Raw genomic sequence first — 115,343 nt, forward strand, 5'->3', positions numbered from 1 at the left:
TATCTGCCAATAATCTGATGACGTCAAGATATGGTAGTCCTGGTTTAACCATTAAGAAGTCTGCACCTTCTTGGGTGTCCAACTGTGCCTCGATCAATGCCTCTTTACTGTTCGCTGGATTCATCTGGTACGTTTTTTTGTCCCCTTTTTTAGGTGCTGAACCCAATGCATCACGGAATGGACCATAAAATGCAGAGGCATATTTTGCAGTGTAAGACATTAGCGAAACATTGCTGAATCCATTTTCATCAAGGATATTGCGTAAGTAACCGATTCTTCCATCCATCATATCTGAAGGAGCGATAATATCAGCACCACTTTCTGCGTGGGCCAAGGCCATTTTGCCTAATACCTCCAAAGTTTCATCATTTAATATTTCCCCGTTCTCAACGATACCATCATGGCCATCAGAGCTGTATGGATCCATAGCAACATCTGTAACTACACATGCCTCAGGGAAGTGTTTTTTCACAGCTTCTATAGCGCGCAAATATAATGTGCCTTTACGGTAGCTTTCGGTAGCATATTTGTCTTTCAAAGACTCTTCTACTGCTGGGAATAAGTCAAAGGCCTGCAAGCCAATATTCATACAGCTCTCTACTTCACGAAGTAAATTGTCAACAGAATAACGGTAAATACCAGGCATGGAGGATACTTCAACTTTTTGATTTTCTCCATCTACAATAAACAATGGAAAAATCAAGTTTGCAGCAAAAACATGATTCTCTTGAATCATATCACGAACTACTGCTGATTTCCTGTTTCTTCTAGGACGGTGTAACATGTTTTTATAATTTATGTAAGAACGAAGGGGGATAATTCCCCCTTTGCTATATGTATAATATTAATAATCTAATCCGAATATGGCTTCTGCAAGTCCGATTTCGTCTGGAGTATAAGGAAGCGTATATTTTAATCCTAGGGCTTCAATGACCTTGGCAGTTGAATGCCCGATACAAATGATCTTTTGGTCAGGATCCGCTAGGTTCTCCCTAAAATAAGCCTCAACATTACTAGGACTCGTGAAAATCATCACTTGTGCATTCGTTTTGTTGACTTCTTCTTCAATTACCGTCTCGTATATCGGCATATCGATGACCTTTGTGTTTTCCGTTAAAGCTTTTTGGATAGTCTGTAAAGAACCCTCCGCTCTAGGAATTAGGACGGTTTGGCCATCTACTAATTTGGCAAATTCCTTCGCTATTCCTTCTGTGTCAATACCTAAATTGTCCCCAGAAAAATCTGCAACACGATTGTATTTTCGTAAACTATCTTCCGATCCTCTTCCTAAAACAGCGATTTTTGTCTTCTTCAAGATCCAAGGTTCCAATTTAAAGAAATGCTCAATAGCATTTTTTGAATTAAAGAATATCCAATCAGCACGCTTCAGAATAAATGAATCCAATTTATTTATGGTAGGGAAGATGCGTATTAAAGAGCGGTCATCCACTTGGATATTGTGTTTCTTCAAGAATCTTGCTAGGTATGAATTTTCAGCAAGATCACGAGTGATAAAAACAGATGATGGTAATTTTCTGTCTTTTTGGAACTTTGAGAAAATCTTTTCTGCCATTCCTTCCGTTGTTTCCGACTGTAAGAATACGCGGTCTGGAAAATCCTCATTGGTATCAGCGATGGAGGTCCATGATTGGTAAACCCCATCCTTTTTGCGACAATAACTTCCAAGCGGAGCATGGCAGCCACCATCAAATAAATTCAAAACTTTTCTTTCCACCGAGATCGCTTGGGCAACCTCCGGATCATGGATCTTTTGTAAGATGTCAAATAGTTCCTTGTCTGACTCACGGATTTGAATAGCTAATACCCCTTGTGCTGGCGCTGGAATTATTTCAACCGGAGGGATCTCTTCCAAATGGAAGTCTGAAAGGTCCATGTTGATCCTTGCAATCCCTGCTTTTGCTAATACAATAGCATCATACTTCTCATCACGTAATTTCTGAACACGTGTTTGAAGGTTACCGCGAAGGTCCTCAAATTCTAAATCGGTACGAAGTGATAATAGTTGAGCTTTTCTTCTGTTGGATGATGTACCAACCGTTGCATTGTGTTTTAATGAAAGTCTTTTGGTGATATCCACGCAATCTTTGTGGATAATCAATAATTCAGAAGGATCTTCACGGTCAGAAACTGCTGCAATAATTAATCCTGGAGGATTTACTGTAGGGAGGTCCTTATGAGAGTGAACCGCTAAGTCAATTTGACCAGACAACAACTCTTCTTCCAATTCTTTGGTAAAAAAACCCTTGCCTTCTAGTTTGTCAAGTCGGAGATGTTGGATAATGTCCCCTTGGGTTTTAATAATTTTCAGTTCGGCTTCTACTGATATTTCAGCTAATCGGTCCTTTACAAAATTTGCTTGCCATAGGGCTAACTCACTGCCACGGGTACCGATAATTAGTTTTCTGTTCACGTTCAAAGATTTACAAATGAATATTACGCAGGCAAATTTACAGAAATAGCCTTTTAATTCTGAATTTTAAACCCGGAATCGGTAATATTTTAAGAAAATTTAATATTAATTGCTTTCAGATTCGGCAGATTTTACCAAGATCTCCTTCGCCATAACCATAGGAACTTTGATGTATTTCTTCTCCATAATAGTTAATGACTTTGTTCAACACTTCGCGAGCTGCAGGATCCAATTGTTCAACCTCATTCGCAAAAACCTCGGACAATGCCATTGCTTTAATCTCTTTGATCTTTTCAGGAACTTCCTTCATCGCAACCTCAACACGACGCTGCTTCAAAATAGGCAAGAATTCCTTGATGTTCTGCTCGATGATTTTTTCAGCATTTTCAAGCTCTGAATATCGCTCTTGAATGTTTTTCTCTGCAATTTGCTGCAAACTGCTAACCTCAATGTAATGAATTGGGTGTTTCGCAATTACTGCTGCATCGATGTCGTTGGGAATAGCTAAGTCAACAATTACTTTTTTTGTCATCCTCACCATTTAACAAAGATTCATATAGATCTTCGTGGATAATGGCTTCAGGTGCACCAGTGCAGGTAATCATCACATCAAAGCCTTTTTTGTAATTCTTCAGTTCACTCAACGGATAAACTTGGGCTTGCAGCTCTTCTGCCAACGGCTGAGCATTAGCAACGGTCCTGTTGAATATCGTGAAGTTGCTGTATTTATGCTTTTTAAGGTATTTTGCTAAGTTTTGGTTGGTCTCACCTGAACCAATAACCAGGATTCTAGGGTTTTCCTGTAATTTAACTTCGCGCAGTTTACGGTATGCTAAAGAGACTACCGAAATGGGATTGCGAGAAATATTGGTGTATGTATAAACCTCTTTTGCAGTCTTAACCAAACGGTCCATCATCAAACGCAAGAAATCTCCTGTGAATCCCGCAGCTTTACAACGATCGTAAGCGCGACGGATCTGTGCCAAAATTTCTTTTTCACCCACAACCAAACTTTCCATCGAACAGGAAGTGCGGAATAGGTGATTCAACGCATCTAGACCAGAATATCTGTTGACCTGACCTAAATAACATTGCATACGCTCTGCAGGAACGCAGAAATTCATGCTGTCCAAGAACTGCACCACAAAATCATCGTTCAATTCGTGCGAACCATAAAAAACAAACTCCACACGGTTGCATGTACCAATGTAGAATATCTCAGGAATGTCTAAATTGTTTTTTAAGGTTAATAAGGCGACTATCCAACTCCTCATTGCATATTACCAGATTCCCCAAATCCTTTAGATCAACATGTTTATGGGTAAACGCTATAACTTTTAAATTCTTCAAAGCCTTATTATTTCTCCAATAATTTTGTACTTGCAAATGTAGACTAAAACAGTGTTGATATTGTCAAGAATGTGTCAATAGAACGAATTTAGAACGATTATAAATAATGTTAAAATAATGTTAAAACAGTGATAATTAAATGCTTACAATTCAATTTGAGATTTTATTGTGATGACAATCATTTCTTTTATCAGTAATAAATGACACAAATTACAGTATGTACTTGGTCGGTTTGATACAAAATCTTGCAAAAACAGTTGCTATTATCTATAAAAACCCTTTTTTAACTTTTCTAATTGGACGCTAATTCTCATCTTTGGTTAATATTTAATTTCATGAGAAGCTTAAACAAACCATTAGCATTATTGGGATTTTTTGTAGTGTTTATTTCTACGATTTTTTGCCCATTTCTGAAAGTCCCACTTCAAGCAAACTGGAATCTTTACCAAGTAGATACCGCCTTGTTTATGATCACAAACGGAATATTGGGCCTTTGTGTTCTCTTGTTTTTTATGAGGAAACTTTCCGGCTTCCGTATCGCAGCACTAGCACTCATTGCTTGGATAATTCTTTTCATTTATTCTAGTATATTTCCAAATCAACAATTACGTTGGGTTTAAATTTTTAGATGGTTTATTGTCTAAAACACTGAATATAAAATGGGGATGGGCAGTATTGCTGGCCGGAGCCATCATGATTTTGTTTTCTGTTGGAAAAGAAAAAAAGTAGGAGAATAAAAGATTCTAAAAAGGCTCAATAAAATTGAGCCTTAATTTTTTAAAAATGTTTTCTGGCCACTTATCGAGGCCTATGCGAAATAAAATGCTGCTTTAATTTATCTAAACCTATATTCTCCTCAATTTTATCCAACTCAAACAGCCAAGCTTTTTCTGGCAATACCTCAGAGTTCTCTTTTGAATTGATAAGATCCAATGGTTTTACTTTAATTGTCTTTCAATGGCTGGAAATGAATTGTGCTGTCTTCTAGATGTTCTTAAAATTTGAAACTCCAAATTCGGCCATTTGTTGATAGCAGCAAAATTTCCCGTATATATTTGGTTGTATTCCCTCGCCGGTACGATATTGGCAAAGATACCTGTTCTTTTTGTTGCCGATAGATTCTGTAACAGAAACCATGAGCTCAAAAGAAGTTTCATTAACGATAAAGAACTTAACTAACCCATCTTTTTGTTCTCCGGTTAATGCAAGGAATATCCCTTTTTCAATAAATTTTCCGGTTTGAGCAATAGTTGTTGGTTCTTCATCTTCTTCCATGCGCATATTTCCATGCACTAATGTAATCTTGTCGAGCATAACAGGAATTTCAAATCCTGTATCATCCGTTACTCCAACTAAGCCATTTTGCAAAAAAGCCGTAATATGGCCTTCAATAGGCTCATCAACAAATCTTACTAAATCTCCTATTTTAAAATTCATCTTATACTTTCAATAATGTTAACAAAGTTCTGTATATCCCTTAAATCATTATAAAGGTGTATTCCAATTCGAATACCAGTACCTCTAGGGAAGCATTTAATACCGCTGTTTATCAAATTTGGATATAATTCCGGATTGATTTGAACATTGATCAATGAGGACTTAACCTCTCTTTCTGCAATATAAGGCAAAATTAAATCTCGTTCCAAGAGCAATTTGTAAGCTTCATTTTTCACAGTTGTAACATGTTCTTTGATATTGTCTAATCCTAAATTCTCCAAAAACAACAATCCTTGTTGCAATGTCCCATGACTTAAAGTATCTTGATGACCAGGTTCAAAAAAGGTGTCCAATAAACTTTTATCCTTCCACATCGCAACTTGAGGTAGAGGGATATCCAACCTTAATTCCTCCAGCCAAGATTTGAAATCATCGCTCAGCATCATAAACCCATTCCCAAAACCTGATAACAACCACTTATAGCCAGAACCTCCCAAAGCATCAATGCCAGAAGTCTCAAAATTAAAAGGTTCGGTTCCTAAATACTGAGTTCCATCGGCTATGATCAGTAGGTTAGGATAAGTTGATTTTATTTCTTTTATAAAATTAAGGTCAATCATCAAGCCGCTGATATACTGGACAATACTGAAAATTAAAACATCTGGTTTTTGCTTTTTGATTGCGTTTAACAAATCTTTCTCAACTTCCGCAGAAAAGGGTGCCACGGAATGTTGTAGTTTTCTGTTTACGATTGGGTATTGAAGGGAGGGGTATTCATCTTCAAGCACTAGATAAGAAAGATTTTCTGGAAGAAGGTCGATTAGTGTAGAATACCCAAATGAAAAGTTGGGAGTCAAAAAAGTGTTATTTTTATTAGCTCCAAAAAAAGAGGCTACGGTAGATTTTACTCCGTCAATAAACTCTGGTTGTTTATCGCGCAATTCTCCATTGGTTTCAAAGAAATCATCTTCCCATTTCTTTCTCCAATTAAGACTGTTCTTTGGCAAAAGACCATTTCCTGGAGTATTAAGATAGATGATATCATTAGGAATGTTAAAATGTTCTTTGAAAGTCATATGGTATAGATTGTTGTGTGTGAAGTATTGACAAATATTCTTCTTGTGGAATTAATTCTGCCCCCATTTTTGTCAAGTGCTCTGAAGGTATTTGGCAATCTATCAATGATAGACCAAAGTTCTTGGCAAGATGGACAAGAGCAATTTTAGATGCGTTCGAAACCTTCGAGAACATGCTCTCTCCACAGAAAACCTTGCCAATTTGAACGCCATATAATCCCCCAACTAATTCTTCTCCTTGCCATACCTCTACACTATGTGCATATCCAGCCTCATGTAAACGATTGTAGGCATCTTGCATATCAGAAACTATCCATGTTCCATCTTGATCTTTTCTAGAAATCACAGCACAGTTTTTTATAACAGAAGAAAAATCCTTATCGATCGTAACTTGAAATTTATTGGATCTGAGAACTTGTTTTAAGCTTTTAGATATCCTGATTTTTGCTGGGGAAAGAACAAATCTTTCAAGTGGAGCATACCATAAAATCGGACTGTCCTCATTGTACCAAGGAAAGATACCGTTTTCATATGCGAGTAACAATCTTTCAATACTCAGATCACCTCCTACAGCCAACAAACCATCCTCATCAGCAAGAGAGGGATGTGGGAAAACTAACTCGCTTTCATCCAATAAATAATACATGGTAATGTTACCTAATCAGGTTGTCTAGGTTCTTTGCTGATTTCATCAAAGATCTTGTCCATATGCTCAACATATTCATTGGTATCATCTAAGAAGAATTCCAACTGAGGAACGATACGGGCTTGATTTTTTATGCGTGTTCCCAATTTATAGCGAATTTCGTTGGTTTTAGCCTTGATACTGTCCATGTCCGCTTTAGCAGTTTTGGTGTTCAAGAAACTCAAATAAACCCTTGCAATCGCTAAATCAGGAGTAACACGTACCCTGGTAACGGTAATAAAAGCCCCAGGAGCCCAAGAATTGCCCTCACGCTGAAACATCTCAGCAAGATCTTGTTGAATTACTCCAGCAAATCGTTGTTGTCTTTTACTTTCTGTTCCCATCTTTTGATTTGTGTATGAAAAGTTGAATTACTTTTCCTTAATACAAATATAAGGGTTTTCGATGAATGACCAATTCTAGACTTTTAAAGTATGAGCTTAATACATTGGACTTCCCAAAACATATAATGATGTGGAAGCCCGATTTTATAAACAAAAAAAAAAGACTTGTCGTGGGCATGGTGACAAGTCTTTAATCAAAATTAGTTTATAATTGGATAGAATAATTCTTTCAAAGTTTTAAGACTTTTCGGTCTATCATGTTTAGTAATTTGTAGCTGGTTATTAGCCGTGAGTACAAGCTCACTTTTAATTTTTTCATTCCCCTTTACATCACAAACATAGAGGTTTAATTACGTTGCTACAAGAGGTATTTTAAAAAAAAGTAAGTGATTACTTAATTCACATTGTGTTAATGCACACGGTTGAGTTGATGAATTATTTACCCTTTGGTAATAAAAAATTATTTTTCTAAGGACCGTTTTATTAACCCAATATCTTGTTTTAAAGCTATGCTAAAACGGAAAAGCTTTAACACTTTTTAACAAATTTAACGTGCGAGAAAAACTTTGAACATTAACCATTTTTTCATGTAAAAACATCTATTTTTTTCCTGATACTGCGACTAAATAAATTGTAAAACAACAAAAAACAAGTTGGCAGAAATGAATAATTCACAGCAATAATCAATGATCAGGAAACTAGTCTTGAATTTTCCTTTGTAATTGGTACTTTTGTTTGACAAGATTGAGAACATGAAAATTTGGCAAAAAAATATAGATGTAGATTCCTTTGTGGAGACGTTCACTGTCGGACAAGACCGTGAGATGGATATGAACTTGGCAGCAGCCGATGTATTGGGCTCCCTAGCACATACCAAAATGTTAAACAGCATCGGGCTGATGACTGATCAAGACCTAAAAGAAGTACAACAAGAATTAAAAAATATCTACAAAGAAATTCTTGCCGGCAATTTTCAGATTGAAGATAGTGTTGAAGATGTTCATTCTCAAGTAGAGATGATGTTGACGGAAAGGATAGGTGAGGCAGGAAAAAAAATACACTCCGGAAGATCTAGAAATGACCAAGTGTTAGTCGATTTAAAACTTTATTTCCGTTCTGAAATCGAAAGCATATTTAAAAATACCGAAGAATTATTCAATGAATTGATTTCGTTGAGCAACCAATATAAGAATGTTCTCATGCCAGGGTATACTCACCTGCAAATAGCTATGCCATCCTCATTCGGTCTATGGTTTGGAGCTTACGCAGAGAGTTTGGTCGATGACCTTCAACTTTTAAAGGCTGCATGGAATGTATGTAACAAAAATCCATTAGGCTCTGCTGCCGGCTATGGTTCCTCTTTTCCATTGAACAGAACAATGACCACTCAGCTATTAGGTTTTGAAGATCTAAACTATAATGTGGTATACGCTCAGATGGGTAGAGGAAAAACTGAAAGAATTCTAGCGCAAGCCATGAGTTCTATCGCCGCCACCCTCGCTAAATTTGCAATGGATGTGACGCTGTTCATAAATCAAAACTTTGGATTTATATCATTCCCGGCACACCTAACAACAGGCTCTTCAATCATGCCTCATAAAAAAAATCCAGATGTGTTTGAATTGATCCGCTCTAGATGCAATAAAATTCAAGCATTGCCCAACGAAATTGCGATGATGACAACCAACCTGCCGGTTGGATACCATAGAGACCTACAATTGTTGAAGGAGAATCTGTTCCCAGCCTTTCAATCCTTGAATGACTGCTTAGCAATTGCAAAATATATGCTTGAGAATATTAGCATTAAGGACAATATCCTTGATGATCCAAAATATGATTATTTGTTCTCGGTAGAAGTAGTTAATAATGAAGTGCTAAATGGTGTGCCATTCCGTGAAGCATATCGCAAAATTGGAATCGACATCGAAGAAGGAAATTTCAAACCCGCCAAAGAAGTAAACCATACACATGAAGGTAGCATCGGAAACCTTTGCAATGAACACATCCAAAGAATGTTCAAAGAAGTCAAAGCAGATTTTGGATTTGAAAAAGTCGAAAAAGCTTTGGAAGATCTGGTAGGATAGGGATTATATTAGACTACAGATAATAGAAAGAGAGACTCTTGTATAGGTCGTGAGGAATTTAATCACTTGTGCTCCCTGGCATCTAATTCCAGATTTTAAATCCGGAATTAGATGCCAGGGTTTTATTTTACTGTTAAATTTACTTTATCGCATTTCAATAAAAAATATTCAATCTAGCCAATAATTTTCTTATTAATGTCAATATCGAATTTCAATACATAATTATAACAATAGCTTAAAGATGGCTTAACATAGGACTGGTAACATTGCGGAAATTTAAACAAACAATAATTAGTCTTATGCAACCTAAATCTACAAAGCTATTCTGGCTATTGTTCGCTGTTGCAATTACTCCAACTTTTGTTGAGGCTGGAATAAATCCTACCTCAACCAAGATTGAAAATGTAATTCAAAGTGAAATTAACGGTCGTGTTGTCGACCAAGATGGAAATCCAGTTATTGGAGCATCGGTTACAAATCTTTCGAATCAGAAAGTAACCCAAACAGATGAGTATGGGAATTTTTCCCTTCAGGGCTCCGTTGGGAATCAAATTCGAGTTTCATTTGTGGGATTTGAAACTTTAAATCAACAAGTTTCTAAGGAATCTGGAAATTTATTTCAATTGAAGGGTGCAGAAAATGCGCTTGAAGAAATTACGATATCAATTGGATACCAAAAAATCCGTAAATCGGATCTTACTGGAGCTATTGCTAGTGTTAAAGCAGACGAATTGAATTTGACTTCACCTAAGTTATCCCAAGCTTTGGTAGGGAAAGTCGCAGGGGTTCAAATATCTCAAACATCTGGAGCACCTTATGATGGTACAAAAATCCGAGTACGAGGTATTGGTTCTGTAAATGCTGGTTCAGATCCGCTATATGTAATAGACGGATACCCAGCTGGTAATAACCTTAACATCAATCCGAATGATATTGAATCAATAGATGTGCTAAAAGATGCTGCATCTGCTGCAATCTATGGTTCCAGAGCTGCTGGTGGGGTTGTATTGATTACGACCAAAAGAGGGAAGCAAGGTAAGAATAACATTGATTATGAGTTCCTAGGTGGTTTTGGCCAGCTTTCAAAAAAAATTGACCTACTAAATGCCACTGAATTTATCGACTTGATTATTGATGGAAGAAATAATACCTACAAAGATCTTGTATTAGGAAAAGGCCAAACATGGTCTGATAACATGAGGTTTGATTCCAATGCACAGAGGGTATCCAAGGTTGGTAATGCAGGTTCAGTAACAATCCCTGAAGAATATTATGATTTTGCAACAGGAACAGCAAAAGCTCCGAAATATGATACGGATTGGCAAGATGAACTCTATAGAAATGCACCTTTCCAAAGGCATAATGTTTCTGTATCGGGTGGAAATGAAAATAACAGATATTTTGTGAGCGGTTCATACCAAGACCAACAAGGAATTATGTTGGCAACTGGTCAAAAGGTATTTAATTTGAGAAGTAATATCGATTCTAAAGTTACTAATTGGTTGAATATTGGTGCAAATCTAGCATTTACATATAATGATAACAAGGAGGTTACTACTGGCCGTTATGACCGAAGCCCTTCCATGGCTGCACTAATTTATTTGCCAACCCTACCAGCATATAACGAAGATGGAACCTATGCAAAATATTTGATGGCTGAATTAGGTGCAAATAATTATGGTATACAAAATCCGGAAAACCCGATGGCGTATGTGTCAGAAATCAAAAATAGTCGCAAGGGAAAACGTGGCCTGTATAATGCCTATGCTGATTTCAAGATTATTGAAGGTTTGAATTTTAAGTTAAATGGAGGATTGTCAACCTACGATGAGAAATATGATTATTATCGTCCAACAAGTATTTCCAATGGAAATTATGCGCCTTTCAGTGATCAAGCGAAAACAGCAGCTTATGCAGATGCTTTAACAAAAAGCTCAATCGATAAATTACTTGAAGCAACATTAAATTATAATAAGACCTTAAATGAAAAACACCATGTAATGGGATTGCTTGGTTATTCCGCTCAACAAACAGATTTGGATTATGTAGGTGTTCGAGCAAGAGGTTTCCAAAATGACGCTACCGGAGAAATTACAGATAAGGGTGCTGATCCTTCAAATTTTCAACTATTAACGGATAACACCTTCAAAAGAAGAACTACAATGATGTCTTTCTTCGGACGGGTAAATTATAGTTACGATTCTAAGTACTTTCTATCAGCTACGTATCGCCGTGATGGATCATCAAGATTTGGGCCTGACAGTAAATGGGCAGATTTTCCATCTTTTTCTGCAGGCTGGACATTGTCTAATGAGGACTTTTACGATGCTTGGTTAGGTGATGGTTCTACTATTAAATTGCGTGCTAGCTGGGGGCAAAGTGGAAATAATAATATTGGAGATTACCGAGCAATCACCGTTTATAATACTCCAGGAGGGGTAATCATTGGCGATAAGGTAGCCACTGCATTTTGGCCAGATGATTTAAGAGATCCTGGTTTAAGTTGGGAAACAACTTCACAAACCAATTTGGGTCTTGACTTTGGATTGTTGAGAGGTAGAGTGAATGTTATGACGAATTTCTATTTAAGTCAATCTTCAAATCTTTTGTTCAACCAACCTATAACAGCTGTATCAGGAACTACGAGTATCTTGACAAACTTGCCAAATTCAAAAGTCGAAAACAAAGGTTTTGACGTTCAGGTAGATGCTGAAATTATAAGAAAGCAAGATTTTAGGTTTGGTTTCAGTGGAAATATCAATGTTAACAGGAATAAAGTGTTGGATTTAGGAGGAGCATCAACCATTATGACCAATGGGGCCGAGCGCTCATATTTGACACACATTACTCAAGAAGGAAGTCCTATAGGTATGTTTTATGGTTTTAAAGTAGCAGGAATTGCTACTGAGGAAAATTACAACAAGGTGGCACCTTCTTCAGCTTCCTCAACCCCATTACAACCTGGAGATTTATATTTTGAAGATGTAGACGGAAATGGAATAGTAAATGATGAAGACAAACGCATTATAGGCAACCCACATCCTGATTTCACTTATGGTTTTGCATTTGATGCTAGCTATAAAAATTTTGACATCCGTACATCTTTTAATGGTTCACAAGGTAACCAAGTATTAGATGGCTATGATTATTACCTATACAATATGGAAGGTTCTGGAAATCAGTATGCGGATGTGGCACAAAGATACCGTTCAGCACAAAATCCCGGTAATGGAAAAGTATATAGAGCATCTCGTGGGGGAACACAGAGTAATAGTACCCGCTTATCGACATTCTATTTACAAGATGGTTCTTATTTGCGAATGACGAATGTTATCCTTGGGTACACTTTACCTCGTACTATTGCCGAGAAATGGACATTGGCTGGAGTTAGGATATACGCAAGTGTTGATAATCCTTTTACCATTACAAAATACAAAGGTTATAATCCAGAACCAGATTATGACCAACGTGGAAATCTAACTCCAGGAGTTGATTATGGGCTTTATCCGTTGGTAAGATCATACAACTTAGGACTAAAAGTAACCTTCTAATTTAAGAATCGATGAAAAAGAGATATTTATTACCCTTAGCATTATTGGCGTTCAGTTCATGTTCAAAGGACTTTTTGAACCAAGAGGATCCGAATGCCGTAACAATAGCAAATTACTATAAGACTGAAACAGATGTTTTGTTAGCGGTCAATGGATTATATCAAGGATTGCGTTCTGGAAGTACACTTGGAGAATCAAGTACCTTGTATAATGAAGAAAGGTCAGACAATTCAGGGAGAAACGATAACCAATCTTCAGCTGGTGAGCCATTTCAATTTAATGACTTTTCGATCTTACCTAGTAATACTTACCTAAAGACACATTGGACAGCAATGTACGATGCGATTGCTAGGTGTAATACCTTGCTAGCCCATGTTGATAATGTGAAATTCAATGATGAAAATTTAAAAGAGCGCTATAAGGCAGAAGCAAAATTTGTTCGAGCGCTCCTATATTTTCACATGGTGAGGAAATTTGGAGATATTCCACTTTCAACAGTTGAGGTAACTTCCAAGGAACAAGCAAATGAATTGGCGTTCAGACAAAAAGAAGAAGTGGTTTATGCTCAGATCGTAAAAGATCTTACTGAAGCGCTGTCTTCAAACCTTCCCGATACTCAGCATGATTATGAAATTGGGAGAACTTCCAAAGCAGCAATTAATGCAATATTGGGACAAGTTTACTTGACAATGGGGTCAACTATGCCAAATAACAAACAAGCTAACTTCCAAAAAGCAGAGCAGTTCTTAAACGCATCTTATGGCTTAAGGAAATTCGGAAAGCTAAATGAAATCCCTTATGCGGATGTGTTCGACGTGTCAAAAAAGAAAACAAATAAGGAATTAGTTTTTCAGGTGGAGTATTTAGCTGGTGATCAAAATTACAGTTCCAGTATTGCTAGGAATTATCAAGCTAGGGGGGAAAACATCAACTCCTTGTTTAAATCTACAGGGTCCGGAGAAGTTGTAAAATTAGATTTAATAAAGGATTATGAAGAAAATGATGTTCGTAAAGATTTTTCTGTAAAATTTGCTAAAGATGTACAGGTAAATGATTGGTTTGTTACAAAATTCAGAGATGTTAGTACAGCCGCGGGGACTACAGGATGGGGAGGAAATGATTGGATCTTGATTCGCTATGCTGATGTGATGCTGTTGTTAGCGGAAGCGAAAATGAATTTAGGCAAAAATTCTGAAGCTATCGAGTTAGTAAATGAAGTTAGAGCACGAGCTGGACTTTCAACATATGAAGTTGCACAGAAAGATCCATCTTATAAATCAAAATATCCAACATTGAAAGATGCTATTTTGCATGAAAGGCGTGTAGAATTAGCATTTGAGAATCAAAGATGGTTTGATCTCGTAAGAAATTATAATGCTCAAGAGTTGGTGGCTTATTTCAAGAAAAAAAGTCAAGGAGATTATGGGAATGCTAAAATTTCCAATATTACCACTAAGGATAGATATTATCCTATTCCATTTGATGAGTATAAGTTAAATCCGGAGAAGATGTATCAAAATTCCGGTTTATTAAACAACTCGACATATGAAAACAATTATAAATCAAATTATGGTCTTGGTTTTTGGAATCTGCTTTGTGGCAGATTTCAAAAGCACAAGAAAACTTTCAACCTCAAACTCCACAAGATTGGGTCCTGTCAAAAAATTATTTTGCTAGTTATATTCTGTTTAAAGATACAGAATTGAGTAAAGTTCTGTTTTCTGATGAGCGTGTTAAATCCATGCTTTCAGAAAGAAGAAAAAGATTTGATGATTCAAAAGATTGCAAAGATTTAGCGTGTATCCTTCAAGCATTTAAATGGGAGAATAACGAGATTGCAATCTTAAATAAGGCAGTTGTAAAGGCATATGAATCCAATAGCCATTTTAAATCTTTTTGTAGAGAACAGGCTTATCCCCTCAAATCGTTATGGCCTAAATGGAAGTAAGGATCCAAAAGAATATGTTTCTAGAGCTATTCAACAGGACATGAAAAACGAAAATTATGTAATTGATGTTTATGCTGGAGGTAGAAAACCGAATTATCCGAGGATTGATTCAATTTCTTTTGATGTGTCAAATAAATCTTATCTGTTATTGTTAAAAGATGTTAGGCAAGATGTTTTAAAAGATAACAAAAGATGATTATCAATCTAGCTTTATTATGATGTTAACAGCGGTTCGATTATTGGAAATCAACGAAAGAATGGATGCTGCTCAACTAGAACCTTTAATGGATGGTGAGAATAAGCCGCATTAGAAGCAATTAAAAAAGCTGATTTTAATAAATATCCATACAGTCTTTTATTAGTTCTAGGTGCAGGGCCAAATGTGTATGACCAACCCATCAGCCCTGGAGGTATGCTGCGTGCTAGGATGGCAGCAAGAGCATATTTTGAGGGTCAAGCTCCATTTATTGTTTTGTCAGGTGGAAGAGTGCATCCATATAAGACACCATACATTGAAGCAATTGAAATGAAAAGGTATTTAATCCAAAATCTAATGGTGCCAGAATCAGCAATTATTTTAGACCCACATGCAAGACATACAACAACCAATATGCGAAATACCGCTAGAATTATGTTGACATATGGATTCCCTAATGATAAATACGCAATCGTAACCAGTAGTGAAGCTCATATCAATGCAGTAGTTAATATGGCAGATCGATGTATTAAAGAACTGGGATATGTGCCTTATGAATTAGGAAAACGTGTAAATGATGTAGTTTTAGAATTTAAGCCCAAATTGGAATCTTATATCATTGATGGTGATGAACCCTTAGATCCTTAATATACAGTGAGTGTAAAATCCTATAATATAAGTTCATACAATAGAAATAAAAATGGTTCAGGAATAACTCCTAAACATTTTTTTTATGCTTTTCGCCTCAGCTCCCCTCATTTACCATCATCTTTTCGAGTTATATATTCACCCCCGCCCATTGATCGTCATCTTTTCGGATTAATCTATTCACTTCACCTCCGCTAGTGACCCTTGTCTTTTCGCGTTATTAATTCACCCCCGCAAGTGATCAAATTTTCTTTCAATATCCTTTCTACTATAATTCTGTCTATTCTTAAATTCAGTAAATCCTGTCTTTAATTCTGTCAATCCTGTCTTTAATTCTGTCAATCCTGTCTTTAATTCTGTCAATCCTGTCTTTAATTCTGTTAAATTCTGTTTTATTTATTAATTGTAAACTTATACCTCACTTCGCTTTCAAATACATCACCCGGATCGAGTCTTACGGAAGGGAAATTCAAGTTGATTCGGGCTGTCGGGATAGTGTTGAGCTTCGAAGCAGAAGCCGCCATAAGCGCAAGTATTTTCTTCCGGATTTCCCTTCGTCGTCACTTAAGAAATTGCCACTGTATAAATGAATGCCAGGGTTCATTTGTAAAAACTTGAAGTTCAATTCCTGTTTCTTTTGAAAATGCTTTGGCGATTGGCTCGCTGATAGGTTGATTATTGATAAAGCTATGGTCATAACCACTAGCTACTTGAATTTGTTCTTCTTGGCTGTTGATGTCGGTGGCCAATAATTTTGGCTGTCGGAAATCAAAAGCCGTTCCTTCAACAGAAAACACCTCGCTGTTGGAATTTGATTTTCGTCCAATGGAAGGGAATTCCTCGGACCTTATCGTGATTTCATGATTAAGTACATCACCATTGCCTTCGCCATTAAGGTTGAAATAGGCATGATTTGGTTAAATTAAGCACCGTTGGAGCATCACTGATAGCCCTGAATCGAATAATGATTTCGTTGAAATTGGTCAACTCATAAGTGACGGTTGTTTTCAGCTCACCCGGGAATCCTTCTTCTCCATCAGGAGAAACGTAATAAAAATTCACCAGCTTGTTGAAGCTTACCTGCCTGTCCCAAACGCGTGTATGAAAACCCTCGATGCCACCATGAAGACTATTGGTGCCATTGTTTTGAGCCAATGTATATTCTTTGCCTTCCAGAGAAAATTTCCCTTTGGCAATTCTATTGCAGTATCTTCCAGCTGTTGCGCCATGGTAAGGCTCTACGGCACTGAGGTAGCCTTGGATACTGTCAAATCCTAAAATAACATCGATCAGGTCTCCGTTTTTGTCCGGCACTAAAGCACTCACCAACCTAGCACCATAATCAGTCAAAGCGATTTGCATACCAGCTCGATTTGTCAAGGTAATGAGGTGTGTGTTTTTATTGTTCAGTTTGCCTTCAAAAGTCTTTAGGAAGAGGAAGTTTATAAGTTGTCATTAGTTATACATTGCTTCTGATAAAGATAATAATAAAGGCCTTGGTTCCAAAGAACTATCCTTTTAATAATCGATGGGATTTTGTTAATTTGTTATAAATCAAACGTTATGTTCAAGATTTCCCTTTTGTTTCTAGTAGCCGGTATCCTTATTTTTGCCTTTGCAGTTTTTGTTCCTGCAAAAGATTCCTCCATAACTATAAACTTTTACGAAACATATTATGTGTTGTCCTCCATTTCCCTTTTCAAGTTCTTGGGCTTGCTAGGGTTGATTTTTGCAGGACTATATTATTTTACCGAGGATATGCTTTACTCAAAAAACATGGAGCGTGATGCATTTGATTAGTTTTTTTATGTTTAATCATCAATGTTTGGACCTGGGGATTTGTAGAAAGGGTCTACTTTGGAAATATTGAATCTAACTTGTCAAATAATAATCCTTCAACTACAGATCTGGATCGTTTTACACGAATACAGCAGTTTTATGTTGGTACTTTTATCATGATGATTATCATGCAATTCCTGTATGTTTTAAATTTAATTGTGGGTTTGGTCTACCGAAAAATCAGGACAAGAGAATTAAGCTCCCGTTTTTTAAAATGTATATTTGCCATTCAAAATTCGAGATTTTAAATGAATTGGAAACAACTGTTATCAGCAAAACGTTGGGGTTATGAAGATCGTGCAAATGGTGATCAATTTGATGCACGCTCTGAATTTCAGCGCGATTATGATCGTCTGATATTTTCATCTCCCTTTCGCCGACTTCAAAATAAAACTCAGGTATTTCCGCTGCCGGGAGCTGTATTTGTGCATAACAGACTTACACATAGTTTAGAGGTTGCATCAGTAGGACGCTCTTTGGGAAGGCTATTCTACAATATGATAAAAAAGGAAAATCCGAATATAGATGAAGAGGTTCCTTTTTTGCAGGAGGTAGGGAATATCATTTCCGCAGCTTGTTTATCCCATGACTTGGGAAATCCCGCATTCGGACATTCCGGAGAGGCAGCGATTTCAACTTTTTTTACCGAAGGAAAAGGTCAAAAATATCAGGAAATGGTGACCAAAGAACAGTGGGAGGACCTTACTCATTTTGAAGGAAATGCTAATGCATTGCGGATTTTGACCCATGCCTTTAATGGTAAAGACCCTAAAGGATTTGCATTGACTTATACTAGTTTAGCAGCAATCGTTAAATATCCTTGTGCAGCTATTGATGGACATATCAAAGGTTCTCACCACAGAAAGAAATACGGGTTCTTCGATTCCGAGCTGAAAGCATTTGAAAAAATAGCAAACCGAAACTGGGCTTAGAGAAGGATCCTTCCAATCCAAAAGGATACTTAAGACATCCTTTAGTTTATTTAGTGGAGGCAGCCGATGATATTTGTTATAATATTATTGATCTTGAAGATGCTCACCATCTTAAGATTTTGTCTTATAAAGAGGTTGAAGAGTTATTGTTGCCATTATGTGCTGGTGAAGATTTGAGAGAGAGATTGGATTCCTTGGGTGATACTGCAAGTAGAGTAGCGTTGTTTGAGAGCTAAAGCCATCAATACCTTGATATGGGCATGTGCTCGAGTGTTTGTAGAAAACCAGGAAAAATTCCTTTCTGGAACATTTGAAAAACCACTGATGGATGCCCTGGATTCCGAAATTGTAGATCACATGAAGGTGATTTCAAAAATATCTGTAGCCCGAATTTATAATGCACCAACGGTCGTTCAAATTGAAATTGCAGGTTTCAAAGTCATGAACGCCCTGTTTGGAAGAATTTGTGCCAGCATATTTGAAGTCAAACAAATCTATGTTTGACAAAAAGTTAGTCGCTATGATTCCTGAGCAGTTCCATACCAACAATGATGATACCTATTCGAAGATCCGGAGCAGTATTAGATTTCGTTTCAGGCATGACAGATGTGTATGCGGTGGAGCTTTATCGAAAAATCCAAGGGATATCCATAGCATCATTGGAATAAGGAATCAACCAAAAAATTTTTTAAGTAAAAAGGGTTTCAGAATGAAATCCGATTTGGAAAGTATTGAATGAAAGTAGTAATAGCTGAGAAACCTTCAGTAGCTCGAGATTTGGCGAGAGTAATGGGAGCGAAAGAGGTGAAGGATGGATATATTTCAGGAAATGGGTATGCTTTCACCTATGCATTTGGGCATTTGGTGCAATTATGTACTCCCCAAGCCTATGGCTATCATAATTGGGCCATATCAAACTTACCTATTATACCCAAGCAGTTTGAGTTGGAGGTCAAGAAGGTTAAGCGTGATGGAAAGCAGATTGATGATGCTGGAGCATTAAAACAGTTGAACACGATTAAAGCCTTGCTGGGGCAGGCTGAAGAAATAATTGTAGCAACGGATGCTGGACGTGAAGGTGAGCTTATCTTCAGGAATATATATTACTACCTAAACTCTAAAGTTCCATTTAAACGATTGTGGATATCATCCCAAACGGATAAAGCCATAAAAGAAGGTTTTGCAAACCTTAAAGAAGGTATTGAATACGACAGTTTGTATATGTCAGCAAGGTCAAGGTCGGAATCAGACTGGTTGATAGGAATAAATGCAACTCAGGCGCTAACATTGGCTGCTGGAAATCGAGGTTTATTGTCGTTGGGAAGAGTCCAAACACCAACCTTGGCAATGATATGTTCTCGATATCTTGAAAATAAAGATTTCAAACCCCAAGCATTCTATAAGATTCAGGCAGGATTTGAAAAAGAAGGAATTCAATTCAAAGCCACTTCCAACAAAATCGACAAAAAAGATATTGCTGAAGAGACCATTGCAAGAATGCAAGTGGGAATGAATGCAACGGTGAAGAATGTAGAGGCGAAAAGAAACAAAAGAACAACCTCCTCTTCTTTTCGATTTAACTTCTCTTCAGCAAGATGCCAACAAAAAATATGGCTATTCAGCTGATCAAACACTTAGCATTGCACAAACATTATACGAAAAGAAGGTCATAACGTATCCGCGTACAGGATCACGATATATTGGAGAGGATGTTTTTGAGAAAATAGAAGAGTTGTTTCAGCACCTTGCAAATACTGCTCAAGAGAGCATCGCTGTTATCAGTAAGAATTTAATAGGAGCTAAATTAAACAAACGTTCTGTAGATGATAAAAAGGTAACAGATCACCATGCTTTATTGGTGACGGATGAAAAACCGGGACCAATGCCGATGGATCAGCAGAATATCTACAATATGATTGCAAAGCGTATGGTAGAGAGTTTTTCAGAGGTTTGTTTGAAAGATATTACCACCGTTGTTATAGATGCTGCAGGAGTAGAATTAATTGCTAAAGGAACAGTAATCAGGCAATATGGATGGAGGCTTTCCGCAGATCAGGTTGAATTGCCTGATGAAGATAAGAACAATGATGACCAAGACAATGAAAACGCACAGTTGCCAAAACTAAGTGGTCGAAGAAATCTTGGAAGTATTGACATTGGAGTTGGCAGAGAGATTTACAAAAGCCAGGCCTATACATACCGAAGCTTCTTTATTGAAAGCTATGGAAACATCTGGTAAGGAAATAGAAGATGATGAAATGCGCCAAGCTATGAAGGATTGTGGTTTGGGGACTCCAGCAACTAGGGCAGCGACCATTGAAACCCTCTTTCAAAGAGATTATATAAAAAGAGACAAAAAAAAAGCTTATCCCTACTGAAAAAGGCTTGTCGGTATATTATTTGGTAAAGGACAGGTCCATCGCAAAAGTTACCTTAACTGGAAAATGGGAGCAAAAGCTGGAAGAAATGCGGGCAAATAAAGTAAGTTATGATGTATTCATGAAACATATCAAAGACTATACGGAAAAGATTACCAAGGAACTCTTACAATTACGCATTGCTATTGCGCATGAAGAACTCAAACCTCTCCAAAAAGGAAAAATAAAATGCCCTAAGTGCAAGCAAGGACAAATCCAGCTGTATGATAAAGTCGCACAATGTGACCATTATGCACGAGGATGTGACTTTAAAATCTGGCGGACATTAAATGGGGTATTCTTGGATGAAAAAGAAATGAAAAATCTCCTTGAAAAAGGAAAGACATCCGTCTTACAAGGAATAAGAAACCAAGAAGGCCAAACTGTCACAGCACCTTTGGTTTTCGAAAACTTTAAAGTAAATGTGGGTTGATTTCTAATCTGAAATTCAATTATCGTCCATTCATTTATAAAATTTCGAAGTTGACTTGTTTACAACTTCTTTATTAATTGTTTTTAGAATTGCTTAAATACTTGAAATTATGTCAACTACGATAGATTTAAGAAAAAAATACATGAATTTGTTGATCATGCAGATGATAGGATTTTGAAAATTTTCTATGCAATTATTACTAGTGAAGAATTAGACCAAAAAAAGTTTTGGAACAAAAAATCCTTCAAGCTAGAAATGAAAAGAATAAAGGTAAGTTAATAACCGTTGATCCTTCCAATGTATGGAAAAATTTCAATAAAAATTTCTAAATCATTTTCCCTGATTTCATTAACTTAGATAGATGGACACTATCTATGTTTTTTCGGGTTTAGGAGCTGATCGCCGCGTATTTGAAAAATTGGATCTTTCGGGTTTACAAGTTATCTATGTTGATTGGTTGAAGCCTAGGCCTTCCGAAGCATTTGAAAGTTATGTGTTCCGTCTTGCTGAGCATTATCAGATTCCCAAGCAAGGGGCTTTAGTGATGGGAGTATCATTCGGGGGAATGTGCATCGCAGAGCTGGCAAAATATTATGATTTTAAAAAAACAATCCTAATTTCATCTGCAAAAACAAAAGATGAGTTACCCAAAGTACTTGGGGTATCAAAATTACTTTCATTACATAAATTATTACCTGAGGCAGCAAATTCCAAAACAGCAGCTAAAGTTTTGCACTGGCTTTTCGGTGCTAAAACTGAAGAGGAAAAGAGAATGTTGGACACTATTCTTAAAGACAGTGACCCTGATTTTCAAAAATGGGCCGTCGATAAAATTGTTAACTGGGAAAATACGGCAGTGCCAGTAAATTGCTTACATATCCACGGAGACAAAGACAGACTTATTCCCATACAATATGTTGATTACACCATCAGAGTTAAAGGCGGTGGCCACCTGATGGTATGGAATAAGGCAGCAGAATTATCTTATCCAATTCGGAATTTCTTGTTTTAATTGCAGAAAACAATCAAAGTCATGTTGCGGTCAATTGTAAAAGCATGTCTTTCCATCTATTAGTTTTCTGCTACCTTTGCAGCATATGGCAAATAAACTTTACAATCCATTTCTTGACTTTCAATTTGATAACAAAACTTGCTTTTTGTCAGGTAAGGCATTGAGCTCCGACGATGAAAAGATCCAGGTATTTCCATTGTGGATGATGCGCTCTTTTGATCTTGAGGATAAGCCTTTCAAGATGTTGGATGAAAGTATCGTAACCTATAAACAACTTCAATTGCCATGTTCTGCTGAAGTTGCAAATAAATTGGCCGAGGTGGAGGAAAAAGTAGAATTTGCTGTTCAAAATGGTTATAATGCTTTAAAGGAACTTGACCAATTGACCTTATTTCAATGGGTTGGAAAAATTTTATATGGCGTCGTCTTCAATGAGATACAAGTAGGGATTAGGCAAGCATTCCTTTCTGGCGAACAATTGAATTTTTCTCAGGCATTGGTGCAAAAGTTCAAGAATCTACATTTTATGCTACAGTCCTTGATCGTCCCGATGGAATTCGAAAATAAAAATCCATTTACCATAGCTGTTTTTCCAGTGGACAGTAGTCCTGAAACATTTATGTATCGAGATGAAATCAATACCTTGATTTTTTCAATCAGGATGAAGGATTTTGCCATTATTGCTACACTTCAGGATAATGGAGTACATGAAATATACCATGATGAGGTTTTAGCTAAGGTTAAAGATAAAGTGTTGCACCCTATTCAGTTTGAGGAAATTTGTGCAAAGTATTTTTATTCTGCCTATCTCTTCAATAGGCTGCCAGAATATACTTATATGGAAGTCCCTGAAAAAGTATTTGTAGAACCAATGCCCTTAAACGATTGGACTCTTAAGCCAATTTTTGATCAATGGACAGCAAAAACCTATGGACAGGTTCTGGAAAATTTTTGGAAGCCATGGGCTATACCTTGTTCGAGATCATCAAAGATCCTGAAAAACCCAATGACCTTTATAACTGATCAAAACGGTGATTTTGTTTCAGAAGTAAATCTGCCAAAATAAAAACATATTTATTTTAAAATCCGTAAATTTAAATTATTGATTGTTAGGTAGGTATGAGATTCTTGATCATTATATTGCTATTGTTTATTTCGAGTTTTGGTTTGGCGCAATCTAAAAGCAACGTCGATACTACAATTGTTCGCGATGTTGATGTAGTGCCTCAATTCAGGGGAGGTCAAGCGGCATGGCAAAGTTTTTTACAAAAAACAATCGATATCAGGAATGCTATTGAGGATATGGATAGTACGCAATATGTTGATTTTGGTCTTCGTCAGACAGCTATATTGGAATTCACAGTATGTGAAGATGGTGAGGTCTGTGAGATAGATATCCTAAATGAATCTAAAATTAGTCCAGCATTTGCTGAGGAAGCCGTACGCGTTATGAAACGCTCCCCAAAATGGAAACCAGCAATGAAAAATAACAAAGCCGTTCGCACCAGATTTCGTCAACCGATTACTGCAATCCTAGACCAGTTCTAACGTATTTTTCAAATTTCTTTATTTCATTTAAAGCTATTAAAGCTGAAGTTGTATCAGTTCTAATACATTGTCCAAAGTATTGGAATGTTTACTTATTTTAGGACGGAATTTAACCTAATAAGAAGGAAAAACTAATTTTTGAGATGCATCTTCCCCTAATATCTATTTAGGGTTAGATAGTTTTAATTAAAATGCTAATGAAAATCAGAAAAAAAGCAAACCAAAACTTTTTGAAAGCAGGCTTACTTGTAGCTTTCTTAGCAAGTTCAGGACTAACCTATGCACAACAAGGTATCAACTACCAATTACCCCCACAATCAATTGTCGATTTAATTGATGCGCCACAAATACCAGTTGAGGTGTTTAGTCCGGATGGTAAATATATGTTGGTATTGGATGTTCCAGGATTTGAAACTATCGTCCAAGCCTCTCAACCCGTAGTAGGGGTAGCTGGGTTGAGGATAAATCCTGTCAACAATACAACCGTTTCTGCAACATTAGGAACTTATAAGGGCGTAAAAGTACGTGACCTTTCAAAAGGAACTGAATATACGCTAAGTGGACTGCCTCAAGATGTTCAGATTTCTGATGTAAAATGGTCGTCCAAGCCTGGCTTATTTGCTTTCTTGAACAAATCACTTCAGGACACAGAACTATGGATTGGAGATTTAAACAATAAATCGGTAAGGAAAGTTCTGAGCAAAGTAAATGATACTTATGGTGGTACTTTCCAATGGAATACAGATGGAACTGCTATATTAGCTAAGCAAGTTATATCATCAAGAGGAAATGTACCTGTGGAAAACCCTGTTCCAACAGGGCCAATTGTACAGGAAAATTTAGGCGGTATAACTCCTTCAAGAACCTACCAATATCTTCTGGAAAATGCTTATGATGAAAGTCTCATGGATTATTATCTTTCTGCTGAGCTTGTTCAAGTGGATATTCAAGGTAGCAGCAAGCCTTTAGGCATTCAGGGGATATTTAAATCAGTTTCGTTTTCTCCTGATGGAAAATACATATTGACTGAAAAGGTTGTAAAACCGTATTCTTATCTTGTTCCTATCTATTTATTTCCATCTGAAGTGTCTGTGTATGCATCTGCAGGAACAAAAGTTAAGGATATTTATACCATTCCTTTGGGTGATAAATTGCCTATTAGTTTTGATGCAGTGATTGAAGGGCCTAGAGATTTTGAATGGCGTAAGGATAAAGATGCAACATTAGTTTACGTGGAAGCTTTAGACAAAGGCAACCCAAATACTGCCTCTGAGATTAGAGATGAAGTTTTCGAATTTGAAGCCCCATTTGATCTATCAACTGCAAAGAAAATATATTCTGGCACTTATCGTGTGAGAAATATTCAATGGGGAGAAGATGCAGCAATAATTTCTGAAAATTGGCGGAAAGATAGGTCTTCCAAATTGACTCTTTTAAACCCTAAAAACAATCAGGTCGTTAAGGTATTGTCGACTCGGAAATCAGAAGATACCTATACTGATCCAGGTTACTTTATCAGAAATCCGAAAGGAATGTTATTAACGGATGGAAAGGGCTCCTTATTTACTCAAGGATTAGGAGCATCACCGGAAGGGGACCGTCCTTTTGTGATGAAATGGAATGTTGTAAATGGTAAACAGGATACGCTGTACAAGTCAAAACGTGGATTCTATGAAGAACCGGTTTTCTTCAATAATTCAGGGGTAGTATATGTATCTAGAGAATCTGCGAAAGAGGCTCCAAATGTATATTCCATTAATTTGAAAAATAAAAAAGAAGAAAAAATAACAAACTTTGTTGACCCTTATCCAAGTATCGCCAATGTCCAAAAAACCCTGTTGTCTTATCCAAGAAAAGATGGATTAAATCTTTCAGGTGTTTTGTATGTGCCTGCAGATTTCAAAAAAGGAGATGCTCCATTACCAGTTTTGGTATGGGCTTATCCACGAGAGTTCAAGACCAAAGAGGCAGCAGGACAAGTTAAAGGTTCTCCGAACAGATTCCCAAGATTAGCATTTAGATCGCCAGTGTTCTGGGTTACTCAGGGCTACGCAGTAATCGATCAAGCAGATATGCCAATCGTAGGTGAAGGGACTTCGGAGCCAAATGATACATTTGTTGAACAGATAAAGGATAATGCAAGTGCATTGATTGATTATGTTGTAGATATGGGGGTTGCAGATAGAAATAGGATTGGAGTTGGAGGTCACTCTTATGGTGCCTTTATGACCGCAAATTTATTGGCTCATACAGACCTATTTGCTGCTGGAATTGCAAGAAGTGGAGCATATAACAGAACATTGACTCCTTTTGGATTCCAAGGTGAAGCTAGAACGTACTGGCAGGCGAAAGATACTTATGATGCGATGTCACCTTTCACTTATGCTCATCAAATCAAGAGACCATTATTGTTGACTCATGGTATGGACGATGAAAACTCTGGTACATTTCCTATTCAGAGCGAACGTTTATATGCCGCAATAAAAGGACATGGAGGAATTGTGAGGTTAGTAATGTTGCCAAAAGAGTTTCATGGGTATAGAAGTAGGGAAGGGGTGTTACATACATTTTGGGAACAGCACCAATGGCTGGAAAAATATGTGAAAAACAGAAAACAAGATTAATAAAGAAGGGAGCTCATCAAGCTCCCTTTTATTATTTATTATAATTCATTTCAATTTTTAAGAACCTTCCAGTTTCAGAATTCTTCTGTTTGATAAGGTCTTCAGGAGTTCCTTGGAAAAGTAATTTTCCTCCGTTTTTTCCGCCCTCCGGACCCATGTCGATTACCCAGTCTGCAGCTTTGATGACATCGAGATTGTGCTCGATTATCAATACCGTGTTCCCACGGTCTACTAATCTGTTGATAACTCCTAAAAGAACGTTAACATCCTCAAAGTGCAATCCTGTAGTGGGTTCATCCAAGATATAGAAAGTTTTTCCAGTGTCTTTCTTGGAAAGTTCCGTTGCCAACTTGACACGCTGAGCCTCTCCTCCTGATAAAGTTGTTGAGGATTGACCTAACGTAATATAACCCAACCCGACATCTTGAAGGGTCTTGATTTTTCTATAAATTGACGGTATATTTTCAAAGAAAGTCACAGCCTCATCAATACTCATATCCAATACATCCGAAATGGACTTTCCACGGTATCGAACCTCTAAAGTCTCTCGGTTATAGCGTTTTCCATTGCAGGTTTCACAAGGAACCTGAACGTCAGGAAGAAAATTCATTTCGATAATCTTCATCCCTGCGCCTTGACAGGTTTCACATCTACCACCTTTTACATTGAAAGAGAACCGACCAGGTTTATATCCGCGAATCTTTGACTCCGGCAATTGAACATATAAAGCTCGGATGTCAGAAAAAACACCAGTGTAAGTCGACGGATTCGATCGTGGCGTTCTTCCGATCGGAGATTGATCGATTTCAATTACTTTGTCGATGTTCTCCAAACCTTCAATTTTACTATAAGGCAGTGGCTTTGCCTTAGCCCTAAAGAAATGGTGGTTTAAAATGGGGTAGAGCGTATTGGTAATTAAGCTAGACTTACCTGAGCCCGAAACACCCGTTACAAGAACTAGTTCGCCCAATGGTATATCAATGCTTACGTTCTTTAAGTTGTGACCCTGGGCACCTTTTAATGATAGTGTATGGCCATTTCCTTTTCTTCTTTCTGCTGGTATTTGAATTTCTTTGGTTCCGTTCAGATAATCTGTGGTCAACGTGTTTTCCTTCATCAGTTGTTTCGGTGTGCCCTGTGCAACCACTCTTCCACCATGAACCCCAGCTGCAGGACCCATATCAATAACATAATCCGAACTTAAGATCATGTCCTTGTCATGCTCGACAACAAGAATCGAATTACCAATGTCTCTAAGGTTCTTCAATGCATTGATCAATCTTTCATTGTCGCGTTGATGAAGTCCAATGCTCGGCTCATCTAAAATATATAGAACATTCACTAATTGTGAGCCAATCTGAGTAGCCAATCGGATCCTTTGAGCTTCACCGCCCGAAAGACTTTTTGAACTACGGTTCAGCGTCAAATAATTTAAACCAACATCAAGTAAGAAGCCAATCCGGGTTTTTATTTCCTTTATGATTTCTGTCGCTATGATGTTCTGTCTTTCAGTAAGTCGTGTTTCAATGCCTTCAAACCATTCATTCAAAGCTACAATGTCCAACTCTGCAAGTTCAGAGATATTTTTGTTATCAACCTTGATATGCAAGGATTCCTTTTTCAATCTTGCACCATGGCATTCTGGACATACTACCTGAGTGCGGAATTCTTCCAATCCTTGGGATTCATCGCTGTACTTGGCATTGTTTTCCTCAAGCATCTTGAAGATTCCTGAAAATTGAACCTTATATTCTCGGGCACCATAAGAACCATAAGAAACTGTAAGTGAAATTGGCTCTTCTTCACCAAATAGAAGGTTGTCAATTAAATCCTCAGAAATTTTATCAATGGACGTCGTAAGTGATATTTCATACTTTTTAGCCACTGCTTTCAATACCGCAAAATTCCAAGAATCTTTGACAGGTCCTAAAGGAACAATAGCACCCTTCTGAATACTCAATGTACGGTCAGGGATGACTATTTTTTTATCTATTTCATAAATATACCCTAATCCATCACATCTCGGGCAAGCACCATAGGGAGAATTGAACGAAAATGTATTGGGTTGCGGTTCATCATATGAAATGCCAGATTCCGCATCCATAAGATATCTACTGAAGAACTGTTCCTTATTATCTTTACTTGAAATCTTGATAATTCCTTTGGCAGTCTTTAATGCTTGAACAATGGATGTAAACAATCTTTTACGACCTTCTTTTTCAACGATAACTCGATCAACGACAATTTCAATATCATGAATCTTATATCTGTTAACTTGCATTTTTGGAACGATATCCAAGATTTCTCCATCTACTCTTACTTTGGTGTAACCTTGTTTCCTGATTTGCTCAAAAAGCTCACGATAATGTCCTTTACGACCTTTCACAACTGGGGCAAGGATATAAATCCCTTCACCATTGAATTCTTTAAGAATTCGGTCAGTAATCTCATCGTCTGACATACGTTCCATTCTTTTTCCAGTGACATAGGAATATGCCTCTCCAATTCTAGCGTAAAGTAGACGTAAGAAGTCATATATTTCTGTTATGGTGCCAACTGTTGATCTTGGGTTTTTGGAAGTCGTTTTCTGTTCAATTGAGATAACTGGACTCAATCCCGAAATCTTATCAACATCCGGTCGCTCCATGCCACCCAAAAACTGACGGCTATAGGCAGAGAATGTTTCCATATATCTTCTTTGTCCTTCAGCATAAATGGTGTCGAATGCCAATGATGACTTTCCGCTACCACTTAAACCAGTGATAACGACAAGTTGGTTTCTAGGAAATGATACATCTATATTCTTAAGGTTGTGCACCCGTGCGCCAAATACTTCTAACTCGCTTTGATCTCCAAGGTCTACTGCTTTTCTTACGGCCATTAATCTATCCTTTTAGCAAAATGCAAAGTTACAGATTTTTAGGCTCAGATTTTTAAGTTCCTGAACTCTAATCTTGTATTAGGCAGGATAATTGAAAAGTATTACCTTTAAATAACAAATAATCACATTTTGAAGAAGCTAGACGTAAATAAAACCGAAAGAGAAATTATAGAACAGGCATTGGGACATTGGGAATCGGAACAGCTATTGACCAAGGAAAAATCTGATGAATTAAAAGAAAACTTAGATGATAAAGGTTTTGAATGGGGAATGCTAGCACGATATGCTTTCTGGATCGCTTTGGCATCATTGATTTTCTCCGTGGTTTCTTTGTTTTCAGATAGTTACCTTTCAGATCTCGTCGAAAAATTTTACGAAACTCCAAACGTGGTTTTTTGTTTAGGATTTGCAGGCTTAGCAATATTATTTTACCTATTAGGGTTTCGGAATAAAGCTAAAAACCCAGACAAAAACTTTTCCAATGAAACCTTGATGTTGGCAGGCGCCTTTTCAACTGCTGCAAGTATCGGCTTCCTAGGGCAAGTGCTCGATCGAAATGAAAACCATTTCACTTTATTGTTCTTATTGTCGATTATCATTTATGCTGTGTTATCCATTAAGCTATCTTCAAAATTATTGTGGGTATTTACATTAGTGGCATTAGGAATCTGGTTTGCCACAGAAACAGCTTATCATAGTAATTGGGGTTTTAAATTCTGGGGTATGAATTATCCCCTTAGGTTTACCATATTTGGACTATTATTGACTGGATTTGCAATTTTTATCCAACCAAGAATTAAGTCATTATCTATTTTCCAATCCACGTCATATGTAGTTGGGTTGTTATATACCATGATCGCGCTGTGGATGCTTTCTATTTTTGGAAATTATAGCGATTTCGATAAATGGTCGAGTGTTCGACAATACGAAATTTTCTACTGGGGATTGTTGGGAATCGGTATCTCTTTGGGGCTGGCGATTTATGGAATGAAAACTAAAGACCATGTGTCAAGAGACATTGGTTTTGTATTCTTTATTCTAAACTTGTACACCCGATTTGTAGAGTATTTATGGGATAATATGAATAGGACTATTTTCTTCCTTTTAATTGCCATATCTTTCTGGTTTGTAGGACGCTGGGCAGAAAGTATATGGAAGAAAAAATAAATGCTTATCAATATTTAATACCATGTTCCTTTAAGAAATATACGGCATTTTTCTCATGTTCCTTCAATGGTTTTAGTTCTTCTTCCGTCAAAGAGGAAGCAACGGAAGCATAAAACTTTTTTATTTTTGGGATGATCTTTTCTGCAATTAATTTTACCCTTTCGATATGAAATTCGGAAGTAATGATTATCAACAGATCAGGATTATATTTCTCTAAAAAGGATTTTGACATCGAGAAATCTTGGACCGTATTAGTAGATGCTATTCCTTTTAAAAACCTTTCTTTTGGAATCCCTTTCAAGATCAGGAATTCTTGTGCATAATAGTAGTGTGGTTTTGAAGTATTATTGAAATGCTCTCCTTTTCCTCCAGTACATATAATTTTCGCTGTGCTGTAACAGGTAGCCAAATCAAATGCTCTGTATAATCTATCGATAGCAATAGGAGATAGTTGTCCGTTGTCATCGTTTGGTGCTCCAAGCACCATAATTAATTTATTCATCAATAATCAAATCTATAATTTTGGAATTGTCGATGTAATATAGTTTAATTATTAATAATATTAATAAAAAATATTAATCAAAAGTATAAAAAATAATGATTAAAAAATTGATTATCAATCATTGATATCCAAAAAAGGCTACCCGGTAAGGTAGCCTTATATAATTGAATTGATTTTTTCTTATAGATGGATTACTTCACCGTATGCATCAGCTACTGCTTCCATAATCGCTTCACTCATCGTAGGGTGTGGGTGAACTGCTTTCAAGATTTCATGACCTGTAGACTCCAATTTACGGGCTACAACTACTTCTGCAATCATTTCAGTTACATTTGCTCCAATAAGGTGAGCACCTAAGAATTCGCCATACTTCGCGTCAAAGATCACTTTTACAAACCCATCTTTCGCGCCAGCAGCAGATGCTTTACCTGATGCTGAGAATGGGAATTTTCCAACTTTGATTTCATATCCAGCTTCTTTAGCTGCTTTTTCTGTAAAACCTACAGAAGCAACCTCTGGAGAACAATAAGTGCATCCTGGAATATTGTTGTAATCAATAGGGTCAACATGTAAACCTTTGATCTTCTCAATACAAGTGATACCTTCAGCCGAAGCTACGTGAGCTAATGCCTGTCCTTTTACAATATCTCCGATAGCATAAACACCATCGATGTTAGTTTTATAATAGTCATCAACAACAACACGGCCTTTGTCAGTTTTTACACCTACCTCTTCAAGACCTAAGTTTTCAATGTTAGGAGTAATACCAACAGCAGAAAGTACAACTTCAGCTTCTAATGTCTCAGTTCCTTTTTCAGTTTTGATTGAAACTTTACAAAGATCACCTTTCGTATCTACTGATTGTACTTCAGATTTGGTAAGGATGTTGATTCCAGCTTTTTTAAGGGATTTTTCTAATTGTTTTGAAACTTCCTCATCTTCAACTGGAACGATGCGGTCCATAAATTCAACGATGGTAACTTTAGTGCCGATTGCATTATAGAAGTATGCAAATTCAACTCCGATTGCACCCGAACCTACTACAACCATTGATTTAGGTTGTTTTGGAAGAACCATTGCTTGTCTGTAACCGATAATTTTCTTGCCATCTTGCGGAAGGTTAGGAAGTTCTCTAGAACGAGCTCCTGTAGCAAGGATAGTGTGTTTCGCTGTATATTCATTGGTAGATCCGTCTGCCGCTTTCACTTCGATTTTACCACCTTTTTTAATCTTTGCCGTACCCAAGATCACATCGATCTTGTTCTTCTTCATTAAGAACTGGATACCTTTACTCATGCCATCTGCTACACCACGACTTCTTTTCACAATAGCGTCAAAGTCGGCTTCTCCCACCATTTACTTTGATACCATAATCAGCAGCATGATTTAAATATTCGAATACTTGAGCACTTTTCAATAGTGCTTTGGTAGGAATACAACCCCAGTTAAGGCAAATTCCACCTAATGCGTCACGTTCGATAATGGCAGTTTTGAATCCTAATTGAGCAGCGCGGATTGCCGCAACGTATCCACCTGGACCACTACCGATAACAATAATGTCGTAATTCATAAATATTAATTGTCGTTATGTTTGCAAAATACAATTCATCAAAAATACACATTTTTTATTTAGTCAGGTCATATCTTTTCGGCAAGAAAGTCATTTTTATGCCCTATATGTCATATCGAGGTCACTTCCCACTTGGGCATTTCCTTTACATAAAGGTTTTCCTTTTCTTTGCGCTGACTAATAGTAATTTATATGTTAAGAATATTTCAGCAAGTTGCCCTATGGGAGGCAATCTCTACCGTTTTGTTGTTTTTTGTCGCTATGCCTTTAAAGTATTTTGGTGGAATCCCCGAAGCTGTACGCGTAGCAGGGTCAATCCATGGATTTCTAGTGGTCCTATTCGTTGTCCTTTTAATAGCATGTTGGCAAACTTATAACTGGAAATTTGGTCGAGTTGTGAAATATTTTGTCCCTGAGCTTGATCCCAATAGTTTCTTTTTGGGTAGAAAAAGATCTTAAAAAAGAAATTAACGCTCAAAGAACAGCCTAATCCCTCTTGTTGATATTGGGCTCAATCCCCATATAGGCATACGTAATTTCTGTTTTGCCATGTGGGGTTGGGGTACCGTCTTTGTCTAAATTGACAAAAACTAACTTATCAATCGATAGAATAACCATCCTGGTGATTTTATTCCTCACAACACATCTCATGGTCAAGGAGGTCCGCCCAAAGTTAGTGGCCTCAATACCGAGCTCAATAATATCCCCTTGCTTTGCAGAGCTGACGAAATTTATTTCTGAAATGTATTTTGTAACTACATGAGGATTCCCGAGTTGTACAATAGCATAGATAACTGCTTCTTCATCTATCCATCTTAGTAATGTTCCTCCAAATAAAGAACCATTAGGGTTTAGGTCTTCGGGTTTGACCCATTTTCGAGTATAAAAGTTCATAATACAAAATATGAAAATCTGACGATAAGTATCAAGAAAAAACGGGAAGAAGAAATAAAAAGGGCAAACTAATTTGTTTGCCCTTTTGAATTTTTATTAAGCGTGGATCGCTCTGTTTGCAGTCGCTGCAAGTGCAGCTTCTTTGAATGCTTCAGTAAAAGTTGGGTGAGCATGGCAAATTCTACCGATATCTTCTGCAGATGCACGGTATTCCATAGCAACCACAGCCTCAGCAATCATATCTGCAGCACGTGGACCAATCATCTGAACTCCTAGGATCTCATCAGTCTCAGCATCAGCTAATACTTTAATGAAACCATCAGTGTCACCCGATGCTTTAGCACGTCCAGATGCCTTGAATGAGAAGCTTCCAGCTTTATATTTTTTACCTTCTTCTTTTAGTTGCTCTTCAGTTTTACCTACTGCAGCAACCTCAGGCCATGTATAAACTACTCCTGGGATTAAGTTATAATCAATATGAGGTTTTTGTCCTGCAATTGCCTCAGCTACGTAGATACCTTCATCTTCTGCTTTGTGAGCCAACATAGCACCTTTGATCACGTCCCCAATGGCATAAACACCAGCAACAGAAGTCTCCAAATGCTCGTTAACAGGAACTTTGTTTCCTCTTTCTTCCGTTTTGATGCCAATGTTTTCAAGGCCTAAACCTTCAGTGTATGCCGTTCTTCCAACAGCAACAATGCAATAATCTCCCTCTAATACAACATCTTGATCCTTAGAATCTTTTGCAGTAACAGATACTTTTTTGCCCTTAACTGTAGCACCAGTAACTTTGTGGTTCAAGAAGAATTCCATACCTAAGTTTTTCTTCAAAACTCGTTGTAATTCTTTACCAAGACCAGCATCCATGGTAGGGATAATTGATTTCGCATATTCGACTACTGAAACCTTAGCACCAAGTCTTGCGTAAACTGAACCTAATTCCAAACCGATAACTCCACCACCAATGACAATCAGATGTTTAGGAACTTCTGTAAGATTTAATGCTTCAGTAGAAGTGATGATACGTTTCTTATCGATAGGAAGGAAAGGTAATGCAGTTGGTTTTGAACCGGTAGCTATAATTACATTTTTAGTGCTTAATTCCTCAACCTTGCCATCTTCAGCAGTAACCTTGATCGTGTTTTTGTCAACAAAAGATCCTACGCCTTGGAAGCTGTCGATTTTGTTCTTTTTAAATAAAAATGTGATACCAGCAGTGTTTTGAGCAATTACATCATTCTTACGGTCGATCATTTTTTTCATGTCAACTTTCAGGTTGCTCAAGCTAATACCGTGTTGTTCAAAATTATGAGCAGCATTGTGATAGTGTTCTGATGAATCTAACAATGCTTTTGATGGAATACATCCAACGTTAAGACAGGTACCTCCAAAAGTGCTATATTTCTCAATAACAGCTGTTTTTAAGCCTAATTGCGCACAGCGGATAGCGGCAACATAACCACCTGGACCACTTCCGATTACGATTACGTCGTATTGCATAGAATTTTTTCTTTGTTTACGTGGCAAATTTACAGTTTTAAAACGGAAATAAAGTATTTAGAAAGGAGTATTTAGTATTTAGATTTTTCAATCAATCATGACCCGAATCCAATTCAAATCGGTGGGAAGGAAGAAAATCAATGACAAAAAAATAGGGCCCCAAATGGTGGCCCTAGATTTTTATATTCTTCTTTAAAATTATTCTGCAACGATTTTACCTTGCATAATTCCAAAGTGACCAGGGAAACTACATAGATAAGGATAAACACCTTTTTCTAAAGTAAATGTAATTTTATCTTCTTGACCTGGACCTAATAATTTTGTGTGCGCAACGATTGAAGATAATGCAGATTTAGGGATATATTGATTATCCGCTGCAGCCGCAGCCTCTCCTCCAAATGTAGCGATATCAACGCCTGGTTTCAAAACTACAAAGTTATGACCCATTGACTCGATTGGCATAGTACCTACGTTTTTGAACGTTAATTCTACAGGCTCTCCAGCTTTAACACGAATTAAGTTTGTATTAAATTGCATTTGATCGTTTCCTTCAACTGTCCATGCATTCGATAGAGTAACATTCTCTATCCCTGGTACAGTCTCAGTTGTCGTAGTTGCTTCAGTTTCTGTTGGTGTAGTGGTTTCGGTTGAAGCGCCTTCCTCTTTCTTCTCAGCGTTATTGCCACAAGAAGTAATTCCAATTGCTAAAACTAGCGCTGGAATGATGAATAATTTCTTCATAGCTATTTTTATAATATAATTTTATACGAATTTAACATAAATTATTGATTTAAACGAGCTTTAAATTGTTAAGAGGTCATTTTTGGATTCTTATTTTTATTAGTTACCTGAATTATTTTTTGATATAGCTCGATCGGATCAAATGGTTTGCCAATAACACCGTCGGCACCAGCTTGATAGGCCGCAGCTTGCTCATGCTCCAATACCGAAGCTGAAATAGTGATGATTGGAATACCATGCTTTTCAGGAATAATGTGATTCTTGATTTCCTTGATCGCCTCAAAACCACTCATAATAGGCATATGGGTGTCCATTAAGATCAGATCATATTGCTCACTCTCAACCTTTTCAAGAGCAAGACGGCCATTTTTGACAATATCAACATGGCAATTCCAACTTCTTAACATATGCGCCAACATGAACGAGTTCAATTCATTGTCCTCAGCTACCAAAACTTTCATCTTTTCAAATTTTGGAAAGCTGTTGTACGTAGGAACTTCTTTCTCTTTTTCAACTTCACTCTGCGCCGACTCCTCAAACCAACCCTCAAAATAAAATTCAGAACCTTCACCATAGACACTGTTGGCTCCAACATCTCCGTTGAGTAACTTGGCCAAACGTTTAACAATTGCCAAGCCTAGACCCGTACCGCCAAATTTTTTGGTAATACCATCGTCTGCCTGTTCAAAAGCCATAAATATTTTGTCAACAGAATCCTCACGAATACCAATTCCAGTGTCTTTTACCGAAAAACGAAGTTGATAACGCTCAAAATCCTTGTTAATGACTTGAACAGTCAATTTAATAGATCCTTTTTCAGTGAACTTTAAACTGTTTGATACGAAATTGCTAATGATTTGTTGTAGACGTAAAGAATCATAATGTATATACTGTGGAACATCTTCTTCAACTTCAATATTGAACTTGAGGTTCTTGTGGGTAGCCTTGATCTTGAAAATCCTATTGATGTCCTCAATCATCTTTGTCAGACTGAAATCCTCAAATTCAATTTTCAACATCCCTGAATCTATCTTCGAAAGATCCAAAATGTCATTGATAATCAATAATAATGAATGTGAAGCATTGTCCAACCTTTTTAACCAGTCTTTTTGTTCTACCGTTAACTCCGAACTTTTGAACATGTGCATGATTCCCATAATGCCATTAATAGGTGTTCGGATCTCATGGCTCATGTTGGCTAAAAATATTTCTTTAGATTTCCTGGCTTGAATAGCCTCCTCACGAGTTTTTAATAATTCAATCTTGGATTCTTCAAGTTCCTTGTTCTTTTGAATCAGTTCCTGCTGAATCAAAATCTGTTGAACAAAAGATTTAACCTTTGCAATAGTGATTTCAGGATTTAATGGCTTGTAGAGATAATCAACAGCACCACTTTCTAAACCTTTCAAGAGGTATTTATCTTCCTTCGAAATGGCGGTAACCATGATAGCCATGATATGACTGGTTTTAGGATTTGATTTTAGTAATGAAACAAACTCAAATCCATTGATTTCCGGCATTTGAACGTCTACCAAAGCAATTGATATATCATCCTTCCAACAAATTTTAAGAGCATCGTTGGGATCAGTGGAACTTATGATATTTACATGGTCTACTTCCTGTAGCAAGGCATGAAGACTGATGATATTTTCTTCCTTATCATCCAATATCAGAATATTGATCGTTTTCATAGGTGACATTACGTTAACTGACTGAAATAATCTATAATTTGTTGATTGGAAAGAACCTTAACCTTTTTCGAGGATTGCATTCCTGCTTGCGGCATAGTCTCAATCACTGCTTCCTGAGGGTTCTGTGCATAGCAAACCGCTCCATAGTTAATTAAGGTCTTTATTCCTTCTGATCCATCATTATTTGCTCCAGATAGAATAAATGCTGTCGCATGATTACCATAAACTGCAGCAACTGATTCAAAAAAAACATCGATAGATGGCCTGGAAAACTGAACAGGATCAGAAATGTCCAAAGAAAAAATATGATCCGGTTCCACTAAAGTGTGGTAACCCGGAGGTGCAAAATATATGTGATTTCCTAATATCGGAAGTTTGTCGCGAACTGAAATAACATTGCGATTGAGCCGTTTTGATAAACTGGATTCTATTTTCGTTTCGTACTTCGAATTTCGGTGAAGCACAATGACAATAGCGTCGCTGAATGCTGTTGGAAGACTGTCAAGAATTTCCACTATCAGTTCATAGGCCCCTGCGGAACCGCCGATAACGATGATGTTTTCTGATGGAATCTCCATTTCTATTTGATTTTTTGGTAGATGTTATATTCCTTGTCAATCACTTTAAAATTCTCCATGATATCATGTCGAATCAAGGTCTCCTTTGTCCCCAAACATAGAAACCCAAATAAAGCTAATGATTGATAGAATAAATTGATGACATGTTCTTGTAGCCTGAGATCGAAGTAAATCAATACATTCCTACAGGTGATGAGCTGAAACTCATTAAAAACCTGGTCAGTAGCTAAATTATGTGTCGAGAATAAAATGTTCTGTCTTAGATCGTGATTGATAATCGCTGCATCATATCTTGCCGTATAATAATTGGACAGACTTTCAGTAGAATTATATGCATTGAAATTATCTGAATATTCCTTGAACTTCTTCAGAGGATAGATCCCTTTTTTTGCGACATCTAGAACTTTGCTATTGATATCAGTGCCATAAATAAATGATCGGTCACTCAGGTTATTTTCTTTTAATAATATGGCTAAAGAATAAACTTCCTCGCCAGTTGAGCAGCCTGCGCTCCAAATCTTTATCCTAGGAAAGGTCTGTAGATAAGGGATGATTTCCTTGTTGAGTTTATTGAAAAAACCAGGGTCACGGAACATTTCAGTAACATTGACGGTCACTTCCTGAATAAAGTATTGCTGAAATCCATCGACATTGATCAAGGCATTTTTCAAATCAACCATATCCATGTCTTCAAGATTCATGATCCGCTGAATCCTACGTTTTAATGAAGAACGTGTATATCCTGATAAATCAAAATCAGATACATTCTTCAGTAGAAATACGATTTCTTCTACCTCTTGAAAACTCAACTCATAAGGACCCTTTAACTCAGCCATACTTGCATTAATGATACTAATTTGTCTAAATCAATAGGCTTGCTGACATAGTCATTCGCTCCTAGCTCTATTGATTTCTCACGGTCACCTTTCATCGCCTTTGCAGTTACGGCTATGATAGGCAATTGATTGAACTTTTTGTTTTTCCTTATTTCCTGAATCGCCTCATAGCCGTCCATTTCTGGCATCATGATATCCATTAAAACAATATCTATCGTCTTGTTGCCATCGTTGAGAATGTTTAAGGCCTCCAATCCATTGTTTGCAATTTCAATCTGCATATTGTACTGCTGGAGTGAAGAAGTTAAGGCAAATACATTCCGCATATCGTCATCAGCAATCAAAACCGTTTTGTGATCAAGAGTACTTGTTCCGTAATTCTCCTTAGGACTTATCTTCTCAGGATGCTTTATAGGATTATAAGCTGGCTTGGAAAGTTTATTTAAGAAAAGGTTCACCTCATCAATCAATCTATTGTTTGATTTACTAGACTTTAAAACCATAGACTGTGTATGTCTCATAATCCTTTCCGTTTGTTCTGTACTTAAATCATACGCTGTGTTTATGATTACAGGTAGCTTTTCATACTTAGGATTGGATTTGATGACATCCAACATTTCCAAACCGCTGCCATCAGGTAACTTGACATCTAAAATGATACAATCTAAGTTCTTCTCCTGTTCTAACTTTTTTAATCCTGATTCAACAGTGAAAGCTTGAATAACATTGATGTTCTGCTCTGCGAAAGCTTTTTTAATAAGGTCACTCTGGAATTCCTGATCTTCTATCAAAAGTATCTTCTTCAATTCCTTGTCCACATTCAGCTTGATGTTTTCAAATGCTTGACTGATACTTTCTCCTGTCACAGGTTTTGCCATGAAACCAATTGCTCCACTTTCAAGGAAATCCTTCTTGTTGAAATTGGCCGCTGACATCATATGGATAGGAATATGCTTGGTGGATTCATTTGCCTTCAAGGTTTTCAAAACTTCCCATCCGTCAGCCAATGGTAGCATAACATCTAGGATGATGGCATCTGGAATGAAGTCTTTGGCCATCTGAATACCCGCCATGCCATCATATGCATTTTGAACATGAAACCCGAATTCTTCAGCAAATTCCTTCAGAATGTCAGCAAAATTGACATCATCTTCAATGATAAGAATGGTTTTGTTTTCTCGGAGTTCAATCTCAAGGTCATCCAGCTTGACCTCAGTAATTGAAACAATATCACCTTCTTGTGGCAATTTTGTAGAAATAAGAGGTTTGGCAGCTATAGGATGTGACTTTTGAGTTGCCTCTGGAACTTCATTAAATGGAATGATCAAGGTGAACTTACTTCCTTTCCCTGATTCACTCTCTAATGTTATACGCCCACCTAATAAGGATGCTATTTCTTTTGAAATTGATAAACCTAGCCCTGTGCCACCATACTTCCGACTCGTGGATCCATCTTCTTGTCGGAATGCTTCGAAAATCAATGCTTGTTTATCTTCAGATATTCCCTTTCCATTGTCAGAAACTGCAAAATGAAGATTGCCAGTTTGGTTGAAAATTTGAAGTTTAATCTCACCATTTGGAGCCGTGAACTTAAATGCATTAGAAAGGAAGTTCTTTAAAACCTGTTCAAGACGGTATTCATCTGTAATGAATTCCTCAGGTGAATTAGAAGTGTCAATTTTAAATTGAATTGATTTTTCCTTCGCTACCTCTTTAAACAGGGATTCTAAATTGGAAGCAAATGACTTACTGTTAATTGAATCCTTGTGGATCTCAACTTTACCTGATTCAATTTTTGCCAAATCAAGCAATTCATTGATTAATTGCAATAGATCTGATCCGGCATTATGAATTACAGATGCATATTTAACCTGCTCATCACTTAGATTATCATGCTTGTTGTCTTGAAGTAGTTTGGCCAAGATCAAGATACTATTCAATGGCGTCCTTAATTCATGGCTCATGTTTGCCATAAATTCTGACTTATATTTACTGGCCTGTTCAACCTCAGTTATCTTCTGTTCAACAATGGTATGTGCATGATTTAAATCAGTATTTCTTTTTTCCAGTTCTGCGGCTTTTTCATTAAGCTCTTTATTGGCTTGGGAGAGTTCTTCTTGTTGAACACGTAATTCTTCCTCAGACGCCTCTAATAAGTTGGTTTTATAAACCAATTCCTCATTTGTAATTCGCAACTCTTCTTGTTGTGCCTCAAGTTCTTCGGTTTGTCGTTGAGTTTCTTCCAATAAGCCTTCAACCAATGCATGACTTTGTCTGCTGTGTAGCGAAGAACCAATAGAACGACTTGTTCTATTGAGGTACGTTAAAATATTTTCACGTTTTGATTCTGGATAAGTTCCAATAATTTCTATTAAGGCAATGCAATAATCTTCATATACAATTGGATATAAGATTACATCTGCTTCAATAGCTTTTATTGTGCCGGTTTTTATCTTTGTATTGTTGATGTCGATTGAAGGAAGGATTTTAGGTTTTTTAGAATCAACCACAGAACCGAGTATTCCTTCACCTAATTTGAACTCTTCAATTTTATCAATTTCATCGAGACCAATTGAATCCTTTAAAGCAAACTCATAAGAGTCAATTTTACGAATGTAAAAAGCACCAGCAAATGATTTTGTGACTTCGGAAATCACTCCCAAAGATGTATTTGCAATCTCAGCTTCAGAATTTACACTAGAGATGGTATTATGAAGCTTGGAAGAATTCGTCAACACCCAGTTAACATTTTCAAGCTCTTCGGAAGTCTTCGTCAGATTATTGTTGAGTTCTTTTTCTTTTCTTGTATTTCTTCGCAGGTATTCCAAGATCCTCAAGGTTTGGAAAAAAGCGAAGAAAATGACCAGCAAAGATAAAACTCCTAATATTGCTGTAAATATCCTAGTTCTTGAAAGTTCTTTGTTTCCTTGATCGGTCAAGGTTTGCCGTGCAAGTATCACATCATTGGTGAAGGCGTTTCTAGCTTCATTTATACGAGTCTGTTCTTCAGCCAATGACTTTAAAATAGCGTCAGAATTTTCAGTGTTGAAATCATGGTCATTATTGACAATTGATTGTGTAAGAGTTTTAACAAACTCGACTGAAGCAGGCGCAACAGCATATAGATCGTTGGGTTCTTCTATCTTTCTGATGATTTCTTGAACTTCATCATTCAGTTGTTCTTCAACCAAAGGTTCTGAATTACGTTCTAGATTCTTGTACTTAGAAAGTTTCTGAAGGTCAAGCTCCCATTCTTGAATCAAATAAAAACGTTCTTGACCTAATTCAATGTAGTGATTGATGTTATTAGAATAGGCGTTCTGTTTGTTGAGGAAATACCAATAAGAAAAAATAATTATTAGATTGGCAACAATAATACTTGCAATAAATTGCCATCTTAATTGACTAAACTTATTCATGTTAGAAAAGAATGTTAGCGATAAAATTCATAAGTACAAAATTAAAGTCCATTGAAAAACTTTCAAATATAAGATTTTGAGGCAATTAGCCTGTTACCTCATTTGACTAAAATTTTTGCAAATGTAAGGAAGAAAATGATAAACATAGTCTTGTTTAATTCTTTTACAAATACTTGTTTTTTAAATCAAATGGTTCAAATCCAACGAATTGATCGTTGTAAAATCTGTTTTTTTGTTTAAAAATTCACTTAACTAAGGATAAAAAATTAATAATAAGCAAGTTAGTGTTAAATTCAATATTAATAATTCTTGAATTTAGCCTATCCATCCAACTGTGTGGCGCAACATATAAAAATATAAATACTTTCTTAATGTTTAAAGATTTTTAAACTCTTTTTGGGAAATGTGCCTGAAAAATAATCGATTAATAACGAGGATAATGAGAATCTGTTTGATTTATTTTTTTATCTTTAAGAAGTCAGAAAACAATATTAATCTATAAGTTAATGGATTCACCAATTCAATTAGTTCTCATTATCACAGGTTCTGTAGTAGCAATCTTTTTGTTGTTATACATACTCCCTGTAAATCTCTGGTTTACAGCTCAATTGTCAAATGTAAAAATCAGTCTATTAAATTTAGTTCTGATGCGTTTGCGTAAGGTTCCACCATCATTGGTAACCAATGCAATGATCACTTCTACAAAAGCTGGTCTTAAAATTACATCTAATGAAATTGAGACACATTATTTGGCCGGAGGAAATGTCAATAAAGTTATTAAAGCATTGATTTCTGCAGATAAGGCAAATATTCCCTTGGATTTTAAATTGGCAACGGCAATTGATCTCGCAGGTCGTGATGTATTTGATGCGGTACAGCTTTCTGTAAATCCTCAAGTCATCAATACTCCTCCTGTAGCAGCTGTAGCAAAGGATGGAATTCAATTGATTGCAAAAGCAAGAGTAACAGTACGTGCAAATATCAACCAATTAGTAGGGGGTGCCGGTGAAGAAACAATCCTGGCGCGTGTAGGTGAGGGTATAGTAACAACTATTGGTTCTTCATTAAACCATAAAGAGGTCTTAGAAAATCCAGATAGGATATCCAAAACGGTCCTTTCTAAAGGTCTGGACTCAGGTACTGCCTTTGAAATATTATCTATTGATATTGCAGATATCGATATTGGCGAAAACGTGGGTGCAAAACTTCAAACTGATCAAGCTGAAGCGGATCTGAAAGTTGCAAATGCTCGGGCTGAAGAACGTAGGGCAATGGCGGTAGCAACAGAACAAGAATGAGGGCTAAAGCGCAAGAAGCTAAAGCAAAAGTAATTGAAGCTGAATCGCAAGTGCCAATGGCAATGGCCGAAGCTTTTAGAAACGGTAATCTCGGAATTATGGATTACTATAAAATGCAGAATATTCAGGCAGATACTGAAATGAGAACATCAATCTCAAAACCTCAAGGTCCGGATAAAAAATAAAAAATATTCAATTAGTAAAAAAGCCATGCAATAAATAAATGCATGGCTTTTTTAATACAAAAAAACCCTGACGATGGGCGCCAGGGTTTGATACTAACCAATTATAAACCTAAATTATGAAAAGACAATTTTTAAATATTAATTCTACTTATACGTGGAATTATGAAACAAAGGTACGCTGAGAATTAATATTAGCCAAGAGTTTTAGAGAAAAAGTTTCCTTTGCAACCATTTTCTGACAATTCTCTGATTTATCTGTTGCAACAAATAAAAAATTGGCTTAATCGGATTAAAAATTGACTCAATAAGGTCTCTAAAATTTATTTATTTTTGAGGATATCAATTCATTATGGTCTTAAAAAAATTTGCTGGGATTAAAGCAGTAGTATTGGATGTCGATGGGGTATTAACTGATGGGAAACTTTTGGTTACCGAAAATGGAGAACAGCTTCGTTCCTTCTTTGTAAAAGATGGATATGCTATGCAATTAGCTGTAAAAATGGGTTTGCATATTTGGGTTATCTCCGGAGGTAAATCTGAAGGTGTTCGCAAAAGACTAGAAGGACTGGGAATTACTGAAATCCATTTGGGGGTAAAGAATAAAATGGAAATATTGAAACAGCTCCAGGCAAAATATGAATTGAATCATTTCGATCTAATGTATGTGGGTGATGACATGCCAGACTACGAGGTAATGCAAGCGGTTGGACTTGCAGTATGCCCAAATGATGCGGTAGAAGATATCAAAACTATCTCGCATTATATGTCGCCAAAGAATGGGGGTGAAGGTGTGGTGAGAGATGTATTGGAGAAGATACTAAAACTCAAAGGTAAGTGGGGTGTTCAAACTGAAATTAAAAGTGTTTAATGATTTTACAGGAAAGAATAAAAAATATTCCTATCATTTTAGGATCTAAATCTCCAAGAAGAAAAGAATTATTGTCCTCAATGGACCTTGCATTTACTGTAGAGATTAGGGAAACAGATGAAAGCTTTGATGAAAGTTTAGATCCTATTTCCGCCGTGAAATTTATAGCTGAAACAAAGTTAGGTGCTTTCGATGATAATGGATTGTACGATAAATTGATCATCTGTGCAGATACTGTTGTTGTAGATCACATGGGTACTGTAATTGGTAAACCAAAGGATGAAAATGAAGCTATTGACGTAATTTCAGGACTTTCAGGCAAAGAACATAAAGTATATACTGCAGTCGCTATTTCATATCAAGGAAAAAGAATTTCATTTGTTGAAGAAACCATAGTTTGGTTCAATGAGTTGTCTGGTGAAGAGATTAAATATTATGTTATGAGGTACAAACCAATGGACAAAGCGGGTTCTTATGGCATACAAGAATGGATCGGGAGAGTTGGCATTGAAAGGATTGTAGGTTCCTATGAAAACGTAATCGGTCTGCCTACTGCAAGACTTCAAAAAGAACTGAAAAAAATGTTCAAATAAAAAACAAGGGCGAGAATATATACTCTCGCCCTTTATTTTTGAAGCATTAGGATTTGCTCAAAATTATTTAATATGATACCTGATTCCAGTATAGAACATTCGGCCAGCAATAGGTCCCCAAAGCATATTGGTGTCGAAATTTTGTCCAAATGGCTGATCAAATGCTAGGATTGGATCTTTCTGATAGAAATTACTCAGATTCTCCCCACCAACATAGATGTCGAAATTCTTATTCTTTCCAAAAGATTTACTCACTTGAGCATTCATGGTTACATACGCATCTGAATGTGTTGCCAATTGATATTCTACAGGATTGCTACTCGTATTTGGCAATCTTTTAGGACCAACTACATTTAAAGTATAATCAAAACTCCATCCCGAATGGAGATTATAAGCCAAATTCATGAATCCTCTATGTTTGGCTGTCAAAGGTTTTTGCAATGTACCTGTATTATAATCCGTCTTTACATCTAACATTCTATAAGCCATTCTCACTTCGAAATGATTCAACGGCATAAATCTTAACTCTGCCTGTAAACTATTAGAATATGATTTGCCATCTAAGTTATAAAATGAAACTTCACGAGGATTTTCAAAATCAACTACGACTTGATTTTGGAAATTATTGTGGAACAATTCAACTGAAACTCCAGATTCCCTACCGAATATTTGAAAGCTCTGATCAAAGGTAAGACCGGTATTCCATGATACTTCAGGCTTTAATCCGTAAGCACCTTCTCCATTCACTAAGGTTGCCAGTCCATTGATTGTTCTGCTAGAAGCAAAGATTCCTAGATTCTCCGCAAAAATGTTGGCAGTTCTTTGTCCGCGGCCAGAACTCAACCTAATCGTTGTCCCCAAAACGGGTTCATAACGTAATACCGCTCTCGGCGTAGTAAACCAACCATAAATATTGTTGTAATCTTGCCTTAGTCCTAAAACAGCATCAAATTTCTCGTTAGGACTAAAAGTATATTCCGCAAAAGCACCCGCAACAGCTTCTTTCCTGCCAAACTGATAACTGTAATCATTCTCTGAATTATATCGATTCAGGTCCTCATTCAATTTATCATATTGCAGTGAAGCTCCAACCTTATATTTATGCGCAACATTTCCTAAAATATCTTGAAAAAGAAGGTTCGCATAAAATGAATTCTGTTCATTATCATATGAATTAAGTCCAAAATAGCTTTCTTGTTTATATTGACTTGCTGATAGTTGCAAACCAATACTGCGGTGTTTGTTCGTTGGGAATACATAGCCTAATTTACCAAACCCTTCGATCCTTTGATTCTTGAAGCCTAGACCATATTTGTTAGTCGTGTACTTATCAGTTTTTTCGTTGAAATCAATCTGTCCACCGACACGGTCATCATGCAAGAATTTTACACCAAATTGAGCAATAATACCTTTCCCATTTTCAAAATGCCAACGATTAACTCCTGAAAATAAATTCCCTACAGGCATATCGCGGAAACCATTGTTGCTGAAATTCATTTCTTTGTTGTACATAAAATTATCATGCAACAAGAGGCCAACTGACCATTTTTCATTGATATGATGGGATAAATTTAAGTTCACATCAGTTCTTCCCATGTTATTTGCATAGGCATTAAAATAAAGCTTCTCGCTGTTGTGAGGTTTCTTTAATTCTACATTGATCTGTCCAGCCATATTCTCAAAACCATTGGCAACAGAACCAATACCTTTACTAATATTAATTGCTTCAATCCAGGTGCCAGCGATACTGTTTAGCCCTAATGGTGATGCGAATCCCTAGGTCCTGGTAAACCTTCCACGGTCAATTGGGAGTATATTCCTGCTAATCCAAGCATCTGAATCTGCTTACTGCCTGTTACGGCATCACTGCTCACAACATCGACAGACGCATTAGTGGAGAAACTCTCACTTAAATCACAACATGCAGCTTTGAAAAGCTCCTTGGCAGTAATGGTCTCAACCCTGTTTGGAGATAGTTTAGAAATATAATTAGATTTTTGACGCCTTGTTACTACAATTTCTTGTAAGGTATTGTTCCTAGCTTGAATCACTAAAACCTCATGAAGGTTCTTTACCTCAACGGTATCTCCTTGCATGCTAGCATGTGAAAATACCAAACGACGATAGGGCTTTTGGTGCATTATCTTAAAAACACCGTTTTCATTCGTCTTAACTTTTTTACTGGGATCATCTAGCCAATAAATTGTTACCTCTGTGATAGGTGTTAAGTCGCCTTTTTCACTTTCATTGACAACAACGCCAGTTACTTCATGGTCATGGTCGTGGTCATGTCCTCCATTTTCATCATGGGCATGATCTGCATGAGTCGTATCTGCCGAATGATGGTCATCAGAACCTAATCTATCATAAAGACAACATTCATGCAGTTCCTCATAAACGGCATCATCAGCCCTGAATCCTTCTGTATCATGCCCTACAGCAGCAATGCCTTGTTTTATTTTATCTACTGTGATTTTATCAGCATCAAATGTAACAGTAGCAATACCTGTTGTTGCATCCCATTCAATGGATTCAGCACCTGAATCCTTTCCAGCTGTTTCAATGCGTTTTTTACACATGGCACAATTGCCGGCAACCTCAAATTTTTCTGTCTGTAATTTTTCTTGGGCAAATAATCCGGTGCCCACGGAAATAAAAATAAATACGATTAAATATCTAAATATGTGCATAGTTCAAATGTTATTAATGATTTAAAAAGTCTAGATCGATTTTTTAAACATTAATATCAAATGATAAAACTGCAGTTTAATAAGTAAACAGAATGGTTTCTCGCAAATAATGCGGGTTTAAAGGGAATAGGAACTTGGGGTTGATCTTCAATGATTAATTCCCAGCTGCTTAAGATCCAAGGAATCAGTACAACGGCAGGGGAAAAATCAAATATATTGCCAAATAGGATTTTAGACCTAACTTGGTCGCTTTCAGCAGATAGCTCCAAATCAACTTGTGAGTCTTGACATGAGTGACTGTCCTCACAATCAGATTTACTGGTCTGATCATCTTCATGATCGTGGTCTTTGTGCATATCAACACACATTGGACAACTATCATGTGATACTTTGGCCTCTTCTAAAACTGAAAATAATGTGCTTTTTCCACAATGATGCATATAAATACTAGCTCCCGTACTACATACAGAATAAATCAATAGTAAGCATATGGCTACAATTTTTTTCATGACCAGTTCAAAGATAATAAAGTAGTTAATAAAATGTGGATAATTAATAGTAATTTTTTCTTGTCAAAAGAATTCACACTAATTATATTCGAATTGACTTAATACTTTATAAACCTTTTTTTATGGAAACATTAGCTGCACATCCAAATCTGTTGTATTTTGGCTTATTCGGCCTCGTATCAGCAGGAATCTTGGTGATTTTCCTGTTCAACAAAATTCTGAAAAGAGTTAACTAATAAGAGGGGATGAGAAATCATCCCCTTTTTTTATCCTTTGATAGCAGAGATAAAATCCGGAATCTTCTCCAGATAGTTTTCCTCCGCCAATAATTTGACAAATGCAGTTCCGACAATGGCGCCATTTGCATATTGTGTGGCTTTAACAAATGTGTCTCTATTGTGAATGCCAAAACCAATGATTAAAGGATTTCTCAAATCCATATCCTTAATCCTTTTGAAATAAGACTCTGATTGTTCTTGAACATCTAGTTTGGTCCCTGTGGTAGCATTTGAGGAAAGCAAGTAAATAAAGCTGGTCGACAAAGAATCGATTTTTTTTACTCTTTCCGACGAGGTTTGAGGAGTAACCAAAAATACATTGCTCACATTATTCTCCTCAAAAATGCCTTGGTATAAATCTTCGTACTCATACATAGGTAAGTCTGGGATAATCGTTCCATTTACACCTACTTCTTTGCATGCTTTGCAGAAATTTTCTACACCAAATTGAATCACAGGGTTTACGTAGCCCATCAAAAAAACCGGTATTGAAACCCTTTTTCTAAGTTCTTTCAATTGGTCAAAAAGGACATTCAAAGTCATGCCATTCTTCAAGGCTACCTCTGAACTATGTTGGATAGTAGGACCATCGGCAACAGGATCAGAATAAGGAAAACCTATTTCAAGGAAATCTGCGCCAGCCTTCTCCAATGCTGCAGCAATATCAATCGTGCTGTCAATTTGGGGATAGCCTGCAGTAAAATATATCGAAAGCAAACCGTTTGCTTGTTTATTAATTTCTATCATACTAAAAACCAAAATATTTCATGTAATTATCCAAATCTTTGTCTCCGCGCCCAGAGAGACAGATTACAACAGTTTCATCACCTTTAAAGTTCATCTTTTCTAGGTGAGCTAGTGCATGTGAACTTTCGATAGCTGGGATAATACCTTCTAATTTGGTAAGTTGCAATCCTGCTTGCATCGCTTCTTCGTCAGTCGCACTAACATATTCTCCACGGCCTGATTTAAAAAGCCAAGCATGTTGAGGTCCGATGCCAGGATAATCCAATCCTGCGGAAATGGAATAGGGCTCTATAACTTGACCATCTTCTGTTTGCATAAGGATAGATCTAGATCCATGCAGTACACCTTCATTTCCAAGGACTGTCGTAGCTGCCGATTCGCCGCTGTTAACACCATGACCGGCAGCTTCAACAGCAATGATTTTAACATCCTCGTCATCCAAAAAATGATAAAACATCCCCGCAGCATTTGAACCACCACCAACACATGCCATGACAATATCTGGTGTCTCCTTGCCCGTTTTTTCCAATAACTGAATTTTCGTTTCCTCAGATATAATAGATTGAAAACGTGCAACCATATCTGGATATGGATGTGGACCCACTACCGAACCAATAATATAATGCGTATCGACCGGATTGTTAATCCAATCCCTTAAGGCTTCATTGGTAGCATCTTTTAAAGTTTTGCTGCCAGAAGTCGCGGCAACTACTTTGGCACCCATCATTTTCATGCGTGCAACATTTGGAGCTTGTCTCTCAATATCAATCTCTCCCATGTAAACAACACATTCCAACCCTTTCAAGGCACATACCGTCGCCGTAGCAACACCATGTTGACCGGCCCCTGTTTCAGCAATAATCCGCTTCTTGCCAAGTTTTTCAGCCAATAATATTTGGCCTATCGTATTGTTGATTTTATGGGCTCCAGTATGATTTAGATCCTCACGCTTAAGGAAAATCCTCGCATTGTATTTTTCAGAAAGTCTCTTGGCATGATAAAGAGGAGAAGGTCGCCCAACATAATTGCGTAAGAGATCTTCAAATTCTTCTTGGAAGGATGGATCCTCAATAATCTTTAAATATTGTTGTTGTAGTTCTTCAACATTGGGATACAGCATTTCGGGAATATAGGCTCCGCCAAATGGACCGTAGTAACCTTTGTTATTTACTTGATATTTGCTCATTACGTATGATTTTCAATGCTAATTTTAATTTTTCAATATCCTTTAGACCAGGCTCAATTTCAAATTTAGAATTTAAATCCAAACCGATTAAGCGGTGGTCCGTAAAACCAATTGCTTCATTGAGATTGTCCAAGGACAAGCCTCCACTCAGGAAATATGGTTTATCGAATGGGTATACTCTTAGTTTTTCCCAATCAAAAGTTTGACCTGTACCTCCAAAAGCTGAGCTTTTGCTGTCAAACAAAAAATAATCTACATTTTCCAGATAGGGCTTTAATTCGCTCCAATCGAAATTTTCACCTATCCCAAATGCTTTGATAATTTCTAAGCCTGTTTTTTCCTTAAGCTGGACCACCATTTCTGGACTTTCAGAGCCATGCAACTGGATAGCATCAAGAGAAAGGTCCTTCACCTTGGATAGAATATATTGATGATCGGAATTTACAAATACGCCTGTTTTTTTTGATGCTGGAAATTATTGGCAGGTTAGGAATATCAGCGGCGAACCTTGGAGATTTCTCATAAAAAATATGACCAATATACTGAATAGGAAGTTCCAGGAGCTGCAAAATATTTTGCTGCTCACGCATTCCGCAGACTTTTACCAATAATTCCTTAGGCATTGACTAATGTTTTAAAACTATTAAATGCTTTCAACCCCAGCAATGAAGATTCTGCCTCATAATAACAGTCGCCAAAACTCTTTTCTGGATGGAAAGTCTTGATGCCAAATGCTGCATTGGTCAGAACAACATTGTTTTGAATATCATTCCCTTTGCCTTCAATTATTTGTCTGAAGATTTTTGCTGCCTCTTCGATAGAATCTCCTCCTGCTAAATCATTTGGATTGACAGCATTGAATCCAAGCTCATCTACAGTGTAATAATTATCACCCTGATTATTGATAACCTTGAAATCTCCAGTCAATGAAATCTCATCATATCCGTCCAATGCATGCATAATGCTATATTGTTTGTCCGTATTTTGGTAGAGATAAGCATATAGTCTAGCAAGTTCTAAACTAAAAACTCCAACAGATTGAAATTTAGGATTTGCAGGATTGGTTAAAGGACCTAACATATTAAAGAAAGTTTTTACAGCCAGTGCTCTTCTGATTGGTGCAACTGTTTTCATCGCAGGATGGAATAGGGGAGCATGTAAAAAACAAATATTGGAAGTCTCCAATTGTTTTTCAAGGACATCCTTGTCTGTCGTAAATGTATAACCCAAATACTCCATAACATTGGAAGAACCACAGCTTGATGATACGCCTACATTTCCATGTTTTGCAACATGATAACCTGCACCAGCAACAACAAAGGAGGCTAATGTCGAGATATTGAAGGTGTTTTTTCCATCACCACCAGTTCCACACATATCAATCAGGTCATACCCATTGAAGTCTACTTTGTTGCATAGGTCATACATGGCATCTCTAAAACCTCCCAATTCCTCTACGCGGATACTGCGCATACCATAGATAGTCATAAAGGCAGCAATCTGATGATTGTCGTATTTGCCAGTAGCAATATTTGTAAGGATGTCATAAGCCTCTTTTCTGCTGAAGGACTTATATTCGAATAGATGCGCTAGTATTTCTTTCATGTTTAATCAATAAAAAAGGGCTTGCCAAAAAGGCAAGCCCACTATTATTTAGTTCTTTTAATTCAACCAATAGGTGTTTGCCACAACATTATTTGTTGTGCCACCACCAAGCTGTATTGAATTGTATTGTTTTCATTGTTAGTTCAACAAATATCCAAGATGTTTTTGATAATTGCAAGAAATCCTTTGAAAAAATGATTTTTTGTTAATATGTAACAAAATGGGCCATGTCATCACCTTTAGAAACCAAAGTAAATGAACCTATTTTATCTCCCTCTACATAAATACTTGTTACCAATCGGTCTTGATAATAGATGAAATACATATTGTTAACATGGAGTCCCTCAGGATCTATATCTCTAACTTCTTTTCGGGAGAGCTCGTTATAACTTTTAATCTCTATTTGATCAAAATTCTTATAGGTCAAGTTTAATCTGATTTCTTCAAGACTTACTTCTAAATAATCATACAGCTCATCACTAGGTTCATTGACAATGACCCATTGACTAAGGATTACATCTAAAGGAATTTCGGTATTATTTAGGTCAGCTATAAAATCCCAGGCTACATCCATACCATTGGCTGATGAAACTTGATGCTGATCATCATGTTCATATTGCGCAAAAGTGAATAGAGGATTAGTGAATAGCAAGAAATATAGTAAAAAACGTTTCATTAAATTGTTTTTATTGTCGTTCTATTGACCGTAAAAATATAAAAAGGATTAATTTGTTTTATTTTTCTTGAGTAAATAATCATTCGGAGGATATGTTGGGTCAAATCCTTAGCGTTAGTTTGATTAAATAAAAAAGCGCCCTAAATCAAGGCGCTTTCTATAGCGATTTTAATATTCGTCTTCGTTGAAGAAGAAATCATCTTTTGTTGGGTAATCTGGCCAGATTTCCTCGATGTTTTCATAAGGTTCACCATCATCTTCCAACGCTTGAAGATTCTCAATCACTTCAACTGGTGCTCCTGAGCGTATAGCGTAATCAATTAATTCATCTTTTGTCGCTGGCCATGGAGCGTCTTCTAAATGAGAAGCTAATTCAAGTGTCCAATACATATCTCTTTAATTAAGTTTCACGTTTTCGCAAAAATAATATTTAATTTAACTAATGCAAGAAAATTATCTTTAATTCTTTGTTAATAGGGGTATAGTTCAGAAAATCAGTATATTAAAATGTTGTATAAGTATAAAATCAAGACTCCCTATTCCATACTTTACTCATTTTTTCATAAACTTCTATTTCGATAGAATCATATTTCTGATTTTCAGTACCATTAAAATAAATCGGCTTCAGTACCGAAATCTCAATTACTCCTGGTTTTGATCCAAATCTCGAACCATCATCCCACATTATTTCATAGGCATTGTGAATAACAACAGGTAAGATCGCAATATTGTTCTCAATTGCCATTTTAAAGGGTCCAGCTTTGAATTTATGGAGCATCGGCGGAAATTCATCGTCTATTTTCCCCTCCGGAAAGATAACAATCGATTTTCCCTCCTTTAAAAGTTCAGTAGCGCGCTTAAATGCTTTAAATGCAGAGATCTTACTCTCCCGTTTTACTGGAATATCAATCGATTTGAAGAAAATCCGAGTAACAGGGTTTTTTTAATAACTCAATTTTACCAATGAAGGAAAACTCTTGTGGACATAAGTAAGTGAGAGCTGTAATATCTAAAATCGAAGTATGATTGGGACAAATGATATATGGAACAGACCAATCAACGGGTTCCTCATAGTTGATCTTGAAACGGATGCCTACCAAATGTAAACTGATAATGGAAATCCATTTACGAAACCAAACAATATGGGAATAATACCTTTGGGGATTTTTGGAAAGAAAATATAAAATCGGAAAACATAAAGAAAAGAAAAATAGAACTGATATAAAGTATAATAGTCTATGAATTTTCTTTAATATTAACGGCATATTTTCCTGTGAACATCTTTTTCGATGATGTAAAAATAAAAAAAGCTCCACGATTGTGAAGCTTTTTTGTTTTTTTTATTTATTTGCTCAATTCAGCATAATATTTATGGAATAAAGGTATAGTTTCAATACCTTTCAAATAGTTTTCGATTCCATATTTCTCATTCGGAGAGTGTAAATTGTCTGAATCAAGGCCAAAACCTAAAAGGACAGTTTTAATTCCTAGTTCTTTTTCGAAAAGAGCAACGATTGGAATAGAACCACCACCTCTTGTTGGAATTGGCTTTTTGTTGAAAGTATCTTCCAATGCTTTTTCAGCAGCTTTATAAGCGATGCTATCCGTAGGTGTAACTACAGGTTCACCACCGTGATGAGGTTTTACTTCTACTTTTACTGATTTTGGAGCAATCTTTTCGAAATGCTCCTTGAACAATTTCGTAATACGCTCGGAATTTTGATTAGGAACCAAACGCATCGAAATCTTAGCGTATGCTTTCGAAGGCAAAACTGTTTTTGCACCCTCACCAATATAACCACCCCAAATACCGTTTACTTCTAAGGTAGGGCGAATACCTGTGCGTTCGATAGTAGAAAATCCTTTTTCTCCCCATAATTCTTCAACACCTAGATCTTTTTTCATACTCTTGGATGTCAAATGGAGCCTCATTCAATGCTTTTCTTTCTTCCTCTGTTAACTCAATGACATCATCGTAAAATCCAGGGATAGCAATATGATTATTTTCATCGTGTAGGGATGCAATCATTTTTGAAAGGATAGTTGCAGGGTTTGCAACAGCACCGCCGTAAACTCCAGAGTGCAAATCACGGTTAGGGCCAGTCACTTCAACCTCAACATAAGATAATCCACGTAATCCAGTTTCCAATGATGGGTTTTCCAAACTGATCATGGAAGTGTCTGAGATGACAATAACATCGGCTTTCAATCGCTCCTTGTTGGCATTTACGAAGATCCCCAGGTTCGCAGAACCTACTTCTTCTTCACCTTCGATCATGAATTTAACATTACATGCTAATTCATTTTCTTTCATCATATATTCAAATGCCTTCACATGCATGTAAAACTGACCTTTGTCGTCAGCAGATCCGCGAGCATAAATCTTGCCGTCGCGAACTGTGGGCTCAAAGGGTGGAGTTTCCCATAATTCAATAGGATCAGCAGGTTGAACATCATAGTGTCCATAAACCAATACGGTTGGCAAACTAGCATCAATGATCTTTTCGCCATATACAATAGGATATCCTGCAGTAGGGCAAATCTCAACATTATCTGCGCCAGCATCCTTAAGCTTTTGAGCTACAAATTGCGCGGTATTGAGTACGCCTTCCTTATACTGTGGGTCAGCACTAACGGATGGAAAGCGCAATAATTCAAATAATTCTTCTAAGAAGCGGTCCTTATTTGCTTCTACATAGTCTTTGATTTTTTTGCATTTCAAAAGGGTTTTTACAAAGGTAATGAAATAAATTTTACAAGAGCTGTAACTTTTCCTTTCTATATGCGACTTATGTTAATAGAAAATATCAGCTAATAAAAGTGGCTTAATTAAGCATTTAGTTAAATGATTGTTAAATACTTAATAATTTACTGATAATTCTCGCAATAGTGATAATTTAGCGTAGCCTTTTTTGATTGTAACTTTAACTTTTTTATGAAACTACTAACCAAAGTAATTTTAAGCCTCGTATTGGGTTTATCAGCACTGACCTCTTATGCCCAAACTAAAATAACGGGCTCCGTAGTCGACGAAACTGATAAAACTAAACTTACCAACGCAACTGTCATGCTGTTGCATGCACGAGATTCGATCCTTGTAGACTTTACCAGAGCAAATCAAGATGGTAAATTCACTATTACAAATCCCGACACCTCAGATTATCTGCTGATTATAAGTTATCCTAAATTTGGAGATTTCTTTCAGGAAATAGCCAAAGGGTCTGGCGATAAAAATCTAGGTGAAATTACGATGCAGAGTGCTGCAAACTTGATTGAAGAGGTACTGATTACCGGTAAGATACCTGTCGTAATCAAAGGGGATACGGTGGAATATGATGCCTCAAGTTTCGTGACTGAAAAAAATGCTAAAGTTGAAGACTTGTTAAAAGTCCTTCCGGGAATTTCAGTTGATGCAACAGGTAAGATTACAGCACAAGGAAAGACCGTCGAAAAAGTACTTGTTGATGGTGAAGAATTCTTTGGGGATGATCCTAAATTAGTTACCCGAAATATCCGATCGGATATGGTGGATAAAGTTCAGGTTTTCGAAAAGAAATCTGAAGAAGCTGAGAGAACTGGCGTTGACGATGGACAACGAATTCAAACCATAAATGTCAAGCTAAAAGAAGATGCCAAAAATGGCATGTTTGGTTTGCTAGAGGGCGGCGGTGGCCTCGATGATAAATCAGGATATTATCGCGGAAAAGCAGCTATCAATAAATTTAAAGGATCAATGAAAATTTCAGCTTATGGAATCGCATCCAATGATGGAACTACTGATTTAGATTGGAGAGAAGCTGAAAAATTTGGTGTAGCCAACGATAATGTGACCATGACGGATGATGGTGGGATTATGATTACTAGTAGTGGCGGATTCCTGAGCAATACAAATAGAGGACAGCCACGTGCAATTTCGTCCGGACTTTCCTTTATGAATGCTTGGAATGAGAAAAAACATAAACTGAATGTCAACTATAAATTTGGTCAGGCACAGAATGAAGTGAATACAAATACCATCAGTCAGACCCCTTTGCAGGATGGATTGTCGAATTCCGAAACTGATAATCAAGATATCTCCAAAAGTACAGGGCATAGGTTCAATACAAAATATGACCTTGCATTTGATTCGCTGACGACTTTGACACTACGTGTTGCCGCTTCTAGGGTACAGAATGAAAATGAAACTCATCGTGAAGGGCAAAGTTTTAAAAACAATGAATTGCAATCTGAAGACATTCGCGATCAACAGATAAATTCAACAAATGAAAATTTTAACTATGATGCCAGTTTCACAAGGAAATTCGCAAAAGAAGGTCGGTCAATCAATTTGAAATTTACGGGTAATAATGGTGAAACAAATTCTGATATGTATTTGAATTCATCACTAAAGAATGTCGTAAATGGTACTGAAAATACAATAGATCAATTTAAAGATAATACTAGCAAAACTAGTTCGATTATGGCTGCTGCTACTTACACAGAGCCGATTACGAAGAAAATTAATGTAGCCTTAGGATATGAATTCACTAATTCCAAAGCACATTCGGTAAATAGTGCATATAACAAAAATGATGCTGGAAACTATACAGATTTTGATGAAGAGTTCAGTAATGATTTCAATTTCAATACGGTTAGAAATGCTGCAAACTTATCGATTAATTATAAAGCTGAAAAGATTGAATTTAACCTAACGAACAATATCCGTCATGACGACTTGTTCCAAAAAAATAATTTTGCAAACTCAGACTTAAGCAGAGATTATTTAACCTATAATCCGAGAGCTAGGTTTAGATATAATATCTCCAAAGCTAAGTCATTAAATCTAAGTTATAATAGGTCAAACAATCTGCCATCATTATTTCAGATACAACCATTGAGGCAAAATGAGGATCAAATGAACCAATATTTTGGTAATGAAAGCTTAAAACCTTCGGTGGCCAACAATTATAATTTAAATTATTATTGGTATGACATGATGAAAGGTAAAGGGTTCTACTCAGGAGTGGGTTTGACGCAAACCTTAGATGCCATCCAAACAGATGTTATCATAAAACCAGGATTAAGAAGAGAATTGTATTATGTCAATTCTGATAAGCCAATGGTTAATGGGTATTTATATTCAGGATACAATTTCACATTGATCAAAAAACTTCAAATTAAAATGGATTTAGGAGCAAATGCTAGTTTGAATAATTATTATAACAGAATTAAAGACGAATCAGATCCTGCAAACATCCTTGATTTTAGCGACAATAAAAACGTGAGTTATAATATTGATGGGCAAATCGGATTTCAAAAAAGTACAACGAAAGGATTCGATTTTTATATCAACTTTACTCCGGGATACAGAGTGCTAAAAACTACATTAAATCCTGAGTTGAATTCAGAAGGTTTTACCTTTGGTTCTTGGGGTAGATATACCTACAACCTGCCTGCAAAAATTCAGTTGACGGGTGAAATTGACTTTGAATATGAGGCAGCAACAAAATCGTTGCCAACCGATTTCAGCAGATTCAAGTTCTCGCCAGGAATTCAGAAGAAATTCTTAAAGAACGAATCATTGATAGCAAATTTCTATGTCAATGATGTTTTCAATCAGAATGTTGGATTTAGCAGAAGTCAAAGCGGACAAGCTATTACTCAACAGCGATTCAATAATATCTCCAGATACTATATGTTGAGATTAACTTGGGAATTTACATCAATGAAAGGAGCGGAATAATTATGAAAATGAAAAACTTTATATCGACGATAATACTAGTAATATTAACCATAGGAATAGCCAATGCACAGTATGCATTCTTTCCAGAACAAGGTAGTATTACATATGACAAAACAGTTCACGTTAAGAACTTAATGCGCAGGCACATTCAAACATTAAAAGACGGTGATTTTTCCAAAAAATATTTTGAGGAAATGATGTCTAAGGTTCCTGAAACTGCCGTGTTGACCAAAAAATTGAACTTCAATGCTGATGCAATTAGTGTGGAACCAGTAGAAAAAGATCAACCGCAAATGGTTTCCAATTTATTGAGAATGGGATTATTGGATTATGGAGCAAAATTGTACCAGAACTTCGATAAAAATGAGTCGTTATTGACGATGGAAATGGGAGGATCCCAGATCAACATTAAAGACTCCCTGACAAACGTAAAGTGGAAAATCACCAATGAGTACCGCAACATTGCCGGATACGATTGTAGAAGGGCTAATGGGGTTACATTGGACTCCGTTTATGTGGTTGCTTTCTACACAGACCAAATTCCAACCCCAGGAGCGCCAAGTACCGTTCATGGCTTGCCAGGAATGATCTTGGGACTGGTTGTTCCTGAGCAACATTTCAATATTTATGCAACGAAGGTGGAAATGACAGCGACAACTGTAGATTCAAATATTTTCAAAAAGAAGGCTGATGTGTATACAAGGCAACAGACCAAAGATAGGATGAAGGAAATATTTGGCCGTTGGATGACCGACAAACAATTTGGGTTGATTATGGCAGCTATATTCTTGTAGAAATCAAGGTTTTATTGAGTAATTCAAATTAATGATGATCAGAGGAGTCGATTTTTTCGGCTCCTTTTCTTTTTATCAAATATTGAAAACCCTATTAAAACAAAAAATCCCGACCATTAGATGATCGGGATTTTATGCTTTAATTCTTCGAATTATTTCTTAGAATCGTTTTTCTTTGAAGTAACTTCGTTACGAATTTCTTGAGCTAAAGTTTTGATTTCTTGTAACCCTTTACGAACACGTGTTCCTGCAGCAGAGTTTCCGTTATTGAAGAATTTTTCTGCGTCAGCTTCGATTGAAGCTACTAGCTCTTTTAATTTAGTGTAGTTTTCCATTTTTTAATTAATATAATTTTAGTTTTTCTTAATTAATTCTCTAATATATCATAAATATACAAAAGGAATGCAAACAATCCGAATTTTAAAAATCTTTTTTTGTCTTATAAACGCCTTTTTTGTGGCATCTACTCTACTATTTGCAATTCGTCGATGATGTTTTGAGCACCCGCAAACTTGTCAATTATGAAAAGAACATATCGGATATCAACCGAAATTGTACGTTGCAACTTAGGATCAAAAATCACGTCTCCAGCCATTGCTTCAATGTTTCCATCAAAAGCCAAGCCAATTAATTCGCCTTTTCCATTTAAAACTGGTGAACCCGAGTTACCACCAGTAATATCCTGATCACTCAAAAAGTTAACTGGTAGATAACCATTCTTATCAGCATAACGCCCATAATCCTTGTTTTCATATAGTTCCATTAATTTTTTAGGTAAATCAAACTCTTCATCTCCCGGTTTGTATTTCGCAATTGTACCTTTTAATGTTGTGTAAAAATTTTCCTTAGCATCATTGCGTTTATCTTTAGGCAATGCTCTAATTGTGCCATAAGTTAAGCGTAATGTAGAGTTAGCATCTGGATAATACTTGCCTTTAGGATCCATTTCTAATACCCCTGCAATGTATTTGCGAGATGCTGTTAAGAACTCATCGTTCAATTTTTCTGTTTCAGGAGATGTCTCACGATACTTAGCCATCAATGCTGATGATAATTTGAAAAGTGGATCTTCATCAATCACTTTTGCATCAGGATTCTTTAGATAGGCAGCCAATTTTTCTTTTGATCCGAAAACACTATTGTCAAATGCCGACTGAATATCAGACTGAAAGTTTCCTGAATTCTTGCTCGCCATTTCACGAACATAAGGAGCGATTTCACCTCCTTTTGCGGCATATAGATTTAATTCGTCTGCCAAAACATCTACTTCCAAAGGCATATAAGCCTTCTCATAGTTGTCATTGATAAAAGCTTCAAGACGAGGAGCCATTTCTTTGCGTTTAGCCTCGTTCTCCTGTGCGTATTGTTTTAAACCTGCACCTAGAGAAGCTGGCATAGCAGCAAATGTGGATGAACGTAACATTCCCATTAGGTAATTGTCATGTCTAGCATCCTCATTGGTCTTAGCATAATAATCGTTGATGACTGCTAAAACTTGACCATACTTTTCTTTATTTTCAGCACGGTTTGCCCATTTGTTGAATTTCTTCTCCTGCTTGCGTTTTGCAGCTGCTGTTTTATGCTTTTTAAGGGCATCGATCATCCCCTGTCTGTTTTTCCAGTAGTTTGCTACACCTGAATATTTTGAAGCATAATTAATCTTCACAGCTTGGTCCTTTATCCATGTGTTTTTTCATGGCATCCATACCAACCTTAGATGCTTCAACCCAAGCCGGGTAAGCAAAATTCACATTCTGATCAATTCCGCCAGCATTCATCCAACGGTTTGTACGACCAGGGTATCCCAAGATCATAGAAAAATCACCATCTTGGAAACCTTTGATGCTTATTGGAAGAAATTTCTTCGGTTTTAACGGAACATTGTCCTTAGAATACTCTGCAGGGTTACCATCTTTGTCAGCATAGACTCTAAAGATCGAGAAGTCACCCGTATGGCGTGGCATTCCCAGTTGTCAGTATCACCACCAAATTTACCAATGCTGTTTGGAGGGGTACCAACTAAACGAACGTCAGTGAAATCTTGATAAACGAAATAGTAATATTCATTTCCATTATAGAATGGACGAACTGAAACTACATATTTCCCGTTTTCACTATTCTCTTGTTGGATTTTAGCAATCTCTTGGTTGATTACTTTTTCACGCTCTTTTTCGGACATTTTATCATTTACTAATCCTAAGATGCGTTTCGAAACATCATCCATACGAACAAAAAAGCGAACGAACAATGATTTCGGTTTTAGCTCTTCTGCATAGTTTTTCGCCCAAAAACCATTTGTTAAATGGTCATTTTCAGGTGTGGATAATTCTGCGATTGCACCATAACCACAGTGATGGTTTGTAAATACTAATCCTGTACCCGATACGATTTCAGCTGTACAACCGCCATTGAATTGAACAATAGCATCTTTTAAGCTGGAGTTGTTGATGCTGTAGATTTCTTCAGCAGTTAACTGTAAGCCTTTCTTTTGCATGTCAGCTTCGTTCAGACGCTTTAAGTGCATCAAGAACCACATGCCCTCATCTGCAAATGAGAATGTACTAACTAATGTAAGCACACATAATAATAATAGTTTTTTCATATCAACCTTTTTAATAGTAAAAGCAAATTTGCTTGAATTTAGGCGCAAATCAAAATGTTTGTCACGAATTGATTCAAGAGGATATGCTTGCTTTTAACTATCTTTGCCAAGATGGCGTCATTTGAAGACTTTAAATTTAACAAGCAAATCCTAAATGCGATAACCGAAGCAGGTTATACAATTCCTACTGAAATCCAGCAAAAGGCGATTACTCCAATACTGGCAGGACAGGATGTGATGGGTATTGCACAGACCGGGACAGGTAAAACAGCGGCATTTGTTCTTCCCATGTTGATGAAGCTCAAATATGCTCAAGGGAATGACCCTAGGGCATTGATCTTGAGCCCAACGCGTGAACTTGCGATGCAGATCGAAGAGCATATCAAATTATTCTCAACTTATCTAGATCTTAGAACAGTCCTACTATATGGCGGTCTGGGACCTAAAACCCAAAAAGAACAATTGGCAAAAGGTTGTGATATTATTGTGGCAACACCTGGAAGGTTCCTAGATTTGTACTTGGAAGGGGATATCAATGTAAAAAGCTTGAAATTCTTAGTTCTGGATGAAGCCGATAAAATGATGGACATGGGATTTATAGGAAAAATCCACCGTGTCCTTGAGATAGTACCTCGAAAAAGACAAAATCTACTCTTCTCGGCAACAATGAGTGAATTGGTGAGAAAAATAGCTGGTGATTTCCTGGCATTCCCTACGGTCATTGAAGTAACAGAACAGGCAACTCCCGCACAAACAGTGACTCAAGAACTCTATCATGTGCCCAATCTTAAAACAAAAATCAATTTATTGCAACATTTGTTTAAAGATGATGAAACCTTCAGTAGAATAATCGTCTTTTGTAAAACTAAAGTCGTCGCTGACCGGATATATTCATTCTTGGAAAGAAAATATGGTCCTGATGAGGTACGTGTAATCCATGCAAATAAAGGACAGAATACACGGATTAATTCAATAAACGCATTTAAGGATGGAGAAGTGAGAATTTTGGTAGCCACAGATGTTGCAGCACGCGGACTGGATGTTTCTCAAGTAAGTCATGTCATCAATTTTGATGTACCCATCGTTATCGAAGATTATGTACACCGCATAGGTAGAACAGGCAGAGCGTTCCAAACGGGGGATGCAATCACATTCTGTAATCCGGCGGAAGAATATTATGTGGCCAAGATTGAAAAATTAATTAGGCAGTCTATTCCTGTGAAAGAACTTCCTGAAGATGTGTTTGTTGAAAAAACACCTTTTGATGAAAAACAGGCAATAGATAGGGAAATAGATAATCAAAAGAAAAAAGATAACCCTGACTTCAAAGGTGCGTTTCATGAAAAGAAATATGCCCCGAAGACTAATAATGCTAAAAAATCAACCCGTGGTAAAGCAAAATCCTTTAATAAAGGGAATAGCAAACCCGGCAAAAAAAGATGAAATTAACTCCACTGAATATTACCCTAGCGTGCGTATTGGTATGGGCATTTTCTGAAATGGGAACCGATCAAAAACCAATTTTTTCATGGACTGCTTTGGTTATTTTGTCCATAGTTCTAATTGTTGTCGATATCTTGTTTCGATTATGGACTAAAAATACACAACGATTGTGGATCATGCAGATAGGTTTTATTCTTGTGGTAGGGATAATTTCAATGTTAATAAAATTACAGTTTTAAGATATGAAGAAAGCAGAAATCAAACTCCAAATTGAGTTGGATGATAAGAATGTACCTGAGACAATTCAATGGTCATCTACAGACGGGCAGACGGCAGAAGAACTTCCAGCGAAAGCTTTGTTTTTGGCTCTTTGGGATGCGCAATATAAAAATTCATTGAGAATCGATCTTTGGACAAAAGATATGCCTTACGATGAAATGAAACGTTTCTTTTATGAAACCCTACAAACAATGGGAGACTCTTTCCTAAGGTCATCTGGTGGTGATCCAATGGCTGAAAAAATAATCGCTGACCTACGTGATTATTGTGCGCATTATGCTGACAAGATGGAAATCTTGGAACAACAAAATTAATTGAATCGATAACTGCCAACATCAGGTTGGCAACCAAAAAGCAAGTATGGATTACTTTTTAGTGAAATCAGAACCTTTTAAATATAGTTGGGAGCAGTTTAATAAAGACGGGGAGACCTTTTGGGATGGTGTACGAAACTATCAAGCCAGAAATAACCTTAAAGCCATGAAAAAAGGTGATTTGGTCCTTTTCTATCATAGTAATGAAGGTAAAGAAGTGGTAGGAATGGCAAAAGTGGTCAAAGAATTCTATCAAGATCCTACAACTGAAGATGAACGTTGGGTCGTTGTTGATCTGGCACCTGTAGAAACTTTCAAAAATCCAGTCACATTGGAGACCATTAAAGCAGATCCTTTGTTGCAAGATATAGCACTTGTCAGGCAAGGCAGGTTATCAGTTATGCCACTCAAAAAAGAAGAGTTCGACAGAATCGTAGAACTCGGAAATCCAGAATAGAAATTGAAACTCCCCATCGGGGAGTTTTTTTATTGTCTAATCCTAAACCTTTATTCAATATCTGTACGCCTTTCTTTACTCATTATTCGATGATTATTCTTAAATTAAATATAACTTTGATAGAGCTAATCTGTTAATAACCAATTGTTGAGCTTATGATAAAGGCTGTAATATTAGACGATGAGATTCGCGGCAGCAATCTGTTGCATCATAAGTTACAGGAATTCCAAAATTCCCTCTCGGTTGATGCGATTTATAATGATCCACAAAAAGCTCTATCAGAAATCCCCAAAATAGAGGTCGATGTCCTTTTTTTTGGATGTTGAAATGCCATTTATGAATGGTTTTGAATTCCTTGAGAAACTAGGTCAGTTCAATTTTTGAAGTCATATTTGTAACTGCTTATAACATCTATACATTGGATGCATTAAAAGCTAATGCCTTGGATTATTTATTAAAACCGGTAAATAATGAGGAGTTGAAAAAAGCGATCAGTAAGTTAGAACAGAAATTAGTCCAAAAAGAAAAATTACGAAAGGCAGATTTGATTGAAAATCGCCCACATTTATCACGGATTGCTCTACCGACCGCCGAAGGGATTCACCTAGTCAAAAAGGATGATATCCTTAAAGTAGAGGCAATGAGCAATTACAGCATCTTCTTTTTAAACAATCTCTCGAAAATAATAGTCTCAAGGACCCTGAAAGAATTTGAAATACTATTTGAACATACACAACTTTTAAGAGTAAATAGAAGCGTTATTGTAAATCTTGATTATATAGTTAAATATAAAAAAGGAGAGGGCGGAACAATTGAAATGATGGATGGTTCTGAAATCGAAGTTTCCCCAAGTAAGAAAAAACAATTAATGGATAGGTTATTTACAGCTTTTTAAACCTTTTAGATTGAGGATAGCTATTTATTATTTCTTTGCGCTTATCTGTTGCACCTTGACGGTCAGTGCCCAGAAAAGAATCTATAATTTCCTGCATTTTACAGAAAAAGATGGTTTGGCAAGCAACGAAATTGCAGGATTGGAAGAAGATAGTAATGGGTTGATATGGATAACCAGCAAGAGAGGCTTATCATATTTTGATGGCCGTACATTTAGGGATATCAAATTCGAGGAAAATCCCGAGATATTGACCAACTATCTCGGAAGCATTGCTATTGACCAAAAAAATCGAATTTGGATTACTACCAATAGCAGGGGACTAATCTGTTATGATAGAACTAAACCTAAAGGAGAGAATTTAAGTGTCTTTTCAGCTAAAGTGAGTGATGTAGGACTTATTAAAACCAACCTCTATGATGTATTAGCTTCTAAATCAGGATTGATTTACTTCTCCGGACAAGAAACAGATCTGCAATGTCTGAATCCGGAAACAGGAGAGATTAAACAATTGCCAATGCCTGGTATTAAGTCCAAAAACTACCTTTCTATTTATACCATAAAAGAAGATAATCAAGGCAATATTTGGCTGGGAACAAGGTATGATGGGTTGATTTGTTATAACCCAATTAAAAACACAGCTAAGCAACTCAATCTTGAAAATACCGGAGAAAATGGAGTCGGTGGGTTTGTGTTCCAACCTGAAAAATTCTATGCCGGATATTACGATCATGATTTAATATCGGCTGATTATAATTTCAGTGATATAAAAACTGCAATCTTAAATTGGGATAAGAATGTAGATTATTATGATAATTTTATTAGTGCGATGTCTTTTTGGCAAGCAGAAAACAAAATTTTAATTGGTCATGTCTCCAAAGGAATCTATACTTATCAGATTGATGCTAAAAAAATTGATTTTATAAGTTGGCAAGACCTCATGCCCGAATTGCCCAAACCTTCTAGGGTCCATACTTTCTGTCCTGTGAAGGATGGATATTGGGTCGGAACTGAATCCGGGCTATTTTTCTATTCAGCGAAATTGAACAAAATAAACAACTTAATTCCTGCTGAATCAAATGATCCAATTCTAGAACTTTTTGATTGGAAAAATAAAACTTGGTATAGAACAGAAAAGAGTTTTGGAGAGATTTCATCAGATCTTTCCTTTAGTAAATCGAATTTTTCTTTAGCTGGAATTAAGTTGGGCCAAGTGAATAACAACGATGGAAGCCATCTATTTTTCTTCCATAGATCAAGGTATATTTGAATTTAAGGAAGGTTATGACCTGATAAAACCATTGGAGATTGTTGGTGAGGAAAATGAATTTAGGAGTGCCGACTGCAATACCGTTATATTGGATACCGTAAATACGGAACCCATACTTTGGATTGCTTCATGGAACAGAGGTTTGTATAAATATTCTCTATTAACCAAATCTCTTGAACTATTTTCTGTAAACGAAGGTCTTCCAGATCCAAAAATCATCACAATGGGCCAAGATGCCAATAAATCGATATGGCTAGGTATGGATGGATATGGGCTAGTGCTGTTAGAAAATAAACAAAATCCAACCTTTAAACAATTTACTCAGCAATGGAAAGACATCAAAAGTATTCAATCCAATACCGTGTTAACATTTTTTTTGGATTCAAAAAAGAGATTCTGGTATAGCAATTCAAATTCTGGGATTGCTGAAATAAAAGGTCATGATAATCAATATGATTTTATTCAATACCCAGATAATAGTTCCCATCCATGGTTATTTCCTGTGAGACTAACGGAAGATCGAAATAATATGTTTTGGATAAAAGCATTGGATGGTACTATGGTTTTTGATCCTGATTCTAAAATCTTCCTGCATCTAAATAAAGCAGCAGGTGTTTATCCTCCAGAAGAATTCAAAACTTATAGTTTCTATATCGCTGATAATACCTTAGTTTTGGTGCACGAATAAGGGGTTTGGTAGTTGGTGCTTTACCAGCCTTTTATGCAGATAAAGCCCCAAATATCAAAATATTGGTTAATAGCTTCTCGGTCTATCATCAAGACAGAAGTAATGAATTGCTAAAGGAAAAAATAAAGCTTGCTCCAGATGACAATAATATCACCTTTCATTATTCTTCTGCCGAACAAATCATTGAACATGACCTTAAATTTGAATATAAATTAGAAGGTTTTGATAAAGACTGGATCAAAGGTTCTTCCGAGGCAAATTGCTGTTTTATAATAATCTGGAAGGTGGAAAATATATTTTTATGGTCAAGGTGCGGGATCAATTTGGAAATTGGTCTCCACATATCAAAAAAATAGATTTAGAATTAGCCTCACATTGGTATGCAACCATTTGGTTTAAAATATTCTTTATTCTGCTTTTTGTGTCGGCTATCAGCTTATTCTACTTCTACAGGATTAAAGAGCATAAAAAAATAAATAAACTGCAGGCAGATTATAATTTAAAATTGAAAGATGAACTGACGAGAAATGCTACGAAGATCAAAGAACAAGCTGCAGCAATTGAAAAAGAAAAACAAGAGCGATTGGAGAATGATTATAAACAAAAACTTTTTGAGAGTGAGCTAAAAGCAGTCCGCTCTCAAATGAATCCTCATTTTATATTCAATGTTTTAAATTCCATTGAAGCCTATGTGGTCGAAAAAGATAGTAAAAGTGCAAGTGATTTAATTCAGAAATTCGCTAAGATTAGCCGCCTCGTACTTGAAAATTCACAGTACTCCACCGTTAGTCTAAAATCTGAGATTGAATTATTAAAACTATATCTTGAATTGGAACAAGAACGGTTCAATCAAGCATTTGAATTTGAATTGGAGATTCAGCAAGCCCTTCTGGACGATAACAAATCCATACCTTCCATGCTAATTCAACCATTAGTTGAAAATGCCGTACATCATGGTGTTAGGCATCTCCAAGGAAGAAGGGGCTTGATAAAAATTAAAATGAACGAGGTCAAAGAAAAAATTATTATACAGATATTGGACAATGGAGTTGGCTTTAGTCCTCAAGCGAAATATAAATCTACTTCTTTTAAGCAGAGTTCTTTCGGAATAAAAGGTGTGCAGGAAAGAATTAATATTATAAATAGCAACTCATCAAATCAAGTCGCTTCATTAGAGATTGTTAAGGAAGCAAAAGGTTCTGACTTTGTTACCAAAGTTATTATTACTTTGCCATCAACCTCTAAAACAGCATATCCAGATACTTAGACCGGGATATGCTATGTGTTGTATATTTTTAAGATTTATGCTCAAATAAATTAACTAGATTTTTGATCTCCGTTGCATTTTCAGGTTTTAATTTTCCTGCTAACAGTAAACGCAATTCCCTGCGTTGCATAGCTTCATCATACAAAGTCTTTTCTTTGTCGGATTCCGGGATCAATTTTGGAATAGGTTTTGGCTTATTTTCTTCATCAATGGAAACAAATGTATAGTAAGCCTCGTTAGACTTAACTTTAGTTCCTTGAGGAAGATTCTGAGCAAAAATTTCCATTCTGACTTCTACAGAAGTATTAAATGCTCGGGTCACTTGTGCCTCAATGGTAACAACCTCACCCAATTTTATCGAACGTTTAAAGGAAACATTGTCAACAGAAACTGTGACAACTTGATTGTTGCAATGTTTTTGAGCGGCCATTGCCGAACAGATATCCATCCAATACAATAGTCTTCCACCCATTAGATTGCCAAAGGTATTTGTATCATTGGGAAGAACCAATTCATTCATCTCCGTATAGGACTCCCTTGCGTATTTATCTTGCATAATTATTTTCTAAAGTATTTAAATTGTTGTTCGATAGCGGCTAATGTTGTTTTAAATGGAGTAGGTGTAAATCCTAAATCCTTTTTTGCTTTATCTAGAATAAAACCTGTTTTTCGCGGTCTGTTTTCTGCTTGTCCAATTTCTGCGGCACTGATAGCACTGATCAATGATTTGTCAAAATTCCAGTAATCTGCTAATTCTTCAACAGCCTCTAATATGGTATACATCTTGTCGCTTGAAATATGATAAATACCTTCAGCATTTTTATCAATAGAAAGTAGACAAGCCATGGCAAGGTCATCTACCCATGTAGGCATTCTCCATTGGTCTGAAACAACCTTTATAGCCTCCTTGTTCTCCAACTTAGACTTTGCCCATAAAACTAAATTTGAACGGTTTTTATCAGCAATAATTCCGTAAACCAATATGGTTCGCAATATAGTTGCCCGACAGCCAGATTCGATTACGGCTTGTTCAGCGTCCAATTTGCTCTGACCATAGGCATTCCTTGGGTTGGTGGCAGATAGTTCGTCATAGGGGCCGTTTTCGCCGTCAAACACAAAGTCCGTGGAGAGAAAGGTCAAGTGAATATCCTCCTGTTTACATAGTGCAGCTATTTTCGAAACAACATGTACATTCAATTCTTGACAGTAAACAGGATCCATTTCACAAGCTTCTACACTTGTCATTGCAGCAGTATGGACAATATGGGTTGGTTGAAACCTGTGGATTAAACGTTCTAATCCTTCGAAGTCCAATAAATCCAATTTTATAAACTCGTATCCTATATTATTTGGATTTCGGTTTTCAGAATTGGAAGTACAGCAGAGTTCAATGTTTTTCCGTTGAAGAACCAAATCAGTAAATTTCTGTCCTAAAAAGCCATTAGAACCAGTCAGTAGAACTCGATTTTTTTGATTCATTAATTTGTCCATTGGAAATCCATTTTCGGTTGTTTCATCGAATTGTCTAGAACATCTATTTCTAGCTTAAGAATAGCCTCCATGGCCTTATAATCAATTTTGTCTTCATCATCAGAAGGTTTGTGATAATCATCATGACCACCTGTATGAAAAAATAGAACTGGAATATTCTTTTTATAAAAGGAGGTCTGGTCAGACCCTCCGTTTCCATCTTTACTTTTGTTGAATTTAATAGAGCTGGTAATTCCTTCGAAAATCTTTGGAAATGCAGAGCTGGTTCCATATCCAATAACGGCCAATCCATTCTCAGGATTATATCTTCCAATCATATCCATATTCAACATCCATTGAATAGAGTCTAAGGAAACAGTTGGATTTTCAGTGAAATATTTTGACCCTAACAACCCTAATTCTTCGGCGCCAAAGCCGATAAACAACATATTATAGGGCTCTTTTACATCATTGCTGGAATAATGACGAGCTAACTCTAACAAACCGGCCACTCCTGATGCATTGTCGTCGGCACCGTTGTGGATTTTTCCTACGCCCAAAGAATCTCTGGAACCACCGATATGACCAGTGCCAAGATGGTCATAATGTGCACCGATAACAATGGTATATGGAGCATTGTTGTCCAAGAATCCAATGATGTTATCAGATTTTCTCTCAGGATTGTCAACTTTTACGCGAGTTACTTTTGCTGTGAAGTTCTGCCTATAGCCATTTTCACCTTTAGGTTCAAGTTTATATTTTTTAAAGTATTTCTCAACGTAATCGGCCGCTTTGGACGATCCCTTCATGCCGGTTTCTCTGCCCAGCATCTTGTCAGTCGACAAATACTTTATGTGTTTTTTTAAATTTTTTGGGATTTACCTGCCCTATAGAGCACATTGGCGAAGCCAATATCAAAAAGCAGCCATGTTATGGAGATAAATATTCGGAAATTTGTCATGTCCAAATATACGGATAAAGCTAATCTTCGACTATCTCGCTGTTAACATTCGTTTTTTCATCATGTTCCTCTTTAAAATATCTTTTTTTGGAAGATCAAGATTAAAAATACACCGACAGAAATTGCAGAGTCTGCGATGTTAAAAACAGGACGGAAGAACAGAAAATCTTCATCGCCCCAAATCGGGAACCAAGTAGGAAAGGTGCCACTCAATAATGGAAAATAAAGCATATCCACTACTTTGCCATGTAGGAAAGATGCATATCCGCCACCTTCAGGGAATAAAACAGCCTTGGAGAATGGAGTACTCTCCACTAAAGATCATACCATAAAAAGCACTGTCGATAATATTACCTAAAGCACCAGCAAAAATTAAAGCCACATTCAGGATAAAACCTCGGTTGTATTTGTTCTTGACCATGTAGTGCAAACCATAGCCAATACCTACAACTGCAATGATACGAAACACACTAAGAAATAATTTGCCATATTCACCGCCGAATTCCATCCCATATGCCATGCCTGGATTTTCAATAAAATGGATTAAAAACTTATCACCCAATACTTTAAAATCCTGACCTATGGTCATATTTAATTTAACCCAGAACTTTGAGATTTGATCTACTAGTAAGATGATAACAATTAGTAAAATTGGCTTCGTATATCCTTTCATATCGCATAAAAATGGTCTTTGCTTTTTAGTGCAAAGACCATTCAGTTAATCTTTTGCTTAATATTGTTTGTTTTTTGCCTCGATACTCAATGTCGTATGAGGTACTGCTTTTAATCTTTCCTTTTGAATCAACTTTCCGGTTTCTCTACAGATCCCGTAAGTCTTGTTTTCAATACGCACTAAAGCAGCTTCAAGATTGTCAATGAATTTCTTTTGGCGTGCAGCTAATTGGTTGATTTGTTCTTTCTCCAATGTCGCTGAACCGTCTTCTAATGTTTTGTAAGTACCTGCTGTATCATCAGTTCCATTCGCATTGCTATTGCTTAAAGAAGTAGTTAAAGAAGTTAGCTCTTCTCTAGCTATGCGCAACTTCTCAAGAATTATTGCTTTAAACTCTTGTAATTCAGCATCACTGTACCTTGTTTTCTCTGTGTTTCCCATACTTTAAATTTTTTCTATTGATAGCAATAAATTCTCTCCGTCAATATCGATGGCATCTCCATTTGCCAGTCCACCATCGAAATTGAGACTGTCGGCCAAAATTTCCGTACAAATATACGAGAAATTATTATCTACAGCTTGTTGAATTTCAGTATTTTGACTTAAGGTTACTTTTTATTCGGTCAGTTACTTCAAATCCCTTCTCTTTTCGAAGGTTTTGAATGCGGTTAATTAGCTCTCTAGCAATACCCTCCGCCTTTAACTCTGACGAAATATGAACATCCAATGCTACTGTTAATTTTCCTAAATTCGCAACCTGCCAACCCTCAACATCTTCTGCGATAATTTCGACATCTTCACTGCTGATTACATATTCCGTGCCATTTAACTTGATCGAACCCACGTTTTCCAATTCCTGGATCTCCGAACCACTCAAGCCTTGGATCGCGGCTGCCACAACCTTCATGTCCTTACCAACCTTGGCACCAAGGGCTTTGAAGTTTGGTTTTACCTTTTTCTTGATAATTCCTGTAGTGTCAGTAATAAATTCAATATCCTTGATATTTGTTTCAGATAAAATCAAATCTTTTACTTTCTCAACCTTAGATTGGAAAGAACTGTCCAATACTGGAACCAATATTTTGCTCAATGGTTGTCTTACATTGATACCTGTTTTCTTTCTTAAAGAAAGTGTCAATGATGAAATATCTTGAGCCAATGCCATACGTTCTTCTAATTCCTTGTCTACTAACTCAGCATGATATGCTGGATAATCTGCCAAGTGAACCGATTCAAAAGACTCTTTGCCAGTTGCAGCATTTAAGTCTAGATAAAGCTGGTCTGCAAAGAATGGTGAAATTGGAGCAATTAATTTAGCAACAGTATCTAAACAGGTATATAATGTTTGATAAGCTGAGATTTTGTCCTCCGTATATTCACCTTTCCAGAAACGTCTGCGACATAAACGAACATACCAGTTACTCAAATGCTCGTCTACAAAACTCTGAATTGCTCGAGCTGCTTTCGTAGGTTCATAATCCGCATAATATTCATCTACCTCTTTGCTCAAACTGTTCAACAAAGAGATAATCCAACGGTCAATTTCTGGACGTTGATTGATAGGGATTTCTGGTTCAGCATAGCTAAACTTATCGATGTTAGCATACAATGCAAAGAATGCATAGGTATTATATAATGTTCCAAAGAATTTACGACGAACTTCATCCAATCCTTCGACATTGAATTTCAAATTATCCCAAGGAGCAGCGTTGCTGATCATATACCAGCGAGTGGCATCTGCAGAATATTGTTCGATGGTAGCGAATGGATCAACGCCGTTTCCAAGACGTTTTGACATCTTGTTGCCGTTTTTGTCCAATACCAAACCATTTGAAACAACGTTCTTGAAGGCAACGGAGCCACGGACCATCGTTGAAATAGCATGCAAGGTAAAGAACCAACCACGAGTTTGGTCAACCCCCTCAGCGATAAAGTCTGCAGGGAAAGCTGAAAAATACTCCTCTTTAAACGGTAATGCTTCTCCTTTTTCCAGTTTATCGTAATCTAAACCCCACTGTGCATATGGCATAGCGCCTGAATCAAACCACACATCAATCAAATCTGGCTCGCGGAATAGTTTCTGACCACCTTCCGAAACCAAAACAATATCATCTACATAAGGTCTATGTAAATCCAATTGATCAGTACCAAATTTGTCCAAATAAGATTGATTGGTTGCTTTTTCCTCTGCAGAAAGGACATCTGAATTTACGGAAGCCTCCAAATAAGATTTCAATTCCGGCATAGAACCGATACAGATCTCTTCATTTTCATCTTCGCTTCTCCAGATAGGTAATGGTGTACCCCAGTAACGAGAACGTGATAGGTTCCAGTCAACTAAGTTTTCCAGCCAATTTCCAAAACGACCGGTACCTGTAGCTTCAGGTTTCCAGTTGATGGTTTTATTCAAAGCAACCATCTCATCTTTTACAGCAGTCGTCTTGATAAACCAGCTATCCAATGGATAATATAATACCGGTTTGTCAGTACGCCAACAATGAGGGTAGGTGTGCTCATATTTCTTGACATCAAATGCCTTATTTTCCTCTTTTAATTTGATAGCTATCAAAACATCTGTAGGACGGAAATCTTTATCAGCACGTTCTTCATCCGAGTAGTATTCCTCTTTTACAAAACGTCCTGCAAAATCAGTGATTTCCTTTACAAAACGACCTGTGCGGTCTACTGTAGGAACTTCCTTGCCATTTTCATCTTTTACCATGATGGAAGGAATACCGTTTTCCTTAGCTACTCTAAAGTCATCCGCACCATAAGTAGGCGAGGTATGAACGATACCTGTACCATCTTCAGTCGTTACGAAGTCACCCAAGATCACTCGGAATGCTTTCTCCAATAATTCCTTCTGAAGTTACATATGGTAATAATTGATGATAACGTAATCCTTCAATTTCTGAACCTTTGAATTCTTCAACGATTTCCCAAGGGATTAATTTATCACCAAACTTATAATCTTGGAAGGAAACCTGCTGTCCATCTGATTTAAAATGTTTTGAAATCAAGTTTTTGGCCAAAATCACTGAAACAGCTGTTCCAGTATATTGGTTGAAGGTTTTTATTTTTACATAATCTATATTCTTGCCGACAGTCAATGCACTATTTCCAGGTAGAGTCCATGGAGTAGTAGTCCAAGCAAGGAATACAACATCTTCATCCGCATTTTCTACCAATCGCTCCATCATAGGATGGATTTGTTGTTTGTCCAAGCGGAACTCAGCAACGATAGTGGTGTCCTTCACATCCTTGTACGTGCCGGGTTGGTTCAGTTCGTGCGAACTTAATCCAGTTCCTGCAGCAGGAGAGAAAGGTTGGATGGTATAGCCTTTGTATAAAAGCCCTTTTTTATATAGGTCTTTCAACAAGAACCATAATGTTTCGATGTATTCGTTTTGATAAGTGATATAAGGGTGCTCAAGATCTACCCAATAGCCCATTTTTTGAGTTAGGTCATTCCATACATCTGTATATTTCATGACTTCCTTGCGGCAGGCATCATTATACTCTTCAACAGAAATTTTCTTCCCAATATCTTCTTTCGTGATTCCCAAAGTTTTCTCAACCGCAAGCTCAATTGGCAATCCATGCGTATCCCAACCACCTTTACGTTTAACTTGATATCCTTTTAAAGTCTTATAACGGCAGAAAATATCCTTGATCGTCCTAGCCATAACATGGTGGATACCAGGCATACCATTTGCCGAAGGAGGACCTTCATAAAAAGTATACGGTTTGCTTGCTGGTCGATTGGATATACTCTTCGCAAAGATGTCATTGGTCTCCAACGTTTTAATACTTCCTTGCCGATTTCTGAAAGATTTAACTGCTTATATTCCTTATACATCACGTAATCTAATTCTGTTTTTTAAAGGTCGCTAATTTAGTGAAAAAGTTTGAATATTGGATATGGGATGTGAGATATGAGATTTGCGATAGGAAGGGTGCCAATAGGCGATTTGAGATATGAGATTTGAGATTTGCGATAGGAAGGGTGCCAATAGGCGATTTGAGATATGAGATATGCGATTTGCGATAGGAAGGGTGTCAGAAAGGGATATGATTTTAAGGATTTGAGATTTGGGATTTGAGATTTTAGTAAAGTGATAAAAAACATGAGGGGTATTAAATATAATTCTCACTTCTCACATCTCACATCTCATATCCGTTTTAATATCTCACTTCTCACATCTCACATCTCATATCCGTTTTAATATCTCATTTCTCACATCTCATATCTCACATCTAGTTTATAAAAAGGCTTCGCCATTTTGACTGTTTCGATAGTCTTCTCCGCCGGAGAAAAAATTAAACAACAGATTTTTGGGTGATCTCACTCGCGAAACTAATCGTCATTCGCATGGCGAGTCCTTTTTTCGGCATTTTCTTTATGCTGAGAAGCTGCTTCCGCAACCGCATGTACTTGTAGCATTTGGATTGTTGAACGTAAATCCGCGAGCATCCAAGCCATTCTTGAAGTCAATCTCCATCCCAGCTAAATATAGACCATGAGCTTTGTTCATGAAAACACGGATGCCCTGAATATTATATTCTGTATCGCCGTCCTTCTTTTGGTCGAACCCCAAAATGTAGCTCATTCCCGAACAACCACCACCTTCAACACCAATACGAAGACCGAAATCTTCACTTATCTCTTGTTGGTCGATCAGTTTGTTTAGTTCACTTAATGCGCCTTCGGTCAAAGTAACCGGAGCCACAGCTGTCAAAATTATCTGAAGCCATATTGAATTCCTCTAAAATTTACTTTTACAAAAATACACAATTTTAAACTCTCTTTTAAAACAGCATCTTATTTTGACACTGGATAAACACTCAAAGATGCGAGCGCAAGAGTTGTGCGGATGCCTTTATGCACGTGTGCTGCCTTCCTCCTGACTTTCCTTTCACTCTCCGTCCTACCTTCTTCCACTCTCATTCGTCTCTTGTTCGGACTTCGTTCGGACCTTGTTCGGAGCTGCTTCGGGATACATCCGAACGAGGTCCGAACAAGGTGCGAACGAAAGAGGACTCAGAGTGGAAGGAGAGTGGAACAAGAGTGGAACAAGAGTATAGCAAGAGCAGTTCAAGAATTATTTGATACAATGCAAGATGGCTAGCGGAGCATAGGCTTAACGGCCTGTCATTGTTAGAACAAGTCAGGGTAGGTGTTGTAAAAATTGTAATTATTAAAAAACATCAGAGAAATTTAGGTAATTATAAGCCTGTTTCTTTGTAATTATCTATATTTGCAACAAAATTGAAATTTTAATATCCCCAATAAAGAATAGCAATATGGAAAGAGATCAATCCATTTTTAATCTAATTGCCGACGAGCTGAAACGCCAAGAAGAAGGTATTGAGCTTATCGCTTCGGAAAACTTTGTTAGCAAGCAGGTTATGGAAGCCGCTGGTTCTGTTTTGACAAACAAATACGCAGAAGGCCTACCAGGAAAACGTTTACTATGGTGGTTGTGAAGTAGTCGATAAGATTGAGACTATCGCAATTGACCGTGCTAAAGAACTATTTGGTGCTGAATGGGTGAACGTTCAACCACACTCTGGCGCTCAAGCAAATGCTGCGGTGTTCTTGGCAATCTTGAAACCAGGTGACAAAATATTAGGATTCGATCTTAGCCATGGCGGTCACTTGACCCATGGTTCTCCAGCTAACTTCTCAGGAAAATTATATCAACCATTGTTCTATGGTGTGAAAGAAGATACAGGTTTGATCGATTACGAACAGCTTGAAGAAACTGCTCGTCGTGAAAAACCAAAAGTGATAATCGTAGGTGCATCTGCTTATTCTCGTGATTGGGATTATGCGCGTATCCGTAAGGTAGCTGATGAAATCGGTGCTCTTGTAGTTGCTGATATCTCTCACCCTGCTGGATTGATCGCTCGTGGGTTATTGAACGATCCACTTCCTCACTGTCATATCGTTACCACTACTACGCACAAAACATTGCGTGGTCCTCGTGGAGGTATGATTATGGTGGGTAAGGACTTTGAAAATCCTTGGGGCATCAAAACTCCAAAAGGTGAGACACGTACCATTACTCAGTTATTAGATCTTGCTGTTTTCCCAGGAACTCAAGGTGGTCCTTTGGAGCACCACTATTGCTGCTAAAGCAATCGCATACGGTGAAGCTCTTTCTGATGATTATTTACAGTACATCAACAAGTAAAATCTAATGCAGCTGCATTAGCTCAGTTCTTTGTGGATAAAGATTACAAATCATTTCCGGAGGTACTGATAACCACTTGATGTTGGTGGACTTGAGAAACAAAGATATTTCAGGTAAAAGAAGCTGAAGCAGTTTTAGAACTAGCAGGTATCACGACCAACAAAAACATGGTTCCATTCGATACACGTTCTCCATTTGTAACGTCAGGTGTTCGTTTCGGTACTGCAGCGATTACAACTCGCGGTATTAAAGAAAATGAAATCGTTCAGATCGGTGAATTGATCGATGAGGCATTGAACAGTCGCTCGGACAATGCGGCACTTGACCGTATCCACGGAAAAGTGAAAGAAATGATGGCGCAATTCCCTCTATATAAATAATAGAGTAAGAAATAACAATTATGTGGCTCCAAGGGATAACTTTGGAGCCATTTTTGTGATAAAAAATTGAATGTGAAGAAATGTTAAAATACCTAACCTTTTTTTTGAATAATCGGAAATTTTAGTTCTCTTTTGATTTGACAACTTTAAACAAAATGCCTATCGGAACACGACTACGCTTAAACTAAAATATTACAAAGACATAGAAAACTCTTACAAGATTTGTGGAGGCATAATTATGAAACTATTTGAATAAAAAGAGTGACCAGGAATTGGTCCAAGCGTATGTAAAAGGTGAAGAGAGAGCCTTACAAGTGCTATTAGAACGTTATAAAACGAAAATCTATACATCAATATATCATCAAGTAAAGGATCAATACCTTGCTGAGGATATATTTCAAGAGACATTCATCAAAGTAATCAATACACTGAAAGCAGGCAGATACAATGATGAGGGAAAGTTTCTTCCTTGGGTCATGCGTATTGCTCACAACATGGTGATTGACCATTTCAGAAGAGAAAAGAGAGCGCCAAATGTAGTAAACAATGACGGCTTCGATATCTTTGAAGTATTGCAATTTTCGGATGACAGTGTAGAGATGAAAATGGTAAAAGACCAACGCGATGTTGATCTGAAGAAAATCATTCAACTTCTTCCGGATGATCAAAAAGAAGTATTGATCATGCGCCTTTTCTGTGATATGAGCTTTAAGGATATTGCCGATATTACAGATGTAAGCATCAATACAGCATTGGGAAGGATGAGATATGCATTGAGTAATCTCCGAAAAATGATCGAGGAGAATAACATGATGTTTCAATTAGGATAATTAAATAGGATAAATAGAAAAGGCCTGCAAGTATTGCGGGCCTTTTTCATGTCTGTACATTTAGTTTGATTTCTGTCAATTTGTCTATTTTATGTACATTTCGACTTGTTTTAGTGCTATTTTTTTCTTTCTTTGTAGGGATAACAGGATTGGAATTAGTTTTGATAGTATAATTGAAAAAGAATATAAGATATTAAAGATATGTATTGGATAATTTTTATCGGAATAATGGTTGTAAGCTGGATAGTTCAGTTTATATTCAAAAATAAGTTTAAGAAATACTCGGAGATGCCATTGTCCTCCGGGCTATCTGGGGCAGAGATTGCTCAAAAGATGCTAAATGAAAATGGAATCAACGATGTTCAGGTTATTTCTGTGGAAGGTCAATTAACAGATCACTACAATCCCGCTAACAGGACCGTGAACTTGAGCCCTGATGTTTATCATGGTCGTTCGGTTGCTGCTGCTGCGGTTGCTGCCCACGAATGTGGCCACGCTGTTCAACATGCTACGGCTTATTCTTGGTTGCAATTTCGTTCGGCGATGGTGCCAATCGTTAGTGTAGCATCTCGTTTGACGACGTGGGTGTTGATGATTGGTGTAATCATGATGGCTTTTTCAGGAAATGTTTATGTGCTAGCAATAGGAGTTGGAGCATTGGCGCTGACCACCTTGTTCAGTTTTATAACATTGCCAGTAGAGTTTGATGCTTCTAACCGTGCCTTGGCTTGGTTGAATGCTTCACGTATTACCCATAGTACCGAAGAACATGATGGAGCTAAAGATGCCTTGAAATGGGCTGCCATGACTTATGTAGTCGCTGCTCTTTCTGCCTTAGTTACTTTGTTGTACTATGCATCGATTCTATTCGGAAGAAGAGATTAATAATCAAAAAAATATAATGATAAGCCAAGATCGAAAGGTCTTGGCTTTTATTGTGATTATCTATAAAAAACTGCAATAATAGGCCGCCATATTGCATACAAATCTGAAATTAAAAAAGCAAAAAGCTATATTTGTAGGATAAAGTCAAATCAGATGTTTATCAAGAATGGCCAGTTGTTCACTGTCCGTTAAGCAAAGTATTGATTAATAGAAAGTTAAAAGATGTTTTCAAATCTACAGGATAAATTAGACAGAGCCTTTAAGGTTTTAAAGGGGCAGGGTAATATTACGGAGATCAACGTTGCGGAAACGATGAAGGAAATTCGCAAGGCATTATTGGATGCCGATGTGAACTACAAGACTGCAAAATCATTTACGGACGAAGTTAAAGTTAAGGCTTTAGGTCAGAACGTATTGAACAGCATTTCTCCGGGTCAATTATTGACCAAGATCATGAATGATGAGTTGACGGAATTGATGGGTGGTACAGTTACCGAACTGGAGATCACGAAGAATCCGACTATTATTTTGATTGCTGGTCTGAATGGTGCTGGTAAGACTACTTTTTCGGGTAAACTTGCTAATTTCTTGAAAGCATCGAAAAACAAGAAGCCATTATTGGTTGCTGGTGACGTTTACCGTCCTGCTGCGATTGATCAATTGGAAGTATTGGGTCAACAAGTCGGTGTTCCAGTATATGTAGATCGTGAGTCTACTGATCCGATTGGTATTGCTGTTGCCGGTGTTGAGGAAGCAAAGAGAAACGGAAATAATATCGTTATCATCGATACTGCTGGTCGTCTAGCTATTGATGAGGCTTTGATGAATGAGATTACTGCTGTAAAGGAAGCTACTCAACCTCACGAGATCCTTTTTGTTGTTGACTCCATGACTGGTCAGGATGCTGTTAATACAGCAAAGGCCTTCAATGACCGTCTGGATTTCACGGGTGTAGTATTGACCAAATTAGATGGTGATACTCGTGGTGGTGCTGCCTTATCGATTAAATCGGTGGTCAATAAACCAATCAAATTTATCGGTACGGGTGAGAAAATGGAGGCATTGGATGTCTTCCACCCAGATCGTATGGCATCCCGTATTTTAGGGATGGGTGACGTTGTATCCTTGGTAGAACGTGCACAACAACAATTTGACGAAAAAGAAGCTGCAGAACTTCAGAAGAAAATCCGCAAAAATAAATTTGATTTCAACGACTTCAATCACAGATCAAGCAGATCAAGAAGATGGGTAACATGAAGGATTTGATGGGTATGATTCCCGGCGTTGGAAAAGCAATCAAGGATGTTGAGATTGATGATGATGCATTCAAACCTATTGAGGCTATCATTGATTCCATGACTCCGTTTGAGCGTGAAAACCCAGATGCAATCGATCAAAAACGTAGAAATCGTATTGCGAAAGGTTCAGGAACTAGTATCGATGAGGTTAACAAATTGATGAAGCAGTTCTCAGATATGCGTAAAGTAATGAAACAGATGTCAAATCCTGGAATGGCAGCGAAGATGATGCGCAATATGCCAAAAATGCCAGGCAAACCTTTCTAACAAGAGGTTATTTACATCTTGAATAAGATATAGGTTGCAGCAAAATCTGCAACCTTTTTTATTTATTACATATTGATTGGCGAGTTCTTTTGTATATTAGTATACATTGATTAGCCAAGAAAGCTAAAATCCTTTCAAACAATTTAAATTAATTGTTAATTTTGCAACATGGACGACCCCGGGCAGATATCGGAATATGGTAAGATACTCTTAATGGCTATCATTGGTATCGTATTGGTTTGTGCCACCATATTCTTAGCACGAATTCTGTCGCCCAAAAATCCTAATCCTATCAAACTGAGTACTTACGAGTGTGGTGAAGAGACCACAGGAACTTCTTGGTTCAATTTAACCCTCGTTTTTACGTTATTGCTTTAGTTTTTCCTGCTGTTTGATGTGGAGTTGATATTTATTTTTCCATGGGCCACAGTTTTTGGGAATGCTGAATTTATTGCTGCAGATTCAAGGTGGGGCTGGTTTTACCTTGATTGAAATGGCCATATTTTTGGGCGTCTTGATAATTGGTTTGCTTTATGTTTGGAAGAGTGGAGATATCAGTTGGATAAAACCTACGCATCAAAAACCTACTGTTCCGGTTGGAATTCCATCCTCAGCGTATGAAGATTTGAATTCAAGGAAATATGAGGTGCGAGATTTTAGGGAGCAGGAAATTCAGGAAGTATTAGCTGAAAAGGCGGCTTCCCCAGTAAAGATGGGATTTAAACCTAAGTTCAAGAAACCTAATTCAGAATCATGAGTTTAGATAAGCAATTGCAACAACGTGATGGAGTTATTATCGCCAAGATGGATGACCTTCTCAATTGGGCACGTCTTTCTTCGATGTGGCCAATTAGTTTTGGTATTGCCTGTTGTGCGATTGAGATGATGGGCGCTATGGCTGCAACCTATGATTTGGACCGGTTAGGAGTTTTTCCACGTCCCTCACCTAGGCAATCTGATGTGATGATCATCGCAGGTACAGTAACGTTCAAGATGGCAGATCGTATTAAACGATTGTATGAACAGATGCCTGATCCGAAATATGTTATTTCGATGGGTTCTTGTTCAGATTGCGGAGGTCCGTATTGGCAGCACGGTTATCATGTTGTGAAGGGGGTTGACAAAATCATTCCAGTTGACGTTTACGTGCAGGGATGTCCCCCACGGCCAGAGGCACTGATAGGTGCATTTTTAGAATTACAAAAGAAAATAGAAGAACAGTCTTTACTGAAGGGGGATATTTTTCCGACGGAGGTTGAGCAAGTATAATTATGGCGAAAGATTTTTATGGTGATTTGCGCCTAGGGATTTTAGGCGGTGGCCAATTAGGTCGTATGCTAATCCAGGAAGCAATAAACTTTAATGTTAACATTCATGTATTGGATCCTGATCCAAATGCACCTTGTAAGAAATTGTGCAATCAATTTGAAGTGGGTTCACTTTCAGATTTTGATACCGTTTACAATTTTGGTAAGGATTTGGATATGGTGACGATTGAGATTGAAAAGGTAAATGTGGAGGCATTGGAGGCTTTGGAAAATGAAGGGGTACTCGTATTCCCTCAATCTAGAGTTATCCGCTTAATTCAGGATAAAGGATTGCAAAAACAATTCTTTAAACAAAATGACATCCCAACTTCCGCCTTTCAATTTGTTTCCAATAAAGAAGGTTTGGCGAACTGTCAAATCCAATTGCCATATATTCAAAAATTGCGCAAGGATGGATACGATGGTAAGGGTGTTAAGAAAATCAATTCTTCAGCTGATTTTGCAGATGCGTTTGATGCGCCTAGTATCGTTGAAGAACTGGTAGACTTTGAAAAGGAAATCGCGGTGATGGTTGCTAGAAATGACAAAGGAGATATGGCAACATTCCCGATGGTAGAAATGGAGTTTAATCCTCAAGCTAACTTAGTGGAATTCCTGATTTCTCCATCTACCTATTCTTTTGATATCCAATCCAAAGCGGAGAGTATTGCGATGAAAATTGCCAATGATTTACAGATTGTAGGCGTTTTGGCTGTTGAGATGTTCTTGACCAAGGAGGGTGATATTTTAGTAAATGAATTGGCACCACGACCACATAATTCTGGTCATCAAACCATTGAAGGTAATTTCACTTCACAATTTGGTCAACACTTGAGGGCGATTTTCAATTTGCCTTTGGGGAATACGGAGTCTAGGGCAAATGCGATAATGGTGAACTTGCTAGGCGAGGAGGGTTATGAAGGGTTGGCAAAATACGAAGGTATTGAGGAAGCATTAGCAATAGACGGTGTTTATGTACATTTGTATGGTAAAAAATATACCAAGCCATTCCGTAAAATGGGGCACGTAACGATTGTAAACCAAGATCGTGCAACAGCGATTGAGAATGCGCGCAAGGTTCAGGAATTGATTAAAGTAATAGCATAATTATAAGATAAAATGGAAAACGCAAAAGTATCGGTTATTATGGGTAGCAAGTCTGACTTGCCAGTCATGCAGGATGCCATTGAGGTTTTAAAATATTTAGGTGTAGCCTTTGAACTGACTATTGTTTCTGCACATCGTACTCCAAAACGTATGTTTGATTTTGCGGAACAAGCTGCTGGCAGAGGGATAAAAGTTATTATCGCTGGTGCTGGTGGTGCTGCACATCTACCGGGAATGGTAGCATCTATCACAACATTACCAGTTATTGGTGTTCCTGTGAAGTCATCTAATTCCATCGATGGTTGGGATTCTGTACTTTCTATCTTACAGATGCCAAATGGTATTCCGGTTGCTACAGTCGCTTTAAATGCCGCAAAAAATGCAGGTATTTTGGCCGCACAGATCTTGGCAACAAGTGATGATAGCTTGGTAGCTAGAATTCAGGAATTCAAGAATGAACTAAGAGATAAAGTTGAAGAAAGTGCTGAAGAGGTTGAACGCTTGGTTTTTTAATCCTCAGATGCGAAAAATATAAAGGCGGAAAAATATTTTTCCGCCTTTTTTATTTTATTTAAAGTTTTTTTGTACGTAGTCGTAGCTCTTTTTAATACTTGCATATTTGTCAGGTGAATAGATATCATCCTGTTCAACGAATGCATATTTGAGTCCACTTTCATTGGCAAATTGCTGAAGATTAATAAAGTTAATGCTTCCGCTTCCAACTTCCGTATATTTTATACTTTTCATGGTTTCCATTAGGTCCAAAGTATCTCTTTTTCCAGTTTTAGGATCCACCTTGTTGATGTCCAAAGGAGTTGAGAAGGCTCTGTCCATATCTTTGATATGCCATAATGGGAATCGTCCAGGATGTTTTTCAAAGTAAGATTGCGGACTTGCGCCAGCCTTAGTGATCCAGAACATGTCGAGTTCAAATGCTACCAAATCTTTTTCAGTGAATGCCAATAGGACATCTAGCCCATTTGTTCCATTTCCGAATTCTTTGAATTCCCAAAAGTGGTTATGGTATCCCATGGTGATACCAGCCTTTTTGGACATTTCCCCAGCCTTGTTCAATTGTTCGGCCATGTATTGGTAGTCTGATTGGTTCAGTTTATTCAATTTGTGCATTGGTGGTACTGGAGCGATAATATATTCCTGTCCGAGATTATGCGCAATTTCAATATACTTTTCAATATTTTCTTTATCAGAGCTGTCTTTGTCTAGATATTTGCCCAAATCATAGTGTCCACTATGCGTTTTCAGGTTGTTGTCATTCAATGCTTTCTTGAGTTCATCAACAGCAACGCCCCAGAAAGTACCGGTATTGGGGTCAGCGCCGTATGTCTCGACATGAGTATAGCCGATTTTGGAAACTGATTTTAATACTTCTTGAGGGTTTTGCGATAGCAGATCGCGAAGGGTGAATAACTGTAAACCGATGTTTTTAAGTGGAGAACCTGACTTCTTATTCATGCTTTCGCAGGAAATCAAGTGAGGAGCAACAAGACCGCCAACTAATCCCATGCTCGCAAGCTTTAGGAAATTTCTTCTTGATTGTGTCATGCAGAATGTTTTTTAATAAATGAATATAGCTAAATTTTTGAATAATGAAGTTCATTTTTTAAATAGTTCTACATCTGAGCTGAGGTCGGTAAGACTCTACTGATGCATAGCATTCATTAATAATAATACATCAGCCTAGGTTTTAACAGTATACGGCATAAAAAAAAGATAATTATCAATTTTTGATAATTATCTTTTTTAGAAATAACTCTGAGATTTTTGGTTTTCAGACTACAGAGTCATGATATCTTTTTCTTTCAATTCTGCTAATTGATCAACTTTAGCGATAAAATTATCGGTAAGTTTTTGTACTTCACCTTCGCCTACTTTGATTTCGTCTTCAGAAGCACCGTCATTTTTTAAGTTTTTTGATGGCTTCGTTGCTTTCTTTACGGATGTTACGAATCGCTACTCGACCTTTTTCAGTTTCTTCTTTAACTTTTTTTACTAAATCACGACGACGTTCTTCAGTAAGAGGAGGAACAGCTAAGCGGATAATTGATCCGTCATTTTGCGGGTTCAGTCCAATATTTGAATCCATGATAGCCTTTTCAATAGTTTGAAGGAGGTTTTTTTCCCATGGTTGTACTACGATGGTTCTTGCATCTGGTGTGTTTATGTTGCTGACTTGCGATAGAGCTGTAGAAGTTCCATAGTAATCAACATAAATTCCATCAAGCATACCAGGACTAGCTTTACCTGCACGAATCTTTGTTAACTCAGATTCTGTATGAGCTACAGCTTTCGTCATACCATCTTTGCAGTCGTCCAGTTGAAGTGAAATTAATTCGTTCATATCTTGATTTATTATTTGCTTTAAATTGTTAACTAACCACTGTTCCTACATGTTCACCATTTGCCAATTTCAATAGGTTTCCTGGTTTGTTCATGTCGAAAACGATAATAGGTAGGTTGTTTTCTTGGCAAAGCGTAAATGCTGTCATATCCATTACGTTGAGTCCTTTTTCGTAGACATCGGTAAAAGAGATATGGTCAAATTTCTTCGCTGTTGGATCTTTTTCTGGATCTGCGGTATAGATTCCATCTACACGGGTTCCTTTTAATACTGCATCAGCATTGATTTCAATGGCACGTAGAGAGGCTGCAGTATCGGTGGTGAAGTATGGATTCCCAGTTCCTGCTCCGAAGATTACGATACGGCCTTTCTCTAAGTGACGCACAGCTCTTCTGCGAATAAATGGTTCACAGATTTGCTCCATTTTGATGGCTGTCAACAGACGGGTTTTTATTCCAACCTTTTCTAGCGCATCTTGAAGAGCCATAGAGTTGATTACGGTTGCTAACATTCCCATGTAATCTGCTTGAACACGGTCCATCCCTGCTTTTTCGGCACTTAGGCCACGGTAGATATTACCACCACCGATGACGATGGCGATTTCCATGCCTAAACTATGAAGTTCCTGAATGTCTTTTGCGTATTGTGCAACACGATTAATGTCGATACCGTAGCTTTGCTCGCCCATTAAAGCTTCGCCACTAAGTTTAAGTAGTATGCGTTTGTATTTCATATTTGCTTTTTGGAGTAGTTCCAAAAGCCAAAGATATGACTTTTTGCTTGCGATTAATTAGAAATGTTTCCTTTTTTTACCTTTTCAATAACCTCAGAATAAAAATTCTCATAGATTGGTACGATTTTGCTCAATTCAAAGTCCTTAGCACGTTGCAAAGCGTTTTCTTTAAATTCATTTAATCGTTGGCAATCTTCCAATATGTAGATTGAATTTTTTGCCATATCATCAATATCACCAACATCGCTCAAAAATCCACTGAATCCTTCTTTATTTAACTCCGGTAGACCACCAGTATTTGAAGAAACGACCGGTACCTTACATGCCATGGCTTCCAGAGCGGCTAATCCAAAGGACTCCGAACCTGAAGGCATCAAGAATAAATCGGCAATAGACAAGATCTCTTCTATGGCATCTTGTTTACCCAGAAAGCGGATGCTGTCGGTGATTCCTAATTCCCTGGCCAATTCTTCAGCATTGCGGCGTTCAGGACCATCTCCAACCATTAGAAGCTTACTGGGAACTTCTTGGGTAACTTTATGGAAAATACGAACCACATCCTCAACCCTTTTTACTTTTCTGAAATTTGAGGTGTGTACAATAACCCTTTCGTGGTTTGGTGCTATTGCTTTTTTAAAGTGCTCGTGATTTTTATTATGGAACCGCTGTAGGTCAATAAAATTAGGGATAACCTTTATTCCATTGTGTACATCAAAATATTCTAGGGTTTGTTCTTTCAAGTTTTCAGAAACTGTAGTAACCCCGTCTGATTGATTTATGGAGAAGGTAACAACAGGACTAAAACTCTTATCCTTGCCTACTAATGTAATGTCTGTACCATGAAGTGTGGTGACTACTGGGATATTGATGCCGTAAGTTTTTAGGATTTGTTTTGCTAAAAATGCTACTGAGGCATGTGGAATGGCATAATGTACATGCAGTAAATCTAGCCCTTCAAATCGGACTACATCCACCAGTTTACTTGCCAAAGCTGTTTCGTAAGGCGGAAAATCAAATAATGGATATTGATTGATTGCTACCTCATGGTAGAATAAATTCTCTGAGAAAAAGTCTAACCTTGCAGGCTGACTATAGGTAATAAAATGGACCTGATGCCCATTGTTAGCCAATGCTTTACCTAATTCGGTTGCTACAACTCCACTGCCCCCAAAGGTAGGATAACATACAATGCCTATTTTCATAAGTTCTGTTTTCTTTCCTTAAAGATAAGAATGGTATCAATATAGTCGTGCAAAATTTTATGCAGAATGGAAAAAATTGTAATTTTATTACAAATGCGTGTAAATAAAGAATTATTAATTCAAGAACTGAGCTTTAAAACTTCAAGATCTGGAGGCAAAGGAGGGCAAAATGTTAATAAAGTTTCCTCTAAGGTTATGTTGAACTGGGATGTTGCTAATTCTCAGGCTTTTGATGCCGAACAGAAGGATTTGATTGCTGAAAGATTGTCCAATAGAATTTCCAAAGAAGGATTATTGCAATTGGACTCAAGTATCGATAGAAGCCAATTGAAAAATAAAGAATTGGTAACCGAAAGATTCTTTAATCTTATTGAAGACGCATTAAAAGTCAATGCCAAAAGAATTCCTACCAAAACGCCTAAATCCGTCATCCTAGATCGATTGGATCGCAAGAAAAAACAATCATCGAAAAAAGCGAATCGACAATGGAAATTTGACGATTAACCAACTTTTTATCTCCAATTCCGATACATTTTAAATTTTTTAATCTTATATAAATAAAATTATTTAGCTGAAAATCAGTGTTTTAATTCTATATATAGTTATATAACTAAGTTTTTAGTTGTGTAACTATATATTTAGTTATATATTCGTTATATAATCGATTATAGGCAATATTGTCTTTTTTAAATATTAATAGAATAATGGACGAGTTAAAAGAACTTACAAAGGCCGAGGAGCAAATTATGCATAGTTTGTGGGATATTGGGGGTGGATTTGTCAAAGATATCATTGAAATCTTTCCTGAACCAAAGCCTGCCTATAATACAGTATCTACTATTGTACGGATTCTCGAGACAAAGGGTTTTGTGGATCATGAGTCTTTTGGAAAAAGCCATCGTTATTTTCCAAAGATTGAAAAAGAAGAATATAAAAAACTTATAACCGGAAAACTGTTACAAGGTTATTTTGAGAATTCTGCTAGTTCCATGCTCTCTTTCTTTTTGGAAGAGAAGAAATTGGATGTGCAGGATTTAGATGAGATCATGAAACTCATTCAGAAACATAAGAAATAAAATAGATCGCTATGAATTATCTATTGATATCAAAACTTGGCTCTTGCATTATTTTTTCTGATCTATAGATTTGGACTTAAGAGATTGACTTTTTTCAATTTAAACCGCTGGTATTTATTGAGCAGTATTTTTATTGCCTATTTGATTCCCTTGGTTTTATTTATAGATTTCCAAGTTCCAGAAATGATGCAAGTCACTTTGCCGGTCTTGGATCTTTCCTTAAATGGAAAGGTTAATCAAGAACTGGCTCCAATTGCTGTAAATATGGTTCAGGAGAAGAATTGGATCCTAGATAATTGGGTTCGATTGTTTTATTGGATTGGTGTAATTGTAACGCTTGCATTGATAGGATATAGGATCTTACTATTGTTTTCGAAGCAATTTTCTGCGAAGCATCAGGGGAGTTATTCCTTTTTCAATTCTATCAAAATTGGAGCTGAAGTCAAGGATGAATCGTTAATAAAAGCTCATGAAGAATTGCACGTTAAGCAAGGTCATAGTTATGATATACTATTTGTTGAACTCATTCGTGCATTCAATTGGTTCAATCCAGTATTGTTTTGGATCAGGGATGAGCTTAAATTCCAACATGAATGTATCGTAGATAATCATTTTTCTGAAGACAAGGTTGCGTATGCGGAGCTTTTAGTCGCTTATGCCATGAATATTCATCCTCATCATTTGAGCCATGAGTTTTCCAATAAATCTATTTTAAAGGAAAGGATAAAAATGATATTTAAGGATAAATCAAATTCAAAACACAGATTATTATACTTATTGATCTTGCCTATGGCCATTATGCTTTTAGGACTGACGATCAATTGTAAATCACCAAATAAGGAGTCGAGTTCTAGTACTGCAGATACTATTGCAACCACTGGGCCTGAAGCAATGACAGATTCAAGCGTTTCAAAGGTTGAAGAAGTCGCTTCTGAAACAGTGCAGGAGGAGAAGAGCAGTTCTTCTGAGCCTATTGAGGTGAGCTCAAAAAATATCGAAGAGGAAAAAATTGTTTTTCCGGAACCAAAATCAAAGGTTGATGATGTTATGGATTTTGAGAAGGTCGAACTTCCAGCAGTATATCCAGGTGGGTTAAATCAATTTAGAAAAACGGTATCGGAGAATGTACAATATACACAAGCTGCTATCGATGCTGGGGCGAGAGGTACTGTTGAACTAAGTTTTGTAATCGATACGGAAGGAAAGCTTCAGGATATTAAGGTGGTTAAAGATTTAGGATATGGCATGGGGCAACAAAGTGTTGCCGCTTTAAAAAACACAAAAAGAATGGAGGCCTGCAATCCATAATGGCAAACGTGTTGCTGTCAGATATATGCTTCCGATCAGGTTTGATCTTTCACCAATGTGAAAATTAATCAAAAACAATTAATCATTATAGGCTTGAAGATGGATTTGTTTTTTGACTGTAAAGGTCAAAGGATGATCCATTTTTTTTAAGAAGATATTTTATGGGAATATGGATTAGGTTGCTTTTTAAGCTCCTATTGGGCATGCTATTGCTATTGTTTTTTTCATGTCGGTCGAAAGAATTTGCCACTGATGGATATTTTACGGGGGATGTGGACAAGTATTTCAATGAAAAAAAAGGTGTCAATATATGGGTATACCGTGCTTTTCAGCCTCGGGAAACAGGTCAGAGCGGTTTGCGGACAACAAGTTACTATCCCTTGGATACTCGAATGATGAAGATGGTTGGTCTGGGCAAAAATGGTGATAAGGTCATGTTTTCTGTTGTTCCAGAGAATAGGCCGAAGTATAATATGGTTGTAGTTAAGCATAGGAAAGACCGTATAAGGTAGAAGGTTTTGAAGAAAAGTTTTATGAAAAGGCCCATATTATATCAAGGATTTTTCTAATGAGGATATGTTTATTAAACATGTTTATATTCCTTATGGTAATAAAGAAAGTATCAGCATGTTGTTTTATGCGCTAAAAATCGAGGATAATAACAAAGATAAGGCCTTGGACAGGTTTAATTATTTGGCAGGTATCAATGCTAAGGAATTAAAGGAAGAGGTGCAATATAAGTCTACCTGGCAGATTTTTGATTGTGAGGAAATCAGAGGATGGATTGGACCATTCAACCTAACCTGGAATTGATGAAAGGGAGAAAGAAAATTTATTTGAAGGTATTTGATATTTATGGCCCCAATAAAACGATATCCTATTTTAAATTGATCAAGAAAGGTGAGGAAGGGGAGATAAGGTTAAAGCTATGTCCCAATGATTATGTGATGGAGTATTATGATGAAGAGGAGAAGTTGTTAGAAGAAAGGAGTTTAGGGTTGGTGGACAGTAGGCTTTAGACAATAGACATTAGACATTAGACATAAGACATAAGACATTAGACATGTCGCCGTGGTTGGAAGGGTCAAAATGCCATGGGACAAGAACATGCCATGGTTGGTGTCTCCACCAACCATCTATTAAGGCCAATCACGTTTTCAGTGGCAGGTGAGGACACCAGCCACGGCGGGCCAACCTTACAGGTTTATAAGGTTTTAACGCCATGGTTGGTGTCTCCACCAACCATTCAAAGCTCTTAAGCTAGAAACAATTTTTCCAATTCCAAAGGCGGGACATAATTGCCGTCTTTGTATACGCGCATATTTCCGCCTGATATTTCATCGATCAGGATGATTTGGTTATTTGTTTTATCGTGGCCAAATTCCAATTTGATATCATATAGCTCGAGGCCTTTCTTTGCTAATTCATCTTTTACGATTCCGCAGATTTTTTTGGTCAGCTCCTTTAATTCTTGGTATTGTTGTTTGTTCAGTAGTCCAAGCATCTCCAGGGCATCTTCAGAAATAACAGGGTCTCCACGCTCATCATCTTTGATGGTTACTTCTACGAAGCTGTCCAATGGTTGACCTTCTTCACAATACGCTGCATATCTTCTCAAAAAGCTGCCAAACTGCTCTATAACGGCAAATGACCTCTAGTCCTTTGCCAAAAACTTTGGCATCTTTAACTATCATCTGCACCTTATCGATATCTGAAGAGATAAAATGGGTAGGAATCCCCAATTTGTTCAGTACTTCAAAAAAGTAGGTTGTCATCTTAAGGCCAGATTTTCCAGCACCTTCGATGGTTAAGCCAACTGTATTTGCTCCAGGATCGAATACACCATTTTCACCAGTAACATCGTCTTTGAATTGCAATAGAATTTGATTGTCCCCCAGACTATAAACGTCTTTTGTTTTTCCTTGATAGATTTTTTCCATGATGGTTTCAGTTAATTAGGGCGAATTTATCAAAAAATGACCTATATGCCTAAATTATCCTCAATTCCACCTTTATTTTCAACCTTTAAAGATCTTAATTCGCGTTGTAATTCTTCAATCTTATCGATTAGGTTGCTGACAACTTCAATTCCCTGTACATTTAGGTCCAATTCATAATGCCAGGTGGAAAAACGTTCCACATGATATACCTGCTCTTCTTCTAAGAACTCTTGTTCCTCTTGCACAATAATTTCAATAAGCCCATAGTTATGGAGTTCATGAACAAATGTGCGTTCTATATTATTGGTACGGCAGATATCGATTACTCTAAATAATGTCTTTTCCATGGCTTATTTTAATGATTCCGCTAATTGTTCTACAATTTTCTTCTGTTCCTCGGTCAGGTTTGTCGGTAATTTAACGTTGATTTCTGCGTATAAATCACCAAATTCACCATCTTTTTTATAGACTGGGAACCCTTTACCTTTCAGTCTGATTTTTGTACCGTTCTGGGTTTCAGGTTTGATCTTGACATTGATCTTGCCGGTCAGCGTATCGACGATGGTTTCCCCACCAATCAAGGCCGTTGGAAGATCAACTAAGATAGAGGTGTATAGATCATTTCCTCTACGATTGAAACGAGGGTCAGGTTTCACGGAAAAAGTAATATACAAGTCTCCGTTGGGGCCACCGTTGACACCATCACCACCTTGTCCTTTTAGGCGGATTTTTTGTCCATCTTCAACACCTGCCGGAACAGTAATTCGTATATTTTTTCCGTTAACGGTGAAAGTCTGTTTGTGTGTTTGGGAAGCTTGGAGCAATGTTAAATCTACTGTAGTTTCATAGTCTTGTCCACGATAGCTTCCTCTTTTTCCAGAGGTTCTTCCTCCACCAAATCTGGAGCCAAACAGATCTTCAAAGAAGTCTGAATATTCTCCGGTATTGTAATTTCCGTTGTAGTTATTGAAATCGAATCCTTCGAAAGGATTTCCACCGCCAGCTGAAGCTCCTCCACGCGAACCCCTTTGACGTGCATATTCTTGCTGCGCTTTTTCGTATTCCTCACCATGTTTCCAGTTTTCGCCATACTGGTCGTATTTTTTGCGTTTCTCTGGGTCGGTCAGTACCTCGTTTGCTTCATTTATTTCCTGGAATTTTTTCTTTGCACTTTCATCATTTGGATTAAGATCAGGGTGAAATTTCCGGGCCAGTTTACGATATGCTTTCTTAATATCGTCTTGACTGGCAGATTTGTCCAATCCTAAAACATTGTAATAATCTAAAAACGCCATATTGTGTATTGATTTAAAAAAAGAACAAGTATTGTAGGGTTTTGTTTATTAATAGATAATATCAAATTTACAATCTAAATGTTTAAAAGTAAAGGTTGTTTACGGAAACAAAGTAAGAATTGAACTGTTCTACTAAAAAAGAGATATTATGGATACCAATAGACTATCAAAAGCGATGGAAACATCGTTGATCAAACAGATGACCAAAGAGAATCAAGCATCTCAGATTTATTTATCCTTAGGATGCTGGGCAGATACAATGGGATATGGTGGTATAGCAAATTTTTTATTTCGCCATGCTCAGGAAGAGAGAAACCATATGATCAAAATCATGATGTATATCTTGGAAAGAGGGGGTACACCTAAGGTTGAAGGAGTTACTGAACATAAAAAATTACCGAAGACGATTTCGGAATGTTTCGATATGGTTTTCCAGCATGAGGTTGATAATACGAATGCTATTTATGGTTTGGTTAATCAGTCCTTGGATGAGAAAGATTGGGCAACATGGAATTTTGCACAATGGTTTGTAAAAGAACAAATCGAGGAAGAGAAGTTAGCTATGGAGTTGATTGATAAATTAAAAATTGCCGGCGGCGATCGTGCTACAGATGAATCGTTGTTTGAATTGGACAAACATTTGGGAAATGCTCCTGATGAGGTTACCTTGGCTCGTGAATCAACAGCCGATAATCCAGAATAAATACATTTTATCCAAAAATATACATTGCACCCCATGCCATGAAACTTGAAAAACAAAGAAGGGCAGAATTTATTTCTGCCCTTTGATGTTTAGGAAATAGCTCAAGAAACTATTTTGTCGCTATAATAGTTACACCCCTACAGGGTTGGATAGCGTGAAATGTGATTTTCGAAAATAGCATAATCCCATCGGGATGAAACTATTATAGCAGGGAATTTAACAAATATGCCACACCTACGGCGTTGGTTTTTGGGGCGATTTTCATTTCTATAGATATGGCATACCTACGGCATTTAAGAGATATTTCATGCCTCCGGCATTTAACCTCGATGAGGTTTGTTTGCTGTGGAAGGAAGGGACACCTACCACGGCGTTGGAATTTTGGTGGTCGGTGGAGACACCGACCACGGCTGTCCTACCGACCACGGCTGTCCTACTGACCACGGCTATCTACTTACCAGGGTTGTCCCAGTTGCCACTGCTATCTTAACGACTACGTCTGGCTCACGGGTGCCGTTGGAGAAACCTGTCAAGGCTGTTCCAACTACCATGTCTGTGACATCTACCACGGCGTTGGAATTTTGGTGGCTGGTGGAGACACCAGCCACGGCACTCCCTCTGACCACGGCTGAGACACCAGCTACGGCACTCCCTCTGACCACAGCTGAGACACCAGCCACGGCACTCTCTCTGACCACGGTTGAGACTCCAGCCATGGTTGTGACATTTGCCACGGTCGGGACTTTATTTATTTGTTTGACTGATTCGATTTTGTTTTCAGGAGAATGTTGGTCGTTCCTGGGTTTATCATCGAATATTGAATTCAATAAACCAGTCAGAAAGATCAATAAGATGCTGAAGAGCTTCAAAATAATTTTTGATATCATAATTGCATCTCATTTATTTTGGTTTTCTCTGGTTATAATAATCAAGATTTCCTGTTAAGGTTAAAGAATTCACTCGTTTTTCTTCTGGATGTTTTCCTATGATGATATTGCTCAGACCTTGTAGGTCAGCGTTAAGAGAATCAACTTGTGTATTCTTTTCTAAAATCAATAAACCATTATTTAATTTAACATCTAAATTTTTGGTGGAAAAATTATCGATTTCAAATCTGGATTTACCATCAACGTTTAGTTTTAAGGCTGAATAGGGAGAGATTTTTTCTCTATTATTTATTGAAAGGTTAATTTTTGATGCGTTTTTTAGATAGATTGAATTTACCCCATTCGTAGGGCTATCATCTGGGGAAATTCCAAGGCTACCTGTTGTTCCTACAAAAGTAAGAGAATAAGATTTATTAGGATCCACATTGAGGTCTAATGATCTTCTTTCATTCGGTTGAATGGTAATAATCAAGGAATCTTTAATTTTTTCATAATGCAAATCTTTATATTGACCCATCAAGGAAGCTTTGGCACTCGTTGAATCCGAATAATAAATGTCGGTATATAAATTTTCATTGTTGCCAATCACTTTTATATGATTGATTCCATCAAGTTTTGCGTACTTAATCTCATTTGTTTTATCGAGTTTAAGGATCATTGCAGAAAAAAGATCCCTAGGTTTTCCAGTTAATTTATCTATGAATACATTTGCTCTTAAAGGTTCCATAAATACATAGAAAATCCATATGATTAGAATGGAAGTAAATAGTAATATATTTGACTTTTTCATAATTAGTTAGATTTATAGAGTTCGATTAATTCCTCGATACTGATGTTTAATAATTTTGCTGACTGAAAGAATTTTGGAGCCTCGACTTGCAAGAAGTTAGCTTTCTTTTCTTTCAGAATAATTTCAACGGCATTTTCTGCTACGAATAATCCTAGGCCACGTTTGTTGAAGATAATTTCATCTTGTTGTAGCTTGTCATAGGATCTCATGACCGTATTTGGATTAACTTCTACACTTGCGGCAAATTCTCTTACTGAAAGGATTTTTTCACCGATTGCCCATTCTCCAGTCAAGATTTTCTCCGTTACGATATCGATGATCTGTAAATAAATGGGTTTGTCTGATTCAAACTTCATCTAAACCTCCTTTTCCTTTAAAAAGTAATAAAATCCTATATAACAAAGAATGGTAGCTAATAATAGGGGACCCCAATCATAAAAATCGATATAGAATTGATTAGTTATCCGTTCTGAATATCCATTCCAGATCAATGATCTAATTGTGACACCTATAATTGCACCGAACACTATAAAAGCTGCAGAAATTAATAGGCTATATTTGCGGAAATATAATCCAGCAAATAAGCAAAATGGAAAGAAAAGGAAGATAAGGTATAGTTTCGTGAAAAAAACCAAGGTCCATTTTGAGTTATGAAAAACAGAATATTTGCTGATCTCAGTATATAATAAACCTTTTCTATCAAATGCTTCCAATATGTCATTCAAATACAACGTTTTTAAAATTGCTTCTATTGAAAAGTTCATTAATAAAATAAATAATGAGTTATAGAGCGCAATAATCAAAGTAATTATAATATATGAGGCAAGCTTCTGACCAGCACTAATCGGTAGCGTAAAGTCATAGGTTTTATAGAACAGATTAGGAATAAATAAAAGGTGCAAGAATGGGAGGAAAATAACAAGCGAAACCGTCCAGCTCATAAAGCTAATATTGGAAATGGATATAAGAGCATTGTCATCCAATTTAGCAGGTGAATTTTTAAGAAGGTCCCATATTTCTCCTGAAAAGAAAAATAGCCCTATTCCATATAATACCAATGCAAATAGTGGGATAGAAAATATGAGATATTTATGGGATGCAAAAATGCAGTTCAGATAATTAATTATTGGTTTCATAGTTCAATTGGTTTCGGGTTGTTAGTAAAAGCATTGAATAAAAACTCGATATCTAGTCTAGATTCCTCGCCGCTATTATTTTTCACTAGATAAAAGGGGCCAGCTAAATCATCTTGCACATACAGTGCATTTTCAGCATCTGAGGGAGATTTGCTAATCTTAAATTGATTGGATAACTGATAAATATTTTTATCCAACACCAAGCTTCCATTCTTCATGATGAGTAAATGATCCAGTAGTACATCTATATCCCTGATCTGATGCGTTGCAATCAAGAAAATTCTATTTTCATTAATATATTTTGAAAGCAGTTTTCTAAATATAGCTTTTGAGGGGATATCTAAGCCATTTGTAGGTTCATCCATTAAGAGCACGGCACTATTGCATGCTAATGCAAAAGAAAGGTGAACTTTACGGTGCTGTCCTAAGGACAAAGCTATCAGTTTGTTTTCGGTGGGGATACTGAACTCTTTGATACAGTCCAAAAATTGCTGATGGTCATATTTAGAATAAAATGCACCATATAATTTTCCGAATTGCTCAATCGCTAAATCTGGCAATTTACTGTGGTCAGGTAAAAAATAAACATCATTGAGGTATTCCGGGCAACGTTCTATACTTAAATGTCCATTGTATTCAATTGTTCCATCCTTTGGTAGTAACATGCCTACGATTAGTTTTAGAAATGTTGTCTTACCTTCTCCATTCAATCCCAACAACCCATATATATTTCCAGGTTGAAGGTCTGAATTGATATTCCAAAGGATATTCCTTTTTGGTTTATAATGATACGATAATGATTTTATGTTTAACATATCTCATGGCTTTAGTGTATTAATATGGTAGTACACTACAAATATATGCATGAGATTTTAATTTGCAAGAAAAATCAAAAAAAAGAAGCACTCTGTTTTAGAGTGCTTCTTTTTTATACGTTCTGCGAATGATTATTGAGCAGGAGCAGGAGTTTTATCTACCACTAATTTTTTATCTCTATTAGCGATTTCCCAAGCCGTATGGAAAACAAGTTTTTCACGTTTTACCATCATAGGGAAGTCGATTTTATCCACTGTATCATTTGGCGTGTGATAATCTGGGTGCAATCCAGAGAAGAAGAATATCACTGGAATTCCGTGCTTAGCCAAGTTGTATTGGTCAGAACGGTAATATATACGCATTGGGTCATTTGGATCGTCATACATATAATCCAATTCCATTTGCGTATATTCTTTATTTGCTTTTTCGTTGATTGCTTTTAATTCTGAGCTCAACATATCAGATCCAATTGCATGGATGTAATTATGGTTTCCTTCAAGGTGTTTATCATCGATACGACCGATCATATCCATATTCAAACAAGTCACTGTATTGCTCAATGGGAAGATAGGGTGTTGCGAGTAATAATTTGAACCCAATAAGCCTTTTTCTTCAGCAGCAAATGCCATGAATAGGATTGTTCTTCTTGGTCCTTTTCCGGCTTTTTTAGCAGCTGCGAATGCTTTAGCAACTTCCATTACACCTACCGTACCTGAACCATTATCATCTGCCCCTGGGAAGAAAGTTCCATCAGGAAGGATTCCATCATGGTCATAGTGACCTGAGATGATGACAACCTCATCCTTTAAATCTGTTCCTTCAATTACACCTAATACATTCGGGTCATTGAATTCTTCTTTTTTAACACCCATTTTAGCGTCTACAGAAGCTTTTACGTCAAAAGAATTTGGTTTACCTGTTGAATTGATGTTTTCTTTAACTTTCTCAATACTGGTATTTTTTGCGGCAAGGATTTGATTTGCGGTCTCTGTAGTGATATTCGCAACAGGGATTCCCATTGTCGGTTGATTTGTTTCTTCCTTGTTAGATCTAAGCGTAAATCTTCCACCTGTCAATCGATTTCCAAAACGTTCGATCATCTGTGCATTTTGGGAATTGACAGCCAAGATCATTGCAGGTTTTAATTTGCTAAGTTCTTGAATTCTTTTGAATCGGCTTGTTGACCAATCCGAAGGAGTGCTATTGCCAGAGATCAATGAATTCCCGTCTTTAGTAGGTTCACCTTCATTGATAACCAATACAATCTTACCAGCAATATCTAATCCTGTTAAATCATTGTATTTATCTGATTGGATTCCGTATCCTACGAATACGATATCAGAAGCTTTGAAATCTTGTAGATTGTTGTTTCCTTGTACAAAGAAGTCTTTACCATTGGTGAGCTTGTTGTTGTTAATGTTGAAATTTTCAACAACGTAAGAAGACCTTTCCAATTCTACAGGTTGGAAATAAGAACCGTTGACTGCTGGTTTAAGGCCAAGTTCTTTGAATACATTGGCGATATATTCCACAGTTTTTTTACCACCTTCTTGTCCAGTTCCACGTCCTTCAAATTCTTTTGATGCAAGAACAGTAAGATGTTTTTTTGCTGATTCTTCTGTAAGAAGATCTGCATATTTTTTCTGATTTGCCTGTTGTGCTACCGAACAGCTGAATAATGTTGGCAACAAAAAGGATAGAATAAGATATTTTTTCATTATTGATTTAATTGGTTTTTATGCACAAGAGATTTTATTCACACGGTTAGCATGACGTCCACCTTCAAACTCAGTAGTTAGGAACGTTCGTACAATTCGTTTTGTCAAGTCTAGGTCGATAAAACGAGCAGGAATACATACGATATTTGCATCATTATGCTGACGGGCAAGGGCTGATATTTCTTCGAGCCAACAGATTGCTGCGCGGATTCCTTGGTGTTTGTTAGCCGTAATAGCTACCCCATTTGCGCTTCCACAGATTAGGATACCTAATTCATTTTCTTTGTTTTCAACACTTGATGCTACTGGATGAGCAAAATCTGGGTAGTCCACAGAATCAGCAGTAGCAGGACCAAAATCCTGAACTGTATAACCCAGTTCATTTAAGAATGTGATTAATGTTGCTTTATATTCAACTCCAGCATGATCACTGCCAATTGCGATTTTTTTAGACATGATATTTTATTTTGTATTGTAAAATTCTTTTTCTGCTAATTCTTTTGATTTCTTGACATTCGCCGAAACCATAATACTCAGTTCATACAAGATGAACATTGGAGCACTTACGGTTAATAACGTAATAATATCTGCAGTAGGTGTAATGATTGCCGCAATTACCAAAATAATAACGATTGCATATCTACGGCTGGCACGCATAAATTCCGGCGTCATAATTCCAATCTTCGATAATATAAAGATCAGGATTGGCAACAAGAATATAATTCCACAACCTAATGTTAGGGTTGCAATAGTCGATAGATAGGAATCAATTGTAATTTGATTGGTGATTTCTTCACTCAATGATACGTTAGCAAGGAAGTTTACTGACAATGGTACTACTATGTAATAACCAAACAATGCCCAATGATAAAAAGCAATGTTGCGTAGAATACAAATCCTCTTGCAGACTTACGTTCTATATCTGTCAATGCAGGTTTTATGAACAGCCAGATTTCAAATAGGAGATAAGGGAATCCTAGCGCTACTGCCATTAAGAGACAGGAGTTGATTTGTAACATGAACTGACCTGCCAATTCGGTATTGATGATATTAAAAGGGATCTTTTCTACACAGAAACCTTCAAGATTTAATGCAGCTCCTACCTTACACATCATTCTATAGGTCCAAAAATCCAAGTTTTTTGGTCCCATAATGATTTGGTTAAAGACGAAATCGTAGAAAGTAAACGAAAGGATTGCAAATACGGTTATTGCAATAACAGAACGGATGATATGCCATCTCAGGATTTCAAGGTGATCGAAGAAAGACATTTCTGCTTCGATGTTTTTTCCTTTGTTCTTGATTGCTTCTATAAGTTTTATATTCTTGGACATGTATTTTCTATGCAGTATCTAAAATCGTAAGAAAACAAAAATACCATTCTTCGTGAGAAGAATGGCATGTTTTGTTTATGTAAAGTAAATTTTATACAACTTCCTCATCCGGATACTCCGTAAGGTCGAAAGTCTCCATGAATTTCGTTGTGAAATTACCTGCCCTAAAGTTAGGGTCACGCATTAAACGAAGGTGTAATGGGATTGTTGTTTTGACTCCTTCGATTACGAATTCACTTAATGCACGCTCCATCGTGTTGATTGCTTCTTCACGAGTTTGCGCTACACAGATCAATTTAGCGATCATAGAGTCGTAATTTGGAGGGATTGTATATCCAGAATAAACGTGCGTATCTACACGTACTCCATGTCCGCCTGGTGAGTGGAAATTGGTGATTTTACCTGGAGAAGGTCGGAAGTTGTTAAAAGGGTCTTCCGCGTTGATACGACATTCAATTGCATGCATGGTTGGCTCATAGCTTTTCCCTGATATCGGAATACCAGCAGCAACTTTTATTTGTTCTTTGATCAAGTCGAAGTTGATTACTTCTTCAGTTACCGGATGCTCAACTTGAATACGGGTATTCATTTCCATAAAATAGAAGTTGCGGTGTTTGTCTACCAAGAATTCGATAGTTCCAGCGCCTTCATATTTAACGGCTTTTGCTCCTAATATAGCTGCTTCACCCATTTTAGCACGCAATTCTGGTGTTATAAATGGAGATGGAGCTTCTTCGACTAATTTTTGATGTCTTCTTTGGATAGAACAGTCACGTTCAGAAAGGTGACAAACTGTTCCATATTGATCACCAATTACTTGGATTTCGATGTGGCGAGGGTCTTCGACATATTTTTCAAGGTACAAGCCATCGTTTCCGAAAGCTGCACTTGACTCTTGGCGTGCTGAATCCCAAGCTGGTTCAAATTCTTCATCTTTCCAAATGATACGCATACCTCTACCACCGCCTCCGGCTGTTGCTTTAAGGATAACAGGGTATCCCATTTCTTTAGCGATTTTGAGACCAGTTTTTACATCAGGTACAAGACCATCTGATCCTGGGATTGTTGGTACACCTGCTTTTTTCATGGTTTCTTTAGCCGATGCTTTGTCTCCCATTTTTTCGATCTGTTCAGCAGTAGCACCGATAAATTTGATGCCATATTCTGCACAGATAGCTGAGAATTTTGCGTTTTCGGACAAGAATCCATATCCAGGATGGATTGCATCAGCATTTGTTAATTCTGCTGCTGCAATAATATTTGGGATATTTAAATAAGAATCTTTACTAGCAGGAGGGCCGATACAAACCGCTTCATCCGCAAAGCGAACGTGTAAACTATCGCGATCTGCAGTAGAATATACTGCGACACTTTGAATTCCCATTTCCTTACAGGTACGGATAATACGAAGTGCAATCTCGCCTCTATTTGCAATTAATATTTTTTTGAACATAATACTGTATGATATAACACTTTATCTCTTAGGACAATAAAAAAAGTTTCTGGAGTACTTCCTGAAACTAGCTAGGGTCTACTAAGAATAAAGGTTGGTCGTATTCTACAGGTTGTGCATCATTTACTAAAATCTTCACGATTTTACCAGATACTTCAGATTCGATCTCGTTAAACAATTTCATTGCTTCAACAATACAGATTACTTTTCCTGGCGTTACTTCATCACCTACGTTAACGAAAGATGCTTTATCTGGACCTGGAGAACGGTAGAATGTACCAATGATCGGAGATTTTATTGTAATGTATTTAGCGTTATCGTCAGCAGCCGGTGCTTGTGCAGCTGGAGCTGCGGCTACAGGTGCTGGAGCCGATGCAACAGGAGCTGCTGCAGGGATTGCCTGTGCAGTTGGAATTGTTGCAGTTACATAAGTGGGCTCTTGATTCGTTTTTTATTGTAATTTTTAAAATCTTTCTCTTCGATTGATACTTCATTCACACCCGATTTAGAAACGAATTTAATCAGATCTTGAATTTGTTTAATATCCATACTCATATGCTAGTAGGTTTGTTTAATAATTTTAAAAAATAAATAGCTATAAAGGTAATAAAAAATACGTATTAGTAAGCCCATCTTAAATAAACGGATCCCCAAGTGAATCCACCACCAAATGCGGCTAAGATCAGGTTGTCGCCTTTTTTAAGTTGGCTTTCCCATTCCCATAAGCATAGTGGGATTGTTCCACTAGTTGTATTTCCATATTTTTGGATGTTTACCATTACTTTTTCTTCTGGCAATCCAGCACGTTCAGCAGTTGCATCAATAATTCTTTTATTGGCTTGGTGAGGTACTAACCAATTAACATCATCAGATGTCAATTTGTTTCGTTCCATCACTTCGACAGCTACATCAGCCATATTGGTTACTGCAAATTTAAATACGGTACGTCCTTCTTGGTATGCGTAGTGCAATCCTGCGTCTACTGTTGCATGGGATGCAGGATTTAATGATCCTCCACCTTTGATGTTTAGGTATTGTCCACCCGAACCGTCAGTTTTTAGGATAGAATCAATTACGCCATTTCCTTCAGTGTTTGGTTCCAAAAGAACAGCACCACAACCATCACCAAAAAGTATACATGTATTTCTATCTTGATAGTTTACTACTGCGGACATTTTGTCTCCACCGACTACCAATACTTTTTTATGTTTTCCCGACTCAATGAATTGTGCTCCGGTTGTTAATCCGAAAAGGAATCCAGAACAAGCAGCTTGCAAATCGTATCCCCAAGCTTTTGTTGCGCCAATTTTATCGGCTAAGATGTTTGCTGTAGCAGGGAACAACATATCAGGGGTACTTGTACAAAAGATAATCAGGTCAATTTCTTCGGCTGATATGCCTCTTTTTTCCAATAACCCTTTTACTGCCGGCACTGCTAGGTCAGAAGTTGCTTTTCCGGGATCTTTTAATATTCTTCTCTCACGAATTCCTGTACGGGTTACGATCCATTCATCATTGGTGTCCACCATAGTTTCCAACTCTTTGTTGGTAAGGATATAGTCCGGAACGTAACCATTTACTGCAGTAATAGCTGCGTGAATTTTAGACATATTTTTTAATTAAAAGCAGATTTGATTTTCTCAATGAATTTTGATGCGATCATATCTCTTGACAGTAATACCATATTTTTAATAGCCTCTGGACTTGATATTCCATGGCCGATAATCACAGGAGCATTTACTCCTAAGATTGGGCTTCCACCGTACTGCTCGTAATTGAATCTATCGAAGAATTGGTCTTTGAACCCTTTCTTCAATGTTACCACATAAAATGACTCCGCAAGTTTGAGTACGACATTTCCTGTGTATCCATCGCATACAATTACATCGGCATGATCACTGAATAGATCACGACCTTCTGCATTTCCGATAAAGTTGATTTTGTTGTTTTCTTTTAATAGGGGGTAGGTAGCGATGGTGAGGTTGTTTCCTTTTTCTTCTTCTTCGCCGATGTTCAGTAGTCCGACTTTCGGAGAAGGGATGCCGTATACATGTTCTGCATATAGGCTTCCTAGGATTGCAAATTGGTTCAGCATTTCTGGTTTACAGTCTGCATTAGCTCCAACGTCCAATAGGATTCCGAATCCGTCTTTTAACTTAGGGACATTAGTTGCTATTGCTGGGCGAATAACCCCTGGAATTGTTTTAACGCTGAACATAGCGCCAACCAGCATGGCACCTGTGTTACCTGCAGATGAGAAAGAATCTATCTCTCCTGCTTTCAATAAGTCAAATCCCTTCGCAATGGAAGAGTTCGGTTTTTGGCTGATTGCTTTTGTGGGATGTTCGTGCATGCTGATATTATCAGGAGCATGAACATAGTCAAATTTTGAGGGGTCAGATCCAGCATCGGCAATGGCTTTTTTGTTAGCTTCTTCATCGCCAAATAGAACGATTCTTTGGGAATCATCCAACTGTTTTTGAGCTTCAATTGCTCCTTTGATGTTACAATCTGGAGCAAAATCTCCCCCCAACACGTCTAATCCAATCTTCATTCGTTATTATTTATATTATTCAATAATACGCAAAAAACATCCCAAGTGAAAGTTAATAATATAAAATATTATACTTTTTTGGGATGTTTTCAATAAAGATGTCTTTAGACAGCAGCGGTATTCTCAATAATTAATTTACCGTTGTAGTATAAGTTGCCGTCTACTGTATATGCGTGGTGAGGTCTATGCACCGCGCCAGTTTCTTTACAAACAGTTAAGCTAGGTAATTCCGCTTTATAGTGTGTTCTTCTCTTGTCTCTTCTAGATTTAGAAGTTTTACGTTTTGGATGTGCCATCTCGTATTTTTTGTTTTAGTTATTTTTAATATTCTTCAATGCTTCCCAACGAGGGTCAATGTTCTCTTCATTGTCCTCCTCAGACGAGCTGATTTCTTCGTTTTGTATTCTTCCCAACATTTCGGGGTCACACTCGATCCCGTCTCCATTTTCACTGCACTTAGGGTAAGGCGGCACTGCCACATTGATATACTCATAGAGTAATGGGGCAATGTCCAATTCATAGTCGCTTTTGGAAAGGGTGATGACTTCTTCTGTGTCCTCGTTCCAATCTTCATCGCTGAATTTTACCAAAGCACGTTCCTTAATATGAACTGGAGAATCAAATGTTGACAGGCATACATCGCAGGTAAGTTTTATAGTACCTTGAATGTCGAAATGAGCTATCAACATGTTTTCCTGTTTCTGTAGTTCAACAACTGCTTTTAAGTTGCCGTCCTGCACTAAGGAATGTTCGTAACATGCAAAGAACTTCTCGTCGATTTCAAAGTCAAAACTGTGCTTACCTGTTGAAAGACCTGAAAAGGGTATTCTGTATTTTTTTAGATACTTCACAATCTTGCATTTGAGCCTGCAAAAGTAATGATTAATTAAGTATAAATGAAATTTATTTTAAAAAATCGTGTAGGCTATTCGTAATAATTTTTTCCTAATTCAATTTTTGGGCGGTCGTTGGCCATTCTCCACTTATTGGTGTCTCTTAAGGAGTATGCACAGCCACAATATTCTTGCATATAGAATTTTTCTTTTTTGCTGATTTCGAGCATCCTTGCAGATCCACCTTTTTTGCGCCAATTGAATGTCCAATATTCCATGTTGGGAAATCTTGAAGCTGCTCTCAAGCCGCAGTCATTGATCTGCTCCATATTTTTCCAACGAGAAATTCCCAAAGAACTTGAGATGACGTCGAATCCATTGGCATCGGCATACTCTGCTGTTTTTTCAAACCTCATGTCAAAGCACATGGTACATCGGATTCCTTTTTCAGGTTCATGCTCCATGCCTTTAGCCAATTCAAACCAATGATCTACATCATAGTCGGCATCGATAAATGGGATGTTGTGTTTTTCAGCAAAACGGATGTTTTCTTCTTTCCTGAGATCGTACTCTTTTCGTGGGTGGATGTTAGGATTATAGAAATAGATGGTAAATTCTATGTCTGAAGCAATCAACGCCTCCATAACCTCACCGGAACAGGGAGCACAGCAGGAGTGAAGCAAAAGCTTTTTCCCTTGGTTGGGTAATTCCAACTTCTCTCTTACAAATTCTTTGTTCTCCATTGCTTTATGTTCTATACTGCAATTTTACGTAAAACCATTTATTTAATCAACTTTAACACTTCTTAAAGACTTGGGGCATCGTCTGCAAACGATAATTTTATACATTTGTAATAAATTAATTGTTTTATGAAACTAAGGTACCTGTTTGCTTTACTTGCTGTTGTCACCCTAATGGGATTCTATTCCTGTGAAAAGGATGACGATGAACCCCCTGTGAATAAATCTATTTCCAGATTATATATATCCTATTCAGATTTTAATCCAAATACTAGCCAGACGAAGTTTAATAATGTTGCTCTATTACCATTTTCCGATGACTCTTCAAAAATGGATTTAGGTTTGCAAACTTTTACTTCCAATGCTAAGGGTGGTAGATCCATTTATTTTAATCCAAGTGCACAACTAGTTTTTCAAGGTTCCGATTATTATTTAGCTGCCGATACGTTTATTTATAAGCTTGGAGTAGGAGAAACTGGGGTTCTAAATGATAAAGCAAGTATTCCGCAAAATAGATTAACAAATGTAAGAGGAATGGTTTTTCATCCTAGTTTGGATAAATTATATGCTATTAATATTCGTCCGGATTCATCAATGTTGTATGTAATGGATAGACCGAGAGGTTTAACCAGTTCTCAACGAATGGGGCAACAATTTAAATTCAATGAAAATGCAGATTATTGGGATGTTACCATTGTTAAACATGGACTTGTTGTCAGTAAGAGTGGTACAAATGGAGGCATTGAAATTTATGATGATTTAATTATTTCAAGGGATTCGACAATTAACTCTAGGAATCCATCGAAAATTCTGACAGTAGCCAATGCTAATAATATTCAGGGCATGTCAGTGGATACCGTAAACAATATGCTTGCACTTACTGATTTTGTGGATAATGGGGCAGCATCTGTGGGGAGAATTTTGATATTTGACGATTATAGTGCCATTAGCCAGGCAACTGGAACAATTACTCCAACGAGAATTATTACTGGAGTAAATACGAAGCTTAAACAGCCTATAGACGTAGAACTTGATTTCAGGAAAGACAGTAAATATGTCTATGTAGCAGACAAAGAATCTAAGGCAGTGTACCGGTTTTTAAAAACTGACAATGGCAATGTTGCCCCGAATGGTACTTATGAACATAAACAATCAGGGGTAAACCGAGTCTTTACACCGGCAGGAATTTCCTTGGATGCCAGGAATTAAGTGCTTTAAAATATTATTAATTGTGGAAGACGAGGTTACATAATCTCGTCTTCTTCTATTAAGGACAACAGGGTTTCAACCTCTAATTTCTTTTCAGCATTGTCTACATGTTCGTAGGCGGCTATTAGATTTCTCAATACTCTTTTAATGATGGCTATATTGTCACATGGCAAGGTGTATGCATCAGATAATGGCAGGTTGAGTTGCCTTAAGAAAGCATATATATCTTCTTCGCGCATAATCTGTCCACGGTTGAACACATTAATATAAAACTGGACTTTCTCTTGGTTATCAGGATCCACGTATGCCAGCACAAAATGTTTTGGCAAGTTGACCCCATAAATAGGGATATCAAGTTTTTGAGCTACTAAAGCGTAGATACAGGCTAAACTGATTGGGTTTCCTTTTTTTGTTTCCAGTACTTTGTGGATAAATGAATTTTGAGGGTCATGGTAATTTGATGTATTCCCAGAAAGTCCAAATTCCCTAAAAAGGATATTATTGAGCAATTTCACCTTTTCTACAGGGCTCATATCATACATAAGATGATACCAGGCATTTCTCCGAAGTTCGGCCAGCTGGTAATATACCTGCTCTTCGTGTAGGTTCGGGTACTGATATCTATTGGTGATTAATAGGCCTTCCAATAAATCTTCAGAATTGTTGAGTTTCCAAAGTTGTAAGTCATTTTTAACTTGATCATATTGGATTTTATGAATGATATTCTCAATTCGGCTTTGAGAAAGGGGGTCAAAGGAAGACTCCCACGAGTGTTCCAATAAAGGTATTACTTCTGGTCCACAGGTGATTAGTTTGTGCTCGATCTCCTGAAAAATCTCCCCGTCGGGATCATCCAAAAGAAAGATGAGTGCCTTTATTTCTTTTTCATTCACCATGAAATTTACGAAATAAAAGGCAATCCCAAAAATCCTTGTCGATAATATTACTTTAATTGTCCATCCAACATATTAATGATGGATTTACCATATTCCGCATTTTTCTCTGAGTGGGTAACCTGAATAATGGTCATTCCTTCCTCGTTCAATTGTTTGAAGAGTTCCATAATTTCTTCACCTTGTTTAGAATTTAGGTTTCCAGTAGGTTCATCGGCCAACAAAAGTCTTGGCGATCCTGCCAAAGCACGGGCAATACCGACGACCTGTTGTTGTCCCCCCGATAGTTGAGCTGGGAACAAATCCTTCTTGCCAACAATATTAAAGCGGTCTAACATATCAGAAACAATGCTCTTGCGTTCAGAAGAGGAAAGGTTTTTATAAATCAGAGGGGTCTCAATGTTTTCATAAACAGTCAACTCGTCGATTAAGTGGTAAGATTGAAAGACATATCCGATATGAGATTGAAACAATTGCGATCTTTTTTTGGCTTTCATCTTTAACACATCTTCATCCATGAAGAAATAGGAGCCTTCGTCGGGTTCATCCAGCATCCCGATGACATTCAGCAAAGTTGATTTCCCGGAACCTGATGGCCCCATAATCGATACAAAATCACCTTCCGCAATTTCGAGGTTTATGTCCTTCAGAATAAATGATTTGGTGCCTCCCACGTTGTACCATTTGAAAATGTGCTCTAATTTTATCATGTTGTTAATTTGGTCTTATCTATGGATTCTAATTTAACTTTTTTAATTAATCTTTAAATCATTAAATGGATTGCATTTCCAGTAAGAATTTAATGGTCTTTGGGATTGAAAAATACAATCTGCTTGCCATTAATGTAATTTATTGGAATTCAAGCAGATGGTTTAATGTTTTTGTTTTGGAATGTTCGGATTCGAACAGTTTTTGTTCGGTAGTGGACGGTGAGGCTGGGCATTCTTGAGGTTCTGGTTGGGGGGACACCAACCAGGGCGGTGGTTTCTGGTTGATGGGGACACCTACCAGGGAGGTAATACTTGTTTGTTGGAACACCTACCAGGGAGGTAATACTTGTTGGTTGGGACACCTACCAAGGCGATGTTTCGCCGTTGGCGGTGTCTCGCGGCAACTTACTCATTCGTCTCTTAGGCTATCGACAGGATTTTCTTTTGCTCCTTTGATAGCTTGATAACTGATCGTTAGTAATATTATTCCAAAAACAATAACTGCTGCAAAAGCAAAATACCACCATTGAATTTCGATATGGTATGCAAAATTGTTCAACCAGCTTCTGATCATTAGAAAAGCTAAAGGAATAGCGAATAAGCAAGCTATACCGAAGATCTTAAAAAAAGGTTTATTAAGTTGGAAAAAGATAGCATTAATTGAGGCTCCAAGAACTTTGCGAACGCTCATTTCTTTTCGTTTTACAGTTACCTGAAATGCGGACATACTGAATAATCCCAGGGCAGCAATGATAACAGCGATTATACTGAAGATATTGAAGGCAGACTGCATTTCTTCTTGTTTTGCATGGAGACTGGCATATTGTTGATCCATAAATCTATAATCCAGCGGCAAGTCTTTCGATAGTTCATTTTTTTGCCATTCCTTTTCAACAATTTTGATTGCCTGATCTGCCATTCCTGATGCGGTTTTGACCATTAAAGTGATCTTAAACCTTCTTTGGCCACATTCATTCTTATAACTATAGACAGTAGGAGCCACCTTATTTTCAAAACCATAAGATTTACTGTCTTTTACGACAGCAATAATTTCAAAATTGACGTCACATCCAGCTATTTTCGCACCTATTGGATTAGTTAAACCTAAAGATTTTGCAGCACTTTCATTGATGACTGCATAGTTAGACAAGCTGTCTTTCAGAATCTGGGCCAAGGAGATGTTTTCTTCGCCGGCTATCTTTTCAATCTTCAGTGTTTCGAAATATCGAGGATCGATTCCAATATGTTCCATATCAAATTTTGCTGAGTTTGATAAGAATTCCTTTTTTGGTGGTCTTTCTCCGTAGCCAGGGACATTTGTGGCTGATGTTGCAGATACGATACTTGGATCATTCATCAGTCTTTTTTGAAAATCCTCGAAATTCCCACCTATTGCTCCATTATAATAAAGACCAATACCATTAAAACTGATGATCTGTTCTGGTTCAAATCCTTTATCTGTATCCCGAATATATTTTATTTGTTGCTGTACGACCAACATTCCAACAATAAATACGATCGCAAAGACTACTTGAAATGTCAATAATGCATTTCGAAAGGTGAATTTTTGAGCGGTCTTTGTAAAACTTCCTTTTAAAAGATGAATAGTTTTGTATCCTGAAAGTACGATTGCAGGATAAATTCCTGACAGTAGGGTGGTTGCAACTACAGCTAAGGAAAGTTGAAATAATGTTTTATGGGAGAACAAGTAGTTTTTTAAATCATCATTGAACCATTTCTGCAATATGTTTCCAGAGATTGCCAAAGCAATTAGACTTAATGATGCGGCAATAACCGTTAAAATCAGAACTTCTATCAACAATTGACTGATAATAGCAAGCCTACTGCTTCCCAGGATTTTTTGATCGCCAATTCCTTTACTCTTTGATCCGCTTGTGCCATAATCATATTGGCAAAATTTGCTGAAGCAAGAACCAAAATAATAGTCGATAGAATACCTATGATCCAAACTATTAAGTAAGGGGTATTGGATCCAGCTTTTGGCTGTAAATGTAGATTGGCAAGCGGATCTATATAAATACTTCCTTTGGCGAATGCGGAAGATCTCACTCGGTCATTGTTCGCTATTTTATTTTGATATAAATTATTTATTTTTTCCTGTAATGCTTCAATATTTGCATTTTCTTTTACTTGTATAAATGTTTGATAGGTAAATGGGTTTCCATCTGCCTTTTCATCTCCAATTTCTTTGATAAATATAAAGTCATAATCTATCATTGACATTTTGCGTTCTTGAATAATTCCATAGATGGTTTCTTCCATCCCAGAATTTACAGCCAACATGGGGAGTTTTTTAGGTTCATTGAATGCTAAGTCCCCAGGTTTGAATAAGAGTTTAGCATCTCTTTCATTTACTAAAGTTGCTTCCTTTTGGTCCTTTGATTTGAAAAGGGGGCCATTTTGACTTTTGACTTGAAAAATTTCTGCGGCAGAAGAATCCAGAAGAGCGGCAGTTTTCATGTAAACAGTCGTTTCTCCAAAGATTGGATATCCACCGTAAGGATAGATCAATCTTCTACCTGCCAATTCCACCTCTGGAAAATTCTCTTTGATCAATGGAGCTAGAGAAGGTGGTGTTTCTTGCGTAAAAGCTCCATCCGATTCCAGTCCGATTTGATAGATTTTATCATAATTAGGATTCCATTTATCATAGCTGGTTTCTCTGTTGATATATTGGTAGGAGAGAATAAATCCAGTAAACCCTAAGGTCAAACCTAGAATATTAAGGATAGAAAATGTTTTGTTTTTCCAAAGGTTTCTCCAAGCTATTTTCCAATCGTTTTTTATCATATTGTAGATTTTATGTTTTTTAATTTCAATTTCTGGTTGGTGGGGACACCAACCAGGGTGGTGTTTTCGCTGCGGCCGACCTCAGTGTTTACCATTGCTGGGCATTCTTGACGTCCTGGTTGGTTGGGACACCTACCAAGGCGATGTTTCGCTGTTGGCGGTGTCTCGCGGCAACTTACTCTTCCCTCAAGCTGTCCACTGGATTCTCCAAGGCAGCCTTTATGGTCTGAATATTAACAGTGATTAATGTTGTCAACAAGATTATTAGGCCACTAACTCCAAAAAACCACCATTGAACTTCTGTTTTATAGGCAAAGTCTTCAAGCCATTTATTTGCTAAATACCATGCAATAGGTGAGGAAAGGATGATGGAAAAAAGAATCATCATTATATATTCTTTACCAAAAAGGTTAGAAATATTACTAATAGATGCACCCAATACTTTGCGTATTCCAATTTCTTTAGTTCTTTGTTCAACACTTTGAAGAATCAAGCCAGTTACCCCCAATGCTGAAATAAACAATGCAAGGACTGAGAAAAATGTGAAAAGTTGAGCTTGTTTGGTTTCTTTTTGATAATTTTTAGCTTCTAGCTCATCAACCCATTCATAGTTTATATATTTATCTGGAAAGAATTTTTTCATGACAACTCCAATACCATGATTTGCGGACTTTACCTGTCCTTCTTTTATCTTGATTAAAATATTGCCGTATTCTTGATTACTTTGAGCGAGGATTACAGTAGGTTTCATTTTTTTCATGAAATGATTCACTATGGAAATCTTCAACTATACCAACAGGTATTGTATCTAAGCCTTTATACGGAATACCCAAAGTTTTAATTCCAAGTGTTTTTGCAGTGCTTCTTGTAATTAGTGCATTGTTTACTTCATCCCCTTCGTATTGAGGATTTGGTTTTGGATATCCATAATAATCTGATTCCCTCAAGAGCCTTCCTTCAATTAGTTTAATATCCAACATCGGGACTAGATCTTTATCACCACCAATAAAATTTACCATAATTTTTTGATCAGGATTATCTTTGTTATCTACATTTCGACTAAAAAAACCAGGTGCCATATACGGCCTCCAACCTGCAATACTTACATTTTCAATCGCAGGTTTTTTAAGAAGCTCATTTTTGATCGAGTTTGAATTTTCGGATAGGTATAGGGATTTTATGTTTAAAAGATTTTCTGTGTTTAAGCCTTTTGGGGAATTTTGTATCAAATTCATTTGCGACTTCATCGTGATCAAGCCAAAGATTACAATGAGTGAAATACAAAATTGAACAATGATAAGTGTCCTTTTCGTCCAAACTTCAGAATTTGAGACTTTGGAAATTTTATTTTTTAATGCCTGTGCCGGTTTTATATTGGAAATAATCAAGGCTGGATAAAGCCCAATAATACCTCCTAAAAGTATGACCGCAATAAGAAATGAGAATATGATTGTTGGGAATATTTCATGGGTGTAAACCAATTTAAAATTTAAGAATAATTCCAACGGAGAGATTGCCAATAAATAAATTATGATACTTAGAATAGCAGAAAATAAGAAGATAATTTGAGTTTCAATCAGCAATATTTTAATTAGGAAAAACCTATTTGCTCCCATTATTTTATGAAGATTAAAGCTCTTTATCTTTTTTATGGTTCTGACAGCATACAGATTGATAAAATTTATACTTGAAATAATGAGAACTAGGATTGCTATTCCCATAATAATAGTGCTTGACCTTTTATTACCACTTATTGACGATTGGGCAAGCGGATTCATGTACACTTCCTGTAGTGGTTGAAATCTAAAAGTATAATTGGTAACTGCTGAATCATTTAAAAAATCTTTATACCAACTATTTACTTTTTTAGTAAATTCATTAATATCAGTGTTAGGTTTCAATGAAATATATTGATCCTGATAATAACCATCTCCATTTTTTGAAAGTTCTCGTTTCATTACTGAAGAAAATGTTATTACTGACGATCTTAATGTAGAATTATATGGCAACTTTTTAAAAACTCCAGTGATTATAAAATCGATCATTTCATTTTTATCTAGTAGTGGATCTGAAGTCTTGATGATTTTACCTATGACATTTTCATCTTTGAAATATTTTTCTTTGAATTCCTGATCTATCATTATATTTCTCTTTCCAGCTACAGTTTCCAGAGGCTTTCCTTCAAGGATTTCAAAGTCCAAAATATCAAATGCTTCTTTATGTAAAAAAAGAGAATTTATTTGTACAGTTTCGTCGTTATCAAGTTTTAAAAAAATATTTCTAGGAAATATGGCAGAGGAAGCTTCAACTTCTGGAAATTGTCTTTTTAATTCTAAACCTAGATTAGCAAAGGCTTGAGGAATTTCTCCCTCTATTCCTTTTGTATTTTCTATCGTATTTATCCTATAGATTCGACCTGCTTTTGACCAACTTTTATCATAGGAATTTTCCTCAATCACTACCGAAAAAACCAATAGACACAGGGTAAAAGCCAAGGTTAATCCAAGGATATTGATCAATGAATAGGATTTATTCTTCTGTATGTTTCTAAATGCTAGTTTAACACTGCTCATAATTCATATTATAGTTATATAAAAACTGAATCGCCCTTCGGCTACTGGTTTCGACTCCGCTCAACCAACGCAGAGGCTGCCCTTCGGCTTATTTCCACTACTCATCTCTCAAACTATCCACCGGATTTGCTTTAGCAGCTTTAAGTGACTGAAAGCTCATTGTTAAGAATGCTATTAGGATGGTTGCTAATGCAG

The 115,343-nt window shown here is 37.0% G+C and carries 109 protein-coding genes and 12 pseudogenes (2 of these 121 running past the window's edge); 46 read left to right on the top strand and 75 right to left on the bottom strand.

Translation table 11 applies throughout. The features are described from left to right. The 8 genes from hemB to rbfA form a co-directional block, all read right to left on the bottom strand. Positions 1 to 784: the 5' portion of a porphobilinogen synthase gene (hemB, locus tag FGL31_RS02760; RefSeq protein WP_099371929.1), read on the bottom strand. Its footprint begins 188 nt before the window's first position; 784 of the gene's 972 nt are visible here — the first part of the coding sequence; it begins with the start codon at positions 782 to 784; its stop codon lies off the left edge, out of view. 60 nt (positions 785 to 844) lie between these two features. Continuing rightward, positions 845 to 2,431 carry a hydroxymethylbilane synthase gene (gene hemC / locus FGL31_RS02765; protein ID WP_138089629.1) on the bottom strand — a complete coding sequence of 529 codons (1,587 nt, stop codon included), beginning with the start codon at positions 2,429 to 2,431 and terminating at the stop codon, positions 845 to 847. A 115-nt stretch (positions 2,432 to 2,546) separates the two neighbouring features. Further along, complete coding sequence (locus FGL31_RS24365) at positions 2,547 to 2,963, bottom strand: glutamyl-tRNA reductase (RefSeq protein ID WP_232046213.1); 417 nt, start codon at positions 2,961 to 2,963, stop codon at positions 2,547 to 2,549. Next, entirely contained in the window at positions 2,941 to 3,705 is a 765-nt protein-coding gene (locus FGL31_RS24370; protein WP_232046214.1) for a glutamyl-tRNA reductase, read from the bottom strand. Before FGL31_RS24370 ends, FGL31_RS24365 begins: the two co-directional genes overlap by 23 nt. A gap of 1,060 nt (positions 3,706 to 4,765) precedes the next feature. Then, entirely contained in the window at positions 4,766 to 5,218 is a 453-nt protein-coding gene (locus tag FGL31_RS02775) for a DUF8465 domain-containing protein (protein WP_232046215.1), read from the bottom strand. Beyond that, positions 5,215 to 6,294: an aminotransferase class V-fold PLP-dependent enzyme gene (locus tag FGL31_RS02780; protein ID WP_138089630.1), complete on the bottom strand. Its 1,080-nt coding sequence runs from the start codon at positions 6,292 to 6,294 to the stop codon at positions 5,215 to 5,217. The genes FGL31_RS02775 and FGL31_RS02780 overlap by 4 nt, the downstream gene beginning before the upstream one ends. Beyond that, positions 6,272 to 6,940: a leucyl/phenylalanyl-tRNA--protein transferase gene (aat, locus tag FGL31_RS02785; protein WP_138089631.1), complete on the bottom strand. Its 669-nt coding sequence runs from the start codon at positions 6,938 to 6,940 to the stop codon at positions 6,272 to 6,274. The genes FGL31_RS02780 and aat overlap by 23 nt, the downstream gene beginning before the upstream one ends. A gap of 11 nt (positions 6,941 to 6,951) precedes the next feature. After that, positions 6,952 to 7,323, bottom strand: a complete 372-nt coding sequence (gene rbfA / locus FGL31_RS02790) for a 30S ribosome-binding factor RbfA (protein WP_099371935.1) — start codon at positions 7,321 to 7,323, stop codon at positions 6,952 to 6,954. 752 nt (positions 7,324 to 8,075) lie between these two features. Between rbfA and argH the strand changes: the two genes are divergently transcribed. The 5 genes from argH (at position 8,076) to FGL31_RS24380 (ending at position 15,750) form a co-directional block, all read left to right on the top strand. Beyond that, complete coding sequence (gene argH, locus FGL31_RS02795; protein ID WP_138089632.1) at positions 8,076 to 9,407, top strand: argininosuccinate lyase; 1,332 nt, start codon at positions 8,076 to 8,078, stop codon at positions 9,405 to 9,407. A gap of 299 nt (positions 9,408 to 9,706) precedes the next feature. Next, on the top strand, positions 9,707 to 12,958 hold the full coding sequence (locus tag FGL31_RS02800; RefSeq protein WP_138089633.1) for a SusC/RagA family TonB-linked outer membrane protein: 3,252 nt from the start codon (positions 9,707 to 9,709) through the stop codon (positions 12,956 to 12,958). A gap of 11 nt (positions 12,959 to 12,969) precedes the next feature. Beyond that, positions 12,970 to 14,664 (top strand): RagB/SusD family nutrient uptake outer membrane protein, encoded by a 1,695-nt coding sequence (locus FGL31_RS02805; RefSeq protein WP_232046216.1) that lies wholly within the window; start codon positions 12,970 to 12,972, stop codon positions 14,662 to 14,664. Between the two features lie 162 nt (positions 14,665 to 14,826). Continuing rightward, positions 14,827 to 15,102, top strand: coding sequence for a hypothetical protein (locus FGL31_RS24375; protein ID WP_232046217.1), 276 nt, complete (start codon positions 14,827 to 14,829; stop codon positions 15,100 to 15,102). 186 nt (positions 15,103 to 15,288) lie between these two features. Beyond that, a complete protein-coding gene (locus FGL31_RS24380; RefSeq protein WP_232046218.1) occupies positions 15,289 to 15,750 on the top strand; it encodes a YdcF family protein in 462 nt (153 codons plus the stop codon). A gap of 225 nt (positions 15,751 to 15,975) precedes the next feature. Here FGL31_RS24380 and FGL31_RS02815 read toward each other — a convergent pair whose 3' ends face one another. The 3 genes from FGL31_RS02815 to FGL31_RS27405 all read right to left on the bottom strand — a co-directional run bounded on the left by FGL31_RS02815 (position 15,976) and on the right by FGL31_RS27405 (position 17,112). Next, a complete protein-coding gene (locus FGL31_RS02815) occupies positions 15,976 to 16,146 on the bottom strand; it encodes a hypothetical protein (protein ID WP_138089634.1) in 171 nt (56 codons plus the stop codon). 164 nt (positions 16,147 to 16,310) lie between these two features. Next, positions 16,311 to 16,607 (bottom strand): aldose epimerase family protein, encoded by a 297-nt coding sequence (locus tag FGL31_RS27400; RefSeq protein WP_262709223.1) that lies wholly within the window; start codon positions 16,605 to 16,607, stop codon positions 16,311 to 16,313. Positions 16,608 to 16,641: 34 nt separating this feature from the next. Further along, a complete protein-coding gene (locus FGL31_RS27405; RefSeq protein ID WP_262709026.1) occupies positions 16,642 to 17,112 on the bottom strand; it encodes an aldose epimerase family protein in 471 nt (156 codons plus the stop codon). Between the two features lie 201 nt (positions 17,113 to 17,313). Here FGL31_RS27405 and FGL31_RS02825 point away from each other — a divergent pair, with 201 nt between their 5' ends. The 10 genes and pseudogenes from FGL31_RS02825 (at position 17,314) to FGL31_RS02870 (ending at position 26,555) form a co-directional block, all read left to right on the top strand. After that, positions 17,314 to 17,550, top strand: coding sequence for a hypothetical protein (locus FGL31_RS02825; RefSeq protein ID WP_138089635.1), 237 nt, complete (start codon positions 17,314 to 17,316; stop codon positions 17,548 to 17,550). Positions 17,551 to 17,837: 287 nt separating this feature from the next. Continuing rightward, positions 17,838 to 19,189, top strand: a pseudogene (locus tag FGL31_RS02830) (deoxyguanosinetriphosphate triphosphohydrolase). 121 nt (positions 19,190 to 19,310) lie between these two features. Next, positions 19,311 to 20,147, top strand: coding sequence for a DNA topoisomerase (locus tag FGL31_RS27410; RefSeq protein WP_262709224.1), 837 nt, complete (start codon positions 19,311 to 19,313; stop codon positions 20,145 to 20,147). Continuing rightward, a pseudogene (locus FGL31_RS27415) lies at positions 20,119 to 20,760 on the top strand (DNA topoisomerase); the annotation flags it as partial. The gene FGL31_RS27410 and the pseudogene FGL31_RS27415, both read left to right, overlap by 29 nt. Beyond that, positions 20,648 to 20,899 (top strand): DNA topoisomerase, encoded by a 252-nt coding sequence (locus FGL31_RS27420; protein WP_138089636.1) that lies wholly within the window; start codon positions 20,648 to 20,650, stop codon positions 20,897 to 20,899. The pseudogene FGL31_RS27415 and the gene FGL31_RS27420, both read left to right, overlap by 113 nt. 7 nt (positions 20,900 to 20,906) lie before the next feature. Next, complete coding sequence (locus FGL31_RS24385) at positions 20,907 to 21,371, top strand: topoisomerase C-terminal repeat-containing protein (protein ID WP_232046219.1); 465 nt, start codon at positions 20,907 to 20,909, stop codon at positions 21,369 to 21,371. Positions 21,372 to 21,732: 361 nt separating this feature from the next. Then, complete coding sequence (locus FGL31_RS02855) at positions 21,733 to 22,383, top strand: alpha/beta fold hydrolase (protein ID WP_138089638.1); 651 nt, start codon at positions 21,733 to 21,735, stop codon at positions 22,381 to 22,383. Between the two features lie 85 nt (positions 22,384 to 22,468). Beyond that, the gene (locus FGL31_RS02860; protein WP_138089639.1) at positions 22,469 to 23,449 is read left to right on the top strand and encodes a hypothetical protein; all 981 of its coding nucleotides are present in this window, start codon (positions 22,469 to 22,471) and stop codon (positions 23,447 to 23,449) included. A gap of 53 nt (positions 23,450 to 23,502) precedes the next feature. Further along, the gene (locus tag FGL31_RS02865; RefSeq protein WP_138089640.1) at positions 23,503 to 23,931 is read left to right on the top strand and encodes an energy transducer TonB; all 429 of its coding nucleotides are present in this window, start codon (positions 23,503 to 23,505) and stop codon (positions 23,929 to 23,931) included. 197 nt (positions 23,932 to 24,128) lie between these two features. Next, the gene (locus FGL31_RS02870; protein ID WP_138089641.1) at positions 24,129 to 26,555 is read left to right on the top strand and encodes an alpha/beta hydrolase family protein; all 2,427 of its coding nucleotides are present in this window, start codon (positions 24,129 to 24,131) and stop codon (positions 26,553 to 26,555) included. Positions 26,556 to 26,586: 31 nt separating this feature from the next. Here FGL31_RS02870 and uvrA read toward each other — a convergent pair whose 3' ends face one another. Next, on the bottom strand, positions 26,587 to 29,436 hold the full coding sequence (gene uvrA / locus FGL31_RS02875) for an excinuclease ABC subunit UvrA (RefSeq protein WP_138089642.1): 2,850 nt from the start codon (positions 29,434 to 29,436) through the stop codon (positions 26,587 to 26,589). Between the two features lie 129 nt (positions 29,437 to 29,565). Between uvrA and FGL31_RS02880 the strand changes: the two genes are divergently transcribed. Then, positions 29,566 to 30,603 (top strand): DUF2157 domain-containing protein, encoded by a 1,038-nt coding sequence (locus FGL31_RS02880; protein ID WP_099371952.1) that lies wholly within the window; start codon positions 29,566 to 29,568, stop codon positions 30,601 to 30,603. A 7-nt stretch (positions 30,604 to 30,610) separates the two neighbouring features. Here FGL31_RS02880 and FGL31_RS02885 read toward each other — a convergent pair whose 3' ends face one another. From FGL31_RS02885 to FGL31_RS27425, 3 genes are all read right to left on the bottom strand, one after another. Continuing rightward, positions 30,611 to 31,105 carry a YdcF family protein gene (locus FGL31_RS02885; RefSeq protein WP_138089643.1) on the bottom strand — a complete coding sequence of 165 codons (495 nt, stop codon included), beginning with the start codon at positions 31,103 to 31,105 and terminating at the stop codon, positions 30,611 to 30,613. Positions 31,106 to 31,285: 180 nt separating this feature from the next. Then, positions 31,286 to 32,461 (bottom strand): dihydrolipoyl dehydrogenase, encoded by a 1,176-nt coding sequence (gene lpdA, locus FGL31_RS02890; protein WP_262709027.1) that lies wholly within the window; start codon positions 32,459 to 32,461, stop codon positions 31,286 to 31,288. Then, the gene (locus FGL31_RS27425; protein ID WP_262709028.1) at positions 32,439 to 32,675 is read right to left on the bottom strand and encodes an FAD-dependent oxidoreductase; all 237 of its coding nucleotides are present in this window, start codon (positions 32,673 to 32,675) and stop codon (positions 32,439 to 32,441) included. The genes lpdA (FGL31_RS02890) and FGL31_RS27425 overlap by 23 nt, the downstream gene beginning before the upstream one ends. 192 nt (positions 32,676 to 32,867) lie before the next feature. Here FGL31_RS27425 and FGL31_RS02895 point away from each other — a divergent pair, with 192 nt between their 5' ends. Next, entirely contained in the window at positions 32,868 to 33,134 is a 267-nt protein-coding gene (locus tag FGL31_RS02895) for a DUF3817 domain-containing protein (RefSeq protein WP_232046220.1), read from the top strand. A 27-nt stretch (positions 33,135 to 33,161) separates the two neighbouring features. Here FGL31_RS02895 and FGL31_RS02900 read toward each other — a convergent pair whose 3' ends face one another. The 7 genes from FGL31_RS02900 to FGL31_RS02930 all read right to left on the bottom strand — a co-directional run bounded on the left by FGL31_RS02900 (position 33,162) and on the right by FGL31_RS02930 (position 42,337). Beyond that, positions 33,162 to 33,569, bottom strand: a complete 408-nt coding sequence (locus tag FGL31_RS02900) for an acyl-CoA thioesterase (RefSeq protein ID WP_099371956.1) — start codon at positions 33,567 to 33,569, stop codon at positions 33,162 to 33,164. A 96-nt stretch (positions 33,570 to 33,665) separates the two neighbouring features. After that, positions 33,666 to 35,072: a dihydrolipoyl dehydrogenase gene (lpdA, locus tag FGL31_RS02905; RefSeq protein ID WP_099371957.1), complete on the bottom strand. Its 1,407-nt coding sequence runs from the start codon at positions 35,070 to 35,072 to the stop codon at positions 33,666 to 33,668. 198 nt (positions 35,073 to 35,270) lie between these two features. Further along, on the bottom strand, positions 35,271 to 35,813 hold the full coding sequence (locus FGL31_RS02910) for a plastocyanin/azurin family copper-binding protein (RefSeq protein ID WP_099371958.1): 543 nt from the start codon (positions 35,811 to 35,813) through the stop codon (positions 35,271 to 35,273). Between the two features lie 68 nt (positions 35,814 to 35,881). Continuing rightward, positions 35,882 to 37,504 carry a hybrid sensor histidine kinase/response regulator gene (locus FGL31_RS02915; protein ID WP_099372127.1) on the bottom strand — a complete coding sequence of 541 codons (1,623 nt, stop codon included), beginning with the start codon at positions 37,502 to 37,504 and terminating at the stop codon, positions 35,882 to 35,884. A gap of 8 nt (positions 37,505 to 37,512) precedes the next feature. Then, on the bottom strand, positions 37,513 to 38,082 hold the full coding sequence (locus FGL31_RS02920) for a chemotaxis protein CheB (RefSeq protein WP_138089644.1): 570 nt from the start codon (positions 38,080 to 38,082) through the stop codon (positions 37,513 to 37,515). Between the two features lie 2 nt (positions 38,083 to 38,084). Then, complete coding sequence (locus tag FGL31_RS02925) at positions 38,085 to 38,918, bottom strand: CheR family methyltransferase (protein WP_138089645.1); 834 nt, start codon at positions 38,916 to 38,918, stop codon at positions 38,085 to 38,087. Continuing rightward, a complete protein-coding gene (locus tag FGL31_RS02930; protein ID WP_138089646.1) occupies positions 38,906 to 42,337 on the bottom strand; it encodes a hybrid sensor histidine kinase/response regulator in 3,432 nt (1,143 codons plus the stop codon). Before FGL31_RS02930 ends, FGL31_RS02925 begins: the two co-directional genes overlap by 13 nt. A gap of 506 nt (positions 42,338 to 42,843) precedes the next feature. Here FGL31_RS02930 and floA point away from each other — a divergent pair. The 3 genes and pseudogenes from floA to FGL31_RS02945 all read left to right on the top strand — a co-directional run bounded on the left by floA (position 42,844) and on the right by FGL31_RS02945 (position 45,281). Then, positions 42,844 to 43,820: pseudogene (floA, locus tag FGL31_RS02935) on the top strand (flotillin-like protein FloA). Positions 43,821 to 44,169: 349 nt separating this feature from the next. Further along, positions 44,170 to 44,688, top strand: a complete 519-nt coding sequence (locus tag FGL31_RS02940; RefSeq protein WP_099371963.1) for a KdsC family phosphatase — start codon at positions 44,170 to 44,172, stop codon at positions 44,686 to 44,688. Continuing rightward, positions 44,688 to 45,281 carry a Maf family nucleotide pyrophosphatase gene (locus FGL31_RS02945; protein WP_138089647.1) on the top strand — a complete coding sequence of 198 codons (594 nt, stop codon included), beginning with the start codon at positions 44,688 to 44,690 and terminating at the stop codon, positions 45,279 to 45,281. The genes FGL31_RS02940 and FGL31_RS02945 overlap by 1 nt, the downstream gene beginning before the upstream one ends. A gap of 63 nt (positions 45,282 to 45,344) precedes the next feature. Here the strand turns inward: FGL31_RS02945 and FGL31_RS02950 are convergent, their stop codons facing one another. The 12 genes and pseudogenes from FGL31_RS02950 to FGL31_RS03000 all read right to left on the bottom strand — a co-directional run bounded on the left by FGL31_RS02950 (position 45,345) and on the right by FGL31_RS03000 (position 55,694). After that, on the bottom strand, positions 45,345 to 46,955 hold the full coding sequence (locus FGL31_RS02950; protein WP_138089648.1) for a TonB-dependent receptor plug domain-containing protein: 1,611 nt from the start codon (positions 46,953 to 46,955) through the stop codon (positions 45,345 to 45,347). A gap of 83 nt (positions 46,956 to 47,038) precedes the next feature. After that, entirely contained in the window at positions 47,039 to 47,971 is a 933-nt protein-coding gene (locus tag FGL31_RS22990; protein ID WP_197734065.1) for a hypothetical protein, read from the bottom strand. Between the two features lie 56 nt (positions 47,972 to 48,027). Next, the gene (locus FGL31_RS02960) at positions 48,028 to 48,480 is read right to left on the bottom strand and encodes an HYC_CC_PP family protein (RefSeq protein WP_138089649.1); all 453 of its coding nucleotides are present in this window, start codon (positions 48,478 to 48,480) and stop codon (positions 48,028 to 48,030) included. 266 nt (positions 48,481 to 48,746) lie between these two features. Next, positions 48,747 to 49,505 carry a tryptophan synthase subunit alpha gene (trpA, locus tag FGL31_RS02965; protein WP_138089650.1) on the bottom strand — a complete coding sequence of 253 codons (759 nt, stop codon included), beginning with the start codon at positions 49,503 to 49,505 and terminating at the stop codon, positions 48,747 to 48,749. A 1-nt stretch (position 49,506) separates the two neighbouring features. Next, positions 49,507 to 50,691, bottom strand: coding sequence for a tryptophan synthase subunit beta (trpB, locus tag FGL31_RS02970; protein WP_138089651.1), 1,185 nt, complete (start codon positions 50,689 to 50,691; stop codon positions 49,507 to 49,509). After that, positions 50,669 to 51,103, bottom strand: coding sequence for a phosphoribosylanthranilate isomerase (locus FGL31_RS02975; RefSeq protein ID WP_232046221.1), 435 nt, complete (start codon positions 51,101 to 51,103; stop codon positions 50,669 to 50,671). Before FGL31_RS02975 ends, trpB begins: the two co-directional genes overlap by 23 nt. Continuing rightward, complete coding sequence (locus FGL31_RS24390) at positions 51,084 to 51,314, bottom strand: hypothetical protein (RefSeq protein WP_232046222.1); 231 nt, start codon at positions 51,312 to 51,314, stop codon at positions 51,084 to 51,086. The genes FGL31_RS02975 and FGL31_RS24390 overlap by 20 nt, the downstream gene beginning before the upstream one ends. Beyond that, positions 51,307 to 52,296 (bottom strand): anthranilate phosphoribosyltransferase, encoded by a 990-nt coding sequence (gene trpD / locus FGL31_RS02980; RefSeq protein ID WP_138089652.1) that lies wholly within the window; start codon positions 52,294 to 52,296, stop codon positions 51,307 to 51,309. The genes FGL31_RS24390 and trpD overlap by 8 nt, the downstream gene beginning before the upstream one ends. A 205-nt stretch (positions 52,297 to 52,501) precedes the next feature. Beyond that, positions 52,502 to 52,972, bottom strand: a complete 471-nt coding sequence (locus FGL31_RS02985; protein ID WP_138089653.1) for a hypothetical protein — start codon at positions 52,970 to 52,972, stop codon at positions 52,502 to 52,504. Positions 52,973 to 53,140: 168 nt separating this feature from the next. Then, a complete protein-coding gene (locus tag FGL31_RS02990) occupies positions 53,141 to 53,362 on the bottom strand; it encodes a DUF2795 domain-containing protein (protein WP_002996718.1) in 222 nt (73 codons plus the stop codon). A gap of 136 nt (positions 53,363 to 53,498) precedes the next feature. Further along, on the bottom strand, positions 53,499 to 53,897 hold the full coding sequence (locus FGL31_RS24395) for a lysophospholipid acyltransferase family protein (RefSeq protein ID WP_317131127.1): 399 nt from the start codon (positions 53,895 to 53,897) through the stop codon (positions 53,499 to 53,501). 419 nt (positions 53,898 to 54,316) lie between these two features. Continuing rightward, positions 54,317 to 55,694: pseudogene (locus FGL31_RS03000) on the bottom strand (dipeptidase). A 213-nt stretch (positions 55,695 to 55,907) separates the two neighbouring features. Here FGL31_RS03000 and FGL31_RS03005 point away from each other — a divergent pair. Next, the gene (locus FGL31_RS03005; protein ID WP_138089654.1) at positions 55,908 to 58,694 is read left to right on the top strand and encodes a TonB-dependent receptor domain-containing protein; all 2,787 of its coding nucleotides are present in this window, start codon (positions 55,908 to 55,910) and stop codon (positions 58,692 to 58,694) included. A gap of 8 nt (positions 58,695 to 58,702) precedes the next feature. Further along, entirely contained in the window at positions 58,703 to 59,488 is a 786-nt protein-coding gene (locus tag FGL31_RS03010; RefSeq protein ID WP_171017531.1) for a GLPGLI family protein, read from the top strand. Positions 59,489 to 59,640: 152 nt separating this feature from the next. Here FGL31_RS03010 and FGL31_RS03015 read toward each other — a convergent pair whose 3' ends face one another. From FGL31_RS03015 to FGL31_RS24410, 4 genes are all read right to left on the bottom strand, one after another. Further along, a complete protein-coding gene (locus FGL31_RS03015; protein ID WP_099371976.1) occupies positions 59,641 to 59,823 on the bottom strand; it encodes a BF3379 family histone-like protein in 183 nt (60 codons plus the stop codon). A gap of 128 nt (positions 59,824 to 59,951) precedes the next feature. Then, positions 59,952 to 61,154 carry a S46 family peptidase gene (locus tag FGL31_RS24400; RefSeq protein ID WP_232046223.1) on the bottom strand — a complete coding sequence of 401 codons (1,203 nt, stop codon included), beginning with the start codon at positions 61,152 to 61,154 and terminating at the stop codon, positions 59,952 to 59,954. After that, positions 61,144 to 61,452, bottom strand: a complete 309-nt coding sequence (locus FGL31_RS24405; RefSeq protein WP_232046224.1) for a S46 family peptidase — start codon at positions 61,450 to 61,452, stop codon at positions 61,144 to 61,146. The genes FGL31_RS24400 and FGL31_RS24405 overlap by 11 nt, the downstream gene beginning before the upstream one ends. Then, the gene (locus FGL31_RS24410; RefSeq protein ID WP_232046225.1) at positions 61,359 to 62,090 is read right to left on the bottom strand and encodes a S46 family peptidase; all 732 of its coding nucleotides are present in this window, start codon (positions 62,088 to 62,090) and stop codon (positions 61,359 to 61,361) included. The genes FGL31_RS24405 and FGL31_RS24410 overlap by 94 nt, the downstream gene beginning before the upstream one ends. 111 nt (positions 62,091 to 62,201) lie before the next feature. Between FGL31_RS24410 and FGL31_RS03025 the strand changes: the two genes are divergently transcribed. From FGL31_RS03025 to FGL31_RS03060, 7 genes are all read left to right on the top strand, one after another. Then, positions 62,202 to 63,533 carry a DEAD/DEAH box helicase gene (locus tag FGL31_RS03025; RefSeq protein WP_099371978.1) on the top strand — a complete coding sequence of 444 codons (1,332 nt, stop codon included), beginning with the start codon at positions 62,202 to 62,204 and terminating at the stop codon, positions 63,531 to 63,533. Positions 63,534 to 63,775: 242 nt separating this feature from the next. Continuing rightward, the gene (gene gldC / locus FGL31_RS03035) at positions 63,776 to 64,126 is read left to right on the top strand and encodes a gliding motility protein GldC (protein ID WP_099371980.1); all 351 of its coding nucleotides are present in this window, start codon (positions 63,776 to 63,778) and stop codon (positions 64,124 to 64,126) included. 46 nt (positions 64,127 to 64,172) lie between these two features. Next, positions 64,173 to 64,583: an EVE domain-containing protein gene (locus tag FGL31_RS03040; protein ID WP_138089656.1), complete on the top strand. Its 411-nt coding sequence runs from the start codon at positions 64,173 to 64,175 to the stop codon at positions 64,581 to 64,583. Between the two features lie 418 nt (positions 64,584 to 65,001). Then, the gene (locus tag FGL31_RS24415; protein ID WP_232046226.1) at positions 65,002 to 65,478 is read left to right on the top strand and encodes a LytR/AlgR family response regulator transcription factor; all 477 of its coding nucleotides are present in this window, start codon (positions 65,002 to 65,004) and stop codon (positions 65,476 to 65,478) included. A gap of 10 nt (positions 65,479 to 65,488) precedes the next feature. After that, positions 65,489 to 66,745, top strand: a complete 1,257-nt coding sequence (locus FGL31_RS03050; protein WP_138089657.1) for a ligand-binding sensor domain-containing protein — start codon at positions 65,489 to 65,491, stop codon at positions 66,743 to 66,745. Next, entirely contained in the window at positions 66,702 to 67,433 is a 732-nt protein-coding gene (locus tag FGL31_RS03055) for a ligand-binding sensor domain-containing protein (protein ID WP_138089658.1), read from the top strand. Before FGL31_RS03050 ends, FGL31_RS03055 begins: the two co-directional genes overlap by 44 nt. 301 nt (positions 67,434 to 67,734) lie before the next feature. Further along, positions 67,735 to 68,700, top strand: a complete 966-nt coding sequence (locus tag FGL31_RS03060; RefSeq protein WP_138089659.1) for a sensor histidine kinase — start codon at positions 67,735 to 67,737, stop codon at positions 68,698 to 68,700. Between the two features lie 28 nt (positions 68,701 to 68,728). On the opposite strand, the gene FGL31_RS03065 is transcribed toward FGL31_RS03060, so the two are convergent. The 7 genes and pseudogenes from FGL31_RS03065 to FGL31_RS03095 form a co-directional block, all read right to left on the bottom strand. After that, positions 68,729 to 69,256 (bottom strand): acyl-CoA thioesterase, encoded by a 528-nt coding sequence (locus FGL31_RS03065; RefSeq protein WP_099371984.1) that lies wholly within the window; start codon positions 69,254 to 69,256, stop codon positions 68,729 to 68,731. 2 nt (positions 69,257 to 69,258) lie between these two features. Then, entirely contained in the window at positions 69,259 to 70,191 is a 933-nt protein-coding gene (locus FGL31_RS03070; RefSeq protein ID WP_232046227.1) for an SDR family oxidoreductase, read from the bottom strand. After that, a complete protein-coding gene (locus FGL31_RS03075) occupies positions 70,179 to 71,015 on the bottom strand; it encodes a M20/M25/M40 family metallo-hydrolase (protein WP_232046228.1) in 837 nt (278 codons plus the stop codon). Before FGL31_RS03075 ends, FGL31_RS03070 begins: the two co-directional genes overlap by 13 nt. 136 nt (positions 71,016 to 71,151) lie before the next feature. Further along, positions 71,152 to 71,804 (bottom strand): annotated as a pseudogene (locus FGL31_RS03080) (lipoprotein signal peptidase). A gap of 57 nt (positions 71,805 to 71,861) precedes the next feature. After that, positions 71,862 to 72,245, bottom strand: coding sequence for a TraR/DksA family transcriptional regulator (locus tag FGL31_RS03085; RefSeq protein ID WP_093100778.1), 384 nt, complete (start codon positions 72,243 to 72,245; stop codon positions 71,862 to 71,864). A 3-nt stretch (positions 72,246 to 72,248) separates the two neighbouring features. Then, a pseudogene (ileS, locus tag FGL31_RS03090) lies at positions 72,249 to 75,663 on the bottom strand (isoleucine--tRNA ligase). Between the two features lie 541 nt (positions 75,664 to 76,204). After that, complete coding sequence (locus FGL31_RS03095; protein WP_394366118.1) at positions 76,205 to 76,543, bottom strand: HesB/IscA family protein; 339 nt, start codon at positions 76,541 to 76,543, stop codon at positions 76,205 to 76,207. 565 nt (positions 76,544 to 77,108) lie between these two features. On the opposite strand from FGL31_RS03095, the pseudogene glyA reads away from it, so the two are divergent. The 9 genes and pseudogenes from glyA (at position 77,109) to purE (ending at position 84,588) form a co-directional block, all read left to right on the top strand. Then, positions 77,109 to 78,381: pseudogene (gene glyA / locus FGL31_RS03100) on the top strand (serine hydroxymethyltransferase). Positions 78,382 to 78,629: 248 nt separating this feature from the next. Then, complete coding sequence (locus FGL31_RS03105) at positions 78,630 to 79,211, top strand: RNA polymerase sigma factor (protein ID WP_138089661.1); 582 nt, start codon at positions 78,630 to 78,632, stop codon at positions 79,209 to 79,211. A 201-nt stretch (positions 79,212 to 79,412) separates the two neighbouring features. Beyond that, complete coding sequence (locus FGL31_RS03110) at positions 79,413 to 80,096, top strand: zinc metallopeptidase (RefSeq protein ID WP_138089662.1); 684 nt, start codon at positions 79,413 to 79,415, stop codon at positions 80,094 to 80,096. A gap of 222 nt (positions 80,097 to 80,318) precedes the next feature. Further along, positions 80,319 to 81,661, top strand: a pseudogene (gene ffh, locus FGL31_RS03115) (signal recognition particle protein). Between the two features lie 213 nt (positions 81,662 to 81,874). Beyond that, a pseudogene (locus FGL31_RS29555) lies at positions 81,875 to 82,153 on the top strand (NADH-quinone oxidoreductase subunit A). Next, positions 82,101 to 82,418 carry an NADH-quinone oxidoreductase subunit A gene (gene ndhC, locus FGL31_RS27435; RefSeq protein WP_262709030.1) on the top strand — a complete coding sequence of 106 codons (318 nt, stop codon included), beginning with the start codon at positions 82,101 to 82,103 and terminating at the stop codon, positions 82,416 to 82,418. The pseudogene FGL31_RS29555 and the gene ndhC overlap by 53 nt, the downstream one beginning before the upstream one ends. Continuing rightward, complete coding sequence (locus FGL31_RS03125) at positions 82,415 to 82,930, top strand: NADH-quinone oxidoreductase subunit B (RefSeq protein WP_099371995.1); 516 nt, start codon at positions 82,415 to 82,417, stop codon at positions 82,928 to 82,930. Before ndhC ends, FGL31_RS03125 begins: the two co-directional genes overlap by 4 nt. Positions 82,931 to 82,932: 2 nt before the next feature. After that, the gene (locus FGL31_RS03130; protein ID WP_138089663.1) at positions 82,933 to 84,075 is read left to right on the top strand and encodes a 5-(carboxyamino)imidazole ribonucleotide synthase; all 1,143 of its coding nucleotides are present in this window, start codon (positions 82,933 to 82,935) and stop codon (positions 84,073 to 84,075) included. A 12-nt stretch (positions 84,076 to 84,087) separates the two neighbouring features. Beyond that, a complete protein-coding gene (purE, locus tag FGL31_RS03135; protein ID WP_138089664.1) occupies positions 84,088 to 84,588 on the top strand; it encodes a 5-(carboxyamino)imidazole ribonucleotide mutase in 501 nt (166 codons plus the stop codon). A gap of 54 nt (positions 84,589 to 84,642) precedes the next feature. Here purE and FGL31_RS03140 read toward each other — a convergent pair whose 3' ends face one another. The 4 genes and pseudogenes from FGL31_RS03140 to bshA form a co-directional block, all read right to left on the bottom strand. After that, complete coding sequence (locus FGL31_RS03140; protein WP_138089665.1) at positions 84,643 to 85,638, bottom strand: sugar phosphate isomerase/epimerase family protein; 996 nt, start codon at positions 85,636 to 85,638, stop codon at positions 84,643 to 84,645. A 231-nt stretch (positions 85,639 to 85,869) separates the two neighbouring features. Then, positions 85,870 to 86,434, bottom strand: a pseudogene (gene frr / locus FGL31_RS03145) (ribosome recycling factor). A gap of 28 nt (positions 86,435 to 86,462) precedes the next feature. Next, entirely contained in the window at positions 86,463 to 87,167 is a 705-nt protein-coding gene (gene pyrH, locus FGL31_RS03150) for a UMP kinase (RefSeq protein ID WP_099372000.1), read from the bottom strand. Positions 87,168 to 87,220: 53 nt separating this feature from the next. Continuing rightward, complete coding sequence (gene bshA, locus FGL31_RS03155) at positions 87,221 to 88,369, bottom strand: N-acetyl-alpha-D-glucosaminyl L-malate synthase BshA (RefSeq protein ID WP_138089666.1); 1,149 nt, start codon at positions 88,367 to 88,369, stop codon at positions 87,221 to 87,223. Positions 88,370 to 88,435: 66 nt separating this feature from the next. Between bshA and arfB the strand changes: the two genes are divergently transcribed. The 6 genes from arfB (at position 88,436) to FGL31_RS03185 (ending at position 91,772) form a co-directional block, all read left to right on the top strand. Then, positions 88,436 to 88,873 (top strand): alternative ribosome rescue aminoacyl-tRNA hydrolase ArfB, encoded by a 438-nt coding sequence (gene arfB, locus FGL31_RS03160; protein WP_232046230.1) that lies wholly within the window; start codon positions 88,436 to 88,438, stop codon positions 88,871 to 88,873. 200 nt (positions 88,874 to 89,073) lie between these two features. Then, entirely contained in the window at positions 89,074 to 89,445 is a 372-nt protein-coding gene (locus FGL31_RS03165) for a BlaI/MecI/CopY family transcriptional regulator (protein WP_138089667.1), read from the top strand. 36 nt (positions 89,446 to 89,481) lie between these two features. Beyond that, positions 89,482 to 90,753 carry an energy transducer TonB gene (locus FGL31_RS03170; protein WP_138089668.1) on the top strand — a complete coding sequence of 424 codons (1,272 nt, stop codon included), beginning with the start codon at positions 89,482 to 89,484 and terminating at the stop codon, positions 90,751 to 90,753. A gap of 161 nt (positions 90,754 to 90,914) precedes the next feature. Then, a complete protein-coding gene (locus FGL31_RS03175) occupies positions 90,915 to 91,265 on the top strand; it encodes a hypothetical protein (protein ID WP_138089669.1) in 351 nt (116 codons plus the stop codon). A gap of 64 nt (positions 91,266 to 91,329) precedes the next feature. Further along, positions 91,330 to 91,566 (top strand): hypothetical protein, encoded by a 237-nt coding sequence (locus tag FGL31_RS03180; protein WP_138089670.1) that lies wholly within the window; start codon positions 91,330 to 91,332, stop codon positions 91,564 to 91,566. Further along, entirely contained in the window at positions 91,533 to 91,772 is a 240-nt protein-coding gene (locus tag FGL31_RS03185; protein WP_138089671.1) for a hypothetical protein, read from the top strand. Before FGL31_RS03180 ends, FGL31_RS03185 begins: the two co-directional genes overlap by 34 nt. Before the next feature lie 236 nt (positions 91,773 to 92,008). Here the strand turns inward: FGL31_RS03185 and FGL31_RS27440 are convergent, their stop codons facing one another. The 4 genes from FGL31_RS27440 to FGL31_RS03200 are packed head-to-tail and all read right to left on the bottom strand — an operon-like array spanning position 92,009 to position 93,988. Beyond that, positions 92,009 to 92,371, bottom strand: coding sequence for a phosphoribosylaminoimidazolesuccinocarboxamide synthase (locus tag FGL31_RS27440; protein ID WP_197734066.1), 363 nt, complete (start codon positions 92,369 to 92,371; stop codon positions 92,009 to 92,011). Then, positions 92,346 to 92,693, bottom strand: coding sequence for a phosphoribosylaminoimidazolesuccinocarboxamide synthase (locus FGL31_RS27445; RefSeq protein ID WP_197734067.1), 348 nt, complete (start codon positions 92,691 to 92,693; stop codon positions 92,346 to 92,348). The genes FGL31_RS27440 and FGL31_RS27445 overlap by 26 nt, the downstream gene beginning before the upstream one ends. Positions 92,694 to 92,734: 41 nt before the next feature. Then, positions 92,735 to 93,040, bottom strand: a complete 306-nt coding sequence (locus FGL31_RS03195) for a chaperone modulator CbpM (RefSeq protein ID WP_138089672.1) — start codon at positions 93,038 to 93,040, stop codon at positions 92,735 to 92,737. Between the two features lie 3 nt (positions 93,041 to 93,043). Continuing rightward, complete coding sequence (locus tag FGL31_RS03200) at positions 93,044 to 93,988, bottom strand: DnaJ C-terminal domain-containing protein (RefSeq protein ID WP_138089673.1); 945 nt, start codon at positions 93,986 to 93,988, stop codon at positions 93,044 to 93,046. Between the two features lie 148 nt (positions 93,989 to 94,136). Here FGL31_RS03200 and FGL31_RS03205 point away from each other — a divergent pair, with 148 nt between their 5' ends. After that, a complete protein-coding gene (locus tag FGL31_RS03205; RefSeq protein ID WP_138089674.1) occupies positions 94,137 to 94,691 on the top strand; it encodes a ferritin in 555 nt (184 codons plus the stop codon). A 446-nt stretch (positions 94,692 to 95,137) separates the two neighbouring features. On the opposite strand, the gene FGL31_RS03210 is transcribed toward FGL31_RS03205, so the two are convergent. The 15 genes and pseudogenes from FGL31_RS03210 to FGL31_RS03280 form a co-directional block, all read right to left on the bottom strand. Beyond that, positions 95,138 to 95,578, bottom strand: a complete 441-nt coding sequence (locus FGL31_RS03210; RefSeq protein WP_138089675.1) for a hypothetical protein — start codon at positions 95,576 to 95,578, stop codon at positions 95,138 to 95,140. A gap of 13 nt (positions 95,579 to 95,591) precedes the next feature. Next, on the bottom strand, positions 95,592 to 96,368 hold the full coding sequence (locus FGL31_RS03215; protein ID WP_138089676.1) for a hypothetical protein: 777 nt from the start codon (positions 96,366 to 96,368) through the stop codon (positions 95,592 to 95,594). Between the two features lie 2 nt (positions 96,369 to 96,370). Beyond that, a complete protein-coding gene (locus FGL31_RS03220; protein ID WP_138089677.1) occupies positions 96,371 to 96,724 on the bottom strand; it encodes a GntR family transcriptional regulator in 354 nt (117 codons plus the stop codon). Then, positions 96,725 to 97,504 (bottom strand): hypothetical protein, encoded by a 780-nt coding sequence (locus FGL31_RS03225; RefSeq protein ID WP_138089678.1) that lies wholly within the window; start codon positions 97,502 to 97,504, stop codon positions 96,725 to 96,727. Further along, positions 97,501 to 98,319, bottom strand: a complete 819-nt coding sequence (locus tag FGL31_RS03230; protein WP_138089679.1) for an ATP-binding cassette domain-containing protein — start codon at positions 98,317 to 98,319, stop codon at positions 97,501 to 97,503. The genes FGL31_RS03225 and FGL31_RS03230 overlap by 4 nt, the downstream gene beginning before the upstream one ends. A gap of 132 nt (positions 98,320 to 98,451) precedes the next feature. Next, positions 98,452 to 100,038: a M28 family peptidase gene (locus FGL31_RS03235; RefSeq protein ID WP_138089680.1), complete on the bottom strand. Its 1,587-nt coding sequence runs from the start codon at positions 100,036 to 100,038 to the stop codon at positions 98,452 to 98,454. Positions 100,039 to 100,056: 18 nt separating this feature from the next. Continuing rightward, positions 100,057 to 100,494 (bottom strand): ribose 5-phosphate isomerase B, encoded by a 438-nt coding sequence (gene rpiB / locus FGL31_RS03240; RefSeq protein ID WP_138089681.1) that lies wholly within the window; start codon positions 100,492 to 100,494, stop codon positions 100,057 to 100,059. 6 nt (positions 100,495 to 100,500) lie between these two features. Then, a pseudogene (gene tatC, locus FGL31_RS03245) lies at positions 100,501 to 101,372 on the bottom strand (twin-arginine translocase subunit TatC). A 91-nt stretch (positions 101,373 to 101,463) separates the two neighbouring features. Then, entirely contained in the window at positions 101,464 to 102,825 is a 1,362-nt protein-coding gene (gene accC / locus FGL31_RS03250) for an acetyl-CoA carboxylase biotin carboxylase subunit (RefSeq protein WP_099372018.1), read from the bottom strand. A 67-nt stretch (positions 102,826 to 102,892) separates the two neighbouring features. Then, positions 102,893 to 103,380 (bottom strand): annotated as a pseudogene (gene accB, locus FGL31_RS03255) (acetyl-CoA carboxylase biotin carboxyl carrier protein). 65 nt (positions 103,381 to 103,445) lie between these two features. After that, positions 103,446 to 104,435 carry a beta-ketoacyl-ACP synthase III gene (locus tag FGL31_RS03260; protein WP_099372020.1) on the bottom strand — a complete coding sequence of 330 codons (990 nt, stop codon included), beginning with the start codon at positions 104,433 to 104,435 and terminating at the stop codon, positions 103,446 to 103,448. A 5-nt stretch (positions 104,436 to 104,440) separates the two neighbouring features. Continuing rightward, the gene (gene plsX, locus FGL31_RS03265; RefSeq protein ID WP_138089682.1) at positions 104,441 to 105,379 is read right to left on the bottom strand and encodes a phosphate acyltransferase PlsX; all 939 of its coding nucleotides are present in this window, start codon (positions 105,377 to 105,379) and stop codon (positions 104,441 to 104,443) included. A 104-nt stretch (positions 105,380 to 105,483) separates the two neighbouring features. Next, positions 105,484 to 105,675 carry a 50S ribosomal protein L32 gene (gene rpmF / locus FGL31_RS03270; RefSeq protein WP_093100719.1) on the bottom strand — a complete coding sequence of 64 codons (192 nt, stop codon included), beginning with the start codon at positions 105,673 to 105,675 and terminating at the stop codon, positions 105,484 to 105,486. A gap of 15 nt (positions 105,676 to 105,690) precedes the next feature. After that, the gene (locus tag FGL31_RS03275) at positions 105,691 to 106,230 is read right to left on the bottom strand and encodes a YceD family protein (protein ID WP_099372022.1); all 540 of its coding nucleotides are present in this window, start codon (positions 106,228 to 106,230) and stop codon (positions 105,691 to 105,693) included. Positions 106,231 to 106,304: 74 nt separating this feature from the next. Next, the gene (locus FGL31_RS03280; RefSeq protein WP_099372023.1) at positions 106,305 to 106,955 is read right to left on the bottom strand and encodes an epoxyqueuosine reductase QueH; all 651 of its coding nucleotides are present in this window, start codon (positions 106,953 to 106,955) and stop codon (positions 106,305 to 106,307) included. A gap of 126 nt (positions 106,956 to 107,081) precedes the next feature. On the opposite strand from FGL31_RS03280, the gene FGL31_RS03285 reads away from it, so the two are divergent. Next, positions 107,082 to 108,161 (top strand): hypothetical protein, encoded by a 1,080-nt coding sequence (locus FGL31_RS03285; RefSeq protein ID WP_138089683.1) that lies wholly within the window; start codon positions 107,082 to 107,084, stop codon positions 108,159 to 108,161. A gap of 35 nt (positions 108,162 to 108,196) precedes the next feature. On the opposite strand, the gene FGL31_RS03290 is transcribed toward FGL31_RS03285, so the two are convergent. The 7 genes from FGL31_RS03290 to FGL31_RS03320 form a co-directional block, all read right to left on the bottom strand. After that, positions 108,197 to 109,057, bottom strand: coding sequence for a transglutaminase-like domain-containing protein (locus tag FGL31_RS03290; RefSeq protein WP_317130953.1), 861 nt, complete (start codon positions 109,055 to 109,057; stop codon positions 108,197 to 108,199). 47 nt (positions 109,058 to 109,104) lie between these two features. Then, entirely contained in the window at positions 109,105 to 109,764 is a 660-nt protein-coding gene (locus tag FGL31_RS03295; protein ID WP_138089684.1) for an ABC transporter ATP-binding protein, read from the bottom strand. 409 nt (positions 109,765 to 110,173) lie between these two features. Further along, entirely contained in the window at positions 110,174 to 111,586 is a 1,413-nt protein-coding gene (locus FGL31_RS03300) for an ABC transporter permease (protein ID WP_138089685.1), read from the bottom strand. Next, the gene (locus tag FGL31_RS03305) at positions 111,580 to 112,575 is read right to left on the bottom strand and encodes an ABC transporter permease (RefSeq protein WP_138089686.1); all 996 of its coding nucleotides are present in this window, start codon (positions 112,573 to 112,575) and stop codon (positions 111,580 to 111,582) included. Before FGL31_RS03305 ends, FGL31_RS03300 begins: the two co-directional genes overlap by 7 nt. 175 nt (positions 112,576 to 112,750) lie before the next feature. Continuing rightward, on the bottom strand, positions 112,751 to 113,326 hold the full coding sequence (locus FGL31_RS03310; RefSeq protein ID WP_232046231.1) for an ABC transporter permease: 576 nt from the start codon (positions 113,324 to 113,326) through the stop codon (positions 112,751 to 112,753). After that, the gene (locus tag FGL31_RS03315; RefSeq protein ID WP_171017532.1) at positions 113,295 to 115,094 is read right to left on the bottom strand and encodes an ABC transporter permease; all 1,800 of its coding nucleotides are present in this window, start codon (positions 115,092 to 115,094) and stop codon (positions 113,295 to 113,297) included. The genes FGL31_RS03310 and FGL31_RS03315 overlap by 32 nt, the downstream gene beginning before the upstream one ends. 151 nt (positions 115,095 to 115,245) lie before the next feature. After that, on the bottom strand, positions 115,246 to 115,343 hold the 3' end of the coding sequence (locus tag FGL31_RS03320) for an ABC transporter permease (RefSeq protein ID WP_138089689.1). Its footprint extends 1,783 nt past the window's final position; only the last 98 of its 1,881 coding nucleotides appear in the window; its start codon lies off the right edge, out of view; the stop codon is at positions 115,246 to 115,248.

The organism is Sphingobacterium daejeonense (genome assembly GCF_901472535.1).
Taxonomy (GTDB): Bacteria; Bacteroidota; Bacteroidia; order Sphingobacteriales; family Sphingobacteriaceae; genus Sphingobacterium; species Sphingobacterium daejeonense.

Coding starts and splice junctions, on each gene's coding strand:
- FGL31_RS24365 (WP_232046213.1), bottom strand. CDS start 2,963: ATGACAAAAAAAGTAATTGTTGACTTAGCTATTCCCAACGACATCGAT.
- FGL31_RS24370 (WP_232046214.1), bottom strand. CDS start 3,705: ATGAGGAGTTGGATAGTCGCCTTATTAACCTTAAAAAACAATTTAGAC.
- FGL31_RS02775 (WP_232046215.1), bottom strand. CDS start 5,218: ATGAATTTTAAAATAGGAGATTTAGTAAGATTTGTTGATGAGCCTATT.
- FGL31_RS02780 (WP_138089630.1), bottom strand. CDS start 6,294: ATGACTTTCAAAGAACATTTTAACATTCCTAATGATATCATCTATCTT.
- aat (WP_138089631.1), bottom strand. CDS start 6,940: ATGTATTATTTATTGGATGAAAGCGAGTTAGTTTTCCCACATCCCTCT.
- rbfA (WP_099371935.1), bottom strand. CDS start 7,323: ATGGGAACAGAAAGTAAAAGACAACAACGATTTGCTGGAGTAATTCAA.
- argH (WP_138089632.1), top strand. CDS start 8,076: ATGAAAATTTGGCAAAAAAATATAGATGTAGATTCCTTTGTGGAGACG.
- FGL31_RS02800 (WP_138089633.1), top strand. CDS start 9,707: ATGCAACCTAAATCTACAAAGCTATTCTGGCTATTGTTCGCTGTTGCA.
- FGL31_RS02805 (WP_232046216.1), top strand. CDS start 12,970: ATGAAAAAGAGATATTTATTACCCTTAGCATTATTGGCGTTCAGTTCA.
- FGL31_RS24375 (WP_232046217.1), top strand. CDS start 14,827: ATGAATCCAATAGCCATTTTAAATCTTTTTGTAGAGAACAGGCTTATC.
- FGL31_RS27405 (WP_262709026.1), bottom strand. CDS start 17,112: ATGCAAATCGCTTTGACTGATTATGGTGCTAGGTTGGTGAGTGCTTTA.
- FGL31_RS02825 (WP_138089635.1), top strand. CDS start 17,314: ATGTTCAAGATTTCCCTTTTGTTTCTAGTAGCCGGTATCCTTATTTTT.
- FGL31_RS27410 (WP_262709224.1), top strand. CDS start 19,311: ATGGGAGCGAAAGAGGTGAAGGATGGATATATTTCAGGAAATGGGTAT.
- FGL31_RS02855 (WP_138089638.1), top strand. CDS start 21,733: ATGGACACTATCTATGTTTTTTCGGGTTTAGGAGCTGATCGCCGCGTA.
- FGL31_RS02860 (WP_138089639.1), top strand. CDS start 22,469: ATGGCAAATAAACTTTACAATCCATTTCTTGACTTTCAATTTGATAAC.
- FGL31_RS02865 (WP_138089640.1), top strand. CDS start 23,503: ATGAGATTCTTGATCATTATATTGCTATTGTTTATTTCGAGTTTTGGT.
- FGL31_RS02870 (WP_138089641.1), top strand. CDS start 24,129: ATGAAAATCAGAAAAAAAGCAAACCAAAACTTTTTGAAAGCAGGCTTA.
- uvrA (WP_138089642.1), bottom strand. CDS start 29,436: ATGGCCGTAAGAAAAGCAGTAGACCTTGGAGATCAAAGCGAGTTAGAA.
- FGL31_RS02885 (WP_138089643.1), bottom strand. CDS start 31,105: ATGAATAAATTAATTATGGTGCTTGGAGCACCAAACGATGACAACGGA.
- lpdA (WP_262709027.1), bottom strand. CDS start 32,461: ATGGTGGGAGAAGCCGACTTTGACGCTATTGTGAAAAGAAGTCGTGGT.
- FGL31_RS27425 (WP_262709028.1), bottom strand. CDS start 32,675: ATGAATTACGACATTATTGTTATCGGTAGTGGTCCAGGTGGATACGTT.
- FGL31_RS02895 (WP_232046220.1), top strand. CDS start 32,868: ATGTTAAGAATATTTCAGCAAGTTGCCCTATGGGAGGCAATCTCTACC.
- FGL31_RS02900 (WP_099371956.1), bottom strand. CDS start 33,569: ATGAACTTTTATACTCGAAAATGGGTCAAACCCGAAGACCTAAACCCT.
- lpdA (WP_099371957.1), bottom strand. CDS start 35,072: ATGCAATACGACGTAATCGTAATCGGAAGTGGTCCAGGTGGTTATGTT.
- FGL31_RS02910 (WP_099371958.1), bottom strand. CDS start 35,813: ATGAAGAAATTATTCATCATTCCAGCGCTAGTTTTAGCAATTGGAATT.
- FGL31_RS02915 (WP_099372127.1), bottom strand. CDS start 37,504: ATGAAAACGATCAATATTCTGATATTGGATGATAAGGAAGAAAATATC.
- FGL31_RS02920 (WP_138089644.1), bottom strand. CDS start 38,082: ATGGAGATTCCATCAGAAAACATCATCGTTATCGGCGGTTCCGCAGGG.
- FGL31_RS02925 (WP_138089645.1), bottom strand. CDS start 38,918: ATGGCTGAGTTAAAGGGTCCTTATGAGTTGAGTTTTCAAGAGGTAGAA.
- FGL31_RS02930 (WP_138089646.1), bottom strand. CDS start 42,337: ATGAATAAGTTTAGTCAATTAAGATGGCAATTTATTGCAAGTATTATT.
- FGL31_RS02940 (WP_099371963.1), top strand. CDS start 44,170: ATGGTCTTAAAAAAATTTGCTGGGATTAAAGCAGTAGTATTGGATGTC.
- FGL31_RS02945 (WP_138089647.1), top strand. CDS start 44,688: ATGATTTTACAGGAAAGAATAAAAAATATTCCTATCATTTTAGGATCT.
- FGL31_RS02950 (WP_138089648.1), bottom strand. CDS start 46,955: ATGGCTGGACAGATCAATGTAGAATTAAAGAAACCTCACAACAGCGAG.
- FGL31_RS22990 (WP_197734065.1), bottom strand. CDS start 47,971: ATGCACATATTTAGATATTTAATCGTATTTATTTTTATTTCCGTGGGC.
- FGL31_RS02960 (WP_138089649.1), bottom strand. CDS start 48,480: ATGAAAAAAATTGTAGCCATATGCTTACTATTGATTTATTCTGTATGT.
- trpA (WP_138089650.1), bottom strand. CDS start 49,505: ATGATAGAAATTAATAAACAAGCAAACGGTTTGCTTTCGATATATTTT.
- trpB (WP_138089651.1), bottom strand. CDS start 50,691: ATGAGCAAATATCAAGTAAATAACAAAGGTTACTACGGTCCATTTGGC.
- FGL31_RS24390 (WP_232046222.1), bottom strand. CDS start 51,314: ATGCCTAAGGAATTATTGGTAAAAGTCTGCGGAATGCGTGAGCAGCAA.
- trpD (WP_138089652.1), bottom strand. CDS start 52,296: ATGAAAGAAATACTAGCGCATCTATTCGAATATAAGTCCTTCAGCAGA.
- FGL31_RS02985 (WP_138089653.1), bottom strand. CDS start 52,972: ATGAAACGTTTTTTACTATATTTCTTGCTATTCACTAATCCTCTATTC.
- FGL31_RS02990 (WP_002996718.1), bottom strand. CDS start 53,362: ATGTATTGGACACTTGAATTAGCTTCTCATTTAGAAGACGCTCCATGG.
- FGL31_RS03005 (WP_138089654.1), top strand. CDS start 55,908: ATGAAACTACTAACCAAAGTAATTTTAAGCCTCGTATTGGGTTTATCA.
- FGL31_RS03010 (WP_171017531.1), top strand. CDS start 58,703: ATGAAAAACTTTATATCGACGATAATACTAGTAATATTAACCATAGGA.
- FGL31_RS03015 (WP_099371976.1), bottom strand. CDS start 59,823: ATGGAAAACTACACTAAATTAAAAGAGCTAGTAGCTTCAATCGAAGCT.
- FGL31_RS24405 (WP_232046224.1), bottom strand. CDS start 61,452: ATGCCACGCCATACGGGTGACTTCTCGATCTTTAGAGTCTATGCTGAC.
- FGL31_RS24410 (WP_232046225.1), bottom strand. CDS start 62,090: ATGAAAAAACTATTATTATTATGTGTGCTTACATTAGTTAGTACATTC.
- FGL31_RS03025 (WP_099371978.1), top strand. CDS start 62,202: ATGGCGTCATTTGAAGACTTTAAATTTAACAAGCAAATCCTAAATGCG.
- gldC (WP_099371980.1), top strand. CDS start 63,776: ATGAAGAAAGCAGAAATCAAACTCCAAATTGAGTTGGATGATAAGAAT.
- FGL31_RS03040 (WP_138089656.1), top strand. CDS start 64,173: ATGGATTACTTTTTAGTGAAATCAGAACCTTTTAAATATAGTTGGGAG.
- FGL31_RS03055 (WP_138089658.1), top strand. CDS start 66,702: ATGGAAGCCATCTATTTTTCTTCCATAGATCAAGGTATATTTGAATTT.
- FGL31_RS03060 (WP_138089659.1), top strand. CDS start 67,735: ATGGTCAAGGTGCGGGATCAATTTGGAAATTGGTCTCCACATATCAAA.
- FGL31_RS03065 (WP_099371984.1), bottom strand. CDS start 69,256: ATGCAAGATAAATACGCAAGGGAGTCCTATACGGAGATGAATGAATTG.
- FGL31_RS03070 (WP_232046227.1), bottom strand. CDS start 70,191: ATGGACAAATTAATGAATCAAAAAAATCGAGTTCTACTGACTGGTTCT.
- FGL31_RS03085 (WP_093100778.1), bottom strand. CDS start 72,245: ATGGGAAACACAGAGAAAACAAGGTACAGTGATGCTGAATTACAAGAG.
- FGL31_RS03110 (WP_138089662.1), top strand. CDS start 79,413: ATGTATTGGATAATTTTTATCGGAATAATGGTTGTAAGCTGGATAGTT.
- ndhC (WP_262709030.1), top strand. CDS start 82,101: ATGCTGAATTTATTGCTGCAGATTCAAGGTGGGGCTGGTTTTACCTTG.
- FGL31_RS03125 (WP_099371995.1), top strand. CDS start 82,415: ATGAGTTTAGATAAGCAATTGCAACAACGTGATGGAGTTATTATCGCC.
- FGL31_RS03130 (WP_138089663.1), top strand. CDS start 82,933: ATGGCGAAAGATTTTTATGGTGATTTGCGCCTAGGGATTTTAGGCGGT.
- purE (WP_138089664.1), top strand. CDS start 84,088: ATGGAAAACGCAAAAGTATCGGTTATTATGGGTAGCAAGTCTGACTTG.
- FGL31_RS03140 (WP_138089665.1), bottom strand. CDS start 85,638: ATGACACAATCAAGAAGAAATTTCCTAAAGCTTGCGAGCATGGGATTA.
- pyrH (WP_099372000.1), bottom strand. CDS start 87,167: ATGAAATACAAACGCATACTACTTAAACTTAGTGGCGAAGCTTTAATG.
- bshA (WP_138089666.1), bottom strand. CDS start 88,369: ATGAAAATAGGCATTGTATGTTATCCTACCTTTGGGGGCAGTGGAGTT.
- arfB (WP_232046230.1), top strand. CDS start 88,436: ATGGAAAAAATTGTAATTTTATTACAAATGCGTGTAAATAAAGAATTA.
- FGL31_RS03165 (WP_138089667.1), top strand. CDS start 89,074: ATGGACGAGTTAAAAGAACTTACAAAGGCCGAGGAGCAAATTATGCAT.
- FGL31_RS03175 (WP_138089669.1), top strand. CDS start 90,915: ATGGGAATATGGATTAGGTTGCTTTTTAAGCTCCTATTGGGCATGCTA.
- FGL31_RS03180 (WP_138089670.1), top strand. CDS start 91,330: ATGTTTATTAAACATGTTTATATTCCTTATGGTAATAAAGAAAGTATC.
- FGL31_RS03185 (WP_138089671.1), top strand. CDS start 91,533: ATGGATTGGACCATTCAACCTAACCTGGAATTGATGAAAGGGAGAAAG.
- FGL31_RS27445 (WP_197734067.1), bottom strand. CDS start 92,693: ATGGAAAAAATCTATCAAGGAAAAACAAAAGACGTTTATAGTCTGGGG.
- FGL31_RS03195 (WP_138089672.1), bottom strand. CDS start 93,040: ATGGAAAAGACATTATTTAGAGTAATCGATATCTGCCGTACCAATAAT.
- FGL31_RS03200 (WP_138089673.1), bottom strand. CDS start 93,988: ATGGCGTTTTTAGATTATTACAATGTTTTAGGATTGGACAAATCTGCC.
- FGL31_RS03205 (WP_138089674.1), top strand. CDS start 94,137: ATGGATACCAATAGACTATCAAAAGCGATGGAAACATCGTTGATCAAA.
- FGL31_RS03210 (WP_138089675.1), bottom strand. CDS start 95,578: ATGATATCAAAAATTATTTTGAAGCTCTTCAGCATCTTATTGATCTTT.
- FGL31_RS03215 (WP_138089676.1), bottom strand. CDS start 96,368: ATGAAAAAGTCAAATATATTACTATTTACTTCCATTCTAATCATATGG.
- FGL31_RS03220 (WP_138089677.1), bottom strand. CDS start 96,724: ATGAAGTTTGAATCAGACAAACCCATTTATTTACAGATCATCGATATC.
- FGL31_RS03225 (WP_138089678.1), bottom strand. CDS start 97,504: ATGAAACCAATAATTAATTATCTGAACTGCATTTTTGCATCCCATAAA.
- FGL31_RS03230 (WP_138089679.1), bottom strand. CDS start 98,319: ATGTTAAACATAAAATCATTATCGTATCATTATAAACCAAAAAGGAAT.
- FGL31_RS03235 (WP_138089680.1), bottom strand. CDS start 100,038: ATGAAAAAATATCTTATTCTATCCTTTTTGTTGCCAACATTATTCAGC.
- rpiB (WP_138089681.1), bottom strand. CDS start 100,494: ATGTCTAAAAAAATCGCAATTGGCAGTGATCATGCTGGAGTTGAATAT.
- accC (WP_099372018.1), bottom strand. CDS start 102,825: ATGTTCAAAAAAATATTAATTGCAAATAGAGGCGAGATTGCACTTCGT.
- FGL31_RS03260 (WP_099372020.1), bottom strand. CDS start 104,435: ATGTCTAAAATTCACGCAGCTATTACTGCAGTAAATGGTTACGTTCCG.
- plsX (WP_138089682.1), bottom strand. CDS start 105,379: ATGAAGATTGGATTAGACGTGTTGGGGGGAGATTTTGCTCCAGATTGT.
- rpmF (WP_093100719.1), bottom strand. CDS start 105,675: ATGGCACATCCAAAACGTAAAACTTCTAAATCTAGAAGAGACAAGAGA.
- FGL31_RS03280 (WP_099372023.1), bottom strand. CDS start 106,955: ATGGAGAACAAAGAATTTGTAAGAGAGAAGTTGGAATTACCCAACCAA.
- FGL31_RS03285 (WP_138089683.1), top strand. CDS start 107,082: ATGAAACTAAGGTACCTGTTTGCTTTACTTGCTGTTGTCACCCTAATG.
- FGL31_RS03290 (WP_317130953.1), bottom strand. CDS start 109,057: ATGGTGAATGAAAAAGAAATAAAGGCACTCATCTTTCTTTTGGATGAT.
- FGL31_RS03295 (WP_138089684.1), bottom strand. CDS start 109,764: ATGATAAAATTAGAGCACATTTTCAAATGGTACAACGTGGGAGGCACC.
- FGL31_RS03305 (WP_138089686.1), bottom strand. CDS start 112,575: ATGATAAAAAACGATTGGAAAATAGCTTGGAGAAACCTTTGGAAAAAC.
- FGL31_RS03310 (WP_232046231.1), bottom strand. CDS start 113,326: ATGAAACCTACTGTAATCCTCGCTCAAAGTAATCAAGAATACGGCAAT.